The organism is Pedobacter jeongneungensis (assembly GCF_000633455.1).
Lineage (GTDB): Bacteria > Bacteroidota > Bacteroidia > Sphingobacteriales > Sphingobacteriaceae > Pedobacter > Pedobacter jeongneungensis_A.
Genome location: NZ_AYMG01000029.1, coordinates 1 through 115,343, shown reverse-complemented (window position 1 = coordinate 115,343; position 115,343 = coordinate 1). Strand labels below are relative to the sequence as shown.

The window sequence follows — 115,343 nt, the reverse complement described above, 5'->3', positions numbered from 1 at the left end:
ATAAATTGATCATTGGTTATTGATTTCCATCATCCATTTTACATTTTTCATCCTGAAAGATCCTTCGAATACGCTCAGGATGACAAAACGCGTTAGATTCTATGTGATTTCCGTGTCTTAAATACAACGTAAAAGATCCTTCATTGCATTCAGGATGACAAATTACTTGATAGGGATGCGCCGAGAAAAGAATAGTAATATTTTATCGGCGCCCGCTGATTGATCATTATAAATTGATCATTGGTTATTAATTTCCATCCTCCATCTTATATTTTCCATCCTCCATTCTATCTTATTCGTGTAATACCAAAATGGCCTTCACCGTTTTATTCATTACCTGGTTAACCGTACTGCTGGTAAATAAGCGGTAAATGATATTATGGTGGTGTTTAACCAGACAAAGGATGTCGGTATGGTTACTTTTGATGAAATCCATAATGCCGTTTGGTGCACTGCTATCCATAATGTAGTTAAATTCGATTTCCGTATCCGGTAAAAGATCCCTGATCCTTTTTTCTCCTGTCTGGATATGTACTTCATCTGATTTTTCGGCCACATAAAGCACCTGCATTTTCCTTGTTCCCGAGGCTTTTAACAGTTCGCTGAGGGCAGTAATATCTTTTGGCGATAATACGGTTTCGTAATCAGTAGCCAGCGTAATAATGGGGAAGTTGGTAAAACTGCTTTCCAAAGGAACAATCAACGTTGGGATTCTCATTTTGGTAACCGCCATGCTCGCATTGCTGCCCACAATGCCACTGATGCCTGTTGCACCCGTAATGCCCATTACCAACAGTTCTACTGGATTGTTTTCGGTATGTTTAGTAATTACTGTTTTTAAAAAGCCCACATCACAAATGGTTTCGAGTTTTACATCGGTGAGGTTATCTTTTTGACTGATGTTTTCGGCCCATTCTTTTAAAGCAGCTCTTTTATTTCCATAGTACGATTCGATAAAGATGGCATTGTAGGTACTGTTATTTATACCTTCTGTAGGATGGATGGCATGGATGGCCACAACTTCCATTTTCAGCGTTTTTGCCATGGCTAATGCATAAGAAAGGGCATTTCCAGCGCTTCTTGAAAAATCCGTTGCTACAAGTATCTGTTTCATTTTTTTGGAGATAATTTATTTTGAAACTGTTAAATAAACAGGTGAAAAAGCATAAATAACAAAATAGCCAATACAATCGACACCGGCAAGGTAAGTACCCAGGCCAGGCCAATATTTTTGAGCGTATTATTGTTCAGGTTTTTTCTTCCACCAGAGGCCACCATTGCGCCAGCTATCCCGCTCGATAATACATGTGTGGTACTTACAGGTAAACCAAAAGCAGTGCTTAATCCAATGGTAGAAGCCGCAACAATTTCGGAAGTGGCGCCCTGGGCATAATTTAAATGCTCGTTACCGATTTTTTCGCCAATGGTAACCGCTATGCGTTTCCAGCCAATCATGGTACCCAATCCAAGTGAAATTGAAATTAAAAGGATTACCCAAAGCGGTGCAAATTCTACCAGTTTCGATAATTCGGAAGCATTATCATGAAGGAGCTGATCGTCGGCGGGGTTAATTACTAATGTTTTATCTTCCCTTATTGTTTTTACCGAAGCCACTACCTCTTCAATCTGCTTACGGAAAAGATAAGTATTTTTTTTATCGGTTTCATTTTTAAGCGACAAGTGAAATTTAGCTTGATCTATTTTCTTTACAAGAGCAGTAATATCTAACGTTTTTCCCTGGTTAAGCGTTGCCGTTTTTTGAAGTACCTGTTCGGTTTGGTTCAGCTGAAACAATACTTTATCATTGGGGATATGATGGTTTACCGCAAATTTTGCAGGGAGAAAAGCAATTAAGATCAACATTAATAAGCCAACACCTTTCTGTCCGTCGTTACTGCCATGGAAAAAGCTTACCAGGGTACAGGTGGTAATGAGTAAGCCCCTGATCAATAATGGAGGACGGTCGTTCTCGCCCGTTGGGATATGGAAAAGTGCATGGTATTTAATTACATGCTTTAAAAAATACATCAGGAGTATGGCGATTCCAAAGCCTATAATGGGTGATAGAATCAGCGATAAACCGATTTCTTCGGCCTTGCCCCAGTTTACGCCTTTGCCGCCATAATACCAGGTGAAAGCCAAACCGGCGCCAATCATGGCACCAATCATAGTATGTGAGCTTGAGCAGGGGATACCCAGATACCAGGTGCCGAGGTTCCAGGCAATAGAAGCCAGTAACACCGCTAAAACCATAGCGGCGCCAACACCGACAGGAAGGTTCATTAAGGCATCTAATGGAACAAGTTTTAAAATGCCCATAGCTACGGCAATCCCACCGGTAAATACGCCCATAAAATTCCAAAATCCCGACCACGGAATGGCAATAACAGGTTTAAGTGCCTTGGTATAGATTACTGTAGCTACCGCGTTGGCCGTATCATGAAAACCATTTACAAATTCAAATCCGACTACGGCAAGCAGGCAGACAATAAAAACAATGGCGAGTGGGGTACTTAAATCGGTATTTCCTAAAAAGGGTATAATGGTGCAGAACGACGACATAAAATCAGTTTGGATATTCATGGAGCAGATCAATTATCTGCGCTTTCAAATAACTGAATAACTAACTGATTTAAATCGTTTTGAATGTTAAATGATTGTTATCAATACGTTAAAGTGGATGGCTGTTTTTTGACTTAATAGCGATAAAATCATACCCCTCATTTATCTTCGTTACAAACGATGACAATCGCCGGTTTAATGCTCAATTGTAAAATACTGCACTATCCAATAAACTTAATAGGGGGATAACCCGGCAAAATGCCCAGGTTTTCCCCTTTATTATAGTTTAGTTAATGATTTTATTTGAAATATTGAGAAAGATCGGTAATAGCGCCTGAGAAATAGGTAGATCTTGTTGTGGCACCTAAATTTTTTGTATCCTTTATAATAAATAACTTCGATGTATTTGCTTCAAAACTGATTGAACCATACCTTCCTTCATTTTGTTTAAAAGGAAATGCTGCATTTACAAAGGGCGAGGCCGTGGTATTGTAAGGAACATTGTTTGTTCCCGCTTCAAATATATCAAAGCTGTAGATGTAATTTGGTCCGGGCAGGGGCGGAAGTTCAATCGAATTAAACGAACCATCTTTTGGCAGGGTAAGCCTAAGTTCGGGTATAACTTTGGTACCTGCTGTTGTAATGGTGGCAGATGTAGGTTTTGTATAAAAAACAATATCTACGTCAACATTTTTGAATTGTGGGGCAAATATGGTTTCAAACTTTGCACTGATCGTCATATTTGCAGGATTTGCCGGAGGAGTGAGTTTAACGTTATTTGCGATTTTGGTTCCGTCGAAAAAGAAATCAATGTTCTGTCTTGCAATTTCAGATTCGATTGTTTTAGTAAAGAGAATTTCGGTTGTTCCTTTCTTACGGATGGTAATTTCTCTCGTGGTGCCTTTGTCAATAAGGATAAAAAAAGTATTATTGATGATGCTGGTACCCGACGACAGTAGCTTTCCATCTAACAAGAATTCGATTTCGCCGGATAAGGCAAAACCTTTAACAACCAATGAAATGGCATTATTATATACTTTGGTTCCATCATAAAAAAAACTGATGTTCTGATCAAATGGTACTGCTGTGATGGTTTTGGTGAGCAATATTTCTGAGGTTCCTTTTTTTCTTACCTTAAAAATAGCGTTCTGATCCTTTACAGAAAGCAGGGTTTTTACGTTAATGCCTCCAACAGGCGGAGTGGCTATAATGCTGTCTTTATACAGGTATTCCAATCCTACATCAGATGCGCCGGTAACGGTTAACTGAATTATTTTTGCAGGTTCTGGTTGAAGAAGTTCTGCTTTGCGACAGGATAAACCTAAGGCTATAATGGCCGAAAAAAAGAAAAGGGTAAAAATTTTTAGTTTCATAAAAAGGGTAATTATCATTTAAAACAGAACAGTCCTGTTTTTATAATCAAGAGACCATACCCAAAAGGGTACGGTCTCTTTTGATAAGAGAGAAAAATTAAAATACAAGTTTTGACCATGTAGCAGCCCAGCCTGGAAGCGTAACTGTAGATGGAGAACCTGGTGTATTGTACCATGGCTGGCTTACACCAAAAGAATTTGCATTGGTTGCATTAACTACCAAATTGTTACCACCGCCGTCAACGTAAGTACCAACTGCTGCTGTGATTGAGTTTGTGAAACCGTGAACAGATGTAGTAGAGATATCTGAAAGACTTGCATTTGCATCAGCATCGAAAGCGATACCAGTATTGTAACCAGAAACAATTACGTTAGATAAAGTAACTTCCGAACCTCTGCGCTCGCGGATACCATTACGGTAACCTAAACCGGCAATACCTGAAGTATTTTCTGTTCCGAAAATGCTTACATTGATCAATACGGGGTGTGTTTTAGGTGTTAAGCTAAAAGTAGCATCTTCTGCAGGTGCATTGTTATCAGATTCGATACCGTTTGAATCGCTGGCGCCACCGCTAGTGCTATGAGTAGAATTTTTATCTGCAATAGCGATACAGTCGCTCAGGATACCACTGAAACCATTGTCGAAATCAAATTGATCATCATCAGAAGCTAAAGCAATTAAATTGCTTGCGCTAACTGTACCACCGAAAAATTCGAATCCATCATCAAGACCATAAGAAACCTGAACGTGATCGATAGTAGTACCACTACCTACACCACCTAAAGTTAAACCATTAACCTCAATGTTTGGAGCCAACTGAAAACCAGCATACTCAATACGTACATATTGGAAGGTACCACGGTTATCGGCATCGTTAGAACCTCCGTAGTGGAATTTAGATTCGTTTGCTAAACCTTCAATCAGTTTATCACCAACGTTAATAGTTGCATTACCTAAAATAATTGTACCACCAAAATCACCAGGTTTGCCTGTTGTGCTGGCATCACCATCTAAAAGGTAACGGCTTGTAAATACAATCGGATCGTTAGCTGTACCAACAGCATTGATGGTACCATCTTTTGCAATAACCAATACACCGTTTTGTACACCTGGGGTATTTACTGATGCTTTGATATAAGTACCTGGCTGGATGGTTAATGTTGCACCGCTTCTAACAGTTACTACACCACTTAATTCGTAAACGTTTCCTGCTGTCCAGGTTACAGAGCTGGTAATGTCTCCGCTAACCGTTACAACCGGTAATGATGATTGTGAATAATCTGCTGCTGAAGCGCTGCGGTTGCCGAATGCAGATGAACCACCTTCATTTTTCTTACAAGCTGTAAAAGAAACAGCAACAATTGATAAAAGACCGATTAAGTTTTTGAAATTTTTCATTTTCGTTTTTTGTTTTTCATGGGATCTCATAGGTATGATCCATGTTTTTTAGGTTGATTTTTTTAAGGACATTTAGGTGTAGTGGCAGATGATTTCTTATTTTTTTGAAATAAAAGCCTGTTTTTGCCTAAATGAGATGATTTTTTATATCTTAGTATTTCTTATCGATTTAACTAAGCAAACCTGTTAGCTACCCTTGGTTTTTAACAGTAGGTTTTTAAAATAATTCGGGTTTATCCTGATGCACCGTTCCACTAGAAATGATCGGTTTAAACGAAGGGTTCTGGTACAACCTTTCGTTTTTTTTATGGCTATGCAGGAAACTTTGTTCCTCCTTTCTTTTTAAATGGTATAACCTTATTGATATTGTTTTTCATGGTAGCATTAAAAATTATAAGTAATGGATGTACTGTATGTACGGCCAAACTTTTGAGAGAACAGTATTTGGTCTCCGTCTTCTAATTTGTTTGTAAAGCCTGGTTTTAAACGGGAGAAGTTACTGTAATCGGCAGTTCCGGGAACGTAATCGGGATTACGCTCATAACTTCCTGTATTTCTGAAAATAACCGATGCTTTATTAAGCAGATTACCCGCATTTACCTTTACCTCGAACCTGTTTTTATAAAATTTATAACTCACCTGGGCGTCAATCTGGTCTCTCGGGTTTTCGTATTCGATGCGGTTAAGCTCAGCGCTCACAAGCGTTGTTTTACGCCCGGATTTATTATAGGCAATGTTAAATCCAAAATGCTCGTATAAATACTGCAAACCTGCATTAATGAGGTAAGGAGATTGCCCGTACATATTTCTTTTTACCTTGGCATTTACAATTATCGGACTACCATCGGGCGCAGTTGCTTTATAGGTTCCTACAACATCGGCTTTTTGCAGCGTTAAATTTCCATATAGGGTAAACCGCGATAATAGGGGAGCACTGGCAATAAAACCAAGGTTTTTTCTGAGCTCGAATTCTAAACCATAAACCTTGGCCTCGTCGGAGTTTAGGATGTAATAAAAACCACCGCCACCATTAGAAAGACTAAAGGTTACTTCAACAGGCTTATCAAAGCGCTTATAAAAGGCACTTGCAGAAATAATTTCGCCTAGTCCAGGGAACCATTCTACTTTAAAGTCGTAATTTTTGATTTGTGTACTCACTAAACCTTCGTTACCAAACTGTGCATCGAACATCGGATCGTACCTGAAAAACTGGCTGTTATCCATTAATTCGGGTCTAATGGTTGTGTTAGAAAAAGCAGCCCTGATATTAATCTGTTTGGTTGGACTGTAGGTAAGATTGGCCGATGGTAACCATCTCCATTTCTTTTCGTATGGCAACGCAAAAGAACTTCCTCCCCTTACATTAATGTCGTTACGCAGTTCGGTATATTTATAATACTCGGCCCTAACGCCCCAAACCAGACGTAGTTTTTCGGCAAGGCGGTTATCCAGCATCATATAGCCAGCTTGTGTAATGCTCTTTCCTTTATAACCGTTTAAAAAATAGTTATTGATATAGTAGTTATAGCCATTATTGCCAATTTTAGCTGGATCAATCATCTGGGCAATTGGGATATACCTTAAACTATCAGCTATTGTTGGGCTTTGAACCAGTGATGCAATTTGCCAGTTTAATGATCCTTCTTTATGTATGCCAAAATAACCTGTTTTGAAACTGTTATTTAATGGCCCGGTTTTAAATGGTATGCTGGCATCCCCATTCCACGAAAAATGATGTTCATTATTACTGTAGTTATGGCGTGAAGTGGGTTTGATATAACCTTCGGTTTGTGCACTCGATGCGTAAAAGTACTCGTAATCATTACCGGCTTTTCTTAAGTTTTGTGTGGCAATACCAAGGTCTTTCTCTTTCCGGTCTATAGATGTTCTGGATAAATTCCATTCTAACTTTACCTTTCCAACCCGGTGCTGACCGTTCAACTTGTTTTGTAACAGATCTGTATAAGTAGGATCATCTGCTTCGACAATCCTGTTGGGCTTTAAGCCTGCAGCAAAGAAAGTTCCACCTTCATCACTGTCATAGCCAATGGTTCGAACAAGATCGTTATTGTAGATATGCGTATAGGTATTGCGGAAACTGAACCTGTTTTTGTTCAGCTGTAAACCTATATTCAACATAGCCCCCAAAGTGGTATTAAACATATATTTATTGCCAGTATTGGTTGTATTGGGATTCCAGTCACTTCTGGTTTGCTGTTCGATGGTGTTGATGTTCTGCGTATTGCGGTAGTTTAGCGATGCGGTAAAACCCAGTTTTTTATTATTAGTGGTATCAATGCCGATCAATCTGCCGATAGTAAACTGATAATTTTGCGATGGGGCAGTTTTATATTGATACATCGTGAAATTATCGTTTGTAAATTTCTGGCTCTGTGCAATCAGTTTCTGCTTATACTGCTCGTCTGTAAGTACATTGTTGGGGGTAATGGTACGGTCGGTATGCTGAAGATCTTCGGGGAATTTTCTCCGGCCATCATCAAAACCGAGGTAATCGTTTTTACCACGTTGATGACTTAAAAAATCTTTGCCTGTACTTTGGTCGTTGTAAGAAGTACCAGCAGTAAAGCTCATAAAATTTTCAGTGGGGATATCCTTAGTGTTAATCTGGATCAAACCACCACCAAAACTGCTGTTCATATCGGGGGTAATCGTTTTACTTACCACTACGTTATCAACGAGGCTCGAGGGGATTAAATCGAAAGAGAAATTGCGGGTTTGCGCTTCAGTACTTGGCAGGGTAACTCCATCTAACTGGGCCGTGTTGTAGCGCTCGCCAATGCCACGCACCAATACCATTTTATTATCTATCGAGCTTACCCCGCTGATGCGTTTTAAACTTTCGCCGATATTTTTATCCGGTGTTCGGGCAATCTGCTCGGCACTAATTCCATTACTGATTTCGGAGGCATTTTTCTGACGGGCCAATAAGCCCTCAACCGAAGCTTTTTTATAGGTGGCAGTTATCACCACGTCCTGAAGCCCCTTTGCATCGGGTTTTAACGAAATATCCAGAAGTGTCGCTTTATCACTTTTTACTATTACATCACTGATGCGCTGTGTCGCAAATGAAATATAGCTGATTTCCACCGTATAGGTGCCAGGTTCCGTACTTATGCTATAACTTCCATCACTTGCAGTTTGAGTAGCTTTACCTGTTTCGATAATTTTGATGGAAGCACCAGGTAGGGTTTCCCCTTTTTCGTCGAATATTTTTCCCGATATCCGTCCAGGCTTTACCGGATCTGGTAATTTATAAAGCAATATGGTATTGGCATCAGCAAACCTATACGTTACCCTGGTGCCTGAAAGTATCTTTTTAAGGATAAGCTCAAGGGGCATATTTTTTACTTCAAGATTTATTGTTCCGGTTTGGCTAAAAATCGATTTATTGTAATTGATGGAAAATCCTGCTTTTTCTTCCAGCAATAAAAGTGCATCGGGGATACTTTTTGCCGTTATTTTAATGCTCAAACTGGTTTCTTTTGGCGTTTGCGCAAAGCTGCTTGCCATGCCCTGGTTAAATAAAAAGGTACATAGCACCATAAGGGCTACCAGAGGGCGGTAATCCAAATTGATAAAATATTCTTTTATATAGTCGTAAAACCCTATTTTCATAGGTTCAAGATGTTTTTTAATTCTCACGGGTTAAAAACTTTTGTTTTAGGAGCTGGATTGTTCGAGCAATCCGGCTCCTTGTTCATGTTAAGAGGTTTAATTTGTTTTTCATAGGTATAAATCCGGTTTTATGGCGCGTTTCTCAGCGCTATAGCATATCGCTAACTCATCATTGACATCCCTCCCCCCATACGGTAATTGTTTTGTTCGCAGTATCTATTTTATATTTCATTTTTTTGCCGCTCATCACGCGGATTTCTTCCATTATATTGCCAATGCTTTTGTTGGTAAATGTGGCGTTAAACCTGCATTGGTTTAATTTATTGCTCTTCAATTCAAAATGAACATTGTAATATCTTTCCAATGATTTGAACATATTGGGCAGGCTTACATCTTTAAAAGCAAAGCTGTTTTTAATCCATGCATTTACTTCGGTAATGCGTGCTGTATGCACAACATATTCGTGTTCTTTAATATGGTATAGCAATTTCATTCCTGGGGTAAGGAGTGATAATTGTGTTAATTTACCCTCACTGTTCTCCGAAACTTTTACCTTACCGGTACGTACCGCCACGCTAAAGGTTCCATCTTTCGGATAGGCATAAATATTAAAGGATGTACCCAAAACCCTGGTTTGCATTTGCCCGCTGTGTACAATAAACGGACTCGTGGTATCGTGTTTTACTTCAAAAAAAGCTTCACCTTCCAACCGGATATTTCTCAGCTTGCCTTTAATAAAATGTGATGGCCAGGTGAGTTTACTTCCTGCACCCAGGTATACAATAGAACTATCTGGGAGCATCAGTTTTACTTTTTCTCCTTTTAGCGTGGTTTTACTTAAAAGGGCAATGGCCATTTCTGCGGGCTGTTGCATTTTTTTGTAAGCATACCAACCAAATGCTGCAGAAATTACCACTACAACTGCTGCTGCATATTTTAATATTGGATACAGCAACCTGGTTTTTGGCTTCCTGTCTTCAATTTTGTTCCAGATCTGATTAAGGCCTTTATTGGCTTCTGAAGTGTAGTCGGGTTGGCCGTTTTGCTTTTTCCATGCTTTTTCCATCACCGCATGAAATTCGCTGTCGCCATTCGCCGGATCGGCGAGGTATTCCATCAGGGTTTTTTCCTGCTCCGGATCGGTTTTGCCCTCCAGATAACGTTCAAATAATATTTTAATGTAATCTTGTTTCACTTTTATGCTTGGTCTTAACGCTTTTATGCTGCGCGCTACTGTATATATGCACGAAAGTTTGGATACAGCTATAGGTGGAGAAGATTTTTTTTTAAAAAAGAAGAGTTAGGTAATTAAATAACCAATAATCAATTTTCAATGACCAGTTAGCGAGTGTTTTAGGAGTTAACTTCGAAAGCTTAATGTTCTTAACTCCTTAATGGTTAAATGATAGAAAATGGAATAAATTTACGCTAGTTTTAGCCACGGAGGCACGGAAATCACAGAGAATCTAACGCGTTTTGTCATCCTGAGCGTAGTCGAAGGATATTTTGAAATGAAAAATGTAAGATGGATGATGGAAATGAATAACCAATAGCGAATTATATATAAAACGTAACTGTTTTTGTCATCCTGAATGCAATGGAGGATCTTTTATACTGAAATGAATGATCAGATTTCTCTCTCGAAAGTTTGGGACTGCGCTACAGTCGAAATGACGATCGCGGTTGCCAAATACTCCACGCCCCACGCTAACCGCTCAGCAAAACATCAACAATACAAATGATATAATCGTTTCTGGAGAATAAGTTTTAAAATATTTCCGCATGATGCCCAGCGATTTTTTGAGGTGGTTGTTCACTGTGTTTTTAGAAATGCCCATCAACTGCGATATTTCCTCGTGCGTATGGTGGTCGTTCCGGCTCATCAGGTATATTCTTTTTACCTGTGGAGAAAGACTTTCAATTGCTTCCTGTGCCAGCTGTTTCGATTCTTTGGCATCAAGTTCATCTTCAATGGCATTGAAAGATCGCTCATGCGCTAAATTTTCATTGCTATAAGCTTTTTCTCTTGCCTTTTTACGGAGTGTACCTAAAAAAATATTGCGAATAAGGGTATAAAGAAAAGCTTCGAAATTTTTTTCGGGGTCTATTTTGGTTCTGTTTTCCCAAAGTCTAACAAAAGTATCCTGTGTAAGTTCTTCGGCTTCTTCTCTGCAACGGGTAAAATGATAGGCATAACCAAATATCTTTTGACGGTACTTGTGGTAAATTTCGTTAAAAGCAGCCGAATCGCCAGTTTTCACTGCATTCAGGAGTTTTATATTTTTAAAATCTTCCAACTTTTCCATGAGTAGCGGTTAATGAGGGCAAGTTAGGGCTTGCGTTTAAAGTTAATGTTAAGCTAATGAGAACCTTTTCTAACCATTTAACGGTGAGTAATCACCATGCTCTGTTGAGCAGATTGTGTTCTCGAATCCATCAAAATATTTCCGGACTGGAAACCTCCTGAAAGCATGATGTTAATACTAATGCCTGTTTTGGCTACTTTACCGGTTATTCTTGCAATTGCTGTTTTTACCAAAGGATCGGCCTGATCGCCAAACGGGAGCAGGGGTAAGGTATTGATTTCATTTATGGCAACATCAGGGTTAATACCTGCACTGTAATTCCCAAACCCTTGTGCGTTAAATAGTTTATATACTATAGGGTGCATTTCCCAGTTTACCTGTTTCGGACTCCGGGCATCATATATCCTGAATGAGGCTTCATCTTTTCCCCGTGTTTTTTCGCCAACCTGAATCACCTGGATAAAAGGTTTTAAATTGTTAATCATTACTTCCGAAGCTGATGCGGTGGCAGCTGTTGACAAAATATAAACCTTGCTTAAGCCGAGGTTTTGCTGGAGGAGGACATTAAAATTTACCGTTCGATCGAAAGTAGCTGCGGTACCGATAGATTCTGTTCTGGTACCGCCGTTTTTGTTACCCTTGTAAGTGATAAATGGTTTATCGAAAGAGATGTTTTGTGCAATCATGGCACATATTGCTGCCGCTTCCGCTACCTGCCCGCCAGAATTATAACGGAGATCAAGTATAAGATCGGAGATGCCTTCCGTCTTGAAATTACTGAAAACCGGAATTAATGAACTGGCCAATCCACCATTAAAATCAAGAAAATAGAGGTAGCCAATTTTTTTTCCATCGCTTTCTATCACCCTGCTGATTTCTTTTTGATCGAGTATTACACCTTTGGCCAGTTCTACAGTACGTGTATCGGTCCAGGTATTATTATTCTGTTCTGCCAGGCCCAGCGAAAAGTGGTCGCTGCTTAATATTTCGTCCTGTAAAGCCTGTGCATTGGCCAATGTTAATGTTTTTCCGTTTATTTTGCTGATGTAATCTCCTCGTTTTAAACCCGCCCTGGATGCTGGAGAATCTTTTAAAACCAGTTTAATAATCCCGATTACCTTTGTGCTGTTCTGATCGCTAACAGTTACATAATCGAAACCGAAGTTCCGGTTGTTTGGTATAATCGTGTTAGCGTCGTTTGGAATATTGATGTACGAAAAACGGTCGGCACCATTGCGCACCGAATTAAAAAAATCTTTTGGTGATAAACCGATATTAGGATCGGAGGGTAGCTGTTCGTTCCAGTAATAATAGCGTTTCAGGCTATCGAGTATCCAGGTATTGATGTTTTCGTTGCTTCCCGCAGGATAATCGGGACTTTTTTTATCTTTTTTGCAGGAAGGAAGTATAATGATCAGAAAGATAAAATAAGAACAGCAATAAAACATTCTTTTTAAGTGAGTTGAGCGTTTTTTCATAACCTTACTGAATTTCGATAGCAAACTTAAAGCTACTATTGTTAACCATGGGTTAATTTTTGGTTAGATTCATCGGTTTAAGAAGAGCTCACCCGCTCTGTTAATTAATTATTATCAATGTAATTAACGTTAACATAACAATAATTAAATGTTTGCTTTTTATTATGTTAACTTTGTGGAGTGAACTTCCCGCTCTATATCTACTACGAACTGCTGATCCGTTTATCTGACATTGAATCCGAAATCGGGCATTATGTATCTTCCACTGCCGATCACGAAATCTGTATCATCCGCACCACAAACGGAACGGTTAAAGTGCCGTTAAATCTTCTAAAAAGACAGTCTGAAGATCCTAACCTTATTGCTAAGGAAGAGCTTAAAGTGTTAAGCAAAACATTCAGGCCAAACTATCTGTAATACCCGGTATATTATATAGCTGGCGCAAAAAAAAAAATGTGCGGCAGCCTAAACAGGTTAATATGGAAATGGAACGGTATAAATCCAATCGGGATTTTATTGGCTTTGTAAGTGGCCTTTGTGCATTAGAAAAGGATGCAGCCGCTTTACTGTCGCAACAGTTAGAAACCGTTAGCTTTAAAAAAGGAGAGGCTATACTAGAACAGGGAAGCATCTGCAGATATGTATATTATATTAACAGCGGACTGGTTAAAACTGGTTTTGAAAATAAGGAAAGGACTTTTATTATGCGTTTCTTTGCAGAGGGTGCAACTTTTACCGTTCTTGATAGTTACCTTTCTCAAAATCCATCAGCCTACAAGATAGAAGCATTGGAAAATACGGTACTCACCCGTATATCACGAACAGAAATGGATAAACTTTGTTTCCGTTTTCACCCCATGGAAACTTTCTTTAGAAAACTGGTTTCTATGGCATCGGTTAACATGATGTCGAGGATTGGTGAAATGCTTGAAGAAAAGGCCGCTGCACGTTACGAAAATTTTTTAAGGGAAAACCCAGGCCTCATACAAAGAATCAGCCTTGGCGATCTGGCGGGTTACCTTGGCATTACCCAGGTTTCTTTAAGCAGGATCAGGTCGGGAATATAGTTTTTATCATTTGATAAATTTTCGACGCCAATGATGTACTAGGTTTGATTAATAAATTTAAAGGTTATGAAAGCAAAATTCTCTATACCGCAAAAGTTAAGCCTGGTGATAGCAATTGTGTTTACCGTTGTTGCACCCATAATGGGGTATCTTTCTATCGGATTGCCACCAGTTATTATTGTAGGTGGATCTGCATTGATCGGCCTGGTATGCTGGTATGTCACTTATCTTAAAAATCCGGTGGATCCAAAAATCATTTTACCACTTTTTCTGCTTACCGTTGCCGGGCTTCAGATCCATATTATTGAAGAATACCTCACAGGTTTTGCTCCTGCCATGAGCAGGCTCTTTGGTATTCCATGGAGTGAAAAAAGTTTCCTGATGGTTTTTGCACTGGTTGGCCCCACAATTTACACTCTTACAGCCCTTGGCTTGTATTACAAGGTTCCGATTGCTGGTTTTGTTGCCTGGTTTATTTTTATCGGTACTGGAGTAGCTGAGTTTACACATTTTATTTTTCCGCTGATCAGGCCTGAGCTGAACGCAGCCACATTAAATCCAATTACAGCGCCTATCCATGGAGAATTGATTGTTAATATGCGCAATTATTACCTCGGTACAACCGGAAGGTATTATTTTCCGGGTATGTGGACGGCTATATTGCCAATGATCCCCGGGATTTATGCCATTTACCGTTTGTTTAAGTTAAACAAATCCGCAAAGGCATAAAAATAAAGGTATATTATCAAAATGTTAAACTTTTGGTTTGTACTTTTAAATGTAATCAGGCTTACTACTTTTGCGGCGATCAAAAAGAAATGATCATGTAGAGCGCTGGCCGGTAGCATGCCGAAGGTTCGATTCCTTCCTCTACAACATAAGCCCTAAAATGATAACCCATCTATTAGCTTTTTAACCGTGACCAAACTTCATTTTTTGTTCATGTTCAGTTTCTAGGTTTGTAACATAGATATTGGTTATATCATTTGGTTAGTAAATAAGCCGCAACGGATGTTGTGGCTTATTCTGTTTTACGGGCCTCAAATTTCAGATGGTTCGGTTATGTTCAATAACTTAATATTGCCTTAATATACAACGTTGGTATAGGTTTTATTTTTGCTGCACAGAGATTCTCTTCGCAAGGCATGTTCAACAAAATAAAAGATTTACCGGATGCAGTACTGTTAGAAAAGCATAAAAACGGAAGTTCTGCTGCCTTCGATCTTCTTTTTAAACGGTACTATTCTGCCTTATACCGTTATGCCTTAAAAAATAGTAAAGATACTTTTGTTGCTGAAGAACTGGTAATGGATGTGATGCTTGGCCTTTGGAAAAAACAGGGCGACATTTCAATTGAAACCGATCTTGGCCCATACCTTTATCGTTCTGTTAAAAATGCGCTCTACAACCATTACCGTAAGAAAATAATGGCAACGGTTGAGCTTGATGAACAGCTTGATACTGATATTGTACAATCGAGGCCTGCTGATGATGCACTGGTATATTCACAGCTCGAAGAAATTTACCTCGAAAAACTTGCAGAGTTAAGTCCTGCGCGTAGAAAAGTATTTCAGATGAGCAGGGAAGAAAATAAAACCTACGCCGAAATTGCCAGCGATATGAACCTTTCTGTAAATACAGTCGAAAATTATATGGTTGCCGCGCTCAGCTTTTTCAGGAAGCATATAAAAGAACATGCAGATTTCACCCTTTTTTTGCTTCTGGCACCTTATATCTTCTTGTTTTTACCTTCTTAAAATAAAACGTATATTTTTTTTCTTTTGATAGGTGGTACCTGTAAAAAGTTGTGTTATGACTATTGAAGAACAACATCAATGGATCATAAAACAGAAAAAAAGGCCCTCATCAGAAAATATATTAACGGCGAATGTTCAGCAGAAGAAATTGCTGAAATAAAATCGCTGTTAGCTACCGATGATCTTTCTGTTCTTTTTGATGAGGTGATGGACGAGATTGCCGCATCAACTGTTGATCAATATAATGAACCGGATCTGGAATATGCCCTGGATAAATTCCACGAAAAGCAATCGGCAGAAAATATAGAAGGAAATATATTACCCTTATCATCAAAAAACATAAAACTTCGCAGGTATTTATCATACGCTGCTGCAGTGCTGGTCATTATTGGTTCTATTTCGCTTTTAATCCCAAGGCTAGGCAAAAAAACGCAGCAGTATGCACAGGTTTATCAACATTTCGAAAACCCAAATGGAAAACGTTCCAGGATCCTTTTGCCCGATAGTTCTGTAGTATATCTGGGTTCGGGTAGTACACTTTCTTTTCCTTCAAAATTTGCTGCAAATATGCGGGCGATATCGTTAAGGGGGGAAGCTTTTTTTGAAGTCACTAAAAATCCGAAAAGGCCATTTATCATCCACACCGGAAATATAGTAACCAGGGTATTGGGCACCTCTTTTAAAGTTGATGCTTTTTTAAATCAACCGGTTAGTGTTTTGGTGAGTACCGGAAAGGTAAGGGTAGATAGGGAAGTGAACAAGGTATTACATCCCATTGCTGTATTGTTGCCGGGCCAAAGTGTGGTGTGGAACGAGAAAACCGGGCAGCGCGAACTGGGCAGTACACCTGTTAGCGACATTCTCGGATGGAAAAACGGAAAACTGGTGTTCAGAAAAACTAAGCTGGCTGATATTGCCACCATTTTGGAAAGAACTTACAATGTTGCCATCGCAATAAACAATTCTGCTATAGCTGAAAGGCAGATCAGGGTGAATTTAACCACCGATATCCCGTTAAGCAAACTGATTAAGATCCTCAGCGTTGCGGGCAACTTTAACTATAAAATCAATCAAAATCATGTTAGCATTTTTTAGGAGAGAAAGGATGGGGATGTAACAAACAGACTAAAAATAAAAACGTCCCCCTTTGAGGGAGGACGCGTAAATCATCAACGGACTGGCTGTTTTCGAAGACCCGTCAGCCCACGATAAAGTATTCATAATATCCGCCCGAAGGCGAAAAATCATAATGATCAAAAATATGCAAAAAGTATTACATCTGCATGTTTCTTTTCAATATGCAAGGCAATGCTATAATGCCTTGTACCATGTTAAAAAGAAACTGAGGCAGGTGGCTGATAACAATCTGTCCGCAGATAAAATTTATTTCTTTATGAAATGCTCTTTTCTAGTGATCCTTGCAAATCTTACCGGCCTTGGGGTACTCTTCGCCAGTAATGTATCAGGGCAGGATCTTAATCGGAAAATCAAGCTCAAACTCGAAGCCGCAACAATAGAAAAAAGTTTGGCTATTATAGAAAAACAGGGCAATATCCAGATTAATGTAGCGGTAAACCTGCTGAACAAGGTAGGCAAAAAGGTTAACCTTAACACCGAAAATATTACCGTTGCCGAGGCTTTGAATACTATTTTAGCCAATACCAATCTAAAATATAGTGTGGTAGAAGGTTATGTGGTGATTACGCGGAAACCTGTGCCCATATTAATTACCGGAACGGTTTTCGACGAGAAGAATAAGGAAACACTGATTGGAGTGAGTGTTAAGGTTAAGGGTGGGGCTGCTGCTGCCTCGACCGATGTAAATGGAAATTTCAGGATTACCGTTCCCGAAGGAGGCGCTACCCTCGTTATTTCTTACATGGGTTACATTAGCCGCGAAATTAACGTAGATGCCAGTACCAAAGTGTTGAATATTGCTTTAAAAGCATCATCAACGCAGTTAAATGAGGTAATGGTACAGGCCAGGAGAAAAGCAAATACCGAAGTAGCCGTATTGGAAGAACGTAAAAAATCGTCGATTATCCAGGATGCAATATCTTCACAACAGATTGAACGTACCGGAAGTATTACCACCACCCAGGCATTACAACGTGTTTCGGGGGTTACCGTAACCGATGATAAATATGTGGCTATCCGCGGTTTAGGCGATAGGAGTGTAATCGGACAGTTGAACGGTGTGCGTTTAGCCTCGTCTGATCCCGACAGGAGCACTATACCCTTAGATCTGGTTCCGGCATCATTACTCGATAACATTACCATTTATAAAACCGTAACGCCCGATAAACCAGCCGATGCAGCTGCGGGTATTGTCGAATTAAAAACCAAATCCGTTCCCGAAAAGGAAACTTTCGAAATCATCGCCCAATCGGGGGTAAACTCGAATGTAGGTATTGGCGGACAGTATAATAGCTTCTGGAACAGCGATATGGGGGCTTTTGGCAATAAAATCAGTGATAAAAACTTAAGCAGTGATTTTAAAAATCTGGCCAGTCAGTATCCGAATGGTTTGGGTTCTATCCAAAGCATGATTGCCAACAGCAATTATAGCCCAACAGCCTACAAGGAAGTAAACCGCATCAACAACATCATGCAGTCTTTCGATCCGGTAATGACTACTCAGTACAAAAAAGCACCCTTAAACCAATTGTATTCGGCTAACTATGGCAATAGCTTTAACATTTTTAAAAAGCATAAACTGGGTTTAATCATGGGTGGAAATTATTATCGCCGCATTACCGATATCAGTGGTGGCGATTTAACCCAATACAGCATTTATCAGGGAGTAGTTACCGGGAACCCTGATGTTTACAGTCAACGTAACATTCCGAATTATATTACACCGAACAGTTTGTACATGGGTAAATACCAAACTTATAAAGAAAACACCGGTGTAGAAACACTTAACTATGGTACTCTGGTTGGTGTTACCTATCAGTTTAACCGCCGTAACGAAATCAGTATGCAATACCTGGGCAGCTGGGGTGGCGAAACCAAAGCCACTAATTTAGCCGGCCGTTACGAATATACAGGTTTGCCAGGGGAGGTGAAAACGACAACATATTCGTTAAAACAAACTTTCCGGAACCTGAACACTTTTAACCTACAGGGCGAGCATAAGTTTTTTGATAAAGAATTATCACCGCGTTTAAGTTACAATGTAGCCAGTTCGCGATCAAAGCAAAACGATCCCGATTTCCGCTTTGCCAGTTTGGCCGATTACATCCCAAGAGGTGGTGGTTATTATACAGTTGGAACAGGAAGCAGTGCACCCGCAACGGTTTACAGCAAACACCTTTATGCCTTAACCTCAGGTTATGTTAACGGTTTTGGTCCTTACGGTATTATACAGGCCGAGCCCAACGGAAGAAGGTGGCGAAACCTTGATGAAAAAAATTATAATTACAAGGCGGATTTAAGTCTTCCATTTAAATTGTTCGGACAAAAACAGGAGTTTAAAACAGGGATAAATTACCTGTTCAGAGACCGGACTTTCAGTGAAAACCAGCTTTTCCTGCCGGGATCTAACTTTACCAGCAACAAGGCTTTGCCACTTTATGGAGCCGAAGGTAACCTGAACCGCCTGGTAAGCAGCGAATTTATCGGCGTTAAATTGCCTACCGGCAATCAGGGTGAAGGCATGATGCCGGTTGGCGGGTTTTTATACAACAGCCAGAAGTCGCCCAATAATTATACAGGTTATTTCGAAACCAATGCTTTTTATGGCATGCTCGATTTAAAGCTGACCGAAAAACTGCGTATTGCAGGTGGTGTGCGCTTCGAAATGACCAATATTGGTTCTTCTGTTGATACCTCGGGTGTGTTTTTAGATCCTTCGCTTACCGCAGGCGGCGCAAACGGAAGCAAAATTCCATTAAACCCGATTAATCCGAACTCGGTATATAAAACGGGTTATAAACCATTTTACTCGGTTAACGCAACTTATACGCTAAACGATAACATGAATTTCCGGACTGCTTATAACACTACTTTGGCCCGCCCGGAGTTAAGGGAAATTACCAATGTTTTCGAATTTGATGCCTTCCAGATGGGTTTAGTGGTGGGTAATCCAAACCTTAAGAACCAGTTTACCCAAAACCTCGATTTCAGGTGGGAATGGTTCCCGGCAAAAGGAGAGGTACTTGCTGTTTCGGCATTTGGTAAACGCATAGAAAACCAACTGGTAAAGGTTTTTAGTCTTCAAACTGCTGGTCTGGCTGCTACCTATCCCGAATTTCCAACCATCCAGTTCCAGAACGATCCGAACGTTGGCCGGGTGTGGGGACTTGAACTCGAGGTAGTGAAAAGTTTGGGAAATATCTGGGATCCCTTAAAGAATTTCTATTTCGGATCTAACTTATTGCTGGCACAGAGCGACATTAAAAAAACACCTGAACGTTACGAAGCCATCCGATCGCTAGATCGTTATACACCAAAAAACAGTCCGCTTTTCGAGCAGGCACCGTATTCCATCAATGCATGGTTAAATTATGAAAACCCGAAATCGGGCTCTGATTTTACGCTGACCTTTAATGTGGTTGGCGAACGTTTGGTGCAAATTAACCTCACCGGTGAATCCGATTTATACACCCGTCCGGTACCTGTTTTAGATTTTGTATTCAGTCAGCGCCTTAGTAAAAGTGTAAAATTTAAAGGCTACGCCAAAAACATCCTTAACCCCGATATCAAAACTGTGTATGCCAATCCGCAAACCGGGGGCAAATGGTATGGTAACGAGTATATCAACCGAAGTTATACCCGCGGTGCCGAAATTATGTTGGGCTTTACCTATAATCTATTTAAATAATGAATAAGATAAATTATAAATGTTTTAGTCTGCTGTTTTTCAGTGTGATACTGTTATTTCAGGCTTGTAAAAAAGATAAGACTGATTTTGAAACAGACAACAGGATATTAACCCAGAACCGAGTTAACTCAACTGCCCGTATCATCAATGTAGCAGGTTTTAACCAGGTAATTGCCAATGGCGACAGTCTGACCAATTTTATCGTGCGGGAACCTAACAAACCGAACAGCCAGCAATATCCGGGAACCTCCTATTTCCCGTCGAACGGACAACTGGGGAAGACCTGGTTTGTTCCGCAAGACCTTTTTAATGCGCAGGAAACTGCAAAGCTGAATTTTACGGTGAGAAGTTATGGCCCTGTATTCGTCAACGAAGTAAAACTCGATGTAAAAAACGATTACAACAATCCAACAGATTATTTCTTAATGCCAGTTTTTGCAATGGATGGTCAGCAAGAAGTGGTGCCTGTAAAAAGAGGTGTTTCGGTTGCTTCAAAGCCGGATTATTTTAAAATCAGGATTGTAAATCTTTCCGGTACCATTAAAAACCCTGCAGTTAACAGCAGTGGCAGGCAGGAAGATTTAAGCGGAGCCGTATCGCTGGCTTATGCCGATGGTACTTTGGTTGATGCAAAGACCAATAATATCAGTTCGGCAATCAGAGCTTCCGAATATATAGAACTGCCCTATGGTACCTATCAGTTTAAAATACTCATGGCCGATGGAAGACAGATGCCAGCCTTAGGCGCAGGTTTAGACGCTATTACGCTGATCGATCCCCCTACATCAAGCATTCCTGTTAATTTGATGAATTCGACCAAGCAAACTTATGCGCCCATCCAAACCTTCCAGCCAGGAGGTATTTATACCATTTTAATCGCTCCACAAAGGTTTGATTATCTCGTTAACGAGCTTGACGAAACCTCTACAACCTATCAAAATTCCTTTCAAGTGATTGGTGATAATAGTCCATCGGCCAACAATACGTATTTCAGGGTACAGGGCGTAAATGCGCTGGCCGGGCAAAATGTAAGTTTTAAGGTAGACGGAAAAACAATAGCCAGCAATTTAGCTTTTGGCACTGCCGGAGCCTATGCAAACCTGATCCAGGGCAGCCATACGGTTGAGGCCTTAGACGCATCGGGCAAAACCATCGCCAGTGCCAGTCAGGTACTCCGCCCAGCGCAAAACTATACCGCATGGTTATATCCCGATCAATCCGGGACACCTAAGGTACTGCTGGTAGCCAACGATTTAAGTGGTACAACCTATCTCGGGGCAGAAGACGATGCCACTTACATGCGCAATCAATACTATTATTTCTTCTTTAAAAGGTTTTTAAATCTTTCAACAGGCAATCCTTATATCACTTTTACACAAAGCAACGGGCAATCTTCAGCCGGAGGAAATGATAATGCAAATGCAGGGGTTAATCTTCAGCCGGGGCTTCCCTTATTCGAACGTCCTTATATCAGCAATGTCTACACACAAAAAGCATTTGAAATTATGGCTTACCGCTCTAAACCCAATGTGGTGCCGGGTATATGGGCCAATGATATTGAAGTATTAAAAAGCGAGGCCTTTATTGCGGATAAAAACCTTTATCAGAAAGTAGGTCGGGGATTACCCGTACAGGAGCCTGGAATTTATACCGTGGGCCTTATTGGCCAGTCGGGCACAGGCAGTACACCCGCAAACAAAGCAAGAATGATCATTATCAAACACAACAAATAATGAAAAACGAGAGAATATTAAAAACCGAATTAACGCGGTTGTCATGGCTTTTTGCCACATGTTTGCTGCTGCTTAACTCTGGCTGTGTTAAAGTAGAGTACTCTAAGATCGACGATCCGGCATATTTGAGGGTATTCAATAACCTTAATTATGTACAAACGCTTGGTAGTAAAGATAACAAAGTGCCATTTTTTTGTATGCTGATCAATCCTGTACTGGATGGTAATGGCATGCCAACAAGTGCCGAAATTGTGGGCGACTTTTTAGATCAGCGCGATGCCTATGCACCTCCATATCCATCGCATATTGGTACCAGTACCTCAGTTAACAATCCCGAATATCCGGGAAAGGAAAATGTATTGGTTGGACCCATTTTAAACGGTTTCGATTTAAGCAGCTGGGCACAGGTTCCGTCAGGCAAAATGCGGATCATGTTTGCTTACCGCCCGAAAAATACAGTACCCTTTTTTCAATTGGAAAACCAGCAAAAAAAAGATATCCTCATCGATACCGTACTTAATCTCACCAGTAAAGAGGTATATACCCTGCACGTACTGCAAAAAGATTTTGTAACCAAAAGAACTGGTCTTTTGCTCCGTCAGGAGGTTTTTCAAAAGCTGCCTTTATCTGATTCGCTTACCTATGTAAACTTTTACAACATGAGCGCCAAAGGCTATTGGGAGGCCGATAAATCGCTTAAGGCCGAAGATTATCTGATGGCCAGTTTTCAGGGTGGAATGAAAGATGAAATGAATGTTTTCCTGTCGCTTTATGAAGATCAAAGTATTTTGAATGCCAAGGCAGCCACTATACCGGGTTTCAAGGGGAAATATCTGGCCAATGTTAAATTGAATACCGCAACAAGTGATGTAAGTCCTTATGTAAGTTTTCCGATCTGGGCAAGTAATACCGGCAATGGCATCACCACAAGTATGTGGCAAAGGTTCGATTTTTTTGTGCCGGGAATGGATATTTCCAATAATCCTTTTTACGAAGCCTCAACCGATAACGGGGGCAACTGGGTTTCGGTTAACTGTTTACAGAATGGCAAAGTAAGGATGACGGGCAACGATAATGCTGCCATATTGCCCAATTTGCTGGTCAACATCCATTCGGGTGTAAATAACCCTAAAACTTTTGCCACGGTAAATACCATCGAAGTGGTTAATGGCAGGGTTTATTTAACCACCGTTCAACGAAAATATGCACCGCCCATTTATTAAAAACATGATTTCAATGAAAAAACTAAATAATGTAAAGCATAACAAACCAGTTTTACAAATGGGGAAAATGCTTTTTGCAATGGCAATGGCCTTACAGCTGCTTTTTGTTGCAGGTTGTAAACACGATGACTTATCGGTAGCCTTACCCAACGAAAACATTCGTCCGGCGGCCGATTTTGTAAAGAATAATTATGAAATGCGCCTTTTTTATGCCGCACTCCAAAAAACAGGATACACCGAACAGTTAAACGGAGCCGGACCTTTTACCGTGTTTGCACCAACCGACGAGGCTTTTAACCGCCTGGGTATTTACAGCACGACAGATTTTGACAAAATGAATGTCGATAGCTTAAAGAAAATAATCGGTTATCACATCCTGCCGCGTAAACTGATGGTGAATGACATGCCCAGCAATGGTATAGATGTGCGCTATGCAACCTTAACCGGCCCGGAGTTATATCTTTCGCGTGCAGCTTTTAATCCAAATGGGGGAGTTGAAAACGAGCTTTATATTGATGGGGTTGAGGTGATCAGAAAAGATGTGGTTGTAGCCAATGGTATACTGCATTTAATGGATAATGTGTTGAAGCCAAACTTTAACAAAACGGTACAACAGTGGCTGGCAGAGCATGCCGATTACAGTGTGTTTGTAAAGGGCTTAAAGAAGTTTAACCTGTGGGATCAACTGGCCACCGGTACAACATTTACCATTTTTGCACCCAATAATAAGGCTCTTGAGGATGTAGGTATTACTGAAGCTTCCTTAAATGCCTTAGAGACTGGTAAATACATTGGTGACCGCCTTTTTGGGGCTTACATTTTATACGACAGGCACTTTTTCATCTCCGATTCGCAGGTGTTTTCACTGATCAATAATAACGGTGCCTATAACTATTTTCTCAAAAACGACACTCATTACATGAATTTCGGAGGCGGGAAGTTGTATCCAGAATTTAAGCTGGGTTATTCCCTTACACTGCGTAGCGGTACTACCATTTCTGATATCATCTTAAACTCCGTGACCAGCAATTTAACAGCAAAAAACGATAACCTGTGTAGCAACGGCATTGTCCATCACTTAATCAGTGGATTGGTTACGCCAGAACAAGCGCTCAAGAAATAATATATCATCATGAATATGAGAAATTTAAAAAACTTTTGGGTATTCGTTTTATGGGCATGTATCCTTTTTTTAGGTGCCTGTTCCAAAACAGAATTTATGCCCGATCCTGAAGGGGCCAGGGTGCCTTTTCAAAGCGATGCCACACAAACGGTAGAACAGTTGTTAACGGCTTCGCCTGCGAAACTGTTTTACAGTGCATGGCAAAAAAGCAATATCAAAAATATCCTTAAACAGCAGGGAAACAAAGTGGTATTTACGGTTTTCGCACCAAACGATGCGGCCATGCAGGCTGCGGGGTTGAATGCCGGTGCCATTAACCAGATGCCCGTAGAGGAGCTGGACAGTTTGATGATGTTTTATACCACCATTGGTCTGGTAACGAAAGATGAATTGAAAATGCGGAGCGATAATTTCATGGTGAAAAGCCTGTTGCTCCATCCCGGACTGTATGTGAAATATTATGAAAATATACAAAGCAATAATCAGTATGATTTATACTATTACAGGCATTATGTAGGCATAAAAGGTGAAGATTTACTGGTGAATGGTAAAAACGTAGGTAAAATTAATTACCTGCCTGCTACCAACGGAGGACTCTACATCATGGAAAAAACAGTTAACAGACCCGTAAAAACCATGTTAGAAGCTTTAAAGGCCGATGGCAGGTTTACCATGTTCATCGAATCACAGCGTCTGGCAGATGAGCTTTTTCTGAATAAAATTGGCGACGATATCGAGGCTGTTTTTGGAGTGAAAATAGAGCCGGAGGATATTATGCGGGATTATGCCTATAACCGCCTTTACTACAAAAAAGACTGGGGTATAGAAACTCCCCCATATCCAGGTTATATGGGCCCAAATATTACGGTCTCTACTTTGTTTGCACCAACAGATGAGGCTTTTCATCAGGCAGGGTTTCAAACCGTCGCCGATATCCTGAAATTTAACGAACGCAGTATGGATGGGGTCTTTTTTGACGAAAACAGCTATTCGGCCGTAGGCGCTTTCCCGATGGATACGGTGTACAATTTTCACCGTAATTGGGGCAGGATGTTCCAGCCTGCTACCTCTGGTAACGATAAAGCGGCAAATAATTCTACGGTATTTTACAGCAACGTGTTAAAGCCAATGCTAAATAATTATCCGGTTAATCTTGGTGGAAACCCTCCTATAGAATATACCTATACCATGCCACTAGAGTTTTCACTCAGCAATAATAATGTTCAGCTTAAAGTAAAAGGCTCCGAATATCCGGCAGCAACAGTTATCGACGCAGATATCAATACCCTTAACGGCCCAATACACGTGGTAGACCGCCTACTTTTTCCTAAAGGATTTAAACTTAAATAGAACATGGCACAGCAATTTAACCAATACCATAAGAATACCTTATTTTCTTTATTGCTGATGGCCATTTTGGGTACATCGTGTAGTAAAGATGAAAATAAACTGAGCGATTACGACAACAATAAAATTAACCTCGTTATTGCCGATAATTTTAATCTTTCGTCTTTCAGTGCAGCTTTAAAACGCAGTGGCCTTGATAAAACCTTGCAGGAAGGTGCAGGCCCCTATACAGCTTTAGTCCCATCTGATGCCGCATTTTCATTGGCGGGTTATGCAAATTCGGTAAGTGTGCTCACGGCAAATCCCACTATCATTTCGCGTATTGCCCAATACCATACGTTGGATGGAAAGTACGAACTGAATAAACTGCCTTATCTGTTTAATCAGGAGTTGCGGTCGCGTGGGGGTAAATTATATGCCACACACTGGATAAAGGGAAACGATACGGTACTTACGTTAAACGGCTCGCGTATTATATCGCAGAATATTCCGGCTTCAAATGGTTTGATCCAGGTGGTAAACCGGGTATTAAGTCCTTATCTGCACGATTTACTGGGCGATGCCGTTGCTGCTGAATCGAATATTACCCTTTTTACACAAGCTTTAAAAACTTCAGGTTTGCTGGAAACGATTAACAGTTCAGGACCCTACACCATTTTCGCGCCGAATAACCAGGCCATGCAGGCCATGGGTTATACCAGTGTAGAGCAGATCAACAATACTGATATAGAAGTATTGAAACGCCTGGTAAACTACCATATCGTAAAAGACAGAAGGTTTATTTACGATTATATCCTCAGTACAGGTTCATCCAATACCAGCCGTCAGGCGATGCTTGATGGCAATTCGGTTACCATGACTTTAACGCCAGATCCCAGTACTCCGGGAAGTTTTAATGGCATCACCTTAAGGGGAATCGGAAATACAACGGCAGTAAAACTGGTTAAACAGGATATTCTGGCCGGAAATGGGGTATTACATATTATAGATGGTGCTTTACGGATTACCCAATAAGAAACGTAGGCAATTAAAATTAAACTGATGAAGAAAAATATATATCCAACCCCCGTCTTTTTGCAGGAGATGTTTTTACTGCAGCAGGCTGGGCTGAAAATAATCATGCTCTGTGTTTTCCTGTTCATATCCTTTTATGGTATGGCACAAGAAACAAGCGGTTCCTTAACCGGGCAGGTAAAAGATATCAAAGGAATTGCCATACCCGGTGCAACCATTGTGGCCATTCACACCCCTTCGGGAACACGTTATGCCATTTCTGCCGATGCCGATGGGCGCTATTTTTTAAACAATTTACGCATTGGTTCGCCCTATACGCTAACCGTTTCTACCACCGGGATGAAAACTGAAGTGCTGAATGATGTTTCGGTACGTTTAGGCGGTAGCCAGCAGCTCAACTTTGTACTGCAGGAAAATGCACAGGAACTGAGCACCGTAATGGTGTCGGGCAGGGCGAAACCCAAACTAAAGGCTGATAATTATGGAACTGGTAAAAATATCAGTGCCGAACAGGTCAAAAATATGCCCACGATTAACCGGAGCATCACCGATATTACCCGCTTAACCCCGCAGGGTAGCCGCGACAACAGCTTCGGTGGAACCAATTTTCGGTATAACAACGTCACCATTGATGGAGCCGTAAATAACGATGCCATTGGTTTTAGCCCTTCGCTTGGTGGACAAACCGGAACATCGGGCATGAACGGAAGCAGTACCCGTACCAATCCCGTTTCCTTAGATGCCATTGAAGACATGCAGGTATACCTGGCGCCATTTGATGTTAAAATCGGAAATTTTACAGGCGGGTCGATCAATGCCGTAACCCGTAGTGGCACCAATAAAGTGAGCGGATCAGTTTATGGCTTTGGCCGGAATGCAGTCATTACGGGCAACGACCGTGTAGGCAGTCTGGGTAAAATGAACAGCGACTTTGAGGATTACCAGGCAGGTGTGCGTATAGGTTTCCCGATCATTAAAAATAAACTCTTCTTTTTTAGCAATGAGGAGATTACCCACCGTCAGGATCCTACGCAACTGTATGTAGGTACAGCAGAAACGAGTCATATCCTGAGCGTAGCCGATGCTGATTTAATCAGCAATGCCGTTAAAACCCGTTATGGCAATGTTTTCGATGCAGGTACCGCAGGTGTGTACACCAATTCGAACAAATCGCAAAAATTCTTTAACCGTTTAGACTGGAACATCAGCGATAAACACCAATTGGCCATCAGGAACAATACGATTTTTAGTAAGGCCACCCATATGGACCGCGATCAGCAGGATTTCCGTTTCAGCAGTATGGCTTTTGAACAGAAAAATAACCAAACCAGTACCGTCGCCGAGTTAAAAAGCCGGTTCAATAACGAACTCTCCGGAAATGTATTGGTGGGTTTTACGCATGTGAGCGATAGCCGCGATCCTTTAAGCGATCCTACATTGCCACAGGTACAAATTATGGGCCGCACGCCCGGAACCACCATTTATCTGGGTACCGACCGCGAAGCGAGTATCTTCAACATGAAACAAAAAACATGGGAATTTACCGCAAACTTAAACTGGACGAAGGGCCGCCATAAAATCTTGGTGGGTACGCATAACGAGTTGTACAACATCCAATATGGTTTTGTTAATGCCTGGAACGGTAGGGTAGACTACCAAAGCATCGAAGATTTTATCAGCAATAATCCTTACCGCGTGAGGGGCAGTTACAATTATACCAATAACAGCCGCGATTACCTGTTGGCGAATCCGGCTGCCGATTTTAATGTAAACATGTACAGCTTGTATGTGCAGGATGAAATCAGGATTAGCGATAAATTGAGTATTACACCAGGTTTACGTGCCGATATGGTGAATTTGCCAACCATGCCAGCATTGAGCGATAAGGTAAAAGATATTATGGCTGACCCAAATTTTGGCAATACCTATACCTACACACCGCTTAACCGCATCGAAAACAAATTTTTAAACAAGGTACAGTTATCACCCCGTTTAGGTTTCAGGTATGATGCGCTGGGTAATCAAAAACTGATTGTAAGGGGAGGTGCAGGTTTATTTACAGGCCGTATTCCTTTTGCCTGGCTAGCCTATGCCTATTACAATACAGGAAATAACTTTGGTGCTTTCGATCAGCGTGCCGATCAGCAGCCCTTTGCGCCAGGTAGCGATGCCATTAAACCAAGTCCGAATGGGATAGGGAATTTTATAAAGCAAAACGGTGCGGTAATTAATAACCCGAATAGTGGCCGTACACAGATCGATCTGGTGGATAACAATTTTGTAATGCCACAGGTATTCCGCGGAAGTTTGGGTATCGATTACGAAACCGATAACGACTGGCGTTTTACAGTTGAAGGCATGTACACCAAAAGTTTAAAAGATGTACTTTTTCAGCAATTGAATACCAAGGATAATCCACTGTATTATGGTTATGATAAACAAAAACAACAACCGGTTTACAGCGGAACGGTTGATCCACGTTTTTCTAATGTTTACTTATTGAGCAATACCAGTCAGGGCTACCGTTACAGCCTAACGGGATCAATCACCAAAACGTTTATCAAGGCTTTAAATATTACCGCCTCTTATACCTATGGCGAATCGAAAGATTTAAGCAATGGTGTACGTAACTCGATGGAGAGTAACTGGCAGTTAAACCAGGCGCTGGTACCCAATAACCCGGCATTGAGCTATAGCAATTTCGATACCAGGCACCGCATCGTTTCCAGTATAGGCTATAATCATGCCTGGGAAAAAGCAGGAAGAACCACAATAAGTTTATTCTTCAGTGCGCAATCGGGCAGTCCGTTTAGTTATGGTATTGTAAACAGCAGTATCCAGGGTTTATCGCAACAGGTAAGTTTGGCCTATATTCCATTACGTGAAGAAGCCATCCGCTATTTTAAAGATCTGCCTGCACAAACGGCAGCTCAACAGGCGGCAGCTTTTAATCAGTTTATTGATGGCAACAAATACCTGAGTAGCCGCAGGGGTGATTTTACCGAGCGTAACAAAGGGCGTACCCCATGGAATGTTCAGGCCGATCTGCATCTGGCACACGAGCTGTTTATAAATAGCAATAAATCGCAATCGCTGAGTTTAAATGTAGATATCATCAACCTTACTAACCTCATCAATAAAACCTGGGGCGTACAGTATTTCTCGCCAAATACTTTTAACTCCACCAGCAGCGTAGGTTTAACGCCAACTTTGTTCCCGCCACAGCAAAATGCAGGCAACTACCCGGTATTTACCTTCAACAACCCAGGTCAGCCTTATAGTATCGACTATTTTAGTTCGAGGGTACAGATGCAACTGGGATTAAGGTATAGTTTTTAACATCAAAAATAGATATTATGATCATTCAACATAAAAGGAGTTTAAGTATCGGATTGATGCTTTTCCTGATGCTCATCATCGGAGCCTGTAAAAAGGATAAAACCGAACCCGAGGCGGTAGCGTTTAAAATAGAAAGTTATTACCCAAACAGCGGGAATGCAGGTACTTTGGTAACCATTACCGGAAAGGGCTTTGGTACTGATGTCAGGCAATATTCCGCTACCATTGCGGGTAAAGCCGCAGAAGTAATCAGTGCAACAGCCGAAGCCCTGGTGATCCGCATGCCCGAAGGCGGAACTACAGGTGCATTGGCCTTAAAGTACGATACCCAAAGTTTTGATATCGGTCCGTATACCTATCAGGATTTGACCATTACAACCGTTTTGCCTGCAAATGGACCTGCAGGTTCACAGATCAGGATTACCGGAGCGGGTTTTAGCAGTACCACAACACCAGCAACCGTTTTTATCAACGGTAAAGCGGCATTGGTGGTAAGCGTATCAGATAACCTGATTGTTGCCGAGGTACCTGCCGATGCAGGTTTTGGTGCCATCATGGTAAAAGTAAACGGAAAAGAAGCTAAAGGCCAGAATTTTACTTATCAGGCTATTGAAAGTATTAAACCTTTAACTGGAGGTAAAAATACAAAGGTAACCATAAATGGAACCGGATTTGAAGAACTTGCCGTTGGGAATATTATTGATTTTAATGGAACGGCTGCAACTGTATTGGAAGCCGGCAAGGAAAAACTGGTTGTTGTAGCTCCGGATGGCGTAAAAACTGGCCCGTTATCGGTAAATATAAATGGCCAAAAAATTACAGGACCAATTTTTACCGTGGTTGCACCGCCATCTATTGGCATTGTTACCCCATTAAGCGGGCCAAAAGGCACCGAAATGACCATATCGGGTACATTGTTCAGTAGTCTGGCTGATGAAAATAAAGTATTCATCAACGATGTTGCTGTGCCAATTACATCGGTCTCTGCAAACCAGATTACATTGGTGTTGCCAGGTGGTACAGGTAGCGGGAGTGTAAGGGTAGTGGTGAATGATCAACCCACAGATGGACCACAATTTAAAGATCAGACCCTTGGTATCCTTTCCGTTAGTCCGGATAATGGTTTGGCAGGAACAACTGTGACCATCAAGGGCTCTGGCTTTAGTACAACTGCTGCCGATAACAAAGTATATTTCAATGGCGTATTGGCTGCGGTAAAAACGGCGAGCGAAAATATATTGGTATTGGATGCTCCGGCAGGTTTAAGTACAGGCGATTTAAAAGTGGTGGTAGCCGGACAGGAAGCTTTAGCCCCACAGGATTTTAGAAGAGCGGGCATGATTACTTTAGCGGGCGGACCAAATAGCAATACTTTTGGAACTTTCATGGCCGGTATTGCGGTTGATAACAACGGTAATGTGTTTGTAACAGACCGGATGAACAAAGTGGTGAAAAAAATTGCCCCGAACGGTACGGTAACGGTTTTGCAGGCAAATGGCTCGGATATTATTTTTGATACGCCTTTTGGTATCGTGATTGATAAGCAGAACAATATCTACGTATCTGATATTGGCCGTAACCAGATTAGAAAGATAACGCCTTCGGGCCAAAATACCGTTTACGTTTCCGGTTTCTCGCCAGGTTTAATGACATTTGATAACGCAGGGAACCTTTACGTAAATGTAAACGGCGCTTTTGCAGGGATGAACAAAGTAAATGCCATTGGTGGCTTTACCAAAGTTACCGGACCGCTTTGGCCTACTGCTCATCCTGTGGTTGATGCTTCAGGGAATTTGTATTATGTAGATTCAGGTTCTGCAAGCAATAATGCCATTTCGTATATCGAAGCTGGTGGATCAAACCTTGTTAACTGGATCGGTTTTAGCGATCCGGGTTTTCAGGATGGAATTGGCACCCAGGCCAGATTTAATAGCATTGCAGGCGGTTTAATGCCTTATGGTACCGGGAAATTGATTGCCGGCGACCGCTTTAATTATGCGCTCAGGGAGATTGATATTGCCGCCAGAAGTACTTCAACCCTTGCTAAGTTTACTTCAGGTTTTGCCGATGGAACATTAGCAACTGCGAAAATTGCTTCTATGGACGATATGGCTATAGATCAGGAAGGAAACATCTATATTTTAGATGCCACGAATAAAGCCGTTCGAAAAGTGTTTTTGAAATAAATTGATCTGATGATTAACCCGGGGAACATCATTGCTCCCCGGGTTTTAACAAAAATGAATGCAGGGGATTAATAGAAGCCAGCATGAGCATTTAAAATGCCTGCTGATCAAACTGGAAGAAAACCTCAGAATGGAACAAACTTGCCCAGGTGATGAAGATGATCTTCAGCTACTTGCCGAACTTGAAGCCACGAGATCTAAGCGTTTGCACTTGCAAGCTTTGTACATTGAATACCTGAAAAAACTCGCTGATATTGAAATGCATATCGCACATTATAAAACCATTTATAATGATGTGAGTATCAATTTTGTAAGCAGCAGAATCCGGAAACTCAATAAAAGTGAAAGGTTTAAATAAGATAAAATGCTTTAAACTTAATCTGATGCATTTTTTATTTTTAGTACTAAGCCATTGTAAAATAAACCTGATGGAAGCGGCACCGGTTTTTCATCGGTATAGCGAACAGCAGAAGTCATTTTTTTATATGAATTGGCTTTATTGAATCTTTATGGTGATGAAAATGAGTTTCGAGCCAGGCTGCCAGCACCACCATGATGATCATATAGAGGATTGCCAGCAACCATCGTTTATTGGAAGGGTTTAAAGCCATTGGTTAAATTTTTTAATGTACAGGGTTTTAATAAATTGAGTGAGCATACAATAGCTTATCAGGATGCCAATTAACCAGGTGAAATAGGCAATAGGCAGGGGTTGCATTTTTAGTGCGGAAGCAAAAGGTGAAAAGGGAATCAATATTCCAATCACCATAATTAATGAAGTAAGTGCCACAACAGGTGTGGTTGCCCAGCTTTGGATAAAAGGGATTTTTTTTGTCCTGATCATGTGCACAATAAGTGTTTGCGACAATAAACCTTCGATAAACCAGCCGCTTTGAAACAATTGCTGGTGTGCTGGACTATTGGCTTTAAAAACAAAGAACATTACGGCGAACATGGCGTAATCGAAAATGGAGCTAATCGGGCCGATGTACAGCATAAACTTCATAATGCCTGAAGCATCCCATTTTTTCGGTCCTTTAATAAAATCGTCATCCATTTTATCCCATGGTATGGAGATTTGAGATACATCATAGAGTAAATTCTGGATCAGGATCTGAACAGGTAGCATTGGCAAAAATGGGAGCAGTGCACTTGCGCCCAACATGCTGAACATATTGCCGAAATTGCTGCTGGCCGTCATTTTGATGTATTTGATGATGTTGCCAAAAGTCCTTCTGCCATAGATTACCCCTTTACGTAAAACCATCAGGTCTTTTTCCAAGAGGATGATGTCGGCACTTTCTTTCGCAATATCAACTGCAGTATCTACACTGATTCCTACATCAGCATCTCTTAAGGCTACGGCATCATTAATCCCATCACCCATAAACCCCACTGTATGGCCTTTAGCCTGAAGTAGCTTAACTACCCTCGATTTTTGCAGCGGACTAAGTTTTGCCAGAATGGAAACTCCGTCAAGCTGATGCTGCAGGTCCTGATCGCTCATTTTCTCTACTTCAGTTCCCAGCAATATCTTACTGAAAGGAATACCCACATCTTTACAGATTTTTTTAGTTACAATTTCATTATCACCAGTAAGTACCTTAATATTTATACCCAGGTTTTGCAGGGCCTCTATGGCGGTTTTTGCAGATGGCTTGGCAGGATCAAGAAATCCTATAAATCCGGTGAGGATCATCTGGTTTTCATCTTGTACACTATAGTTTAAAGCCCTGTCATCAAACTCGCGGATAGCCACCAGTAAAACCCTTAATCCCTCTGCATTTAGTTTTTTTGAGGTATCCAGGATCATTTCGCGCATGGTTTTGCTCATGGGCATCACTTTGTCTGATTCGATATGGAGCTGTTTGTCCGTGCCCGGATCGAAGGCAGAGCTACATAAATCAAGCATTTCTTCAACAGCACCTTTGCAGATGAGCAAATGCCTTCCATTGCGCTGTTTTAAAACCACCGACATCCTGCGCCGTTGAAAATCAAAAGGAATCTCGTCAACCTTTAAAAAACTTTCTTCCACTTTCAGGTAGTCGTGCAGTTCTACGTGTTCGAGCACTGCAACATCAAGCAGGTTTTTTAAGCCAGTTTGGTGAAAACTGTTCAGGTAGGCCCATTTTAAAACCTCTTCATCGTCATCGCCAAAAATATTCAAGTGCCGCTCCAGTATAATTTTATCCATGGTAAGGGTTCCGGTTTTATCTGTACAGAGTACATCCATCGCACCGATATTCTGGATGGCATTAAGGCGTTTAATAATTACTTTGTGTTTGCTCATGTTCATGGCACCTTTTGCCAGGTTGGCGGTAACAATCATCGGTAGCATTTCGGGGGTTAAGCCCACAGCCACTGCAATAGCGAAAAGTAAGGCATCCCACCAGTTTCCTTTAATTAACCCGTTAATTAAGAAAATGAGCGGCACCATTACCACCATAAAACGGATAAGGAGATAACTCACTTTGTTTACACCTTTATCGAAATTAGTTTCGGCACGTTTACCTGTAATTTCTTTGCTTAAGGAGCCAAAATAGGTTAGGTTGCCGGTATTTACCACCACGGCGGTAGCGTAGCCGCTTACTACATTGGTACCCATAAAACAGATGTTATCGAGCTCAAACAGTGGCTTTTTCTCTGCGTTTCGGATCACCAGACTTCTTTTTTCAACGGGTAAAGCTTCTCCTGTAAGCATAGATTGGCTAACAAAAAGATCTTTTGACTGTACAATGCGACAGTCAGCAGGGATCATATCACCTGCAGAAAGTATGATGATATCACCTGGAACCAGTTTTTTAATATCCACTTCCTTTTTGCCAACCAATCTTCTTAAAACTGTGGCCGTGGTTTTAACCATACTTTTAAGTTGCTCTGCCGCCCGGTTGCTCCGATATTCCTGAAAAAAACGGAGTAAGGAGCTGGCCAATACCATAATGGCCACCATGGTTACGGTTTTATAATCTGCAGTTCCAGGCCGGGCCAACCATACATCGAGGATAAAAGATACCAGGGCAATAATGAGCAGAATACCAATAAAGGGATTGATAAAAGCCTGGAAAAGCTGTTTAATCCATGCAGGTGCTTTTTCATGGTGCACTTCATTTGGTCCAAAGCGATTTAATCTTTCTTTCGATTGTATGGCCGAGAGACCTTCTTCACTGCTGTCGAGAATGGCAAAGTAAAAATTATGATCTGCCCTCGAAACATTTTGTAGTTTGGTACTTGCTGCTTCCTCGTTATTGTTCGACCATATTTTTCTGTGCTCTGGAAGGATTCTTTTGATTTCTTTTGCAACTGTCATTTGTGTATATATTAGGGGCGGGGTATTCGGTTGTTTTACAGGTCGTTATCATCTCCGGATTTATTCCAGCTGATTTCGGATACCTGTTGCTCGATGGTTAGCCGACCGGCAATTTTTTCCATCAGGGCATCTTCATTGCTATTGGCGAATATTTCGGCAGTAATAATGGCGATGGAAGGATCTCCATCATCAGTACTTTTTAACGATCGTAGCAAAAGTTTGCTGTCATTACTGGTAAATTGCAGTAGCAGCACACGTAGGTGGTTTTCTACGTCCTGCCTGCATTTGATAATGAGGACATAAGGCACGGGAATGTGCGCGTTTTTTAAAGGTAAACGGCTAAGTTTTACACCAACAGGGCGCATAAATATGTGGGTAAGGATAATAAGGGCGGTAAAAATGCCTGCTTCAGCAATAAAGCCCGTTCCGCATGATGCACCAACTGCTGCTGAGCACCATAGGGTTGCGGCGGTATTAAGGCCACGTACATTTAGACCATCTTTCATGATGACGCCTGCACCTAGAAAACCAATGCCGCTTACTACATAAGAAATTACCCTGCCGGCGGCATCGCCACCCTCTTTTACGCCTAGGATAACGAACATACAAGCGCCGATACAAACCAACATATTGGTTCGTAATCCTGCCATCCGTTGCCGCCATTGGCGTTCGGTACCAATTGCGGCACCTAAAATAAAAGCTATAATCAGCCTGAGTGTAAAATCGAAAAAAGTCATAAATTTCTTTTTATGCCCATATCAGGCATAAAGGAAATTTATACCTATGGGGCGGTTAAAACATGAATAGTTGTGTTTTTGAAATAGGGGCCTGCGTCCATATATAATTTTGTTTTTTATTGTGCTGCAAAGGTAAAAGATGTCTTTTAAAGGCGCCGTTAGAGGAGAAACAGAAATTCATTAGAAATTTATTAGAAAGTTTTTGCCATTCTGAGTGCAACAAAGAATCCGCAAGCGATGAGCTGGAACATTATATTGCAAAAGCAATTTCTTATTGTAAATTTTGTCATCCGCACAGTCTTGCCTCGGCTCGCCGCCGAAGGGCTCTTACTTTTGGCTTGATCCAAAAGTAACAAAAGATCAAGGCTTGCATCTTTTCTTGAACTAAGCTATCGAAATTCTTATTGCGGCAATATAGAGGCCCCGATGAAAAATCGGGACTGTATATTGCCTTGGTTGTGGTTTTGTGTGGGGTTATGCAAGAATTTCAATGCTTATTCCTGCGAAAATCTGCTATGCCGGATAGCTGGGTGCAGAGGAAGTTGTTCTGTTATTCTAAGTGTAACGAAATCCGTAAGCGAAAAAGATCCTTCACTACCTGCAGAATTCTTAAATATGTGGTATTTCTATACTAAACACACTGCCCTCATTTACCACTGAATGAATTTGTACAGTACCATGGTGCATGGTGATGATTTTTTTGGTAAGGGATAAACCTATCCCATTGCCGGAAGTGAAATCCTTATTTGCGCCCCTGTAAAAAGCAGTGAAAATACGCTGTATATCTTCAGGAGAAATGCCAATTCCTGTATCTTTAAAACTCAGCCTGATCTGAGTGCTGTTAAAATCAATTTCAACTGTACATTGATGGTTTGATGAAAACTTACAGGCATTTTCCATCAGGTTAATAAAAGCTACTTTGAGCAGATATTCGTTTCCGGTGATTGAAATGTCGTTGTCTTCCTCAATTTCCAGGGCAAACTGTACATCAACTTTATAATTCTTATCGATTTTAAGTACGGTTTCCCTGGCATCCATTAATAGTTCATCTACACGAATTTTTTTCATGCTCACGGTGCTTTGGTCGTAGCTTGCTTTTGCCAAATCTAACAGGCCGTTAGAAAGTCGAACTAATTTCTGTGCATCGGCCAGTGAAAGTCTGATGATTTCCTGATATTCAGCAGTGTTACGCTCTTTAATTAGTGCCAGCTGTAATTCACCAACAATGGTGGATAGGGGCGTGCGGAGTTCGTGCGAAATATTGCTTACAAAACTTTTCTGACTATCGAATGACTGCTCCAAACGATCGAGCATGTGGTTAAAAGTATATGCCAATTCACCTATTTCGTCTTTTTCGTTCTTTACCTGAACGCGGTTGTACAAATTGGTAGCGGTAATTTGTGCCACTTTATCTACGATTTCTTTAACGGGTTTTAGCGCCCTGCCCACAAAGTAATAACCGGCTGCAATGGTTAAGCTGATGATGATGATAAAGGAAATGACCAAAGCATATTTAAGTTCCTGCAAACGATTTAAACCATACTGATCATTTGCTGCTGCGGTAATTACATAGGTTTTGTGATGGTGCTGGTAAAGCAACCCTACCACTTGTAAATCGCCCTGATCGAAGTTAATGCCTTTTTGCTGCACAATCTGATCGATCATTTTTCGGTTCTCCTTAACCTTATCTATTTGTACGGCATCATGGTAAAGGAGGTTAAAGGAGGTGTCGTATATGGCCACTTCCTCTTCAAAAAGCGAATTTGGTGCACTTTTATAAATCAGCTGTAATACTGCTGCAGGTACTTTTGCATCAAAAAGCAGGTTGGCTTTTGTAATGGCTTCTTTTTTTAACTGTTTATAATATTGGTCTTTTCTGGTTTTAGCACTGTAGATGTAAATAAATACAGCAAAGGCCAGCAGCAATGAAGCAAAAAGCGTAAAAAATAACAACAGAAGCTTTACCCGTATTTTCATGCTGATTACCCTTCTTTAAATATAAAACCCATGCCCGGTTTGGTATGGATCAGTTTTACTGCATGATTTTTATCTATTTTCTTCCTGAGGTAATTGATGTAAACATCAATAAAATTGGTGCCCGAATCAAAGGTGTCCCACACTTTTTCGGCGATTTCTGTTCTGGATAATACCCTCTCTGAGTTGCTCATCATATATTCCAGTAAGCGGAATTCTTTTGGTGTAAGATTAACCGGCTCATTATTCCGCTGCACCATTTTAGTTTCGAGGTTGATTTCGAGATCGGCAAAACGAAGGATAAAACCCTGGCTAAAAGTGTTATTTAAGGCCTGGTTCCTTTTAATTAATGCCCGGATACGTGCATGGAGTTCCCTGAAATCAAAAGGTTTAACCAGATAATCGTTTGCACCGGCATCAAATCCCTCAATCTTATCATCGGTAGTACCCAGTGCAGTAAGCATAATGATAGGAATATTTGGGAAGCTAAGACGGATTTCTTTACAAAGGTCGATTCCGTTAATCTTTGGCAGGATTAAATCCATCAGGATCAGATCGAATGTTTTAGACAAAGCCAGTTTCTTTCCCATTTCTCCATCATAGGCAAGGGTAACCTGGAAACCCAGTTCGGTTAAACCTTTCTGGATCAGCTCGGCTACCCTTTGTTCGTCTTCTATAACCAGTATATGCATATTGGGAAATTTATAGCTGCAAAGCTCAATATAATTTGTTTTATTTCAATGAAAAGAAAACGGTGGAGATAATACTCCTAAGTTACCGTCATTGCTGCGAGGAGGCTTTTTCAGCTGACAAAGCAATGATGAGTCTTCTCATTAAGTCCGTCAATTGTAGCCTCATAATTATATTTTGTCAATAATTAAAAGTTAATCCACCACCAAGGCCCATGTCGCTATCATAATGGGTAGAAAGTGCGATATATTTCGTTAAGATGTACCTGAGCCCGGCGGCATATTCTTTATCGGTATTTACCATAAAATTTGCGCGTAAACGTTTGGAAACAGGTATGTCTTCGCGCCCAAGCTGGAATCTTAATTTTCCGTTACCATCAATCCTGGCATCGGCAACAATGAGCATGGGCAGGGTATAGGCAATACCCGCAACAATTGTTTTTCTGTTTTCCTTATTGCTGGCCTGCCCGAACATATTGCGTTCATCGCTTCCGAAAATGTTTTTTTCGTCGGGATTAAATTCTTTATAATGGTAATCGAAACCCACATAGGGAAACAGCCATTGATTGCGCCCAATGTACCTTCCTAACATGGTTTCGCTCTCGTAGCCCATCATGGCGTTAGTTCCCAAATGCCACATGGTATTGAGCGACCAACGGGTTTGTGCCAACATCAGTTGTCCGTCGCTACCACTGCTTTCTATGCCTACACGCCCCATTAGGTGTGGCATGCGGTCGTCCCGGAAGAGTTTGCGCTGGGCCAATTTTGGATCGGGTACATCAGGATTCGGTGGAGAATTTTCATAACTAAACACCCTGCCCATGCCACTCATCATGTGGTATAAAATATGGCAATGGAAAAACCAATCGCCACCATTTTCTGTAGCGGAAAATTCGATTGTATCCCTTTCCATGGGCATAATATCGAGTACGTTTTTCATCGGTGCATAATCTCCCTGTCCGTTAATTACCCTAAAATCATGTCCATGCAGGTGCATTGGATGGCGCATCATGCTGTTATTGTATAAAATGATCCTTAAGTTTTCGCCTTTTTTGATCAGGATTTTATCCGATTCAGAAACAGTTTTATTGTCCAGTGTCCATACGTAACGGTTCATATTGCCGGTAAGATCGAATTTTAACTCCCTTATCGGTCCTTTAGGTAAAACCGTTTTTTTAGGATCGCGCAACATGTTGTAATTCAGGGTAACGATACTGGGCATTTCATCATCCATATTCATGTCGCCCATATCCATATCGTCCATTTTGCCTGTTTTTTCAGTATTTTCCTGGCCTGTGATTTCGGGATACATTACGGTATTCATATCCATCATCTGGTTCTGCATTTTCATACCCTTCATCTCTACCATATTACCATTCATGTCCATCATATCGTTCATCATCTTCATCCCCGCAAAATATTTCAGCTTAGGCATTTTTTCTGCTGCCTCTTTTTCGCCATTTCCCAACCATAAGGATGCTGATTTGGTCCGGTCCTCAGGCGTGACTAAAAATTCATAACTTTTATTTTCAGGAATGGTAACCACCACATCGTAAGTTTCGGATACGGCGATAATCAAACGGTCTACTTCAACTGGTTCTACATCGTTGCCATCTGTTGCCACAACAGTGATTTTTCCACCGGCATATTTTAGCCAGAAATAGGATGATGCACCTGCATTGGCAATCCGTAACCTCACCTTATCGCCGGCCTTAAACTGCGGTTGGAGGTATTGGTTTTCTCCATTGATCAGGAAGTTATCGTAATACACATCGCTAACATCCATGGCGTTCATCCTTTTCCACTCGTTGGCCACTTTGGTTTTAAAATTTCCGGTTTTAACGGCTTCGGCATAACTCTGTGTAGTGCCTTTTTTAATCGAAAACCAATCGCTGGCTGCATGTAAACTTCTCTGCACTTCCTCAGGTTTCATATTGGTCCACTCGCTTAGTACCAACGGGATGGAAGGAATATCCCATTCTTTTCGTTTTTTGATGATAAATGCACCATACATGCCTATCTGTTCCTGCAGCATCGTGTGGCTATGGTACCAATGTGTACCACTTTGTATAACCGGGAATTTATAAAAGTGTGTGGTACCTGATTTTATCGGCATCTGCGTCATGTTAGGCACACCATCGTAACGGTTTGGTAAGAAAAGGCCATGCCAGTGCATCGAGGTTTCTTCTTTTAACCTGTTGTGTACGTAAATTTCAGCGGTATCGCCTTCTGTAAAAGTTAAAGTGGGCATGGGTATACTGCCGTTTACAGCAATGGCATGTTTGGGTTTACCACCATAGGTTACAGTGGTATCGGTAACATATAAATCGTAGCGTACAGTTTTTGGAAGCGCACTAGAAGGCAAAGTTTTTATTGGACCAAGATTAGCTTTCGCTTTTTTAATATTATCCAGTGTGGCGGAACCGCCTATCATATCCATGTCTTCCATATTATCCTGCTTCATGCCCGGCATATCCTGATGAGCCGCTTTGTTTTTAGAGTCATTTCCCTTTTTCGCAACCAGGTCCATTCCACATTTGGAGCATTTTCCAGGTTTATCGGATATTACTTCCGGATGCATCGGGCAGGTATAAACCGTTGCTGTGGTTTTTTCTTTCTCTGGCATTTTCATTCCTTTCATTTCCTGGGCAGAAACGCCCAGCGAAAAGAGGACTAAAATGCTGAATATTATATTTTTCATCTTTCGATATTTTTTCTTTAAAACTGAACTTTTTCAAGGCTATCTCTTGATACTTCTATCCAGGCAGCTATCAATTCTTTTTCGCTTTTACTCAATATTGCGTTTTTATGGATCAACAAGTACGATGTAATTGGCATGGTACCATCCTCCAAACTGTTTTCAATCGCACGGAGTTTATTTAACTGTCTGCGGGCCGTGTAATCCTTAAAGTTATCAAAATTGAGTTGCTATTTTGCAACCTTAATGTGCTGATTAATATACCAGTTTACAGGTTGTATCTGGGCATACCAGGGATAATTGGTGTTATTGCTGTGGCAATCGTAACAGGCTTTTTTGAGTATGCCATTTACCTGAGCAGAAACAGTAACAACCTTTGAAATATGATTTGGCATCACCGATAGATCGCTATTTTGAGCAGGTCTGTAAAACTGAACTGCTATGATGATCAATAGCAGTCCAGTTATAATTTTTTTTACGCTCAGCATCTGTTAATGCAGTGTTTCCCTGATCGCACCACAGGTAGACATTGCTTTTCCGAAATATGGGTTTTTGATGTCTTTTACCTCACTAATCCAGATGGCACCTTTGCCTTTGTTGTACATGGGGCACCTATCAACATAAAGCTCACGGCCAGGGCCTAATAACTTCACGATATCGTAAATATCCTTGCTCAGCATATCAAAATGTTCACGTTGGTGAGGGATATTGCCTGCGTTTAATCCTATATGTTCGGCATGTTCTTTTGCATCACTTTCGATATCGACATACGTTTTTCTTTGTGAGGGCGTAAGTTTAGATTGATCGAAACCTGCAAATGCTTTTACCAGTTCGTTTCCGGCAGCGGCGGCATTTTTCCCATTATCGGCGCTCAGGGCATTTTTTAATTTTAAGTAAGCATCTAAAATTGTTGCCGGACTGTTTTTAGGTGTCTGATCTGCTGTAAGATTATTTGCTTGTTTCGCTGCAGCATTTGCGCTGTAAGCGTTAAGAAAAAATAAAGAGATGGTAAGACTATATAAGAAAGTTTTCATGTTTTTAATTTTAAAATGATTTGCATGGTCTTAATCATAAAACCGTATTAAGATTTATAATTTTTTCCCGCAGATTTAAGGAGATAAAAAACGTAGATGATAACAGATTTTATAAAAGCATAATATTTATACTTCTAAATCTGCGTTTCCTTTTTGCGAAATCAGCGGGAAATAAAAGATGTGATCTTAAATGCTATATCTGAAAACTTTGTATGGATATCCTGATATCAGGATGTGGTGGACGGTAACAGTGCTGATCAATTTCCTGCTGATTTGCAGTAATGATTTTTTCTTCCGGAATGAAAGTGTAGTTGAAACCAATTGAGACCAGCGCGGCTGCTTTAAGGCTCAGTTTGGCATAATCGGGTAGGAGTTTACCCTGAACCAGAAAATCGTTAACCAATGTTTTACAGCAAGAATCTTCTTTTTCTGTTATTTTTGAATTAGCGTACCGGGAGGGAAGTTGCTTAACTGTTTCGTGCTGATGAACATGCTGATGTTTATGGCTATGTTCATGCCCTTCATTTTCCATTGATAGGGAACAACCAAAACCCACCAGGGTATTGAGCATAAATATAAAGAGGAAGAAAATTGCCTTAATTTTCATATAAACAAATCTACGGAGAGTTGAATGAGGAGGTTTATATAATTCGGGCGAAAGTTTACATGATTTTAGCGCAGCAGTCTCAATAAATTGGGTCGTCAATGACGATCTATCGCGAGTTATCACTACACGAAGAATTCTCTATCATTCATATTCATAGATGATGTATAGATGAAACAAAATAATCACTATTTTGCATTAAATCATGTAAAGAAACAGTGCGGTTGCAATAACAGGTAAAATTTTATAAATGACCATACTCATCGTTTTCTGCTGCATTGCATTATTGATTTTAATGATCTCGGTTTTTAAAATCAATGCGTTTCTGGCTTTTCTGATTGTTTCTGTATTGGCAGGGTTGGGTTTAGGATTGCCACTGCTCAAAATTGCCGGAGCCGTTGAAAAAGGAATGGGCGATGTTTTGGGGTCTTTGGTGATTGTCATTACCACCGGTGCCATGTTGGGTAAACTGGTTGCCGAAAGTGGTGCCGCCCAAAAAATAGCCCAGGTAATGATGGATGTTTTTGGTGCCAAACATATCCAATGGGCAATGGTAATTACGGGTTTTGTAATTGGTATACCGCTGTATTATGGAATCGGTTTTGTGCTGATGGTTCCTTTAATTTTCTCTGTGGTGTACCGTTATAAGCTACCGGCCATATATATAGGTTTGCCTATGCTGGCAGCGCTTTCAGTTACCCATGGTTTTTTACCGCCTCATCCATCGCCATCAGCTTTAGTGATACAATTTAAAGCCAATATGGGGCTTACCTTATTTTATGGATTGCTCGTTGCAATACCTGCAATTGTAATCGGCGGTCCGCTTTTTGCCAAAACATTAAAAAATATCCCTTCCACACCCATGGCATCCTTTAGGGCTAAAGAATTGCCAGAAAATGAACTGCCTGGTACATTTATTAGTCTTTTTACCGCTTTGTTGCCCGTTATTTTATTGGGACTGGCTTCTTTTCTTCCTTTATTTTTAGATCAAAATTCACCCATTATTCCAATTATTACCTTTTTGGGGCATCCATCTATTGTGATGCTGATTGTTTTAATACTGGCGGGCTATTTCCTCGGGATTTCGAGAGGAAAGAAAATGGATTACCTCTCCGGGATTTTTAGCGATGCATTAAAAGATATCGCATTGATTTTGTTGATTATTGCTGGTTCTGGCGCATTAAAAGAGATTTTAACCCAAAGTGGAGTGAGTAAAGAAATTGCCGGCTACTTGCAGGAATTATCTGTTGAACCCTTATTTTTGGCTTGGTTAATTGCAGCACTGATCCGTTTTTGTGTAGGTTCTGCAACGGTTGCTGGCTTAACCACGGCAGGTATTATTGTACCCTTGATGGTGGCTACTCACACTGACCCGAATTTAATGGTTTTGGCCGTTGGTGCAGGTAGTTTAATGTTTTCGCATGTAAACGATGCCGGGTTTTGGATGTTTAAAGAATACTTTAATTTAAGCCTTAAAGATACTTTCCGTTCTTGGGCTTTGATGGAATCAATAGTTGGTACAGCAGGCCTTGCCGGCGTACTTTTACTTAAAATAATAATAGCTTAATATGGAAAATTTAACTGCAGATACCCGTTTCGAAAAACTTGGATTAAACCTCCCGCCGGCTCCTGCACCGCTTGGGGTATACAAACCTTATCTTATTGATGGAAAATACCTGTATCTGAGCGGTCATGGCCCGGTGAGGGATGATAAAAGCCTGATTATCGGCCGTATCGGATCTGATATGGATCAGGACGAAGGTAAACTCGCAGCAAGGCAGGTAGGCTTAACCATGTTATCGACCATTAAAACCAATTTAGGAAGTTTAGATAAAGTAAAACGGGTAATCAAGGTTTTAGGAATGGTAAACTGCACCCCCGAATTTGAAAAACATCCTTTTATCATCAATGGATGCAGCGAGCTTTTTGCTGAAGTTTGGGGCCCAGATAACGGGATAGGGGTAAGGAGTGCGGTAGGTTTTGGCTCATTGCCCGATAATATCCCGGTAGAAATCGAAGCCTTATTTGAATTGTATTAATCGTGATGTTAGCAAAACAATGGTATCTCTTGAATGATCTAACTTCGGTTGAATCGCCTGGCCTGGTTTTTTATGTAGATCGGATCAAGGCCAATATTGAGTTGTTGATTTCGATGATCGATGATCAAAGCCGCTTGCGCCCGCATGTTAAAACACATAAATCGGCCGAAGTAAGTAAGCTGATGATCGATGCAGGCATTACAAAATTTAAATGTGCCACCATTGCCGAGGCAGAAATGCTTGGTGTTTGTGGCGCTGCAGATGTGCTGCTTGCTTATCAACCTGTTGGACCAAATGTAGCACGTTTTATAGCCCTTCAGAAAGCATATCTTCATACCCAATTCAGTTGCCTGGTTGATGATGAAAAAGCGGCAATTACACTAGGTTCAATTTCTGAAACCAACGGATTAAAAGCGGAGGTTTTTATTGATGTAAATGTAGGCATGGATCGTACAGGGATTCTACCGGGAAAAGTATTGGATCTCTATACAAAACTTAATCAAATAAAAGGTTTATCAATAAAAGGTTTGCATGCTTACGATGGTCACATTCATGAAAGTGATTTTGCCGTGCGTACGGAAAAAGCGAAGTCAATTATTAATATATTAAATGGTTTAAGTACAGAAATTTATACTCAATTTAATCATCAGCCTATTATTGTAGCCGGAGGAACACCAACTTTTACCATTTACAATACCCAAACAACTTTTGATTGCAGTCCGGGAACTTTCGCACTTTGGGACAAAGGTTATCAGGATGCTTTTGAAGAACAGCCATTTAATACTGCTGCTGTGGTGGTTTCGCGGATAGTTTCTTTACCCGAACCTAATCTCATTTGCTGCGATTTAGGGCATAAGGCATTAGCAGCAGAAAAACCGCTCGATAAAAGAGTTGTGTTTTTAAATGCTCCAGAGCTTATTGCGCTTAGCCAAAGTGAAGAACACCTGGTACTGGATGCCGGGGAAAATCACCAATATCAAATAGGTGATGTTTTATACGGATTGCCGTACCACATCTGCCCAACGGTTGCACTTTACGAAAATGCGCTTGCTGTTTCTGGTAATAACCCCAATCAAACCTGGAGTATCACTTCCAGAAAAAGAAAAATAACGATATAAAACCTGATATGTTTACCATAGATGCCCATTTGGATTTAAGCATGAACGCTTTGGAGTGGAACCGCGATTTAACCCGCCCGCTTTCTGAAATAAATGAGCGTGAGCAAGGTTTAACTGATAAACCCGACCGTGCAAAAGCCACCGTATCGCTGCCCGAGCTCCGTAAAGGTAATATTGGTTTAGTGGTGGCTACACAGATTGCCCGGTTTGTGGCACCCGATAATCCACTGCCGGGCTGGCATTCGCCAGAACAGGCCTGGGCACAAACACAAGGCCAATTGGCCTGGTATAAAGCCATGGAAGACTGTGGTGAAATGACGCAGGTTAATGATCTTGTGAGTTTAGAAAAACACCTTGCTTTATGGAAATCAGATTCTATAAATGAAAAAAAGCGGATCGGATATATTTTAAGTTTAGAAGGTGCCGATTCCATAGTTCATGTTGATTACCTGCAACAAGCTTATGAAAGCGGATTAAGGGCAGTAGGACCAGCACATTATGGTCCGGGCAGGTATGCACAGGGAACAGATGCGACGGGTAAATTACGTCCTGGTGCTTACGAACTGCTTGCCGAAATGGAAAAGCTCAATATTATTCTGGATGCGACCCATTTATGCGACGATAGTTTTTGGGATGCCCTCGATCATTTCAACGGACATGTATGGGCCTCGCACAACAATTGCCGGACTTTGGTAAATCATAACAGGCAGTTTAGCGATGATCAGATCAAAGCATTAATTGCCCGCGGTGCGGTAATAGGCGCTGCTTTAGATGCCTGGATGATGGTGCCCAATTGGCAGAGGGGAATTTCGATCCCGAAAGCAATGAACTGCAACCTGGAAGTAATGATCGATCATATTGACCATATTTGTCAGCTTGCAGGTAATGCCAACCATGTGGGGATTGGTTCTGACCTGGATGGTGCTTTCGGCAGGGAGCAGTGCCCTTATGATTTGGAAAGCATTGCCGATCTTGATAAAATTCCTAATCTTTTCGAAAAACGTGGTTATAATAAAACTGATGTAGAAAATTTAATGCACGGCAACTGGATCAGGTTTTTGCGCAAAGCCTGGGCATAATCGTTTGATAAATGCATTTTCCGTCTCAGCGGAACGCTTCCTTAGTCGCTATGTTTACTATTGGTGTTTAACGTTCTGTAGGGATGTTTGGTGGTATTTTGTACAAACCTTTCATAATAAACCCGATAGAGCGGGTAGCCCGCATCCCGATTTTATCATCGGGAGAGGACTATAAGCGATAGCGTGACTAACACTTAATTGAAATGCAGGTGTTGCTTTTCAAAAAAAAAAATAATACCCCTTCCTGCGGACATCTTCGTGAAAAATCGTAAGAAGTGCTGAGAGGGAATGGTAATAATGGCCGGGAATTGCTCAACTCATAAATTCCCGGCCATTATAGTTAAGATATTACTGCAATAACCTCCATTCGCTAAACTGCAGATCTACACTTCCATTGTTCGAAGTGATAAACAGTTTGTAATATTTGTAGGCAGTGGTATTGCTGATCAATATTTTTTTAGTTTGTCTTCTCAAGCCAAAAGTCTGATTACTTTGAATATCAAGCTGAGTAAAGTTTACATTATCATTTGATCCCATCAGTTTCCATCCTTTCGGATCACGGTCTGGTGCATCATTGCCGGCAGTGATGGTATAACCTTTAACCACCTGACCCAATGAGAAAGTTTGCTGCGCCCAAAAAGTAGCAGGATAGCCACCCAAAAAGAATTTAGTATTGTAATAACTGTCAGCTAATTTCGAAGAACCTTCAGCGGCTGAAGCGCCACCTGCATTTTCATTGCTTACGCTTAGTGTTGCTGAGCCAGTAATATCTTTCAGATAACTTACACTCGGGAAGGCTGTTCTAGCGGTATTTAATTGGGTAGTCCAGTTATTGCCCTGCTCATCCAGTGTGCCAAAAGCGCTTAAAGCAAGTGGTTTAAGATCTATCCCCGTTGCTCCGCTCCAGAAGTGGATAAATTCACCGTAATTCATTGATCTCGAAAAACGGGTAATATTGCCCTGGCCGTTATTTACCGTTTCTTTCGGGAAATACTGAGCCAGTAAACTAAAATACTTGTTTAAAGAAGTTGCATCGCCTTGCTGACTATAAATGGGGAAAAACCAATCCCTAAACCAATAAGTTTGTGCTTTTGGATAATTTTCTGCACCATTGGCCACCAGGTTGTACCAGCGTTGAACATCAGCTGTGCGGTTTAAGCCCACATATACATCGTAAATGTAAATTTCCATCCATTTACTGTCGTGCCAGATGCCGAAAGCAGGAGAGTTTAACACATTTCTCGATGCACCTTCCACAATATGCCCAACTTCGTGTGTGGTAATATCAAGATCGTTGCCGGTACCTGAAAGCCAGGCGCTGGTGCTCGATGAGCCTACATCAATTACATTCCGGTAATCGTGACTGGCATCCATATAGGTACTCGGGTGACCGCCACTGTACTTGCCAGTATGGAATATTGCCCATAAACGCGAGTCGGGACCAAATGAACCATATTTACTTTTGGTATAGTTCCATACCTGCGCCAGGTAGGTATTTGGCCAGGTAACCGTGCTGCTCACATCATTATCGTGATAAACAACAATACTGGTATCGTGATAAAAACGTTGCAGTACCTGAACGTGGTCGAACCAGTGTTCTTGCCAGGTTAGCGGAGGTTCGGCTAATAAGTTTGTGCTTGCCAGGGTGGCGGGCTTTTTCAAAAGCTGCTCTTGTTGTTCCAGTTCTTTTTTCTTGCAGGAGAGGCTAAGAAAGATCAGGATGCCCGGGATGAGGATTAATCTGTGTTTCATAATAGGTTTTTATATTTAGGTTTGAGTTGATTCCCAAATGATACTGGCCATCCCACTTTTTTGACATCTTTTGCGGCTCTAATCGTTATAAAACGCATTTATAACGTAAATAAAACGTTTTAGTAAATTGATTAAAAATTAATCCACCGTTTCGGATGGATTAATAATTTAAGTTAAGGTTTTAAAATACAAAGACGAATTTGTAATTTAAATATTACAAACGCGTAATTGCGTTAACCTGTGGGATAAGCAAAATGAGGATTAATAAATAGGGTATAAATACAGGGGTAAATAACGGTTTTTGGCGGAACAAATGCTTCCAATGAAAGGTTGTTTAAATAAGGATAATATAATCCTTCATCAACCTATGATAACATGGAAAATTTAAATTTTGAGAACAATGAAAACGAATTGGATCAAAACCAGGTAAACGCTGATCAAACCAACCCGAATGATGGATCTTATGCCTCAGATGGTCCGGTAAGTGAAAGCGGTGCCGAAGGAGAGGATGAATTATCTGACCTTGATGAACAAACTGATGGAAGTGATGCCGATCAGGATGAGACAGTTGAAGATGATGATGCAGATGATCAGATCGCTGGAAGTGATGCTGATTACGATGATACTTCGGTAACAACGGCTGATCTTGGTGCATTGGCAGATGAGGATTCGGCAACAGCTGGCGATGATGAGGAAATTGGTTTCGAAAGCGAAAACGATGACGAATCGGAAGAAAAAGACGATAATTATTAATCAACATGTAAAAACCGAATTATGAAAGCAGCTGTTTTTCACAAACCCGGGGATATAAGGGAGGATAATGTGCCGGATCCGGAAATTCTGGATCCACGTGATGTTATTTTAAAAGTAACATCAACCGCCATCTGTGGATCCGATCTGCATATTTTAAGTGGTGCTGTACCTCAAAAAGAGAACATGATTTTAGGTCATGAGTTTATGGGTATTGTAGAAGAAGTGGGTTCAGCCATCACCAACCTGAAAAAAGGCGACAGGGTAGTGGTACCTTTCCCGATTTCTTGCGGCACCTGCTTTTTCTGTACCCACGAAGCCTCACCCGCTTGCGAAAATTCCAATTATGAGCATTATGGCCCAAATGGCGATATGATGGACCAGAAAGGTGGGGCACTTTTTGGTTATACCGATCTTTACGGAGGTTATTCTGGTGGACAGGCAGAATATGTGCGTGTCCCTTATGCTGATGTAAGTCCGAGGATTGTGCCCGAACATTTAACAGACGAACAGGCCCTTTTCTTAACAGATATTTTTCCAACAGGTTGGTCGGCCATTGATTGGGCGCAACTAAAAGGTGACGAAGTGGTGGCTATTTTTGGCTCAGGGCCTGTGGGTTTAATGGCGCAAAAAGCTGCCTGGATAAACGGCGCAAGCCGTGTAATTGCCATCGATCCGCTCGATTACCGCTTAGAAAAAGCCAAAGCCGTTAACAATGTCGATACGTTGAATCCGCATAAAGTAGATGTGGTAGAAGCCATCCGTGCTATGACGGGTGGACGCGGGGCAGATGTTTGCGTAGATGCTGTAGGTTTCGAACCCGAGCGTAGTTTTATGGATAAGGTAAAGGCAACGGTTAATTTCGAAAAAGGATCGATGAAAGTACTCGATATGTGTTTTGAAGCCGTACGTCGCATGGGAACCGTTTCCATTATGGGGGTTTATGGCTCAACTTATGATAATTTCCCACTGCACCGCATGTTCGATAAGGGCATTACCATTAAACAGGGTCAGGCACCGGTTTTAAACTATATCGATAAACTGATTGGTTTGGTTAACGATGGTAAAGTGGTACTTGATGATATCATTACACACAGTTTGCCACTTGAAGAGGCAGCACATGGATACAAAATCTTTGACGAAAAAGAAGAGGATTGTGTAAAAGTGGTATTAAAACCTTAAATTTTTAATAAAGGGCGGGCACTATACCTGCCCTTTGTTTTTACCCATCCCGGATTGATAAGTTTATGTGCTTAAAACGATACCTAATTTAATTTTTGCGGATTACTACGCGTATTTATAGCAATCTGCCTTCCTTGGTAATTTTCTTACTATTTTAGAAAGATTTCGTATCTGTACGAATTTTCATCATCGATCCCTGATATAAAAAACATAAAAATGCACGATCAAAAACTGCAGGTTAACGCGCTAACCGACCTGAATGAGGAACTGGAGAATTATTTCCGTAATACCATTATCCCACAGCTTTTTGTTGATGCATCTTTAACGCTTAGGAAATTTACGCCTCCTGCAATGAAACAGTTTAGCCTGAAGGACAGTGACATCGGCAAGCCAATAGCTGATGTTAAAGAAAATTTCCGTTTTCCTTCTATTATGGAAAATATCCAGCAGGTAATTGATACAGGCGAAATCCTTGAAAAAGAAATCCAAACCATCGATTTCCGTTGGTACCAGATGAATATCCTTCCCTACATTGTAAGGAAAGATAATAAAACCAATGGAGTGATCATTACGTTTGTGGAGATCACCATGCGCATCAGAGACCTGAAAGAGCAGGAGCGTTTGATTGCTGAACATGAATTATTACTGGATACCATATCGCACGACATTAAAACACCTCTTACCAGCCTTGGCCTGACCATTGAAATGTTAAAGGCATTGCCTGATAAAGGCATGGAACGGTTTCCCCTTTTATTGGAGAAAGTGGAAAACAGCCTGCGGAAAATGAAAGATGTAATTTTCGATCTAACAGATTCAAGAAATCACCAGCAAAAATACAAGGCTTTTCCAGAGCTGATCAGTTTTGAGCATATTGTAGAGGATGCCCGCCTTACGCTTGCCCCTCAGATTTTGGAATCCGGAGCGGTAATAAACACTGAAATAGAAGTTTCAGAAATGATGTTTGTAAGGCGAAAACTGCGCAGTATTGTATATAATCTGGTTAATAACGCCATTAAATACCAGGCTGCAGGCCGTGCTCCTGTAGTTATAATTAAAACGGCGTTAGAAAAAGGTTATGTTACCATTACCGTTTCTGATAATGGCATGGGTATAGCAGAAGAAAACCTGAACACCATTTTTACTAAATTTCAGCGCTTAAATAATGATGTTGAGGGTACTGGTGTTGGCCTTTACCTGGTAAGGGAAATTGTTGATTATGCGGGTGGAAAAATTACGGTAGAGAGTGAAGTTGGAAAAGGATCTTCATTTAAAGTATATTTAAAATTAGAGCATATAACAGGTTAATTTAAGTATTGTTGATGGTTTTTGATAAAATTTAGCAGAAAGTTATCGTATATTCAACCGGTTTTTTGATTAATGTACGATGTCAATGAAAATAAACCGCCGCACTCAGCAAAAACTTCAACAGCTATTGATTATTGTCCTTTTCTGGATATTAATTGGTGCTGTAATTGCTGTTTTTGAGGATTTAATACTGCATACGCATAATTCATTAGGACCTGTGCCTAATTATTCCTTAAAATCTTCAATACTTTTAAATATATCTATCGGCTTATTTGGAGCCTTAATAGGAGGGAGTTTTCTGGTGTTTTACATCAATGTTAAATATAATGATAAACCTTATGGTTATACACTGTTAATTATAGCAGGCATTTTTACAGGCATTATTTTATCGATAAACGAAATACTCAGCCTTTTATCCTTAGGTGATTCACACCGATTTTTGAAAAACGGACTGGTTTGGGCCATCGTGGTCTCCATAACGCAGTTGCTGTTGCAGGTGAACAGTAAATTCGGACAGGGGATTTTCTGGGACATCATCAGAGGGAAATACAATACCCCCAAAGAAGAATCACGGATTTTTATGTTCCTCGATTTAAATTCATCTACAACAATTGCTGAAAATCTTGGTGATAAAAAATATCACGAATTGCTTAAAGATCTCTTTATCGATATTACCAATCCAATCCTCGAAAACCGTGGCGAAATTTACCAATATGTAGGCGATGAGGTGGTAATTGCGTGGCGTTACGAAGAAGGGTTGAAAAGCAATAAATGCATCAATTGTTTTTTTGATATTAAAGCACATTTGTTTTCGTTAAAAGATAAGTATGAACTAAAATATAGTTTGTTGCCATCTTTTAAGGCAGGCATTCATTGTGGAAGGGTAATTGCAGGCGAAGTAGGGATTATCAAACGTGATATTACTTACTCCGGCGATGTACTCAATACCACTTCGAGGATACAAAATTTATGCAAAACCTATAACCAGGAAATGATCGTGTCAAAAGCGCTCATCGAAGAACTCCAGCTGGTTGGTAATTATAGCACAGAAATGTTGGGCGCCATTAAGCTACGCGGTAAAGAGAAAGAGATGCAGCTTGTAGGTATAAAACCTGTTTAAATTCAATTGTGATTAACCTCACATTAAAATCGTGCGGTTTGTCAATAGCGGCTTCCAATTGCTATCTGCAATTTTGTGGTGTTAAATTTAAAATACCAACAAGATGGAAAAAAGAATCATTAATCCCTGGAAATGGCAAGATCAGCGCAGTTATGTCCAAGCTGTTGAAGTAAAAAATGTAGAAAGCACCTTGTATATTTCAGGTCAAACGGCCATTAGCGATGATGGAATATCAAGCGATGCAGATATGAAAACACAATTGATTGCTGCCCTGAAAAACCTCGAAACGGTAATTGCGCAGGCAGGTTACAAATGTAATGGTATTGTAAGGCTGAATATTTATACCACTGCTACCCACGAGCTCTGGCCGCATTTTAATATCTTTCAGGATTGGATTGCTAAACACAACATTCAGCAGTCGCTAACCTTGCTCGAAGTAAAAAGCCTTTTTGAAACGCTGAAAGTAGAATTGGAAGCTACTGTAGTAAAGTAATTAAAATCTTCGGTCTGTGTCTTCACAGACTGAAACTCATTTGCTATTTGGTCAGTTTAATTTCCTTTGCCCCCTCAACAGCCAACACATGTGTGGTACAATCTTTTGCTTTAAACAGGTCGTATCCTTCCTGCCACCAGGTGGTCATTTCCTGTTTGTTAAATACAAATGAATGTGTGGTAAGTTCGCGGTTAATGAAATAGAAATTAATTTTTACATTCTTATTTGCCGTTTGCAGTTTCGAGATAATCAGGTCGTCATTCGCGATCTGATTGAGCATAAAATCACTCGTCCGGGCAAATACTTCAATCGCATTTTGAAGGGGGGGATTGTTATAAACGGCTTTTTCTTGTCTTAGCACAATGGTGTCAATTTCGGTTGCACCTTTTATAATCGCTTCCTGTACCGGGATGAGGTTCCCGAAACCTCCATCAGCATAATCGTTGCCATTTTTCTGGTAAAGACTCATTAATGGGGCCAGGTTGCACGAAGCCCACATCCAATCGCAAAAATCTTCGTAACCATAATCATTGGTCGATTTGTATTCAATTAGTTGGGTGGTTAAATTGGCCACGGTAACCACCACTTCTTTACCAAGTGCTTTTATGGTTTCAAAATCTTTAAGCTTAAAATTGTTCCTGATTAAATTTCTTAAACCTGTACTGTCGCCAAGGGTTTTTTGTCGCTTAAAAAACTGCTTAATAATCCCGAAATGGTTCATGCGCAGTTTTACTTTTCCATTTTTGTATTTAACTATAAACGGGCAGACCGTAAAAATATCTGATTGTGAAATGGTGGTGTATAATTTTTTGATCCGTTCTACATCGCCAATGGCCAAAAAAGGAATAAGCAAACTACCAGTAGAAGAACCTACAAAGAGATCGTAATTTGTTTGATGGTATTTAATGAGGTATTCTGCTACACCACCGGCAAAAGCACCCTTGCTACCGCCACCTGAAATAACCAATGTCTTCATGATATGCTCCTAAGAAAATTATAATCAAATATAATGGTTTAGTCTGAAGTCTCTGGTTTAAAGTCCTTAGTCTAGAGTCGATTTTACGATTATGATAATAATCAATGATCAATTTTCAATGAGCATTAGCGAGCTACTTATTAGTTGTTTGTCAAAAGTTTATTTTACTCAACGTGTCCTTTCAGCGAATTTGTCATCCTGAGGGATAATTATTTCATAAAATCGATATAAAAGACAGAGCTTTTTGGCAAAAATGATAGGCTGCACGAGATCGTCATTCCCAACCCGATAGCTATCCGATAACGGCCGCACTAATGGATTCTGTGTATGGTAGCGTAGTCGAAGGATCTTTTCATAATGAATGACAGCCATTAGTAACTTAGGCCAGGACAAACCTTAATATTCTTAACTGCTTAATGCCGTTTTCAGTTAGCAGTTTCCAATGAACTAATGACGAATGAAACATTGAACAAATTAAAGTGGCAATCAAATAGGGAAAAATGATGTCTATTCTATAAATACCTCACATGTTTTTTCTCTTTTCCTTGATTAAGTCCTTTTATCACTAAATAAATGCCAGTGAATAAAAGTATTGCGGCAGAAATCAATCCCACAGCCGTAGGTAAAAATATAGCTGCTGCATCAAAAAAAGCTAGCCATTTGAAGTTGGAATACAATAAATAAACAAGTGTAAAAAATGCCGCTAAGGTAAGGCTGGCATAAAAATAAAGGCTTTGCGATTTCATAACTGTTTTTGTTTGGTTAGCGGATTTAGTTTAGATAAGGGTTTTTAGGAATGTAGACCAAGCGATAACCGCTTTTTTTCAGGAGTGCGATCATATCGTCATCCGGCAATTGTTTGAAAATAATAGTGGTTAATACCTGTGCGGGCATTGCCCTTAATTTAACCATGATGTCGAAAAATATTTTCTTCATTTTAATCATCATAAACTGACGGTTGTGCTGCCCGGTTGAGATCGATTCGGCCCCTTTAAACCAATAATTTGGATTGATCTTTTTGAACCCAACCATCGGCAGGCCAAGTCCAGCCGCGAGTTTTTCAAATTCTCTTTCCGAAACCTTGTACACAAAATTCCCAACCGGTTCGAATGAAAAACGGTTTTTCCATAGTTTATTTAGAAATTCTCCATTGTGGATAAAAAGGTTATTTAACATTAATAATAAAGGCATTTTTGTAATAGGATCCTGGGGTTCCATTACCACTACGGCGGTTTTGGCCACTCTGATCATTTCGTACATTGCTGCATAGGGTCTTGGAAAATGATGATAAGATTCTTTACACAGCACAAAATCAAAACTACTATCTTCTCTTGATAGGTTTTCGGCATTTTCTGCTGCGCAGGCATTAATAATTCCCTCTTTTAAAGCCACATTTAAAAAATCGGTGTTCAGGTCGGTCGCCAATGCCTCATTGCCCGAATTTAGGATATATTGGGCGTCAAAGCCATAAGCATCGCCAACGGTAAGCCAACTGCGGTTTTTTCCAGCCAATAGAGGATCAAGACAACTGAAAAATAACTGTTGCAGCCATTGTGCAACATTGTTTTTGTCGGTAGCCTTTACTTTTTTATATAATTCGGTTTTGGCACTTTTTGAAGGAAAGTGTTGATTGTACCAGTTGTTGTGCCGGTTATAGCTTTCATTAGGATGCATTAGATCGGGATTTAAATAAAATACGCAGCCGGTATTGAAAACGCTTGGTCGGAAAATAAACATAACGATAAAAAATAAATTAATTTTAGCCCAGCGTTTTTCCTTTTCATTGCGTAACCATAATACAACACGATGAAAAACCGCTTACCGAACCAAATGGATGAACCTTTTTTTTAAGCAGGATACTAAACTAATCAAAGGCTGCAAGGCCAATGAGCGGCAAGCACAAGAAGGTCTATACAAGCTTTACTATGCAGATATGCTGCGGATATGTTTTCGTTATTTAAAATCAGATGACCTGGCGCACGACGCTCTGAGCATTGGTTTTTTAAAGGTTTTTCAGCATATCCGTAGCTTCGATGCTAAAAAAGGTGAATTTGGTGCCTGGATAAGAACAGTAATGGTACGATCGTGCATCGATCTGGGCCGTAGAGAGGCGAAGTTTAACGATGCGGTGAGCCCGGAAGAAATTGAAGAGGTTTTTATTCAGCCGGCCGTGTTAGACAAGCTTTTTGTGGAAGATCTCCTGAAACTCATTCGCCGGTTACCAACCGCTACCCAATTGGTTTTTAACCTTTCGGTTGTAGATGGTTACTCTCACAAAGAAATAGGAGAACACCTCAATATTACCGAAAGTACCTCGAGATGGCACCTTACGGAAGCAAAGAAACAGTTGAGGAAAATGTTAGCTTCTTCAGCAATTGATAAACCAACTGAAAACACAAAAAGAAGATGAAAAATTCAGCATGGTATCATAAACTCTGGAGCAAGAAATTCGATAACCTTCCAATTAAAGATGTTGCAGATGCCTCGTGGGCGGGTATGCACAAGTTGTTAAACGAACAGATGCCTGGCGGTCCGATAGGTGGTAATCCTCCTGGCGTATCTGCGGGAGCCAAGTTATTCAAAATACTAGGGTATGTATTTTCTGCAGCTGTTACAGTAGCTACAGTGGTATATGTAACAGTTCCTCACACCAAAAACACAAAGAAAGAAATTGTAAAAGAAAACAAAGGGCGATTATCTGATTCTTCGCTTATCGATAGTGATAATGTTGTCAATTATAATAACATTATTGATAGTAACCTGATCAATAATAAAGATACGTTAAATAGCCTGGCCGAAAAAAATGAAGTGGGTGATAGTAGAATAGCCAAACATGAAAATCAAGCTGTTGCAACGGTAACAAAGAAAAACGATGTTTCTATTGTTGCTGCATTACATTCTGTTTCTGCACCAGGGCATCAAATTAAAGGGATGGAAAAATCTGATCCGGCCAATGTTGCAGTAAATTTGGCAAACAGACAATCAAAGCATCATCCTGCTGTTTTTTCAAGCATAGATTCTTTGGACAAAAGGCGTAATGAAGAATTGGTGGTATCAAGCAAATTTTGGCAGGATAATATACTTCAAGGTGATGCCGTCAACCAGGTTAAAAACTTAACATCTTTACAGCCTATCCTGCAGTTGCGTGCAGATTATAGTAGTTTGCAAATTGCCAGTTCTCCTAAGGGCAGAGATAAAAATAAGTCAATTGGGAATAACTCCGGAAAAAACAAAAAAACGAAAGAAATTAAGCTATCGAAAAGCAAAACAATAAAAACTAAACCGGAAAGCATTGGAGATGGTGAACAGAAATACAGTTACGGGATAACAGGCGGAATGAATGTGCAAAAAAGTGGAAGTAGCTTTTCAGCTGGATTGTTTGGTAGTTATGCTTTTGATAAAAAATGGCAGCTTGTTGCAGGCGTTAACATCAATAGTGCTCAAAAGCTAGCGAGAGAATTTACACATCCAAGTTATTATCGCCCTGATTCATTACCTCCGTTTACGATCGCAGATGAAAGAAAAGTGATAACGGTAGATTTCCCATTAGCGGCAGCTTACAGGTTATCCAAAAAAATAAGCGTTAAGGCTGGGCCGATAATTGCTTTCTCCATCAAACAATCTGATGTGTTTACCAAATTAAAACCAATAGCTGATCCACGTGATACATTATATCATGGCAAAGCGGTTGATTCTGCTTTAGTTAATACAGTAGCAAATAAGGTAAGTATTGGCTTTATGGGCGGCATAAGTGTACATATTAAACAATTCGATATCAACGGCAGCTACCAATGGTTAAAGCCAAACAAAGTCAGTAATAGTTTAGGGTCTTCTAATCAAGCCAATCAATTTTTTAGAATCGGAATTGCCTATCGGTTGTAGTAGTTTTGTTAGTTCGAAATCTATTTTCGGGATTTTAACAGAGATGATAGGGTTCGTAATATTGTCATTGTGAGAAGGCTTTTTCAACAGAAGAAGCAACCTTAATGCGGTCGCTTATAGCGAAATTTGTGAGATCGCTTCCCCGAAAAGTCGGGGCAGGCTGTCGTACCTCCTCACAATGACGAGTCTTTCTAAGAATTTTAATCTCAGGTTTATAACCTTTTCAGCGCATCTTCATTACCCAGTTTCGTATCCGATTTCTGGATTTTCGATTTACCAAATTTATAGGTAAAACCTACAAAAATACGCTTACTATCAGTACTAACCCTTTCGGCAGAATTAAAAGTGCCATAATTACGTTCGATAAGGTAATCGTTGCGTTTAAAAACCAGTTCGTTTCCGCCTAAGCGCAACTGTCCTTTACCTTCCCAAAGGTTGAGTAAAAACGAAGCATCAATATTTTTATAACCAGTGTTCTTCGAAAGATCCTGCACATAGTTGGTCCAGTAATAGGCGTCTATCTGCAGTTTCAGGTTCTTCGAAATTTTAAAAACCTGCGAACTTTTAAAATCAGAGTGAAAAGCAGCCAATTTATAATTTACACCTAAAACCGGTCCTTCTGCAGTATTATAACCTATAGGCGTACCGCTGTTGAGGGTTTCCCACCAATCGTTGATTTTGATCGGATAAAACAGATAAAGCGAAACATCCGATGCCCGGTCGAGGTTCCGGCGCATATAATAAATAACCTTCGTTGCAAGATCCTGCTTGTAGGGGAACAGTCCGATCGTCCCTTTGGTACGGGTGTAACTTAATGAAAGGTTAAGCTTATAAATATTCGCACTTAACGTATAAGTATCATCAAACTGGGGTGTAAGTGAAGGGTTACCTTGTTCAATGGTATATTGATTAAGCAAAACGGTATAGGGCACTAACTCATAATAGGGTGCACGGTTAATGGTGGGTTTAAACGAAATGGAAATATTGTTGTCCTGGTTAAAATTATGCTGATAAAGAAAAGTGGGAAAGAAATTGCTGTAATCTTGTTTAAAATTCCCCACAAAATCAGCTCTGGTATTTTCAACCCTTAAACCAAGCTGTACTTTATCTTTTTTCCAGTCTTTGCTCAGTATTCCGTAAACCGAAGCAATTGATTCTTTCAGGTTACTCTCATTAGAAAATATGGGGTTGGATGTTAATTCTCCGTTGCGGTTATCTTGATAATTTACGCTGGTGTTAGAGTTGGTGTATTGAAATTTAAGACCAGTTTCCAGCTTCCATTGCTTTTTAAACTCATGCGTATAATCGGCCTGAGCGATGTAAACATCGATAGCGGCCTTGTTCCTGTTCTGGTAATGGGTAGGGATTCTGATGATATTACCCGATCCATCATAAAGCACCGAAGGGAAATCCTGAAAAAGGTTACGTTTCCATGGGGTAAAAGTGGCCAGTACCACGAGGTCGTTTTTGCCCGAATCGGCCAGAAGATGATAATTAAAGTTATAGGTGTAAGAACTGGCGCGTTGGTTAAACGTGGCATCAGTATACGATACTGAATCGATACGGATGTTTTTCCGGCCAAATTCATTCGTTGTTGCCCATGGTCCTTTAAAATAGAAGATGCCTCCATTTGCAAAAAGCCCTATGCTCTGGTTTTTATCCAGTTGCAGCTCGGCACTGGCCTGAAAATTATAGAGGTTGTTATGCGATATCCGCGACCAGTTATTGGTTAAATAATATAAAGGATCAGTAGGATCCTGGAACCTTTCCGAACTTATACTGAAAATGTTGGTTCCTTTGGTAACACCGCCACCCGCATAAAGGGTTAGGTTTTTATGTTTGTAAGTAGCCGAAGTATTGAGGTTGCCAGTAGCATATTTCCCGGTTGATCCATCAGCGCGGACATCGCCTGTAAAACCTTCAATCTGGCTTTTTTTAGTGATAATGTTGATCACGGCGCCAAAAGCAGCGTCGTATTTGGCTGAGGGTTGGGTAATCAGTTCTATTTTAAGGATATTGCCTGCCGGCAGGGTTTGCAGGATATTTTCCAATGCCGCATCAGGTACGGGTTTGCCATCGATTAAAATCATGGTCCGTTTTCCCTGTAAGCTCACCGTATTATCTGCCGAGATCCGAACAAAAGGTGCCGATTTTAATACCTGGAGCGAATTGCCCACCGCCATAGCACTGTTATCTACATTAAAAATCAATCTGTCGCTTTTGGCTTCAACAAGTGGTTTACTAGCCGTAATTTTAACTTCCTTTAAATTCTCGCCCGATGACTGCATCGCAATAGGGGCAATGCTTACCGGGGCGTTACCGCCAACTGTAAAAGGCTTGGTGGTATAAGGACTGTACCCAATAGGCGAAACCCTGATTTTATAAATGCCAGGTTTAACCGATGGAAAGGTGAATTTCCCATCAAGATCGGTTAGCGAATTGATCACAAAAGATGAATCGGCTGCTACCAATAGGGTTACTGTAGTATATTCCAAAGGTTTGGCATGTTCATCCAACAACCTTCCACTTACCTGATCCTTTGCAACAGAATCTACAACTACAGGGCTGATATTTTGCTTTACAGGTGCTGCGGTTTTAGAAACCGTAGGAAAAATAGAGTAGTTTTTATCATCTACCTTGTACCAGGATAAATTAAGCGGTAAAACAACAGCATCTAAAATTTGCTTTAAAGGTTTACCCACAAAATTATTGGCCTGATAAAGCACCTGTTTTTGCTTAAGCTGACTTTCTTCGTATAAAAAATTGACTTTAAACTGTATGCTCAATTTAGCGAGGACTTGTGTTAAAGCCTGTGTTTCTTCTTGTTTTGCCTGTTGGCCAAATGTAAATTGCTTGAAAAACAGGGTGCACATCAAGATAATAAGGCTAACTTTTAAGTTCTTTTTCATGATCCCTACCTTATTTAGATGTAACAATAAGTTCGTTCGTAGCCTCTTTCGGGCTGATACTGATGTTCAGCGTAACGCCAATGGCCTTAAACAGTACACCCCGATCCTTTGCACTTAAAGTACCTGATAATCTTTTCTCCAGAATTTTCGGATCATCAACCACCACCTTATAGCCATAAATATCTTCGAAATAATCAAATATTTTAGCCACAGGAACATTGCGGAAATAAAGTTTCCCATCTTTCCACGAAGCATATTCGGCAACATTGATCGGTTTTTTAACCAGTTTGCCATTTGCATACTCCGCAATATCACCAGGCGCTAAAATAAGTGGTTTCGTTTCGCCAGTCTTTAAATCCAGACTGATTTTACCTTCCAAAAGGGCAACCTCAGTATGCCCCCTTCTGTCGTTTACGTTAAAGGAGGTTCCTAAAACTTCTACATTAACTGCTCCGGTATGTACAATAAAACGTTCGTGGTTTTGTACTGCACCCCTTTGATGCAGGTGATTTACTTTTAAAAAGGCTTCGCCAGAGATCCAAACCTCACGGATTTCGTCTTTATCCCAGTTTTTATCATATTTAATCTGGGAGTTCGCATTTAGCGTTACGATTGATCCATCAGGTAAAGTGATGTTTTTCAATTGGCCATAAGGCGTCTCGATATTTACTTTTTGATTAACCGAATATAAAACGCCGATACAGAAGAGGATACCTGCCACAACGGCTGCAGCGGCATAACGGTACCACATTGGGAGGGTTCTGCCTGTTTTTTTGACCAAAATGGTTTTAGCTTCGATATTTTGCCAAAGTTGTTGTTGTTCAATTGTGCTAAGTTCATCTGTTTCGAACCGCATGGATAATACAATATTTCTTGCACTTACAATCAGAGGAATTAAGTTCGGAAAAGTATTCTGGACATTCTGCCAAAACGTATCTGCTGTTTCGTCAGGCTGAATTACCCAAAGGATAAAGGTTTCATCATTGATCAGGTCTGCTAAAGTATAAGCTTTGTAATCGCTTAGCTGTTTCTTCATTGTTCTTCTTTTGATCCTATTAGCAGTAGCAGTAGTTTTTTACCCCATCCAAATGAATAAAAATTTTAAATTTATTGTATTTATCTGATTATCAGTTTATTAATTTTAAGTGAAGAATAAGATAAAGCAGCAATAAATCATCTTTTGAAAGATTATTACGCAGATAATCTAACGAACGGGCCATGATTTTATACCCTGCCTTTACTGTAATGCCCATTACTTCGGCAATTTCTTCGTAACTCAATTGCTCGTAAAACTTAAGGAAAATGGCTTCCCGTTGCCTTGCGGTAAGTTTGGCTAATGCATTTTGAAGCTGTTCGCTCACTTGCAACTGCCTTTCGTTATTAATCAAGGTTTCTTCTACATTTAAAACCACCTGAAACGAATAGTTTTCCGTTTCCTCATACGTTTCATTTTTACTTAAATGAAAGGTTTTTTTAAAAATGGCATGTCTGAAAGATTTGTATAGGTAGTTTTTTACATGATCAGGGTTTCCAACCGAATTTCTATTCGTCCACAGCCCTACAAAAAGATCCTGTATACATTCTTTAATCAGGTCTTTGTCTTTGGTGAACTTCGACCCATAATTATACAAACCAGCCGAATGCGTTTTATAAAGATATTCGAAAGAAGCGGGATCGCCATCTTTAAAGCCGTTCCAATGCTGGGTTTCGTTGTTCGGGTTATGGTTTTGGTGGAGCTGCAAAATATCAGTCTGAATAGGCTTAAGCTATAGTATTCAACAATTAAATTTTTATTACAACAACTGTTGATGGCCAAACATAAGTAAATTCTTTTAAACGTATATAGTAGTTTGATAGTTCAAATGCCACAATTCCACTCTGCTGCCACTGCCATAAAAAAAGTCGTCATTGCGAGGAGGAACGACGAAGCAATCACATCGTAAATAAAATAATACACTTTAACCAGCCTCATTCTTTTTCCCTATCTTTTCCAACACTAACCAATATATCCCTTTTATAGATAAAACGATTTACCATTTCCGGAACATGAAAACTATTTACAAAGCAATTTTTGCCATTGGTGCTTTACTATTTCTTTCCAGCTTTGGCTTTGCAGCTGATATCGAAATTAAGATTAACAAGCGTTACCTCAACCTGCCCGTTTCGCAAAAGCAGGCCAGAGCAAATATGAAATTTGAAATTGCAGGCAAGCAGGAAAGGGTTTTTAAGATCAGACTGGCAAAAGATGAACCCGAATATTGGGTTTTCTGTGATGTTACCGCACTGAAAGGTAAAATAATAAAAATCAGTTATGAAGGTGATGCAACTGGTTTACAGAAAATATATCAAAATAATGAAATTGAAGGCCAAAAGTTAATTTATAAGGAGAAAAACCGACCGCAGTTTCATTTCACTACAAAAAGAGGTTGGATAAACGACCCTAACGGCCTTATTTTTTATGAAGGCGAATATCACCTGTTTTATCAGCATAATCCTTATGAACGGGAATGGGAAAACATGTCCTGGGGCCATGCGGTAAGTAAAGATATGATTCACTGGGAAGAGTTGCCAACCGCATTAAGTCCTGATCAAACAGGTACGATGTTTTCTGGTTCAACTGTAATTGATTATAATAATACGGCTGGTTTTAACAATGGTAATACACCTGCCATGGTGGCCACTTACACCGCTTTTACGGATGAGAAGCAGGTGCAATGTATGGCTTATAGTTTGGATAAAGGACGTACCTGGACAAAATACAGCAAAAACCCGGTCATTGATTCCAAAGCAAAATGGAACAGTGTAGATACAAGGGACCCAAGGGTTTTCTGGTATAAAGCCGGTAAACATTGGGTGATGGTGCTGAATGAACTCGATGGGCATTCGATTTATAATTCGACCAATTTAAAAGACTGGACATTCCAAAGTCATACCACCGGCTTTTGGGAATGCCCCGATTTATTTGAACTCCCTATTGACGGAAATAAAAATAAAACGAAGTGGGTAATGTATGGCGCGTCTAATACCTACATGACGGGTACTTTTGATGGAAAGAAATTTATACCCGAATCTGGTAAACATTATTATGTAACCGGAAGTATTTATGCCGCCCAAACTTTCACCAATATCCCGGAAAGTGATGGCAGAAGGATCCAGATAGGATGGGGGAGGATCGGTCACCCCGATATGCCATTTAATGGCATGATGCTTTTGCCCACCGAACTGAAACTTAAAACCACAAAAGATGGCTTACGCTTGGTAAGCGAGCCGATAAAAGAAGCTGAACAACTTTTCGAAGGCGTTGGCGAATGGAACAATTTGAGTGCAAAAGATGCGAACGAAAAACTCAAAACTTTTAACAATACAGATAGGATTCGCATTAAAACAAAACTGAAACTTTCGCATGCTACCAGTGCCGGGCTCAGCCTTTCAGGACAGAAAATATTGGATTACGATATGAATTTTAATCTCGTAAACGGTGTTTTTTATTCGCCAGAGGATATGACCAGCATGGAAATCTCCGCTGATATTTACATCGATAGGACCTCAATTGAAGTCTTTATTGATGGTGGTGCCTATTCTTATTCGATGGAGCGGAAACCGGATACTAAAAATACCGAAGGCTTTCAGTTTTGGGGAAATAATATCGAAATTAAAGATTTAAAGGTTTATTCTGTTAAATCGATCTGGGAATAGATTGATCGTCACCCTGAATTTATTTCAGGGTCTTATGGCAAGAAAGACACTGATCCTAATGTAAATCTGGACAATATAAAGATTGAGTTAGGCGCTGAAAGCAACAAATTTGGTTGAAATATTAACTGCTACATCAGTTATTTAAAACATTGAATTAAATGTAACATTATGAAAAAGAAATTCTTATCAATTATTACCAGCTTCCTTATTTTCCTGACTTCAGGTCCACTTTCAGCGCAACAAAAATATCCGGAATTAGGGATTGTAAGCGGTTTAGCACAAGATAGCATTGCTTATGCTGCCGGCTTCAGGTTGATTGGTGAATCAGTACCGAAAATACTTTCGCCCACTTTGAGCGACGATGAATTTCAAGCCAATTTGAAAAGGATCAATGCCGCGAAATGTAAAGTGTTAAGTTGTAACCTCTTCTTTCCGGGTAATTTAAAAATAGCAGGCCCTGATGTAAATGAGGCAAAAGTTTTAAGTTATACAGAAACGGTTCTTTCGAGGGCAAAACAAGCAGGTGTAAAATACATCGTTCTGGGCAGTTCAGGGGCGAGGAGCATTCCGGCAGGTTACGATATAGACAAAGCAAAAGCAGATTTCATAATCCTTTGCAAAAAATTGGGGCAGATTGCAAAGAAAAACGATGTGGTAATCCTATTGGAAAACCTCGAAACCACTGAAACCAATTTTATTACTTCATTAAAAGCAGCAGCCGAAATTGTAAAGAAAGTAAACGAACCCAATTTCCGGCTGAATGTAGATGTTTTCCACATGCTGCGTGAAGGCGAATCGCCCGATGAAATTATTGCAGCAGCCAAACAGGTCGGCTTTTGCGAAATTGCTGAAAAAGAGAAACGTACCCTGCCCGGGGTAGCCGGCGATGATTTTAGACCATATCTAAGGGCATTAAAGAAAATCAACTATAAAGGATACATCTTTATGGAAGCCAGTATCAGTAATGCCGCTGTAGAAATGCCACAGGCCTTTAAATATTTATCCGCTCAGGTTGCCGAAGTTTACACTACAAAATAACCCTAACGATTAAGTTTTTAAAACACCAATATATTGATAAGTATTGAGAAGCACACCTGTTGGAGTGGCTTTTGTGCTCACTAAAGCAAGTTCCTGGCCCTTAACCTGGTCAGAAAAGAAGCGTTTGCCTCTGCCGAGCAAAACCGGGTACACAATCAATACAACTTCATCAACCAATCCTTGTTCCAGTAACAAAGAGGTTAAAGTCGAACTGCCATATAAAACCAGGTCAGGGCCATCTGTTGATTTGATGCTACGGATCCCCGCTATAATATCTGTACCTAAATCAGCTGCTGGTCCCCATTCCAAACTGTCAGCCCTGTGAGTGGCCACATATTTTATGGCAGCATTGAGGCTGTTTGCCATCGGGTTATCGCCTGCTTTTGGCCAAAATGCAGACCACTGATCGTAAGTAGTACGGCCAAGCAGCAAATCGAAATTACTGCCCTGTGCCTCCAGTAAGAGTGCCAGTCCGGCTGGAGTCCGATATGGATTCGTCCATCCCGCATAAGTGAAGTTGTCATCATTTTCGTGTTGAATCACCCCGTCAAGCGAGATATGTTCAAAAAACTTTATTTTTCTCATTTTATTTCCTGTTAGTTGCTATTCAAAGATAAAAAGCAAAAATTACGTGCATACGGGGCAATCATGACAATATGCAGTCGCTTTTATGACTATTTGTGCAAGAAAATAAATTAACCATGTTCAGAGCAGAAGACACCAGTATGCCTTCATTTTTATTGGTTGATTGTTAATATTAAAATTAATTATATAAAATCTATAGAATTAGTAGATTATTTTTTTAGTTTTGCATCATTATATAATACTTATCCAGAAAGACCGAGGGAAAGGCCCTAAGACGTCTAAGCAACCTATACACTTGTAAAAGGTGCTAATTCCTTTCTGCCATATGGTAGAGAAGATAAGTTGGTTATGCATCCGCATGCTAATTGATTTTGAGGTCGCTCAAAGTTTTTCTGGTAAAAAAACTCCTAAAAATCAGAAAGAATGAAGAAAACTTTTACCCTTATTACCGCTATTCAACTGCTCTCACTTACATTATTGGCACAGGAAAGGCCAATAAGTGGTTTTAAAACTCAAAATATTTCCATACAGCGCGATATTGAACAGAAATTTGATGCAGGGCTTAATAAGGAAAATATCGGGGTAACCATAAAAGAACTTTCTGCCAATCCACACCATTTAGGCTCAAAAGGCAGTAAAGCAGTAGCAGAATCCGTTTTAAACAAGTTTAAAAGTTACGGCTGGAATGCAAAAATAGAGACCTATTATGTTTTATTTCCAACACCTAAAACCCGGTCTGTAGAATTATTAGGGAACAATAAATACCATGCTACGCTCGAAGAACAGGCTGTTAAAGAAGATCTGGCTACCGCACAACAGGGGCAATTGCCTCCTTACAATGCCTGGGGGGCTGATGGTGATGTAAGTGCTGGACTTATTTTTGTAAATTATGGGTTGCCAGCCGATTATGATAAACTGGAACGCCTGGGGGTTAGTGTAAAAGGAAAGATTGTAATTGCGAAATATGGCAGATCATGGCGTGGCATTAAACCTAAAATTGCTTACGAACATGGGGCTGTGGGCTGTATTATTTACTCCGACCCCAAAGATGATGGCTTTGTAAAGGGGGATGTGTACCCACAGGGCGCTTTTAAGCCTGAATTCGCTGTTCAACGTGGATCGGTAATGGACATGGTGATTTATCCAGGCGATCCGTTAACGCCAGGCATCGGTGCTACGAAAGATGCAAAACGTATTGAACGGGCAGAAGCCAAAACCATTCTTAAAATCCCGGTACAGCCCATTAGTTACCATGATGCGCTTCCATTATTAACTGCACTTAAAGGTCAGGTGGTCCCTTCCGATTGGAGCGGTGGTTTACCTGTTACTTACCATATTGGAGATGGAAGCACTTTGGTGCGTTTAAACCTCGCCTTTAACTGGGATATTGTTCCGGCCTATAACGTAGTAGCCAAATTAGAAGGAAGCAAATTCAAAAACCAGTGGATCATCCGTGGCAACCATCACGATGCCTGGGTAAACGGCGCTGCAGATCCGGTAAGTGGATTGGCCTCATTATTAGAAGAAGCTAAATCTATCGGCTTATTGGCTAAAGCAGGTATAAAACCCAAGCGTACACTTGTTTATATTGCCTGGGATGGAGAAGAGCAATCACTTTTAGGCTCAACAGAATGGGTAGAAGACCATGCAGCTGAGTTAAATAATAAGGCTGTTGCCTACATCAACTCGGATGGCAATGGTAGAGGTTTTTTAGAAGCAGGCGGCTCGCATGCCCTTGAAAATTTTGTGTCTGAAATTTCAAAAGAGGTAAAAGATCCACAGGTTAACAGTACTATTTTCGAACGCTGGAAGGCCAATAAAGTTATTTCCACTGCTTCGCTTAGCGAACGAAAAAAAATACAGGATAATCAAAATATTGATCTTGGTGCGCTGGGTACCGGATCAGATTATTCTGCATTTTTGCAGCACCTGGGTATCCCTACTTTAAGCCTTGGTTTTGGCGGTGAAGATGAAGGGGGAGAATACCATACTAATTTCGATACCTACGATAATTTTATAAAATTCAAAGATCCCGGTTTTGAGTATGGCTTAGCCTTATCTCAAACAGCCGGAAGAGCGGTATTACGCCTGGCCAATGCAGATGTACTTCCCTTTAATTTCACAAATCTTCAGGTTAAAATAGCCACTTATGTTACCGAAGTAACTGCTTTGGCCAAACAGCTTAAAGAAACCGCTCAAAGCCAGAATACACTCATTTCAAATGGTGCCTATCAGCTGGCAAATGATCCAAAAGAAAATCTAAAAAATCCTCCAACGCAGGTAGAATTGCCTGAATTCGATTTTAAAGCGCTGAATGCTGCTGTTGATAGTTTAAAAACAGCTGCATCTCACCTCAATCAGTCTGTAACCACATCGCTGGCTTCAGGTGCCAATACCGATAAACTCAATACACTGCTTTTTCAGGCCGAAAAACAATTGCTACAAGAGAACGGTTTACCAGGCCGGCCCTGGTACAAACACAGTATTTATGCACCAGGGCTATATACCGGTTATGGTGTTAAAACCCTTCCTGGCGTGCGGGAAGCCATCGAACAGTACCATGTAAAAGAGGTGCAGGAACAGATTTCTGTATTAACGGCCTCCATCTTAAAACTCTCGCAATTTATCAACTCAACCAAACATTTTTAAATATTATCCCAAACCATGAAACTATTTTTTACCTCTTTAATAGTCTGCTTTATTTTACTCAGCAGTTTGCAGGCTTTTGCGCAAAATACCCTTCGCGGTAAAATTACCGACAGTAAAGATAAACAGCCCCTGGCAGGTGCCGCCATCAAATTAAAAGGCACTAAAATTGGCACCAGTACGAATAATAAAGGCGAATTTAACCTCACTTTTTCTCAAAAAGCAGATAGTATCATTATTCATTTTCAGGGTTATACCGAACAGGTGCTAGCCATTAATAACCAATCGGAGATTAATGTGGAGCTAAAAGAGGACATTCATTTGCTATCTGATGTGGTGGTTACTGGTGTAGCTGAAGGAACCAGTCGTAAAAAACTAACTTTTGCCTTAACTAAGGTAAATAATGACCAGATCAATACCGTTCCGGCAACTGATGCTTCTCAAACCCTGAGGGGTAAAGTTGCGGGGATCCAGATCAGTCAATCTTCAGGTAATTCCGGCGCTACGGTTTACCTGCGCGGGGCTAAATCAGTATCCGGCAATATTGCTCCGCTTCTGGTAATAGATGGTTTTGTGACGGCGTTAAGCTTATCTGATTTAAATCCGCAGGACATTGAGTCTATCGAAGTGGTTAAAGGAGCTGCAGCTTCTGCACTTTATGGTACCAGGGGAGAAGGCGGAATTATTCAGGTACTCACCAAAAAAGGAAAAGGCAACGGAAAGGTGAATATTATCGTGGATAATGAGTTTGGATTCAGTAACGTACAAAATACACCGCCTACCTCGCAATTCCATCATTTTAAAGTGAATGCCGATGGATCTTTTATACTTAACGGCAATGCCAGAACCATCGATGTACAACAGAACGGTTATTCGCTCAACCTGCATCCATACCAAAATGTGTACGATAACGTGGCGAATATGCTTAACAACAACCCTTATTTTACAAATTTTGTCTCTGCATCAACTGCAGGTGATAAATATACCTTGTATGCTTCCTTTCAAAATCAATACAAAGGTGGGGTAGCGGAACCTGTTGGAGCCGATAAAAGGCAGACGGCCTTATTCAATTTCGGTTATAAACCGGTTAAAAACTTAGAAGTTAACCTTAGCCTGCAATATTTTAATAATCAAACCCCATCTTCTTCCATTTCATCAAGCGGTAGTGGCTCGTTATTATATGCCACCTCACTTTACGAGCCTTTTATCAACCTGCAGGAACGTGATGCTTCCGGCAAATATGCCTTTAAACCCTATGGTTTTGACATCCAGAATTTCAATGTGAACAACCCTTTTTATCAATTGAGTTACCGTGAATATGATAATAACAGCGACAACTTACTTGCTGGTTTAAAGGTGAAATATCAGTTCACTGATAAATTGAATGCCGAGGTCTACACTTCGCTACAGAACGAAAATTATAGTGAAACCGATTATTACCCGATCGGGTTTCAGACCATCTCTGCAGATATTACCCGGAACAACGGCTATTATGGCGAAAGCACTTCAAAAACAACTTCTAAAAACGGACAGGCCCAGTTAAATTACAACAATAAGTTTAACGATTTCGATTTCGGTGCCACCTTAAAAGCGGTGTACGAAGAAAACAGGGTTACTTCGTTATCTGCTTCGGGTTATAACCTGAGTGCTCCGGTTAAAAGTCTTGCTGCGGCATCGGCCGATAGCAGAAGTATCGGTTCCAGCTGGGAACAAACGGTTAACTATGGCTACTTTTTAAACTTAAAGGCGGCCTGGAAAGAAAAGATTTTTGTAGATGTACTGGGCAGGCTGGATAACAGTTCGAGGTTTGGTGCTGATGTAGGTACGGCCTTTTTCCCAAGGGTATCAACGGCGTACCGTTTAACCGAAGATGTAAAACTGGGCATCATCAACGAATTGAAATTAAGGGTAGCCTATGGTAAAGCCGGAAGTTTGCCTCCTTTTGGCGCTAAGGATAGTCAGGTTTCTCTATCCAGCTCTGGCGGTGTAAGTTATAACCAGCGAGAAAATACGGACCTGAAAAGGGCCATTACCTCCGAACTTGAATTTGGTTTTGACGCACAGCTGTTTAAACGCATTAATGTGCAGGCCAATTATGCTTTTTCTAAAAGTATAAACGATTTTATCCTTGTTCCCGCTTTTCCTCCAACTACAGGGTCGGCAAGGATTTACGGCAATTTAGGCGCTGTTAAATCGAATTCACTCGAACTCGAAATCAACGGCAACGTAATCAGTAAAAATGCCTTTACCTGGAATACAGGTATTACTTTTAGCAGAATCAGAAGCAAAATCACTTCATTGGGTGATGTACCCGAATTTACAGACGGCGATTTCAGAAAAGCACCCGGGGTAAGTCCTTTTGCTTTTTATGGTTATAGCGTGCTTACTGGTCTCGATCAATTGGAAACCAATGCACAGGGCATAGTAACCAATGCGGCAGGAGGAATTTATAAACCAAGCGATTTTACCCTGAATCAATTGGGTTTTGTGGTGTTAAAAAGCCAATTGGGTACAGCAGCTGAAGCACCATTATTATATCAAAATGCAGCAACGGGCAATTCGAAAATTATTGGCGATGCACAACCTGATTTTATTGTGGGGTTTTCAAATACCTTTAACATCGGTCCATTGTCTGTTTATGCCGTTTTAGACTGGAAACAGGGTGGACAGAAGTATAACGAAACCCAGCAGTACCTTACTTATCAGTACCGTTCGCCGTTTTCTGATCAGGTTGCACAGGCCGGTTTACCGCTTGCTTTTACCACAGCAGTATTTAACGCGCAGCAAACTACCGATTACTGGTTGCAGAACAGCAGTTATGTCTCGCTGAGAGAAGTTTCTTTAAGTTACAAATTACCGCTAAAGTCCCTCGGGATCAACCGTGTTTTAAGCAACGCCAGGCTGGCACTTGTTGGTCGTAATTTATACACCTGGACCTCCTTTACCGGAGTAACCCCGGAAGGAAACCAGGATTTTTATGATTACCCAACTTACCGCATTTACAGCGCAAAACTTACGCTAAACTTTTAACGAACAGAAAAATGAAAAATCTATTATACTTATCATTAATTGCACTAAGCCTTAGTGCCTGCAAAAAAACTGATTTTGATAATCCTACCACTTTAACCAATCAGGAGGCCATCGATCAGATCAAAGACCTGGGGCTGAAATTAACCACAAGCAGCGTACAAACCGTTTTCAGCACGAGCACAAGTGCATCAGGAACACATTTTAGCCTTTTGGCTGACCAAACCACCAATACCAATGGAAACTCTTCCTGGTGGGATTTCGCCAACGAACCACGCTTAAGGCTCAACAACAATACATCGTACCGCGGTGCAGTTACCTGGAATACTTTTTACAACAACTTTTATCAGGCCAATTTAGATGCTACCCTGGCACTGGATATTATTGAAAAGCAGGGAAAAAAGATTTACGATACACAGGGTAACGACCGCACACAAGACTGCCTGGTGGCTGCCTATTATGCTAAAGGAATAGCACAGGGCTATTTAGGCGTTATTTTCGACCGTGGCATTATTGTAGATGACGTGAATTTAAGTACCAAAGATTTTCCGGATTCTTACAAGGCCTTAATTGCTAACGGAATTAAGCTGATTGATAAATCTATCGCATTGGCCGAAGCAAACAGCCAGTTTAAGTTCGATTTTTTGAGTGGGAAATCATTTAGTAAATCAGATTTTATTAAGCTAGCCAACTCGATGGCTGCCAGAATTTTGTCTTCAGAAGCACGTGATAAAGCTGAAGCTGAAAAAATCGGCGATGCGCAGTGGAATAAAGTACTGGCTTATGCCGAAAAAGGTTTTACCAGCGATTTTGTAATTACCACGGTAACGGGAGGCTATTACAATCAATTATTGACTAATCTGGTACAGCGCAATTCAGATGGTTCTGGCTGGTTGCCGCCCGATGTGAAAATTGCCTGTTTAGCAGATAAAACCGGAAATACGCCTAAATTTTATCCCTTAACCGGAATATTACCAAACATCAGTAGCAATGATAAACGTTTCGACAGTTACTTCGGCTACACCACTAGTTTCGGGATATTTATCGAATCGCGTGGACGTGGCCTTTTTACCAACTGGTACAGGAAAAGGTGGTACAATACGGCCAATACCCTCAACTCGCCCGGAGCGGTTAATCCTTATTTCTTAGCCGAAGAAATTAGGTTATTAAAAGCAGAATCTAAATTCTGGTTAAAAGATTATGCCGGGGCTGCTGCTTTGCTCAATGATCCGGCTGCGGCCCGAAAAGCAATTGGCACCCTTCCTGATGTTGCAGCCAACCAGGCCGATTTAAGAAAACAGCTTCACTACGAATATGCCATCGAGATTGATGGTGCAGGTGGCGCATTTTTACCATTCACTTTTATGCGCAGGAACAATTTGCTGGTGGGTGGTACCCCAACCGAATATCCTTTACCTCAGCTGCAGCTCGACCTGGTGAAACAGCCTGTTTATACTTTTGGCGGTAATGCTTATTTCGGAGAAAAAGGAAAATACGGCGAGGTAGCTACCGCCGCTGATGAAGGTTGGAAAGCAGCAGAAAAATAAAAAACTTACCGTTAACCGATTTAAATAATTAACCAGTTGAACAATTTATAATTACCCTTTAAAAAACAAGATGATGAAAATGAAACTATTAACCTTAGTCGCAGTTTTGCTTAGCCTTGGCGCGTTTGCACAACAGCAGAAATTCGAAAACCCTAATGCCGATAGCAGGGGCTATCTGGTAAAAGTTGGCGATAAAGCGCCTGATGATTTTGAACTCGTACTCAATGATGGAAAGAAAACCACTTTAAAAGAGCTAAAAGGTAAAATCGTGATTTTGCAATTTACTGCAGCCTGGTGTAAGGTTTGCCGCGAAGAAATGCCTTATTTAGAAAAGGATATCTGGCAGGCTTACAAAGACAAAGATGTGGTGCTGATTGGTGTTGACCGGGATGAACCGCTTGATGTGGTGCAAAAATTTCATAAAGACATGAACATCAGTTATCCGCTTGCGCTTGATCCCGGAGCTAAAATCTTTCAGAAATTTGCGGATAAAAAGGCTGGCGTTACCCGTAATGTAGTGATAGACAGGGATGGCTACATCAGGTTTTTAACCCGCCTGTACGATAAAGAAGAATTTAGTCTCCTGGTTAAAAATGTAAAAGAATTAAGTCAGAAAACAAGCAGATAATGTGCTGATTATAATGTTTTCGATATATGAACAGGCTCAGTAATTAAAATTGGGCCTGTTTCTATTAATATGCAGCCCATTCACGTTTTATGCAAACGTTTGTGCAGTGAAAAATTAAACATGAAATCATGCTTATCAATATATTGTATCCTATAAATATTCTACAGGTTTAATATATGATGAATAGAATTTCGATAGTGGTGCTGATTAGTATATTAACGATCAGTGCTTATGCTCAAAGATCAAAATCCAAACCCAATATTGTGTACATCCTGGCCGATGATTTAGGCTACGGTGAACTGGGCAGTTATGGGCAGCAGAAAATAGAAACCCCTAATTTAGATGAACTTGCCAAACGTGGCATGCGTTTTACGCAGCATTATGCCTATCCGGTTTGTGCACCTTCAAGATATGGATTGATGACAGGTATCAACTCTGGAAAAGCATTTATCCGCGGTAACCACGAGTGGGGCGAACGTGGGGAAGTATGGAACTTTAAGGCAATGGAGGCAAATCCTTTTCTCGAAGGACAGTACCCCATACCTGACTCTACCATCACCATTGCCAAAGTATTAAAAACGGTAGGCTATAACACTGGATTGGTGGGCAAATGGGGATTGGGAAGCCCGATGACCGCTGGGGTACCCAACCGCCAGGGTTTTGACTATTTTTATGGTTTTATCTGTCAGCGGCAGGATCATACCTATTACAGCGGGCATTTATGGGAGAACGAAAACCGGGTTCCCCTTGATAATAAGATTGTTGATCCGGATGTTAAATTTCCTGCTGATCTTGACCCTTTAAACGAAAAAAACTACGAAAAATACCAGCAGAATGATTATGCGCCTGATTTTCTGATCAAAGCTGCATTAAATTTTATTGGGAAAAATAAAGAAAACCCTTTCTTTTTATATTATGCCAGTCCTTTGCCACATGTATCTTTACAGGCACCAAAAGAACTGGTTGATTACTACCATAAAAAGTTTGGCGATGAAAAACCATTTCCTGGTGGCTCGTATTTCCCTTGCCGTTATCCACGTGCTACTTATGCTGCCATGATTACACTGCTCGACCGGCAGGTAGGGCAATTAATCAAAAAACTCAAAGATGAAGGCGTTTACGATAATACCATTATCATGTTCTGTGCAGATAACGGTACTGCGTTTAATGCAGGAACTGATCCCGTATTTTTTAACAGCAACGGCCCTTTTAAAGGCGAATATGGCTGGGGTAAAGGTTTTGTGAGAGAAGGGGGAATCAGGGAGCCTTTCATCGTATCCTGGCCCGGTAAAGTAAAAGAGGGATCAACAAGTGATCTGATCTCTTCAACTTTGGATATAATGCCTACCTTTTGCGACCTTTTAAAGATAAAAACACCATCCGGGATTGATGGATTAAGTATTTTACCGACCATTTTGAGCAAAGGAAAACAGATGCAGCATGATTACCTTTACTTTGAATATCCCGAATACGGCGGACAGCAGGCCATCCGCATCGGGAATTGGAAAGGAGTAAGGTTAGATATGATCAAAGGCAATGATAAATGGACATTATACAACCTCAATACCGACCTAAAAGAACAAAATGATGTTGCTTCTGCTCATCCCGACATCATTATGCGAATGGTTGCCATTTCCAAAAAAGAACACCATACACCATTAATTAAGCGTTTCGAAATCCCTGTTCTGGAAAAAGAAAAACAATAATATTAAGTAAACTTTTAGCTGTTTTAGATAGCTAATACCCCCGTAATATTTAAATTTGGCCAATATCAATCCTTTGTCAATATGACCTATGTAGAAAAATTACAGGCCCTGCGTAAGCTAATGGCCAGGCAGCATATAGATGCCTATATCATTACCGCTGCAGATCCTCATATCAGCGAATATCTGCCGGCGCATTATAAGGCCATTCCATTTGCCTGCGGTTTTACAGGCTCGGCCGGAACGCTGGTTATCACACAGGAATTTGCAGGTCTCTGGACAGATTCTAGATATTTTACGCAAGCAGAGGCACAATTGACCGGTTCGGGTTACGAATTGGTAAAATTAAAAATACCACATACTCCTGAGTACATCGATTGGTTGCCCGGAGCTTTGCCTAAAGGTGCCACGGTGGGCTTCAATTACCAGTTAATTACTGTCACATTGGCTACAGCACTAAAAAATAGCCTGCAGCAACACGAAATATCCGTAACTAATGTAGATTTCGTTAGTGAAATATGGTCAGATAGGGCAGCCCTGCCAATGGAACAAGCTTTTTTAATTGATGCCGAAGCTGCTGGCCTGAGCGTTTCATCTAAAATAACTCAGGTAAGAACCGCCTTGGCTGCATACGGTGCCAATGATCACTTTATTTCCTCTCTTGATGATATTGCCTGGCTTTTTAACCTCCGCGGCAAAGATGTAGACTATAATCCTGTTGCTTTAAGCTTTGCTTTAATTACGTCCAACGAAACAAAGCTTTTTATCGATAAAGAAAAACTCTCAATAGCAGATGTTGAGGCTTTAAATCAGCAAGGGGTGGTTTTACATCCTTATCATGAAGCAGGCAATGCTCTGGCATCGCTGCCAGAAGATGCTGTGGTCTTTATTGATCCTAAACGGACATGCTTTGGCTTATATCAGCTTTTACCTAAAGCAGCTAAAGTAATTTCAGGAATTAATCCGAGTACACATTTAAAAAGCCTGAAAAACGAAACGGAAATCAAACATATCCGAAAAGCCATGTTACATGATGGTGTAGCCTTAACCCGATTCTTTAAATGGTTGGAAGAACACTTAGGGAAGGAAAAAATTACAGAATGGTCTGCAGCGCAAAAACTGGATGCATTTAGAGCTGAAAATGCTTCTTTTGTAGGTTTAAGCTTTAATACCATTTCAGGATATAATGCCAATGGCGCACTGCCACACTATACTGTAACGCCAGAGAGCGATCAGGAAATCACTGGCGATGGTTTGTTTCTGGTCGATTCTGGAGGACAATACCTTTATGGCACAACAGATATTACCAGGGTAATACCCATTGGCAATTGCACAGTACGCCAGTCAGACGATTATACCTTGGTGTTAAAAGGTTTGATAGAAGGTTCTAAATTAATCTTTCCAACGGGTACAAATGGCTATCAGATCGATTCTATCTGTAGAAAGCCCCTTTGGGATTACGCGATAAATTTCGGCCATGGTACTGGCCACGGCATTGGTTTTTTTCTAAACGTACATGAAGGACCTCAGACCATTAGTCCGGCTAATGTAGATATTTCCTTTAAGCCAGGTATGGTAACGTCAATCGAACCTGGTATTTATCGCCCAGAAAAACATGGTGTGCGAATAGAAAACCTGGTTTTATGTATTCCTAATGGCCATACTGAATTTGGCGACTTCCTCGCTTTTGAAACATTAACCCTATGTTTTATTGATACCACCATTATAAACAAATCACTTTTAGAAACCCATCAGCTTGCCTGGTTAAATCAGTATAATCAGACAGTTTTTGATCAGCTTCAACCTTTGCTCTCTGCAGAAGAAGCTGAATGGCTGAAAGAGAAATGTAAGGCTGTTTAATCCATCGTCATTTCGAGAGGCCAGTTTTATAAAAAGGACAAAGGAATTGGAATGATGGTTTTTTTTGTCTGATCGTCATTTCGACCGAAGTGGAGAAATCTTTGAACTTTACATTCAAAGATTCTCTTCCGAAATTTCGGGACTTCGTTTCATATGATAGCTATCGGGTTGATTGGGAACCACGGAGTGCTCATGAATGCCTTTGAAAAAAAGGAAAACTTATGAATAATCGTAATGCAATAGGCTTTAAGATTCCCGCTTATGCCTATCGCCTGGATACAAAATTATAAAGATTCTTCTCCCGCTCTATGCCGCGGCGGCATGGTAGTTTTTCGCAGATCATTTTTAGTTGTGCTCAAGAATGCTGTGCATTTTGGAGCGCCAAAGTAACCAAAGCGCTTCGTCATCCGATAGCTATCGGATCCACCCAGGGGGCTTTTACAGAAGCCCCATACACATCAAAAAAACAGCGGCACTTTGTTTTGTTAGTATTTGCTAAATTAAAGTCCTTGCAAACTTTAAACACAAAACCACTACGTTTGAGGTTTGGAAGTACCATTTGTACTGTGTTGCAACTGTTTTTTTGATTTTTCCTGGCTCTTGGGATTGACGGCACTCTTCGGTAAAACCTGTTGGTTTTTGAAAGGAAGCTAGCATAACGACACAAAAATTTTTAAAAAAAGATGTGTCCACGCGACAGATTTGTGCGGGAATTACGAACTATCCAAATCCAGCATTTCGATTCCCTGCATAACACCCGCTGCAACTGTAGTAGTAGGGGAGATCCTGTCCAAAAATAAAATCTCCCTGCAGGGTATTAATTTAATCTGCGCATCCATCTGTTTGATCTGCAGGAAAACGAATAAATTGTCTGTCTAATCTATTTTTTATTTAATAATTTGAGCTTTACAACAAAACATTCGGTTTTTGTATAATTATTAATGATTGATAATGAATAGTATATAAGTTTTATTAATGATATGAATTGATATATAGGTATTCAATTTATTTTATTTCAGACTTTTAATAATATATTAAATCACAATTTAGTAAATAAAAACTTTAATTAAAATATGTTTATAATCAATGAATCAAATTATTATAATTCAAAATTATCAGATCATCATTTTATACAAATCAAACCAATAAAATACCTTTAAATTTAGAATTACTGTCAGATTTTGCACTAATTTTTCGGTAAGCAGAAATTTATTGTGACTTTTATAAATAGCTTATAATTTGCAAATACAACCCATATTTTAGCCATTCGGTTTAATGGCTATTTTATAAAGATCACTTTTGGGATATTTGCCTAATTCATGAAAAATATGTTTGAAAAGAAAGTTTACCTCCAACGGCGTTCCGCATTAAAATCAAAAATAAATGCTGGGATATTACTCTTTTTGGGTAATGAAGATAGTCCCATGAACTATAAAGATAACACCTACCACTTTAGGCAGGATAGTACCTTTTTATATTATTTTGGGATCAGCGAACCCTCATTGGCTGCAATTATCGATTTAGATGAAGATGAAACCATTTTGTTTGGAAACGAAATGGGTATTGATGATATCGTATGGATGGGCAGACAAAAAACTTTAGCCGAAAAAAGTGCAGACTCAGGCTTAACCAAAGTGCTGCCTCTAGATCAGCTGGATACCTTTCTTAATCAATATCAGGCAAAAAAACGTGCCGTTCATTTTTTACCACCTTACCGTCCGGAGAATAAAATTAAACTGGCCAATTGGTTTAACATTCCAATCGATCAGCTTAAAGAACAGGCATCACTTGCTTTCATAAAAGCTGTTGTTGCACAACGTTCAGTTAAATCAGCTGAAGAAATAGTAGAACTGGATCGTGCCGCTTCACTATCGGCCGATATTCATCTAATGGTGATGCAAGAGGCAAAACCTGGGATGTACGAGCGTGAGCTTGCTGCTAAGATTCAGGGTGCTGCTTTGGCTTCAGGAGGAAATTTGGCTTACCCGGTTATTTTAACCGTTCGTGGTGAAATCCTCCATAACCATTATCATGGCAACCAGCTTCAGGATGGCCAGCTTGTGCTTAACGATTCGGGTATGGAAACAGCTTTAGGTTATGCCGGCGATCTTACCCGTACTTTTCCCGTAGGCAAGAAATTCAGCCCTGAGCAAAAAGATGTTTATGATATTGTACTCAATGCCTATACCCATGCTAAAAATCTTTTGGCACCTGGAGTAAGGTATTTAGATGTGCATCTGGCTTCCTGCAAAATGCTGGCACAAGGCTTAAAAGATATTGGATTGATGAAAGGCAATGCAGAAGATGCTGTACAGGCTGGTGCACATGCGATGTTTTTTCAATGCGGTACCGGACATATGATGGGCCTTGATGTGCACGACATGGAAGATTTAGGCGAGCAATACGTGGGTTATACCGATGACCTGGTTAAAAACACCACACAGTTTGGTTTAAAGTCTTTAAGATTAGGCAAGGCACTCGAAGCGGGTTATGTATTAACTGTTGAGCCCGGCGTTTACATCATCCCCGAACTGATCGACCGTTGGAAAGCCGCCAGTCAATTTACCGAATTTATCAATTACGATAAATTAGATCAGTTTAGAAACTTTAGTGGCATTAGGGTAGAAGACGATTTTCTGGTAACCGAAAGCGGAAGCAGAATGTTAGGTAAACATTTGGCCTTAACTACCGAAGAAGTTGAATCGGTAAGGAGCAGCGCTTATTAAAATTTTAGTGCCGTCAGATGTTTCCATCTGACGGGTTTACATAAATGGTATTCTTTTTTAAGGATATCGTCATTGCGAGAAGGCTTTTTCAGCCGACGAAGCAATCTTACTACTATGGGTTATAGCGATCGTTGTAAGATTGCTTCCCTAAAAAGTCGGGGCAGGCTGTGCCTCGAAAAGGACGACTCTTTTGATGAGAATCGATCTATACATATCCATTCCACTACCGATGAAGGATCGGTACAGGTTACGCTTTAGTCGAGATAATAACACTTCATCCCAAGTGGTCTATTTCCGGTCGGTATTGGTTAAAATCCAACAATATTACCGAGTACTTATCCCCTAAATTTGACAATCAGTTAAAGAGTTCATTCATGATGAACTTAAATAAGCAATACTTTAATTAACTAAACTTAAAGTTTAGTTAAAATTCGTATCAATCTTAATATTAAAAATATAAAAGTAAATGAGTATTAAATGGACGGGAGTTTTTCCTGCTGTAACCACTAAGTTTACAGCGAATGATGAATTGGATTTTCCGGCTTTCGATTTAAATATCGAAGCACAGCTGGAAGCAGGCGCAGAAGGCATTATTTTAGGCGGATCACTTGGCGAAGCCAGTGTGCTTACCGATGAAGAAAAATTTGGCCTGCTATCGCACACTTTAAGTCTCGTAAACGGCCGTGTACCGGTTTTGTTGAACATTGCAGAGTCTACCACAAAAAAAGCGATTGAAGCCGCTAAAAAAGCAGAATCACTTGGCGCAAACGGATTGATGTTATTGCCACCGATGCGTTATAATGCAGCGGCAGATGAAACCCTTGCGTTTTTTGGAGCCATTGCAGAAAGTACAAGTCTGCCGATTATGATTTACAACAACCCTGTCGACTATAAAATCGAAGTAACATTGGATATGTTCGAGGTTTTGACCAAATATGATAACATCCAGGCGATAAAAGAATCAACAAGAGATGTATCAAATGTAACCCGTTTGATTAACCGTTTTGGCGATCGGTTTAAAATCTTTACCGGTGTAGATCCCCTGGCGATGGAAAGTATCGTAATGGGTGCCCATGGGTGGGTTGCAGGTTTGGTTGATGCTTTTCCCAGAGAAACCGTTGCCATTTTCAGGTTGATCAAGCAAAACCGCATTGCCGAAGCCCTCACCATTTACCGTTGGTTTTTGCCTGTTTTGGAACTGGATATCCATGCCAAGCTGGTGCAATACATTAAACTGGCAGAAGTAGCCACCGGATTGGGAACTGAGGCTGTGCGTGCACCACGTTTGCCCATAAGTGGAGCAGAAAGAGAAAAAGTATTGAAAATTATTAACGATGCATTAGCTGTTCGTCCTGAATTACCAGCTGGAAGTTGGGGCAAATAGTTTAAAAATCAAATATGAACGGGAAAAACATTGTAGCCAATACCTATACAGAAATTAATGAAAAAAGCCTTAAAGCTGTTAATCCTTCAACAGGATTAACGCTTGATGGCGAATTTTTTAAAGGAAACGAAAGTTTGGTTGATGAGGCCTTAATCGCTGCAACTAAAGCTTTTTACAGCTATAAAAATCTAAATAAAGATCTTAAAGCAGCTTTTTTAAATGCCATTGCTGACGAAATTGCTAACCTGGGCGAAGAATTGGTAAACAGGGCTTCGGCAGAAAGTGGCTTGCCATTAGCACGCTTGCAGGGCGAATTGGGTAGAACCACCGGGCAGTTAAGATTATTTGCCAATCTGGTGGCTGAAAGCTCGTGGGTGGATGCGATCATAGATACAGCACTTCCTGAAAGGCAACCTTTACCCAGACCAGATATCAGGAGAATGTTGGTGCCGATTGGCCCGGTAGTGGTTTTTGGTGCAAGTAATTTTCCGCTTGCTTTTTCGGTAGCTGGTGGCGATACGGCCTCGGCATTGGCTGCAGGTTGTCCTGTGGTGGTAAAGGTACACCCCGCACATTATGGTACAAGTGCCTTAGTAGGTGGTGCAATTATAAAAGCTGCTGAGAAAACCGGTATGCCTAAAGGTGTTTTTTCGATGTTATATGATGATGGTTATGACATAGGTGCTAATCTTGTGCAACATCCATTAACCAAAGCTGTAACTTTTACAGGTTCATACAAGGGTGGCATGGCTTTGATTAATTTAGCGCAACAGCGCGAACAACCTATTCCGGTTTTTGCCGAAATGGGCAGTATCAATCCGGTAATCCTCCTTCCGCAGGCATTAGAAAAACAGGCAGAAGAATTAGCCAAAAGATATGCGGCTTCTATTACTTTGGGGGCCGGTCAGTTTTGTACCAACCCTGGTTTGTTGCTGGCTGTTCAGTCTCCGGGACTCGATAAATTTAAAACGGTTCTAAAAGAAGCCATTGCTGCTATTCCATCTGCAACCATGCTTACTGATGCCATTGCTGGTAATTATCGTAAACTTTCTACAGAAATTATAAATGAAGGAGGAGTTGAGGTTGTAGCGGTATCTGATTTGAATAATAGTGAATTAAAAAATCAATCTCAGGCAAAAATTGCACAGGTAAGTGCAGCTGATTTTATCAAAAATCCAAAACTCCGCGAGGAAATTTTCGGACCATATTCATTGTTGGTTGTAGCTGATGATATTGATGAACTCGAAAAAGCGATCGATGTATTGGAAGGACAATTGACTGCAACGCTGATGGCCGAAAAGCAGGAGCTTCAACATTATGAGGCTTTGGTAAGCAAACTCACCGATAAAACAGGAAGGATCATTTTAAATGGCGTGCCTACCGGAGTAGAAGTTTGTGCAGCCATGCAACATGGCGGACCGTTTCCGGCAACTAACGATAGCCGTTTCACATCGGTAGGTTCTACCGCAATTAACCGTTTTGTTAGGCCATTGGCTTATCAGGATTGGGAACAGGAACTTTTACCAGACGAACTGAAGGACGGGAATCCTTTAAATATTTTCAGAACTGTTAACCAAAAATTAACCAAATCTCATGAGTAAAACATTTTTTTGTGTAGATGCGCACACCTGTGGAAATCCGGTGAGGCTGGTGGCAGGTGGTGGTCCCCAGTTATCGGGTGCAAATATGAGCGAAAAGAGACAGCATTTTCTGAAAGAATTTGATTGGATCAGAACAGGTTTAATGTTCGAGCCACGCGGGCATGATATGATGTCGGGCAGTATTCTTTATCCGCCACACGATCCTGATAACGATGTTGCGGTACTCTTTATTGAAACCAGCGGTTGTTTACCCATGTGCGGCCATGGAACAATCGGTACCATTACCATTGCTATTGAAGAAGGACTGATTAAACCAAAAATACCCGGTGTAATTAGAATGGAAGCCCCGGCAGGGCTGGTATTAATCGAATACAAGCAGGGGGGGAAAAAGGTTAAATCGGTTAAGCTTAAAAATGTGGCTTCTTATCTGGCTGCTGAAAACCTCGAGATCGAATGCCCTGATTTAGGAACACTTACTTTTGATGTAGCATATGGAGGAAATTTTTATGCGATTGTTGATCCGCAGCATAATTTTCCGGGATTAGAAAATTATACCGCTTCACAATTAATTACCTGGAGCCAAACCATCAGAAAACGCATTAACGAAAAATATACTTTTGTTCATCCGCTTGATCCAACAATAAACGGCTGTAGCCATGTATTGTGGACAGGTAAAACAATCGACCCTACATCAACCGCCCGAAATGCCGTTTTTTATGGAGATAAAGCCATCGATCGGTCACCTTGTGGCACTGGTACCTCTGCGCGTATGGCCCAGTGGCACGCCAAAGGAAAATTGAAATTGGGAGAAAATTTTATCCACGAAAGTTTTATCGGCAGTAAATTTACCGGAAGGGTAGAAGAAGAAGTAGAACTGAACGGAATTAAAGCAATTATCCCGAGTGTAGAGGGCTGGGCCAAAGTATTCGGTTACAATACGATTAAAATTGATGCCGAAGACGATCCATATGCACATGGATTCCAGGTGATATAGTAAGTGTTTAAATTGATCAGTAAATAAAATAAAAAAATGTCGAAGGTATTAATTATTGGTGGTGGGATTGTGGGTTTAACTTCTGCATATTACCTGCAAAAAAAAGGATATGAGGTAACTGTTATAGATAAAGGCAACATTACTGATAACTGCTCTTTTGGTAATGCAGGAATGATTGTGCCGAGCCATTTTGTGCCTTTGGCTGCACCCGGAATGATTAAACAGGGCATCAGATGGATGTTTAACAGTAAAAGTCCGTTTTACGTCCGACCTTCATTAAATGCAAATCTCGTTAATTGGGGATTGAAATTTATGAAACATGCCACCGCAAAACACGTTAGCCAGTCGGCAGAACCCCTTCGCGATCTTTCTCTGCTGAGTAAAAAATTATACGAAGACCTGGCAAAAGAACCAGGTTTTAATTTCGAGATCACCAATAATGGTATTCTTGCTTTTTACAAAACAGAAAAGGCAGGTGAGGAAGAGGCTCATTTGGCAGCAAGGGCAATAGAACTGGGTTTGGATATGGCCGTATTAAGTGCCGATGAGTGTAGGGCACTACAGCCCGATCTGAAGTTGGATGTTTTAGGTGCGGTACATTACCGTTGCGATGCACACCTCTATCCAACAAAATTGATGAACGCCTTGCTCAAATATTTAACCGCCAATGGCGTAAGAATTGAACGTGGTAAAGAGGTTGATCAAATAAAAGTTGTTGGCAAGCGCATAATGAAAGTTTTTACAGGTATGCAGGCCTGGGAAGCAGATCAATATGTGATAGCTACAGGCTCATGGTCGCCTGCAGTGGCTAAAATGGCCGATATCAACATATCATTAATGCCAGGTAAGGGCTATTCTTTTATGGAAGCCGAGCCTCAAAACCGTTTAACTATTCCGGCATTGTTATGCGAAGCGAGGGTAGCCATTACCCCAATGAATGGCCAGATCAGATACGGCGGTACCATGGAACTGGATAAAATTAATAACAGGATAAACATGCAGCGGGTTAAAGGTATTGTGGAGTCGGTGCCAGCTTATTTCCCAGATCTGAAACCTGCACTTCCGGCAGAAAAAGACATTTGGTATGGTTTCCGTCCATCTTCCCCGGATGGTTTACCTTACATTGGCAGAAGTGAAAAAATAGATAATTTAATCATCGCAACTGGTCATGGTATGATGGGTTTGAGTTTAGGTCCTGCCACAGGATTACTTGTTAGCCAGGTTGTTGCTGGAACGGCTACCGATTTGAAATTGGAACCATTTAAAGTGGTTCGATAGCTCAATGATTCATTTAATTAATTCGTTTTTTTCGTAATTCATTGTTTAGCTTAAAGTTATATAATCGAAGTTGAGGTATCATTGTTTTGCTGATTTCTATAGCATTATCCATATAATATTAGCTGATTATAGCAGGATTTTAACCTGATTTGGTATTTGTTTGATTTTTATGGTTAATATCCTTACATTCAATTCATAATCTGCAAACCGAACCAAATCAACCAGACTATGAAAGTATTACCATTTACCATGCTTGTGCCCGACGATAAGAGCGTAATATCGGAGCATATAGAACTACCATATTTTTATCAGTATCTGCACCGACATGATGAATGGCAGATTACTTATATAGAAAAAGGAGAGGGTACATTAATTGCCGGTAACGATATGCATGCCTTCCGTTCGGGTGATGTTTTTGTGATTGGTGCAAAGCTTCCGCATTTATTTAAAAGCAATCCCGAATATTTTTCTCCGAATAATCATAAAACCATCAAGGCCTGTTCGGTTTACTTCAATCCTAATGGTATTCTGGCTTCGTTGTTTAACCTTCCTGAAATGAAAATGGCCAGTGCTTTTTTAGCCAGGAATAAACACGGGTTTAAAATTCCTGTCGGTTTTACCAAAGATATTGTTGCCAGGTTGTTCGATGTTCATCATGCATCTGGAGTAGACGTACTGTTTAATTTCCTGAAACTGGTTAATGGTCTTCAGGATTTAAACGAGAATGTAGAATCGCTTTGCTCTGATATGTATTCTTCAAACGTTAGTGAAAATGAAGGCATGCGGCTGAGTAAGATCATCAATTTTATTACCCAAAATTACAATAACCAGATCTCGTTAGAAGATGTAGCCAATACCGCTTTTATGACTCCGCAAGCCTTTTGCAGGTACTTTAAAAAGCATACCGGACATACCTTTGTTTCGTTTTTAAATGAAGTTAGAATAAACGATGCATGTAAAAGCCTAATATCGGGCGAAAAAGCAGATTGTATTTCTGGTGTAGCCTATAAAGCTGGTTTTAATAGTATTACCAATTTTAACAGGGTATTTAAAAGCATTATTGGCCAATCGCCAAGGTCTTATATCGATACTTACAACAATGTGAGTAAAGTAAATTACGTAGGCGCTTAAACAATTAGATGTATTCTTTAAACATAGTGTGATAGCCATTTTTTCAAATGGAGTGGGATGCTTTTTGCATAATTTTTAAAATAGCGCTTATCATAAAGTGATGCCAAGATCCATAATCCCGTATTTACAATCAAAAAATATAATAATGATTTTTTCAAAGGCCAAAATGGCGATAGTCCTTGTTTTATTAAGTTTAGCTTTTTTTCAAACAAAAGCACAGCAGCCAACACTAAGCCCTTATGCTCCTGGTGTTCTAGAAATGGCTAATGCCTATCAATTATCCAATAAACTCGATACTGCATTGCGCAATATTCCAACCAACAACGATATTGTTCCTTACTGGAAAAAAGATGGAAGTGCATTCTGGTATAAAAAAAACCTACCCAACCGAACATGGGCGTATTATTATGTAGATGCCGCAACAGGAAAACGAAAAATAGCTTTTGATCATGATAAACTGGCGCAAAGTCTCGAAAAAATCTCGGCTAAAAAACAAAATCCGCTAAAACTTCAGTTTGATGAGCTGAACTTTGCTAATCAGGGTAATAGTGCTATACTTAAAATATATCATAAATGGTACCAGTTAAACCTGAGTGATTACAGTTTGACCGATGCAAAAGACACAAGCGTTTATCGTTACAATGCTAAAAAGCCTTTGCAACAGCGCAGATCGCGTTGGCAGAGAAATCGTGAATCGCGAAAATCACCAGATGGCAAAAACGAAATCCTGATCCGCGGAGGAAACCTGTTCGTGGTCGATCTTGCAACCAAAGCAGAAACACAGTTGAGTACCGATGGCAATGCAGACAAACCTTATGGCGATTTTGAATGGTCGCCGGATAGCAAAAACATTGTGGCTTACAAAACCGATCCTAAAGAAATTAAAAAAGTGCATTATGTATTGAGTTCCGTTCCCGGTACTACACGTGGCGAGTTAAAATCAAGAGAATACGCACAGCCTGGCGACGATTTTACAGCTTATCAACCTTATATTTTTAATATATCAACTAAAACAGCCATTAAGGTAGATGCCGATCCGATTGACTTTTTCGGTCCGCCAGACTTACATTGGCGTTCGGGCAGTAGCAGGTATTACAGCTACGAAAAAGTAGATAGGGGCCATCAGCGTTTCAGGGTAATTGAAGTAGATGTTTTAACAGGCAAAACCAAAAATATTATCGACGAAAAGACAAAAACTTTCATTTATGAAAGCCGGATTTATACGCGCTACTTAGCCAAAACAAATGAAATGTTGTACACCAGCGAGCAGGATGGATGGCAGCATCTTTATCTTGTAAATACGCCTAGCGGAAAACAATCGCTGATTACCAAAGGAGATTATGTCGTTCGTGATATTGATAGTGTGGACATAGTAAAGCGCCAGGTTTGGTTCAGGGCCTGCGGAATGAATGTTGGAGAAGATCCTTATTTTATCCACTACTACCGGATCGGTTTTGATGGTAAAGGCTTGATAGACCTCACCCCCGAAAAAGGTAACCACAGTCTTAGTTTTTCTCCCGATCGCAAATATTACATCGATACCTATTCGCAGGTAAATATACCGCCGGTTACCGAGTTAAAGTTAACGGCGAGCACTAAAAGGATTGCGGAAATAGAGCATGGTCAAAAAGAGGCATATTTAGCTACCGGTGTTAAATTACCTGAGGTATTTGTAGCCAAAGGACGTGATGGCATAACCGACATCTGGGGTATTATTTGCTTTCCATCAAAAATGGATGCCAACAAAACCTATCCCGTTATCGAAAATATTTATGCAGGTCCCCATGATAGTTTTGTGCCTAAAAGCTTTTTACCAGCCAGCGAAATGCAGAGCATAGCTGAACTGGGCTTTATCGTGGTGCAGATTGATGGAATGGGCACCGCTAACCGATCTAAAGCCTTTCATGATGTATGCTGGAAAAATATTGCAGATGCCGGTTTCCCTGACCGGATATTGTGGATGAAAGCCATGGCGGCGAAATATCCAAATGCAGATATTACACGCGTTGGAATTTATGGTACTTCTGCAGGTGGACAGAGCTCAACGGGGGCGCTGTTATTTCATCCGGAGTTTTATAAAGCGGCAGTTTCTGCCTGTGGCTGCCATGATAACCGGATCGATAAACAATGGTGGAATGAGCAATGGATGGGCTATCCCGTAGGGCCGCATTATGGGGAACAATCTAACATTACCAATGCAGCCAAATTGCAGGGCGATTTATTTCTGATTGTTGGTGAAGCTGATGAAAATGTACCACCGGAATCGACCTACCGGTTAGCAGATGCCTTAATTAAGGCGAATAAGAATTTTGATATCTTAAGCATCCCAGGTATGGGCCATAGTGATGGCGGCACTTACGGACGGAGGCGTAAACGTGATTTTTTTGTAAAGCACCTGCTTAATGCTGAACCACCAAACCCGAATATTTCAAAGTAAATTGTTCATTGGTTCATTGGTGATTGGTTATTAGTTTATTCGTAACTGCAAACTGTCAATTGCAAACTGGTTGTTTTTAACCGATAATTGGTACATTAGTCTCAAATAATTTTAATTATCAGTAAATATGTTGCCAAAGATCAAAATATCGTGCTTGTTTTTATTTTTTTTAATATTTAATGCATTTGTTGCTCATGCATCGAAGTTAGATTTCTATCAAATTAAAATTTACCATTTAAAAACTGATGCGCAGGAAAAGATAGTAGATGAATATTTACAGAAAGCTTATTTGCCTGCACTACACCGTTCTGGAATTGCAAAAGTGGGTGTGTTTAAACCAATTATAAGCGATCCGGCTACGGTTACTGAAAAGCTCATTTATGTATTTATCCCTTTAAAATCATTCAATGGTATTTTAGAACTTGATAAAAAACTGGCAAAAGACCAGCAATATGGCATTGATGGTAAAACATATTTAGATGCCGTGTATAGCGATGCACCCTATGAACGCCTTGAATCCATTGTTTTAAAGGCCTTTGAAGATGCACCCGCTTTTGTGCTGCCTAACTTAAAATCACCAATGAAAGAACGGGTATATGAACTAAGAAGTTACGAATCGCCCACCGAAAAATATTACCAGAACAAGGTGCAGATGTTTAATAAAGGCGACGAAATAGGCTTATTTAAGCGGCTTAATTTTAACGCAGTATTTTATGGAGAAGTAATTTCAGGGAGCCGAATGCCTAACCTGATGTACCTGACTACCTTCGAGAATAAAGCAGATAGAGATGCACATTGGAAGGCTTTTTCTGCTGATGATTACTGGAAAAAACTTTCTGCAATGCCAGAGTACCAGCACAACGTTTCTAAAAACGATACAAAATTCGTATATCCTACCGATTATTCGGATATTTAGTTCATTAGTTGATGAGTTCTTTGGTTATTGATCATTGGTTCACGGGTCATTCGTTTATTGGTCATTGGTGATTATTTAATTGTTTTTTCTCCTTTAACTAATTTGCTCTATACGAATAATCGACTCCTGACTGCGGACTTTCGACTCCAGACTAAACAGAAATCAACTGCTCAATTGCATTTAAAAATTTTGTAAAATCAAGTGGTTTTGGTAAAAATTTGCACTTATTGGTAAAATTATCAATCGCTTGTGTACCTTGTGTACCTAAAATTACGACATACTTCACGCTGTTTTTTAGCATCCTGGCTACATCGATGCCCGACATATCCATTTGTACATCTAAAAATAGGAAATCTATTTTTCCGAACGTCCAAAAGGCGGCCATAGCGTCTACTTTATCTGTAAAGCTGCCTTTAAGTTCAAGTTTATCTATTTGGGAAACGAAATTTTCGAAAAGTGGTTTGCTCATGCGGCTATCATCAATGATCACGCAACTATAAGGTTGGGGTACTAAAAGGTTCATTAATCTGATTTTGTCATCTGTATGCAAAATGCCTGCCATAAATGATTGTTAATTGTAAAAGATTTAGGTAGGTTAATCGGTTAATTGTTTAAATCGGTTAATTGGCTCCAAAGCTAAAGGCCCAGATGATTAATCGGTTAATTGTTTAAATCGGTTAATCGACGCCAAACGCCAGACTCTGAACGCCAAACTAGTTAATCAGCTCCCAACGCCAAACTCCGCGCGCTCAACTCCATGCCACCAACCTAAAAGTAAAAAACATGATAGACAAACGATTGCGCGGTATTTGTCCTTAAAAACACACCGTTTCCTTATACACGATTGCTAACTTTAGCCAACAGCAGCTAACACCAGAGGCTTGCCTAATCATATAACATAACCAAATCAAATTTTAATGGCCCTGCAACCCTTTTACAAACGCTTTAAAAACATAATCCTATTAACGTTTACTTCTCTTTTTTATGCATTTCCCGCCTTTGTTTCTGCCCAGGAAACGGCGCAAAAAAACAACGAGACTGTTCAAAAAATTATCAAGGTAACTGATGTAAAAAAAATCAATTCGACTACAGTTGAATTATTGCTTACCGATAATCAGCGATTAACACTCGATTTTTATGGCGATAATATTTTTCGCCTTTTTCAGGATCCCACTGGTGGATTTATCCGTGACCCTGAAGCAAAACCAGAAGCTAAAATTCTGGTAGAAAATCCACGTAGACCGGTTTCAAAACTGGAAATTAAAGATGAGCATAATCAGTTATTCATTTCTACGGCTAAGATTACCGTTCTTATCGATAAAAATACTTCTTTAATCAAAATTATTAACCTCACCACTCAGGCCGTGGCTTTAGAAGAAATTGCCCCCATTCAGTTCGAAAAAGGAAAAGTAACACTCAGCTTTAAAGAAAATCCACAGGAGTATTTTTATGGTGGAGGTGTACAGAACGGTCGTTTTTCGCATAAAGGAAAAGCCATTTCCATCGAAAACCAAAACAGCTGGACAGATGGGGGAGTAGCCTCGCCAACACCTTATTATTGGTCTACAAATGGTTATGCCGTAATGTGGTACACCTTTAGCAAAGGCAATTACAATTTCGGTGCTAAAGAAAAAGGATTGGTTAAATTAACACACGAAACCGGTTACCTGGATGCCTTTTTTATGGTAAACAATGGTGCAGTACCTTTATTGAATGATTTTTATCAGCTCACCGGAAACCCTATATTATTGCCGAAATTCGGTTTTTACGAAGGACATTTAAATGCCTATAACCGCGATTTTTGGAAGGAAGATGAAAAAGGAACTTTATTTGAAGATGGCAAACGTTATAAAGAAAGCCAGAAAGATAATGGCGGAGTAAAAGAATCGCTAAACGGCGAGAAAAACAATTATCAATTTTCGGCACGCGCTGTAATCGACAGGTATAAGAAAAATGATATGCCTTTGGGCTGGGTACTTCCTAACGATGGCTATGGTGCAGGGTATGGCCAAACCGAAACATTGGATGGTAACATTCAAAACCTAAAGAGTTTTGGCGATTATGCCCGTAAAAATGGTGTGGAAATAGGCCTGTGGACACAATCTGACCTTCATCCCAAAACCGGCGTAAGTGCATTATTACAGCGTGATGTCATCAAAGAAGCAAGAGACGCCGGTGTTCGGGTGTTAAAAACCGATGTGGCGTGGGTTGGTGCAGGTTATTCTTTCGGATTGAATGGCGTAGCCGATGTAGTGCAGATTATGCCTTATTATGGCAACAGCAGCAGGCCTTTTATCATCTCGTTGGATGGCTGGGCAGGTACGCAGCGTTATGCAGGTATCTGGTCGGGCGATCAAACCGGCGGGGTATGGGAATATATCCGTTTTCATATTCCTACTTATTTAGGTTCAGGTTTGTCCGGTCAGCCAAATATTACATCCGATATGGATGGTATTTTCGGTGGTAAAAATCAAACCATCAATACCCGCGATTTTCAATGGAAAACCTTTACGCCCATGCAACTGAATATGGACGGCTGGGGTGCTAACGAAAAATATCCACATGCATTAGGAGAACCAGTGGCCTCGATTAACCGCAATTATTTAAAGCTGAAATCCGAATTAATACCTTATACCTACAGCATCGCGAAAGAAGCCCTTACAGGCTTACCGATCATCAGGGCAATGTTTCTGGAATATCCAAATGCTTATACCAAGGGAATTTCAACACAGTATCAATATTTGTACGGACCATCTTTTTTGGTGGCACCGATTTATCAGGCTACTAAATCTGATGATAAAGGAAATGATATCCGCAACGGTATTTACCTCCCAGAAGGAACCTGGATCGATTATTTTACTGGTGAAAAATATGCAGGAAACTGCATCATTAACAGTTTTGCCGCACCACTTTGGAAATTACCTGTTTTTGTGAAAAACGGAGCAATTATTCCGATGGCAAATCCAAATAACAATGTCTCAGAAATTAATAAAGCCAACCGGATTTATGAGCTTTATCCATCCGGAAATACCTCATTTACCGAATATGATGATGATGGAGCAACTGAAGCCTATAAATTAGGCAAAGGTGCGTCAACTTTAATCGAATCAACATCAGATCAAAAAAATAATGCTTCGGTAACCATTAATATCACAAAAGGCGATTTTGATGGCTTTGTTAAAGAAAAAACAACTGAATTAATCGTTAATGTTACTGAAAAACCTAAAAAACTGCTTGCAAAAGTTGGGAACGATAAAATAAAACTTGCAGAAGTAAATTCGAAAGAAGAATTTTTAAAACAAAGCAATGTGTATTTCTACGACGTTGCACCGAATTTAAACCGTTTTGCGACAAAAGGTAGCGATTTTGAAAAAGTTGTGATCACCAAAAACCCGCAGGTTTTAATTAAAATCCAGGCTACTGACATTACACTAAACCCTGTAACTGTTAACATACAAGGATTTAAATTCGAACCTGCAGATAAACAGCGCGTATCAAGCGGTAAGTTGGCTGCTCCGACCCATGCAAGTATCACCGATAAAAACAGGGAAGCTTACACACTTACCCCAACATGGAGCAAAGTAAATAATGCCGATTTTTATGAAATCGATTTTAACGAGATGCATTATACCACCATCCGCGATACTGCCTTGTTATTTGATGGTTTAGCCGCAGAAACACCTTATTCGTTTAAATTGCGTGCGGTAAACAAAGATGGTTATTCTGACTGGACCGAAATTAAAGCCACCACTAAATCTAATCCCTTACAATTTGCCATTCAGGGTATTGTAGCTCAAACTACAGCCGAAAATCAGGAAGGTGAAGACGTTAACAACCTGTTCGATTTTGATGAGGGTAATATATGGCACACCAAATGGGGCGTAAAATCGGTTCCTTTTGATATGGTGATCGATCTTAAATCAATCAATCAACTCGATAAATTTCATTACCTGCCTCGTAGCGGAAGAGGCAATGGGATATTGTTAAAAGGTAAAGTGTTTTATAGTAATAATAAAGAAATCTGGACAGATGCGGGAACTTTTGAGTGGGTAAATAATGGGGATGTTAAAATATTTAATTTTGCCAGTCATCCAACTGCGCGTTATATTAAAATTGCAGTTACCGAAGGTGTAGGCGGTTTCGGATCAGGTCGCGAATTATATGTATTTAAAGTTCCGGGAACCGAAAGTTACCTGCCTGGCGATATCAACAACGACCGCCTGATTGACCGGAATGATTTAACCTCTTACATCAATTATACTGGTTTAAGAAAAGGAGATGCTGATTTTGAAGGTTACATCAGTAATGGCGATATCAATAAAAATAACCTGATTGATGCTTATGATATTTCGGTAGTAGCTACCCAGCTTGATGGTGGTGTAGACGATAATAAAATTGATAAGGTTGCTGGTAAGCTAGAAATCAATACAGCAAAGCAGACCTATAATAAAGATGAGATTATTGAAATTAAAGTAAAAGGAGTGAACCTTAAATCTGTAAATGCCTTAAGTTTTGCCTTGCCGTATCATGCAGAAGATTATGATTTTGTAAGTGTACAGAACTTAAATGTGAAACAAATGGATAATTTTACCAACGACCGTCTGCATACCAGCGGAGATAAGGTTTTATACCCAACATTTATTAATGTTGGCGCTAAAGAAACCTTAAACGGGACCAATGATTTATTTATCCTGAAATTAAAAGCAAAACGTAAGCTTCAATTTAACCTTAAAATTAATAATGGAGTTTTAGTGGATAAAAACTTGAATACTGTTAAATTTTAATAGAAACATTTAATTGAAAAAGCGGGACTGGTATTTAACCGGTTCCGCTTTTTTATTTGGTTACAACTAGGTGATAAAGCGAAAAACTATTTAATATCTTCAATTAAAGCCTGTTTCCTGATTCTACTAAGCGTTTCGAGCCGCATGCCTATAAATGAAGCCACATACTTTAATGGCACACGGTTGATCAGGTGCGGATAAGACACCAGAAACCTTTGATAGCGTTTTAATGCAGTAGGAAGCCTGCAGATGTATGCCCTTTCAGTTGCCCCCTGAAAATAGATTTCGGTCATTTTACGCCCTACATAGTTGGCTATGGGGAAATTTTCATAAAGCAGTTTCGACATTTCATGCGGAATGGCAATTGCAAATACCGGATCAATCGTTTCAATATATTCATCGGATATTTCATTCTCCCACAAATTCCTGATTGTTCCTGCCAGTTCGTTTTCTGCAGCAATCCATGTGGTAATTTTTTTATTTCCCATTTTAAGATAACCATGTACTGCCCCTTCTAAAATGAGGAAAATATAGCGGTTGTGCTTTAATGGCGACGCAATATGCTTGTTTTTGGCAAAGCGTATAGGGAATGTATAACGGTTAATAATGTTTTCAATTTCAGGGTTGAGCGGATGGTAAGACTTAAAGACTGTAATAAGTGGCGAAAAACCACCAAATGCAGCCCATTTATCTTCACCATAAATATTTTCAATATTCATTAGGGAAAAGCGAATGTATATGTAAAAGTGAAAATAATAATGAAAATAAAAAAGTCACTAACTACCTATACAACTAACAGGAATGTTAAATAACTTGGTATGTGTAGGATTTAGAAAAGTTTTGGTAATATAAGTATTGATTTCGTTTTTTATTGCTTCTATACAAAATAGCTATAAATATGATTGTACAAAAAAAAATTGGGATCTTTAAAAACAGGCTTCTTTAATATTTGATTTTTTGATACCAAGGTGGCCAGGAAAGCATAAAAAATGATTTTTTTTTAATCGTATTTAACATCATGATTCATAAATATTTAACTTCTTTTTGTTTAGCTAAGGTTAATTTTATATTAAATATTTTGGATTTATCCTTTGCACGAATGAATTTAATTTCTATCTTTGCAGCCCCGCAAGGGGGGTAAATGATTCCGTAGCTCAGCTGGTAGAGCATTACACTTTTAATGTAGTGGTCCTGGGTTCGAATCCCAGCGGGATCACAAAAAGCCTCACAGAAATGTGAGGCTTTTTTGTTTCAAATGCCCACGTCCTAAAATAATACTTCTTTTTTGGTGACTATCTATTTGAAAAATGGATTTATAGCAGGAGAGCTATAATCCTTCGCGAATTATTAGCATAAAGTATCCAAAGGGAGTAAATTGATTATGTTAATAGGTATACTAATGTTAAGACCCGGCTAATCATGGAGAAGGATTGATATTTCTTCATTTAAGCCTCCTTTATAAATTCGCTTGGTGTTTGTCCGTATTGCTTTTTAAATTCTTTACTAAAATACTTACGATCGCTAAAACCTACCATGTAGGCTATCTCATTAATGGTATATCGTTTACTTTGCAAAAGTATAGTAGCCTTATTCATCCTGACGGATTTAATAAAGTCATTAACAGACATGCCGGTAAGTGCGTTAAGTTTTTTGTATAATATCGGCTTACTCATGGCTAATGCCTTTGTTAATTCAGGCACACCAAATTCTAAATTATCAATATCCCTGTCTATTATGCTGATCACTTTATTCAGGAATTCATTATCAATAGAATCAACCAGTTTTTTTATTTTTTGATCGTTATTTTCATATTGAACAGAAATAATGTCTTCACTTTTCGGAACAGATTTAAGCAGGCGGTTGAAGCTTTGCCGTATCCTTTCACTGGAAGTTAAAAGATTATTTACCTGTAATAATAATATCTCAATGCTAAATGGCTTTGATAAATAAACATCTGCTCCCATTTTTAGTCCCTCTACACGGCTCGAATCGGAGGCTTTTGCAGTTAAAAGAATAACAGGGATGTGATTTGTGCTTTCATCGGTCTTTAGTTTATTACACAATGTAAAACCATCCATTTCGTGCATCATTACATCACTGATAAGAATATCTGGGATATGTTCTTTTGCTAATTCCCAGCCGTTTAATCCGTTATCAGCTATAATCACTTCATAATGATTCTTCAAAAAATCGCTTATAAATAAGCGCATATCAGGGTTGTCCTCCACTAGCAAAACCAGATATTTTTTATTTCCGATTGATTTGTTCTCTACCTGAGCATAGGTTATAGTACTATCAGTATTTATAGCAAAATTTACCGCTTCAGATTGATCATCCTCCTTTGATCTGATCAAATCAGCAGGGTTAAAATGATCAGCCCCTTTACGTAAGCTAATGGTAAAGGCAGTATTATTGCCCCCGGGAGATAACTTACTTTCCACTACAATGGATCCCTGATGCAGTTCTACTATACTTTTAGCCAACGCTAACCCTATACCATAACCTGTATTTTGCTTTCCGTGATCATTCTCCTGAAAGTAATTCTCGAACAAATTCTTCAGATTTTCAGGCGCTATTCCTTTTCCATTGTCGGCTATTGTAATGGTAACTTCGTTCTTATTTTCTTTAATAAATATACCAATATGGCCTCCGTAATTGGTAAACTTAAAAGCATTATAAATTAAATTGTAAAAAACTTTTTCTAGCTGCTCTTTGTCAAAATAAACCTTGGTATCATCTGAAGAAGAAATCAGATCTATAGTTATGTTTCCGGATATGGAATTTTCGTAAAACGAAGCAAGTATTTCCTGCAGGATATTTACAATATTATATTCGGACACATGAAGTTTGAGGTTCCCGCTTTCAGCTTTGCGAAAATCCATCTGTTCGTTTACCAGTTGAAGCAGGCTATCTGAACTTTTCTTTACGATCTGCAATTGTCTGGTATTTTCAGCATCGTCCTTACCAAACAAGACCAATTTTTCCAAAGGCCCTAATATTAAAGAAAGATGCGTACGGATCTCGTGCGATATATTGGTGAAAAAGTTTAGCTTCAGTTGTGTAAGTTCCTTATCTCTCTGCAACAACGACCGGAGTATAAAAAAGCGGGCTATCAAAAACACCAGACCACCTATTAACAGCACGTATAAACAATAGGCCCATATGGTTTCCCAAATTGGAGGTAACACCTGAATATGCAGAATAGCGGCCTGCCCCCAAATACCATCATTGTTAGCACCTTTTGCTAAAAATATATAATTTCCAGCCGAAAGCTTGGTATAGGGAGCCGACGGAATATCGGTATATACCCAATCGTTATTAAAACCCTCTAATTTATAGGCATATTTGTTTTTCTCAGACTTAATGTAGTTTAGCACAGCAAAATCAATGGTAAACACATTTTGCGAATGCGTAAAAATTATTTTAGGTGTTAGGCTAATATCTTTTTTTAGTAATCCATAAGGCTGGTTGATCCTTACGGGCTGATTAAATAGTTTAAGCTCCGTGATAACAACCGGTGGAGCGATATTATTATCTTCTATTTTTGATGGATAAAAACTACTAAGTCCATTATATCCTCCAAAGAGCATTTCGCCTTCAAAGGTTTTATAGCAGGAATTGATATTGAACGTATTCCCTAGTAAGCCATCACTTTTGTAATAATTTTTAAAGGCTTGGGAAGCGATGTTAAATTTTGACAAACCATTGCCTGTACCCATCCAAAGGTTATGATTTGCATCCTCTAATATACTTTGTACGTTATTGTTAGCTAAGCCTTGTTTCTCCGAATAACTAACAAACCTCTGCTGGTTATTATTGTACGCGGCCAAGCCACCATAATACAAGCCAACCCAAATACGACCACGTGTATCCTGAAATATGCAATTGATATCATTGGATTTTAAGCCACTGTGCGTAGTAAACTGCTTTAAATCATTATGGGTATGATCTAACAGAAACAACCCATTGGATGTTCCCATCCATATATTCTTTTCTTTATCTTCCAGTAAAATTTTGACGGATTGTTTGCCAATTTTATTTATGACAGGGTTATCAGCCATCTCTAAAGCACTATTATTTCGCCGGAAAACAAGCAGCCCATTTTGAGTTCCAACCCAGAAATTATTTCGGGAATCTTCTAAAATGTCCAACACTTCAGAGCCTAGTGTTACCGGATCATTTTCGTTATACAGGTATCGCTTAAAATTATGGGTTTTGGGATTAAACACGTTTAAACCACCTCCGTGTGTTCCTGCCCAAATGTTTCCGCTTTTATCAATGTATACCACCTTAATTAAGTCAGATCCAAGCGAGGTAGGATCGCCAGCTTTATTTTGATAAGTAGTTACCACATCAGCTTCACGGTCAAAATAATTTAAGCCCACCCCTTCTGTGCCGATCCATAAATTGTGCTTATTATCCTCACGTACTCCACTCACCACATTGTTATTGATGTTGGAGTGGTACCGTGTTGTTTGGAAGTTCAAAAATGAGGTATTGTACCCAGACACCATATTGATGCCTCCAAAGTAAGTACCTATCCATACGGTATTTGCATTATCTATAAATACGCTGTAAATAGAATTCTGGCTCAAGCTGCTCTTATCCTCAGGATCATGTTTATATGACGAAAACTGCATTGTTTTAGGGTCAAGGATACTTAGCCCCCCCTGTGTACCAATCCATATCTTACCCGAGCTTGCAGTTTTCAATATCCGGATATTATTATTCACCGGGCCTTTTGCGCCGTTGTTACTTAAAAACCGGGTGCAGGTGTTTGTGCTTTTATCATAAAGATTAATACCACCATGCAGGGTACCTATCCACAGGTTATGTTGAAGGTCTTCGGTAATGGTAGTTACATAATTGTCGCTCAAACTGTTGAGCTTCGCTGCCTGGTGCCTGTATATTTGATACCGATACCCGCTGCCCTCCTTTTTCATTTTGGTAAGCCCCGCCGACGAACCTATCCAATAAATACCTTCATGATCCTGGTATATGACATGTACATTGGTTCCGTAAAGCCCGGCAACAGAATCAGGAACGGCCATTGAACTGAACTCACCCGATTTGCCACCTGGCAATAGATACAAACCCGTTGACGACCATACCCAAATGTTTTTTTGCCGGTCTTCATATACCGAACTTATGATCTGATTACCCTTGTTGGAAGATGACGAATCTAAAAGAACCCGTTCAAAGCTGTCCGTTTCCGGATTATATTTATTTAGTCCGTTTCGGGTACCTACCCAAAGTACCTTGTGCGAATCAAGCAGCAGGCAGGTAATATAATTTGATGATAGACTTGTTCTGTCTGAAGGATCATTTTTGTAAATCTTAAAACTCCGGGCATTATACTTATTGAGCCCGTGCTGTGTGCCGTACCACATAAATCCCCTGCCATCCTGAACTATAGCCAGTACCGAATTTTGCGACAAGCCGTTATCTACTGTCAAATTCTCAAACGCGATACGCTGACTATAAGCTGCCGAAAAACAGCCTATGTAGAACAGGAATATGGCAATAGTTAATTTCATTTAGTCGACCACTTAAGTAAAACTAATAAAATTCCCATCACATTAATAGTTTTTCTTTTTAGGATTCTTCGTGCTATCTGTTGATGTTAACGGGCCGGCAATAGAATAAGTTCAACTGGATTGCTAGTCTATCCTGTTCTTAAATAAACAGGCCATAAATACCCATTTATATTTTTACCCCCATTTCTTTACAATCTTACCCCTTGTTTTTTTTAAAAGCAGATAACTTCGATGTGCTCGGTGACCAATATCGACTTTAACCAATTATTTAACCAAATCATTAAAAATGAGAAAACCATTAACATTAATGCTGGTACTGGCGGTTGCAGTATTTGCATCTTGTAAAAAAGCTACAGTCCCGGTGTCGGACACAATAAAAAACTCGAATTTAAAAGCCGCTCTAAATGGTATGTCATTAACAGGCATAGCATATTATGTTGATCCTGCTGGTGATGATAACAACGATGGCAAAAGCACGGGTACAGCCTGGAAAAGCATTAGTAAAGTAAACGCCATGGCATTTGAGCCCGGAGATCTAATTTTGTTTAAAAGTGGCGGTGTATGGAACGACACCCTGCGTTTTAAAAGTTCAGGTACGGCAGGTGCTATTATCACCGTTGATAAATATGGCGGTACGGCGCTGCCGGTTATTAATGGTGGTGGAAAAGTAAATGGTTCTGCTGCGCTGCTTTTGAATAAAGTGTCGTATTTTGAAGTGAATAACCTGGAAATAACCAATACCGTACCTGGCGGTGTTAGCTATGCTGCCACAGGTATCAAAGTAGTAGGCGGAGCGCCTACGGGAGATGCTACTACCAATGTTTCTGTTAAAAATTGTTATGTGCATGATGTAAACTCTCCAATTGATGGACAGGCAAACTACAACAAAGCCAGTGGCGGTATTATTCTTGACGGGAAAATATATGGTGCGCTGGTACAAGGTTGCCGTGTATCTGATTGTACTGTTGAAGGCATACGGACCAACGGCTCAAGGGATATGCCAGCCAGGTGCAAAGACATAATAATTGACAACAATTTGGTTGAAAACGTTTATGGCGACGGCATTGTAATGTCGGGCGTTACCGGAGGTAGTAAAATTACACACAACACTGTTCATAATGTATGTATGAGTAAGGGACCTCAAAATTATGCAGCCGTTTGGACCATAGGCAGCATTAATACGCTTGTGGCCTATAATGAGGTATATGGAGTAAAAGGAGGGGGTAACAACGATGGAAATGTATTTGATGCCGATGGGTATGATACACCTTCAATAACTGATGGTGATATCTTTGAATATAATTATTCGCATGATAACAATGGTGGGTTTATGTTGTTTATGCATAATTCCAAAAACATTACGGTGCGCTACAATGTAAGTGTGAATGATGTGGGTTCGCCTATTAATTCTGACAAGAAAAAGCTATTCTTCTTTGAACCGAGTTCATATTCCTCACGTTATATATACAATAATGTTTTTTACTCAAATAATCCAATAAAAACAGTTTTATATGGTACTCCATCCGGTACTTTTTCAAATAATATCTTCTACAGTAGCTCAACAATAGCATCTTTAAGCAACACCGTGGTAAGCAAAAGTGTTTTATTCAATAACAATTGTTTTTATCCTTCTGCTACTTTCTCTGCGCTAAATTGGGGTACATCTGTGCTTAATAATAATTTTTATACCGATCCATCATTTGTAAATCCTGTATCTGGTACTGGGTTTGATGTTGCCAAGGGATACAATGTTAAGGCGAGCTCAGTCTGTTTAAATGCAGGGATATATATTGGGGACAATGGGGGAAAAGATTTTTCGGGTAATCCCTTACCGACAAATAATCCGGATGTAGGAGCATTTCAGCATAGCGGTGGAAACACTGACAACAGACCTAGTTCTTTTGGAGCTATAGCAGATTCGTATGTTAGAAACGGTAATTATGGCGCCGAAAATTATGGCAGTTTATCCTATATGGTGATTAAAGCAGACGCAGCGGGTTATGCCAGGAAAGCATATGCAAAATTTGATTTTACCGCTGCATCGGTATCAAAAGTGCAATCTGCTAATCTTAGTTTATATGTTAGTGGTGTAAATACAGCCGCTACCCGCACCATTTCGGTATATACCACAGCAAGTAACAGCTGGGGCGAAACATCTATCAACTGGAATAATGCGCCCATAGATGCAACCTATATAGGGCAAATAGTGGTAACCGGCGTTGGTACTTATACTTTGGATGTTAGTAATGCCATTAATGCGCAGCTTCCAAAATCAGATCGATCTGTATCCTTTCTGTTACAAAACAACGGTGCCAATTCTGGTACCAATGATATAAACATCAACAGCCGCGAAGCAAGCAGCAATAAGCCTGCAGTAATACTTACTTATTAGAGATAATAACACTTAACAATTTCGGAATACACTTAGTCTTTCTAATTTAAAGACATGTATCACCCTAAAAAATGTCGCTATGTTTTTGATGTTCAAATTCTATCTAAAATCATAGCGACATTATTTAACCGCTTTTAACTGTAATAATCCCAACCATTTATTAATTCATTTTTTATGCCAAAGACTTTTATTTTATGACCAAATTTCTTTTAAATCACTTGATTATTGCAGTGTTAATTATGTTGCCCGGATTTGGTTTGGCACAATCGTTATCTGTTTCCGGCAAAGTAACAGATAACAAAGGTGCAGCCGTGCCGGGGGTAACCATAACAGAGAAAGGCACAAAAAATGCTACAGCAACAGATGTTAACGGAGCTTTTAAAATAGTTGTTAAAAACAACAATACAGCGCTCGTTTGTTCGCTGGTAGGTTTTTTGTCAAAAGAGGTATCAGCTAACAGCCAGCAGCCACTTAAAATCACGATAGAGGATGATACTCAAAAACTAAACGAAGTAGTGGTAATTGGCTACGGTACGCAGAAGAAGGCAGACCTTACAGGAGCCCTTTCGTCAGTTAACGCAGGGGATTTTAAAAGCCAGCCAGTAACCTCGGTTGCCCAGGTTTTACAGGGACGGGCTGCTGGTGTAACGGTGATGTCTAATTCTGGCGCTCCCGGTGGTGATGCTTCTATACGTATCCGTGGTAACAATTCGATACAGGGCGATAACAATCCGCTTTATGTGATTGATGGCTTTGTTGGTGCAGATTATAGCGCCATTAACCCGCAAGACATTGAATCTATCCAGATATTGAAAGATGCATCGTCTGTAGCCATCTATGGTAGCCGCGGCGCAAATGGTGTAGTGCTGATTGCAACTAAAAAAGGAAAATCAGGCGACACTCAGGTTTTATTTACAGTAAAAGCCTCATCGGCACAAGTATTGAAAAAGCTAAGCTTGCTTAATGCGGCTCAATACGCCGAAACTGTAAATGCCAAGGCACTGGCCACCGGAACAACGCCAATTTATACACAGGCCCAAATTGACCAGTTTGCCGCGAATGGCGGTACCAACTGGCAAAATGAAGTTTTTAGAACGGCCCCGACCCAAGAGTATCAATTAAACTTGGCGGGCGGTAAAGAAAAAACCACTTACTATATTGGCGCTAATTATTTAAACCAACAGGGCATACTAAACAACTCTTATCTGAAACGCTATGCGTTACGATCCAACCTGGAGAGTAAGGTGACTGATAAGTTTTCTATTTCTTTTAATTTTTATGTCAACCGTCAGCAGGGTACTAACCTAAGGGGTAACCTGGGGCGTCAGTCGCCGGTTACACAGGCACTTGCCTGGGCACCTACGGTTGCAGTATTTGATGCCGCCGGAAATTATACGCTGAATGATCCGGTAGGATCAATTACGAGCAACCCGGTGGCTTTGGAGCAGGATCAGGAACTTACCAATATTACAACAACGGCAAACGGCATCCTCGATCTTAGATATAAATTTTCGCAGGATCTCTCGCTGACGGTAACAGGTGGCGCAAATTATGCGAATACGCAAGGTTATACCTATGTGGGGCCATCTGTGAGCCAAAATTTACCAAGTGCCACCCGCTCGTCTTTAGAAGGTGTTAGCTTGCAGCAAACAGATAATCTCACTTACAGCCACCTGTTTGGTGGGGTACACAGGCTTACTGCAACAGCCGTTTTTGAATTTCAAAATTATCAGGCCAACGGGTTCAGCGCTACCGGGAATAACCTAACTTTTCCAAATTTAACATATTATAACCTGGCCTTGGCAAGTACCTACGGTGTGGGAACAAATTACAGTAACAACGCGCTGTCTTCATTATTGGGACGTGTTAATTATGCCTATAAAGACAAATACCTGGTTACCTTTTCGATAAGGCGGGATGGCTCTTCAAAATTTACCACAGGTAACCAATACAGCACCTTCCCATCGGTAGGCCTTGGCTGGAGATTGTCTGAAGAACCCTTTATTAAACAACTTAATTTCTTTGACAACCTGAAATTGCGGGGCAGCTATGGCTCAACCGGCAACCAGGCCATTAACCCGTATCAAACCCTTACTACTTATGGTAACGTAAGCACCAGTTTTATTTCAGGAACCATTACGCCGGGAATATTGATGGGCAACCCGGGCAATCCTTTGCTTAAATGGGAAACCACCAAACAGGTAGATGGTGGTATAGATATGGAGATCCTTAAAAACCGCTTATCCTTTAGTGCAGATTATTACCATAAATCTACCAGTAACCTGCTGTTGCCGGTAACGCTGCCACTTTATTTGGGTGGCGGTTCTATACTTTCTAACGTGGGTAAGGTAAATAACTGGGGATATGAGTTTTCGTTATCCGGCGACCCGATAGTTTCAAAGGATCTCAAGTGGTCGTCTTCATTTAATTTTTCTCTGCTCAATAACAAAGTAGTGAGCTTAGCTAACGGACAGAATATCATGTATACGGGATCAAGCGTGGGTTCGGGGCTGTCAACGCAATCAGAGTTTGTACTAATACCTGGTCAGCGTTTAGGTACCTACTGGGGCTTAACTTACGAAGGCACCTGGAAACCATCAGAAGCCGCAGCTGCGGCGCAATATGGTGCAGTTCCGGGCGATGCCAAATACCTTGATCTGAACAACGACCAGCAGATTAATGGCAGCGACTATCATCCCATCGGTAATGGTTTACCTAAATATAGTTATGGCTGGAATAATAATGTTACCTATAAAGATTTTACGCTAAATGTGTTTATACAGGCACTTACCGGTTTCAGCAAGCTTAATTACACTTATGGTTCAGCTATTACAGCCAATTCTGATAATCGGCAGGCTACCATAGCCGATATTTTGAACCGCTATATTCCAGGGGTAAACGAAACTTCAAATATTCCGGGTTTTAGCAAAACCAACAAAAACTATATCCAGTCTACACGTTTCATGGAAAGTGGCAACTTTGCGCGGCTCAAAAATATTTCACTGGCGTATAACTTCTCGAAGGACAAACTTAAAAAAGTGGATTTGAGTGTTTTTGTAAGCGCCACTAATCTATGGACTATAACTGGTTATAAAGGCTTTGACCCGGAGTCAAGCAGCGTAACTTCAGCTCCCGGTGCCGATGTTAACCAGGGCATCGATTATGGTGCTTACCCGAATGCTAAAACTTATACCGTTGGTTTAACCGCTAAATTTTAAAGAAAAATGAAGAAATCTATCATAGCAATATCAGCCTTATCATTACTATTATTAACACAATGTAAAAAGGCTTTGGAACAGGATCCAAAAGGGCAACTGGTTGGCACCGATGCTGTAAGCACATTGCCGGGCTTACAGGCAGCGGTGCTGGGCGCTTATCAACCGCTCAAAAACGGTTATACCTCCGGTTTTGCATCTTCGGCCATAGTTGGCCTGGTTATGGGTTCTGATGATTTAACCACCCATCCGGCCAGTAACAAGCAGGATTTTCGTGAAATCGATCAGTTCGCGGCCAGTAACACCAATGGCCGTACACCAATAATTTGGTTGGGCTGCTATAAAACCATCATCAACATTAATAATATATTGACCGCGTATAAGAATACATCGGGTAATTCGGCTGCAGTAAATCAATTGCTTGGCGAAGCTTATTTCCTGCGTGCTTTCAGTTATTTCTGGTTAGTGCGCTTTTGGAACAATATACCTTTAATTACCGCATCTTCTTATGATGCCGGCTTATTAAGCATCACCAAAAGCCCTGCAACTGATGTTTATAAATTAATTGAAGCTGATTTGCAACAGGCAGAACAACTGCTGCCTAATGCCAAGCCTGCCGCAGGCAGGGCAGGTGCGGGCGCTGCAAAAGCCTTATTAGCCGAAGTGTACCTGATGGAGGGGGGGTATCCTATAAATGACCAGAGCAAGTACGCCCTGGCAGCGGCAAAAGCCAAAGAGGTGATTAGCAATAAAGCCCTTTATGGTTTTGATCTGGCGCCTGATCTGAATGTGCTGTGGTCTGGTACGCAAACCGCTATTAACACGCCCGAAGCTGTATTTGAACTGGAGTTTTCCTCAGCCAGTGGTAATGGCAACAGTATTTATGGCAAATCTGCCATGCCCGGCGATGAAAATGGCTGGGATGATTATTTTTGTGAAATTAATTTTTTTAATAATTTTCCGGCCGGGAAACGTAAAGACGCGACTTTCCATACCACCTTTATTATGCCTGCCGGTAACATTAATTGGCAAAATGGACAAACGAAACACCCTTACTATCAAAAATTCAGGGTAAATACGCCTACACCTAATTATTTAACCTCAAGCACCAACCAGCCGCTCCCTTTAATCAGATACGCACATGTATTGCTTACTTTTGCCGAAGCGGATGCCCGTGCTAACAATGCAGTAAGTGCAGATGATTACGCTGCGGTTAATGCCATTCGTTCGCGTGCAGGTTTGGCACCACTTAATGGCTTATCGGCTAATGATTTTGAAAGTGCTGTAGTGCAGGAGAGAGCCTGGGAGTTTGCCGGCGAATATACCAGATGGTTTGATCTTGTGCGGCTTCAAATGGTAGAATCAGCTAATGCCAATAAAAATACCAATGACCTGAAACCAATTGGCGCGATTACAAAAGCTAATTACTTTTTGCCGATACCAAATGCTGATTTGCAACTTAATCCTAATCTTAGCTTCAAATAATCAACACATATAACTACGATGATCGCGATTTTAGAAATTTTTTTTACCTTTCGCCACAACGATGGTTAACTAAAAATAGGTTGGAACTGGCGCATTATAAACTGGTGGAAAAGCATTAAAAGCCAAATGAGCTGTGTATGGAATCGGGCTTTGAAGACCTTTCGCATTTTTCTTTTGCCATTAAAAAGAATTTGGATATGCGCCATCTGCCTTAATAGAATATTTAAATGAGGCTGTATCATAAAAGTCGAATTGTCATCCTATCCAAAGGACTCCTACGGAGAGCTTGTCGAAGGACCTGCTTAAATATATGATAAAGTATTTCGACTTCTTATTCCGATTTAACAGGAAGCCCAACGCTACAGATTTGAATCAAATTTATCTGTATGATACAGTCTCATTTTATTTCTTCCCATCAAATAGCCTTCTTTTTAAGCCAGACAACCTGTTGATTACTATCATGCGGCTTACCAAGTATATGCTTGTATAGATCAGGTTTTCTGGCCTGGATATACCGGTATCCTCCAGCATCTGTTAATCTATCTGAGCTTAATTCTGCCATTACAAATTCATTACCTAAAGACCTGCATTCAGTCATTATATCTCCAAAAGGATCAATAATCATCGAACATCCGTTTTTGAGCTGATCATCATCCATACCAATTGGATTGGAGAAAACCGCATATATGGCATTATCATAAGCCCGGGCAGGAAGCCATTTCATTAACCACTGGCGGCCTTTAAGGCCATCAAACTCTGCCCTTAAAATGGCACTGTTGGCATCTTTGTGCTCCCAAAGTTTAGCATCTACAAAGCCTGCTCCGGGCCGGGTAGATGGCGTACACATGGTTACATGGGGCATAAAGATAATTTGCGCACCCAGAAGCGTTGTTGCCCGTACATTTTCTATTATATTATTATCATAACAGATCAGAATGCCGCATTTCCATCCATATAAATCGAATACCGTAAAAGCATTGCCCGGTAATAGATGTGGGTTTATAAACGGATGTAGCTTTCGGTGTTTGGCAATCAGGCCGTTCCCATCAACACAAACATAAGCTTTAAAGAGGTTGTCGTTTTCGTCTTTTTCAAACAGTCCGGCAAGAATAGCGATATTAAATTTTTTGGCAATTTCGATTAAGCGGATAATACTTGGCCCCTGAGGGATGGCTTCTGCCAGTTCGAGCATCTGCGGTTTAGAAAGGTTCCTGGCAAAAGTATAACCCGTTATTGAGCATTCATGGAAGGCAATTGCCTGTGCACCCTGAATGGAGGCTTCTTTGGCAAGCTGTTCAATTACCAAAAGGTTGTATGCCTTATCGCCACTCCGGTTTTCGAACTGAGCTGTAGCTATTTTAAAATTTTTCATTTTTAGTATTTTAACTGATCAAAACTAATCAGCACGATCAAGAAAAATTTGTATAAAACCGACAATCGATTGCCCTATACCCGCATAAGGTTTATGGCCAGCATTTGCTGTGTCTGTTTATAATGGATTGGCGTAAATCCGGTCATTTTTTTAAAATTACGGTTAAGGTGTGCATGGTCATAATAACCCGAAATATAAATCAAATCGGCTATTTTCTCCTTATCGGGCTGTTTTTGAAGTAATTTAAGAAAGTGCTGCAATTTAATGGTATCTGCAAATTTTTTAGGCGAGGTGCCCACATGCTCACTGAATTTACGTTCCAACTGTTTTTCGGTTATGGGGAGTGTTTGGAGTAAATTCCCGATACTGATTAAGCCATGGTGCTGGTAAATACAACGCATGGCCATACTAAAATCAGTAGTTAAATACCTTAGTGCAGTTACCCGCTTAATCAAAAACCGCTCAATCGTTGCAATTGCTTCAACGGTTGATAAAGCGTTAATAATTTGTTCTTCAACATCACGGGCTTCCTGTCCAAAAAAAATAGCCAGGGGTATCGTTTCGTCGTTTAACTCATATGCCGCAGTATGGAAATGGGTAAATAAAGCATAAGGTTCTAAAACCACAGCAATCATCTTCAAATCACCGGGAGTAACCATTGTATTGTAATGGCTCAGTTGTCCATAAACAAAACTCTGAGGTTGTGGAATGGCTGCCGAATTTTCATCATTCCACTGCAAAAACGGATCTTTTAAATGAAAAACAATGCCCGGGTTACCATCCGAAAACATGCGGTAGGAGTGCGCAGCACTGATTTTTTGATCTATAATCAGATAATGTTTAACAAAACCCTGAAGTAAATGATGCGGAGGTAACTGCATACGTAAACAAATGTAAGAGAATCAAAGTATAGGCAAATCGTTTAATTGCAATAAAATTGTACCTGTAGAAATAACGCATATCTTTGCGGCCTGGCGCATTGATACAGTTAAAGATTAAGAAAAGTTTTCTTAATGATCTTAATTGCTTAATGGTCAGTTATTTCTTAAATGATATAATAAATGGATTCTACCCGGTTTTACGAGCGCTTAAGCAAGCAATTAACGGTTTTACCTAAAGAGAGGTTAATTGGTTTTGGATTAGATATCTGCGAAAGGCTTTTACCTGATTATATCGGTTTTTACCAGGAATTTAACTGGGGGAATCCTGAAATCTTAAAAGAATCCATTCAATATATTAAGGATTCGGTGTTGAATGGGGTTAATGAAGAACAGGTAAATCAACTTTTAACCAGGTTGGAAGAAGTTTTACCCGATACCGAAGAATTTACCGATCCATTGGGCACTTATGCCTTAAATGCCGGGTGTGCAGTGTTCGAACTTTTAGAATACCTTACCGATCCGGAAATAGACCATTTATTAAACATCAGCAGCGTAATAACTGATACCATCGATTTTAAATTAAGCGAACTGGAAACCGGTTTAAGTGAAGAAGAATTGTTAAAACACCCCGAATTATTGAAAGAGTGGAACAATCAGCTGGAACTAAGTAAATAGAAGTCTATTTTTTACAATTTCCGCAGGTTTTCAAGCGATGCAATAATCTTTTTCTGGCTTTTAATGGTTTCATCACAAAGTTCGAGTAGCCTGTTTTTTTCTTTAATCAGCGCTTTAAGCTGGTTAAGCTCCTGGTGGTTTTGTATAGCAGTATCAACTTCAAATCGGGCCAGGTCTTCATCTTTGCGGTAATATTCGAAAAAATTAAGGCAAAGTTTTATCGAAATCCGTTTTAAAATTTCAGTATCTACCGATGCAGATTTAAGTAAAGTGCCTACCCGGTGTTTAGTGATGTTTACTGCCGCAGCAAGCTCCTCTCTGCTAATGGATTTTGCCTTCATTTCTTTCCAAATCAGCAATCCAATATGTATACTCATCCCGATTATTTCTTTTTAGATTCGAAACCATATAAACCTTTTTGGTATAAATACGAGGCCATTTGATAATTCGATATCGCTTCGTTAATCAATTGCTGATCTGCCGGCAGGGTTACGGCACTTCCGGTAGTAAAATTGGGTTTATAAGTAACTGCTTTTTTATTCGGATCCAGAATTACCAGTTTATCGTTTTTAATGTAACCCAGGCTTTGGTAGGTACTGATAAAAGCCCTTTCATTTCCTGCTTTCATTTTAAATACATCCTGACCAAAGAATTTACTATCGTAACTGAAATTAAGGTAACCCAAAATAGTAGGGCCAATATCAATCTGTGCGGTAAGTTTCTCAAATTTGCCTGGCGCAATGTGCCCCGGACTATAAAAGATCATTGGAATATGGTATTTATCCACCGGTAGTTCTACTTTACCTGCACTAGATGCACAATGATCGGCTACGATAACAAACAAGGTATTCGAAAACCATGGTTTTTGTTTCGCTTCTCTAATAAATTTACCAATCGCATAATCGGTATATTTAACAGCACCTTCTCTGCCCGTGTGCGATGGGATATCAATCCTTCCTTCAGGGTAAGTGTAAGGGCGGTGGTTCGAAACCGTCATAATCTGTGCAAAAAACGGCTTGTTGTTTTTGTAATCTTTATCCAGTTCGCGTAACGATAGGGTAAACAGGTCTTCATCGGCCACTCCCCAGATATTGGAATAATGAATTTCCGAATCCTGCAGCGAACTTCTGTCGGTTACCTCATAACCATTGTTAGAGAAAAATTCGTTCATGTTATCGAAATAACCATAACCGCCATAAATAAACCTGCTGTTATAACCTTTAGATCGGAATATACTGCCCAACGTAAACAGGTTTTTATTATCAGGGCGCTTAACAATCGATTGGCCGGGCGTAGGAGGGATGCAAAGCGAAAGTGCTTCTAAACCACGTACCGTACGCGTGCCCGAGGCGTATAAATTATTAAAGAGCAAACCTTCTTTGGCCAGCGAATCGAGCTGTGGTGTAATGTGCTGTGTATTGCCAAAAGTACCCAAAAACTCGGCACTTAAACTTTCTACGCTGATGAGTACCACATTCATTTTATTTTCTGCACCTGTATTACTGATGCTTCTCGAAGTATTTTTAAATTCCCCGTTTTTAGCCATAGTATCTTGCTGAAGTAAATGGCCGAGGATAGATCCGGCAGTTTTAATGGGAAGCGTTTTGTAAAAAGTATTGTAATCGAGCTGGTTATTCCAAAAAGCAAAACCAAAATCATACATCCCATTGCCCGAAAGCTCGTTTACATATTGGTTTTTGCTCAGGTATTTTAATTTATGACTTACGCAGAAATAAGTAAAAACAGGCAGGCATAAAAGAATCAATGCAATTTTTGTCCGGTTACCAAAACTGCTTTTTGTAATGGTTGATGCTGTGATGTAGCGCCTTAAAAGATAAATAACCAGGGCGGTAAGCACCACCAAACCCACCATAATGCTGTTAATGGGGTACGATTGGCGGATATTTCCAATCACTTCTGTGGTGTACACTAAATAATCTACTGCTATAAAGTTGTAACGCACCGAAAATTCTTCCCAAAAAAACCACTCAGAAATGGCATTGAAAATCAGGCTGAAAACAACAAAAAAGAAATAAATAAACAACAATACCTTGTTAAATTTACGGCCATACCATTTAGCAGGCAACAGCCATAAATAAATTACAATGGGTATTACCGCAAAAGATGCAGCAGCAAGATCGTAAAAGAGGCCGATAACGAAAATTTTGAGGAGGTTAAGTATCGACCAATCGACAGATGATGCACTATAAACCATTAAGGCAAGCCTGGTGATTAAAGATATGCCGCATAACAGTGCGGTAACTAGAAAAACCGGTCCAAATCTGTTATTCAGTAATTTATTGGTTTGTTGTTTAATGCTCATTTTAAGGTTGAATCCAAAAGTTTTAACTTACCTGCCACACTTTGTACTAACGGGCGAAGGTAAGTTCCAATTCTGAAGGAATTCTGAAGGTTTGGTTAGCCCCTAAAGATATTAATAAATTATTAACTTAATATTTAATTAATATAAGCCTTATTGCTTTAACCTTAAGCTTACTGTTTCGAAAAATTAACACTCAACGTAGCGCTAAATCTGCTTACAAGTTTATCGTAAAGTGTTTTGTTTATCGTGCTCGAAATGATAATTGTATTATTGGTGCCTGTACGGGTAGTTTGGCCAAAATCGCTTGCTGTTAATCCCGCTACCAGGGCATTTAACTGAATACTTACCTTTGCCACATAAGTGCCCGAGGTAACTTCAACCCTTGCTGCTTCTAACTTAATCACCTGGGCCTGGTTCATTTCAAACCTTACAGGGATTTTAGTCCCCGAAGCTTCGATATAGGTTCCTGTTAATAATAATGGTGGGTTGGTAAGCGAACTGCTCATGGTAAGGTTAAATTCGTTGTGCTCGTAAACACCAGAGGCTAATGAAACCGTGCCAGATAATGAATCGGGTTTTAGGGCATTAACCAGGTAGATATTTTTAGATTCCAACAATACCGGAGAGCCTGCTTTAGTTGCACTAAATTCTACTTTGGCAATATTAATACTGGCAGTAGCCCAGTTAATGCTGCCATTGGTGCCAGGTGCTACCACCACGCCACTTGCACTGGCATTACTGCTGAGCGATGCATTTAAATTGCCTGCGCTAAAACTGTAACTCAATTTGGTATCGGTTACCGCCTCTTTTTTGGTACAGCTGCTTATTAGCAGTACAACAAGTGCTGCTAAAGTAATGGTGTAGAGTTTTTTCATTTTATTTGGTTTAGGGATAAGAAGTTAGTTATGCTTCTATATTAAATATACAACTCAATTCTGTAGCAATTCTGAAGTTGAACCATAATGCCCCTTTATCCCTAAATCTAATATTTTAATTTCCAGCCCTGCTTTTTTTGAAAATGAACATTACAGCCTCCGTGGCTACTGTAGCCCCGTTATTGGGGGTTTCAGGGATAGTAGACACCGGATTTTAATCCAAAGTGTGCACCCGGCGCTCTGTAAGGTTTCCAGAATAGATTTTGGATCCCTGAATCTCTAAGAGGCCCAATAGGTATCATTTAAAAGGTAGCCAGACACGAAAAACAGCCCATCTAAACTAGATCACCTAGAACAATCTATGCTTTTTTTTTAAGCAGATTTAAAGCATCTGCAGCGCGTTTTGTTATCCAGACGATAGAAGCCGGAAGCCTAAAAACGAAGTTTAAAAACGCTAAAAATCAGCCGACTGCACACTTAAAGCGGTAATCAATGCACATTTTGGAGCGAAATGAGTGGCCATTTTGGTTAGGAATGAGTGGCCACTTTTCGGATAATCACCAATCAAGCTGTCCCATCCTGAATTTACTT

General features: G+C 40.2%; 77 protein-coding genes, 1 tRNA gene, 1 pseudogene and 1 riboswitch. Of the genes and pseudogenes, 47 read left to right on the top strand and 32 right to left on the bottom strand.

All coding sequences use genetic code 11. The features are described from left to right. Nucleotides 1–292: 292 nt before the first annotated feature. From U859_RS0124655 to U859_RS0124610, 8 genes are all read right to left on the bottom strand, one after another. Complete coding sequence (locus U859_RS0124655; RefSeq protein WP_025145927.1) at nucleotides 293–1,114, bottom strand: universal stress protein; 822 nt, start codon at nucleotides 1,112–1,114, stop codon at nucleotides 293–295. Nucleotides 1,115–1,143: 29 nt separating this feature from the next. Further along, the gene (locus U859_RS0124650) at nucleotides 1,144–2,583 is read right to left on the bottom strand and encodes an inorganic phosphate transporter (RefSeq protein WP_025145926.1); all 1,440 of its coding nucleotides are present in this window, start codon (nucleotides 2,581–2,583) and stop codon (nucleotides 1,144–1,146) included. Between the two features lie 278 nt (nucleotides 2,584–2,861). After that, a complete protein-coding gene (locus U859_RS0124645; protein ID WP_025145925.1) occupies nucleotides 2,862–3,935 on the bottom strand; it encodes a hypothetical protein in 1,074 nt (357 codons plus the stop codon). 97 nt (nucleotides 3,936–4,032) lie between these two features. Further along, nucleotides 4,033–5,334 (bottom strand): hypothetical protein, encoded by a 1,302-nt coding sequence (locus U859_RS0124640; RefSeq protein WP_025145924.1) that lies wholly within the window; start codon nucleotides 5,332–5,334, stop codon nucleotides 4,033–4,035. A 384-nt stretch (nucleotides 5,335–5,718) separates the two neighbouring features. After that, on the bottom strand, nucleotides 5,719–8,970 hold the full coding sequence (locus U859_RS0124630) for a TonB-dependent receptor (protein WP_025145923.1): 3,252 nt from the start codon (nucleotides 8,968–8,970) through the stop codon (nucleotides 5,719–5,721). 169 nt (nucleotides 8,971–9,139) lie between these two features. After that, entirely contained in the window at nucleotides 9,140–10,165 is a 1,026-nt protein-coding gene (locus U859_RS31315) for a FecR family protein (protein WP_025145922.1), read from the bottom strand. Nucleotides 10,166–10,685: 520 nt separating this feature from the next. After that, a complete protein-coding gene (locus U859_RS0124615) occupies nucleotides 10,686–11,276 on the bottom strand; it encodes an RNA polymerase sigma factor (RefSeq protein WP_025145921.1) in 591 nt (196 codons plus the stop codon). 77 nt (nucleotides 11,277–11,353) lie between these two features. After that, on the bottom strand, nucleotides 11,354–12,754 hold the full coding sequence (locus U859_RS0124610) for a S41 family peptidase (RefSeq protein WP_025145920.1): 1,401 nt from the start codon (nucleotides 12,752–12,754) through the stop codon (nucleotides 11,354–11,356). Nucleotides 12,755–12,934: 180 nt separating this feature from the next. Here U859_RS0124610 and U859_RS0124605 point away from each other — a divergent pair, with 180 nt between their 5' ends. The 14 genes from U859_RS0124605 (at nucleotide 12,935) to U859_RS0124535 (ending at nucleotide 32,726) form a co-directional block, all read left to right on the top strand. Continuing rightward, nucleotides 12,935–13,171, top strand: a complete 237-nt coding sequence (locus tag U859_RS0124605) for a hypothetical protein (RefSeq protein WP_025145919.1) — start codon at nucleotides 12,935–12,937, stop codon at nucleotides 13,169–13,171. A 68-nt stretch (nucleotides 13,172–13,239) separates the two neighbouring features. Then, on the top strand, nucleotides 13,240–13,821 hold the full coding sequence (locus tag U859_RS0124600) for a Crp/Fnr family transcriptional regulator (protein WP_162800030.1): 582 nt from the start codon (nucleotides 13,240–13,242) through the stop codon (nucleotides 13,819–13,821). A gap of 66 nt (nucleotides 13,822–13,887) precedes the next feature. Further along, nucleotides 13,888–14,550: a hypothetical protein gene (locus U859_RS0124595; protein ID WP_025145917.1), complete on the top strand. Its 663-nt coding sequence runs from the start codon at nucleotides 13,888–13,890 to the stop codon at nucleotides 14,548–14,550. Between the two features lie 416 nt (nucleotides 14,551–14,966). Next, on the top strand, nucleotides 14,967–15,578 hold the full coding sequence (locus U859_RS0124585) for an RNA polymerase sigma-70 factor (protein WP_025145916.1): 612 nt from the start codon (nucleotides 14,967–14,969) through the stop codon (nucleotides 15,576–15,578). A 78-nt stretch (nucleotides 15,579–15,656) separates the two neighbouring features. Beyond that, nucleotides 15,657–16,673, top strand: a complete 1,017-nt coding sequence (locus U859_RS0124580) for a FecR family protein (RefSeq protein WP_025145915.1) — start codon at nucleotides 15,657–15,659, stop codon at nucleotides 16,671–16,673. 166 nt (nucleotides 16,674–16,839) lie between these two features. Further along, on the top strand, nucleotides 16,840–20,403 hold the full coding sequence (locus U859_RS0124575) for a TonB-dependent receptor (protein WP_240183094.1): 3,564 nt from the start codon (nucleotides 16,840–16,842) through the stop codon (nucleotides 20,401–20,403). After that, a complete protein-coding gene (locus tag U859_RS0124570) occupies nucleotides 20,403–22,136 on the top strand; it encodes a DUF4397 domain-containing protein (protein ID WP_025145913.1) in 1,734 nt (577 codons plus the stop codon). The genes U859_RS0124575 and U859_RS0124570 overlap by 1 nt, the downstream gene beginning before the upstream one ends. After that, entirely contained in the window at nucleotides 22,136–23,359 is a 1,224-nt protein-coding gene (locus U859_RS0124565) for a hypothetical protein (RefSeq protein WP_051584766.1), read from the top strand. The genes U859_RS0124570 and U859_RS0124565 overlap by 1 nt, the downstream gene beginning before the upstream one ends. Nucleotides 23,360–23,372: 13 nt before the next feature. Continuing rightward, complete coding sequence (locus tag U859_RS31310; protein WP_162800029.1) at nucleotides 23,373–24,482, top strand: fasciclin domain-containing protein; 1,110 nt, start codon at nucleotides 23,373–23,375, stop codon at nucleotides 24,480–24,482. Between the two features lie 15 nt (nucleotides 24,483–24,497). Continuing rightward, nucleotides 24,498–25,832, top strand: coding sequence for a fasciclin domain-containing protein (locus U859_RS0124555; protein ID WP_162800028.1), 1,335 nt, complete (start codon nucleotides 24,498–24,500; stop codon nucleotides 25,830–25,832). 3 nt (nucleotides 25,833–25,835) lie between these two features. Beyond that, nucleotides 25,836–26,843, top strand: coding sequence for a fasciclin domain-containing protein (locus U859_RS0124550; protein WP_025145909.1), 1,008 nt, complete (start codon nucleotides 25,836–25,838; stop codon nucleotides 26,841–26,843). A 27-nt stretch (nucleotides 26,844–26,870) separates the two neighbouring features. Further along, nucleotides 26,871–30,182 (top strand): TonB-dependent receptor, encoded by a 3,312-nt coding sequence (locus U859_RS0124545; RefSeq protein WP_240183093.1) that lies wholly within the window; start codon nucleotides 26,871–26,873, stop codon nucleotides 30,180–30,182. A gap of 17 nt (nucleotides 30,183–30,199) precedes the next feature. After that, nucleotides 30,200–32,368, top strand: a complete 2,169-nt coding sequence (locus U859_RS0124540; RefSeq protein ID WP_025145907.1) for an IPT/TIG domain-containing protein — start codon at nucleotides 30,200–30,202, stop codon at nucleotides 32,366–32,368. A gap of 58 nt (nucleotides 32,369–32,426) precedes the next feature. Continuing rightward, the gene (locus U859_RS0124535) at nucleotides 32,427–32,726 is read left to right on the top strand and encodes a hypothetical protein (protein WP_025145906.1); all 300 of its coding nucleotides are present in this window, start codon (nucleotides 32,427–32,429) and stop codon (nucleotides 32,724–32,726) included. 243 nt (nucleotides 32,727–32,969) lie between these two features. On the opposite strand, the gene mgtA is transcribed toward U859_RS0124535, so the two are convergent. The 8 genes and pseudogenes from mgtA to U859_RS0124485 form a co-directional block, all read right to left on the bottom strand. Further along, nucleotides 32,970–35,675, bottom strand: a complete 2,706-nt coding sequence (gene mgtA, locus U859_RS0124520) for a magnesium-translocating P-type ATPase (protein WP_025145905.1) — start codon at nucleotides 35,673–35,675, stop codon at nucleotides 32,970–32,972. Nucleotides 35,676–35,710: 35 nt separating this feature from the next. Next, nucleotides 35,711–36,412: an MgtC/SapB family protein gene (locus U859_RS0124515; protein WP_025145904.1), complete on the bottom strand. Its 702-nt coding sequence runs from the start codon at nucleotides 36,410–36,412 to the stop codon at nucleotides 35,711–35,713. Between the two features lie 609 nt (nucleotides 36,413–37,021). After that, nucleotides 37,022–38,389, bottom strand: coding sequence for an ATP-binding protein (locus tag U859_RS0124510; protein WP_025145903.1), 1,368 nt, complete (start codon nucleotides 38,387–38,389; stop codon nucleotides 37,022–37,024). A 5-nt stretch (nucleotides 38,390–38,394) separates the two neighbouring features. Next, nucleotides 38,395–39,078 (bottom strand): response regulator transcription factor, encoded by a 684-nt coding sequence (locus tag U859_RS0124505; RefSeq protein ID WP_025145902.1) that lies wholly within the window; start codon nucleotides 39,076–39,078, stop codon nucleotides 38,395–38,397. A gap of 178 nt (nucleotides 39,079–39,256) precedes the next feature. Beyond that, the gene (locus tag U859_RS0124500) at nucleotides 39,257–41,776 is read right to left on the bottom strand and encodes a multicopper oxidase domain-containing protein (RefSeq protein WP_025145901.1); all 2,520 of its coding nucleotides are present in this window, start codon (nucleotides 41,774–41,776) and stop codon (nucleotides 39,257–39,259) included. A gap of 17 nt (nucleotides 41,777–41,793) precedes the next feature. Next, nucleotides 41,794–42,261: pseudogene (locus tag U859_RS31850) on the bottom strand (heme-binding domain-containing protein). 3 nt (nucleotides 42,262–42,264) lie between these two features. Then, nucleotides 42,265–42,807 carry a DUF3347 domain-containing protein gene (locus U859_RS0124490; RefSeq protein WP_025145900.1) on the bottom strand — a complete coding sequence of 181 codons (543 nt, stop codon included), beginning with the start codon at nucleotides 42,805–42,807 and terminating at the stop codon, nucleotides 42,265–42,267. A gap of 193 nt (nucleotides 42,808–43,000) precedes the next feature. Next, on the bottom strand, nucleotides 43,001–43,414 hold the full coding sequence (locus U859_RS0124485) for a hypothetical protein (protein WP_025145899.1): 414 nt from the start codon (nucleotides 43,412–43,414) through the stop codon (nucleotides 43,001–43,003). A gap of 247 nt (nucleotides 43,415–43,661) precedes the next feature. Between U859_RS0124485 and U859_RS0124480 the strand changes: the two genes are divergently transcribed. The 4 genes from U859_RS0124480 to U859_RS0124465 are packed head-to-tail and all read left to right on the top strand — an operon-like array spanning nucleotide 43,662 to nucleotide 47,647. Further along, nucleotides 43,662–44,978, top strand: coding sequence for a gluconate:H+ symporter (locus U859_RS0124480; RefSeq protein WP_025145898.1), 1,317 nt, complete (start codon nucleotides 43,662–43,664; stop codon nucleotides 44,976–44,978). A 1-nt stretch (nucleotide 44,979) separates the two neighbouring features. Further along, entirely contained in the window at nucleotides 44,980–45,450 is a 471-nt protein-coding gene (locus U859_RS0124475) for a RidA family protein (protein ID WP_025145897.1), read from the top strand. Nucleotides 45,451–45,455: 5 nt separating this feature from the next. Continuing rightward, nucleotides 45,456–46,568 carry a D-TA family PLP-dependent enzyme gene (locus U859_RS0124470; protein WP_025145896.1) on the top strand — a complete coding sequence of 371 codons (1,113 nt, stop codon included), beginning with the start codon at nucleotides 45,456–45,458 and terminating at the stop codon, nucleotides 46,566–46,568. 8 nt (nucleotides 46,569–46,576) lie between these two features. Next, a complete protein-coding gene (locus U859_RS0124465) occupies nucleotides 46,577–47,647 on the top strand; it encodes a dipeptidase (protein ID WP_025145895.1) in 1,071 nt (356 codons plus the stop codon). Nucleotides 47,648–47,995: 348 nt separating this feature from the next. Here U859_RS0124465 and U859_RS0124460 read toward each other — a convergent pair whose 3' ends face one another. Beyond that, complete coding sequence (locus U859_RS0124460) at nucleotides 47,996–49,399, bottom strand: hypothetical protein (protein ID WP_025145894.1); 1,404 nt, start codon at nucleotides 49,397–49,399, stop codon at nucleotides 47,996–47,998. Nucleotides 49,400–49,774: 375 nt separating this feature from the next. Between U859_RS0124460 and U859_RS0124450 the strand changes: the two genes are divergently transcribed. From U859_RS0124450 to U859_RS0124430, 5 genes are all read left to right on the top strand, one after another. Then, complete coding sequence (locus U859_RS0124450; RefSeq protein ID WP_025145893.1) at nucleotides 49,775–50,152, top strand: hypothetical protein; 378 nt, start codon at nucleotides 49,775–49,777, stop codon at nucleotides 50,150–50,152. A gap of 21 nt (nucleotides 50,153–50,173) precedes the next feature. Continuing rightward, the gene (locus U859_RS0124445; RefSeq protein ID WP_025145892.1) at nucleotides 50,174–51,331 is read left to right on the top strand and encodes a zinc-dependent alcohol dehydrogenase; all 1,158 of its coding nucleotides are present in this window, start codon (nucleotides 50,174–50,176) and stop codon (nucleotides 51,329–51,331) included. Nucleotides 51,332–51,547: 216 nt separating this feature from the next. Further along, entirely contained in the window at nucleotides 51,548–52,636 is a 1,089-nt protein-coding gene (locus tag U859_RS0124440; protein ID WP_025145891.1) for an ATP-binding protein, read from the top strand. An 85-nt stretch (nucleotides 52,637–52,721) separates the two neighbouring features. Beyond that, nucleotides 52,722–53,756, top strand: a complete 1,035-nt coding sequence (locus U859_RS0124435; RefSeq protein ID WP_025145890.1) for an adenylate/guanylate cyclase domain-containing protein — start codon at nucleotides 52,722–52,724, stop codon at nucleotides 53,754–53,756. 103 nt (nucleotides 53,757–53,859) lie between these two features. Further along, nucleotides 53,860–54,249, top strand: a complete 390-nt coding sequence (locus U859_RS0124430; protein WP_025145889.1) for a RidA family protein — start codon at nucleotides 53,860–53,862, stop codon at nucleotides 54,247–54,249. A 43-nt stretch (nucleotides 54,250–54,292) separates the two neighbouring features. Here the strand turns inward: U859_RS0124430 and U859_RS0124425 are convergent, their stop codons facing one another. The 3 genes from U859_RS0124425 to U859_RS0124415 form a co-directional block, all read right to left on the bottom strand. After that, nucleotides 54,293–55,225: a patatin-like phospholipase family protein gene (locus U859_RS0124425; RefSeq protein ID WP_025145888.1), complete on the bottom strand. Its 933-nt coding sequence runs from the start codon at nucleotides 55,223–55,225 to the stop codon at nucleotides 54,293–54,295. Nucleotides 55,226–55,737: 512 nt separating this feature from the next. Beyond that, the gene (locus U859_RS0124420; protein WP_025145887.1) at nucleotides 55,738–55,971 is read right to left on the bottom strand and encodes a hypothetical protein; all 234 of its coding nucleotides are present in this window, start codon (nucleotides 55,969–55,971) and stop codon (nucleotides 55,738–55,740) included. 25 nt (nucleotides 55,972–55,996) lie between these two features. Next, entirely contained in the window at nucleotides 55,997–56,899 is a 903-nt protein-coding gene (locus U859_RS0124415) for a class I SAM-dependent methyltransferase (RefSeq protein WP_025145886.1), read from the bottom strand. 160 nt (nucleotides 56,900–57,059) lie between these two features. On the opposite strand from U859_RS0124415, the gene U859_RS0124410 reads away from it, so the two are divergent. Together U859_RS0124410 and U859_RS0124405 are read left to right on the top strand one after the other, a co-directional pair. After that, nucleotides 57,060–57,635: an RNA polymerase sigma factor gene (locus U859_RS0124410; RefSeq protein ID WP_025145885.1), complete on the top strand. Its 576-nt coding sequence runs from the start codon at nucleotides 57,060–57,062 to the stop codon at nucleotides 57,633–57,635. Further along, on the top strand, nucleotides 57,632–59,107 hold the full coding sequence (locus U859_RS0124405; protein WP_025145884.1) for an outer membrane beta-barrel protein: 1,476 nt from the start codon (nucleotides 57,632–57,634) through the stop codon (nucleotides 59,105–59,107). The genes U859_RS0124410 and U859_RS0124405 overlap by 4 nt, the downstream gene beginning before the upstream one ends. Nucleotides 59,108–59,319: 212 nt before the next feature. On the opposite strand, the gene U859_RS0124400 is transcribed toward U859_RS0124405, so the two are convergent. The 3 genes from U859_RS0124400 to U859_RS0124390 form a co-directional block, all read right to left on the bottom strand. Beyond that, nucleotides 59,320–62,016, bottom strand: coding sequence for an outer membrane beta-barrel family protein (locus U859_RS0124400; RefSeq protein ID WP_025145883.1), 2,697 nt, complete (start codon nucleotides 62,014–62,016; stop codon nucleotides 59,320–59,322). A 10-nt stretch (nucleotides 62,017–62,026) separates the two neighbouring features. Then, a complete protein-coding gene (locus tag U859_RS31300; protein WP_025145882.1) occupies nucleotides 62,027–63,052 on the bottom strand; it encodes a FecR family protein in 1,026 nt (341 codons plus the stop codon). A gap of 91 nt (nucleotides 63,053–63,143) precedes the next feature. After that, on the bottom strand, nucleotides 63,144–63,758 hold the full coding sequence (locus U859_RS0124390) for an RNA polymerase sigma factor (RefSeq protein ID WP_025145881.1): 615 nt from the start codon (nucleotides 63,756–63,758) through the stop codon (nucleotides 63,144–63,146). A 304-nt stretch (nucleotides 63,759–64,062) separates the two neighbouring features. Between U859_RS0124390 and U859_RS0124385 the strand changes: the two genes are divergently transcribed. Then, on the top strand, nucleotides 64,063–65,712 hold the full coding sequence (locus tag U859_RS0124385) for a 2,6-beta-D-fructofuranosidase (protein WP_025145880.1): 1,650 nt from the start codon (nucleotides 64,063–64,065) through the stop codon (nucleotides 65,710–65,712). 168 nt (nucleotides 65,713–65,880) lie between these two features. Then, on the top strand, nucleotides 65,881–66,750 hold the full coding sequence (locus U859_RS0124380; RefSeq protein ID WP_025145879.1) for a sugar phosphate isomerase/epimerase family protein: 870 nt from the start codon (nucleotides 65,881–65,883) through the stop codon (nucleotides 66,748–66,750). A 9-nt stretch (nucleotides 66,751–66,759) separates the two neighbouring features. Here the strand turns inward: U859_RS0124380 and U859_RS0124375 are convergent, their stop codons facing one another. After that, entirely contained in the window at nucleotides 66,760–67,335 is a 576-nt protein-coding gene (locus tag U859_RS0124375; RefSeq protein ID WP_025145878.1) for a dihydrofolate reductase family protein, read from the bottom strand. A gap of 239 nt (nucleotides 67,336–67,574) precedes the next feature. Then, a riboswitch (SAM riboswitch) is annotated at nucleotides 67,575–67,679 on the top strand. A 79-nt stretch (nucleotides 67,680–67,758) separates the two neighbouring features. On the opposite strand from U859_RS0124375, the gene U859_RS0124365 reads away from it, so the two are divergent. From U859_RS0124365 to U859_RS0124290, 14 genes are all read left to right on the top strand, one after another. Next, entirely contained in the window at nucleotides 67,759–69,984 is a 2,226-nt protein-coding gene (locus U859_RS0124365; RefSeq protein WP_025145877.1) for a transferrin receptor-like dimerization domain-containing protein, read from the top strand. Between the two features lie 15 nt (nucleotides 69,985–69,999). Further along, on the top strand, nucleotides 70,000–73,011 hold the full coding sequence (locus tag U859_RS0124360; protein WP_025145876.1) for a SusC/RagA family TonB-linked outer membrane protein: 3,012 nt from the start codon (nucleotides 70,000–70,002) through the stop codon (nucleotides 73,009–73,011). A gap of 11 nt (nucleotides 73,012–73,022) precedes the next feature. Continuing rightward, nucleotides 73,023–74,555 (top strand): hypothetical protein, encoded by a 1,533-nt coding sequence (locus U859_RS0124355; RefSeq protein WP_025145875.1) that lies wholly within the window; start codon nucleotides 73,023–73,025, stop codon nucleotides 74,553–74,555. Between the two features lie 79 nt (nucleotides 74,556–74,634). Beyond that, nucleotides 74,635–75,183 carry a TlpA disulfide reductase family protein gene (locus U859_RS0124350; protein ID WP_025145874.1) on the top strand — a complete coding sequence of 183 codons (549 nt, stop codon included), beginning with the start codon at nucleotides 74,635–74,637 and terminating at the stop codon, nucleotides 75,181–75,183. A 176-nt stretch (nucleotides 75,184–75,359) separates the two neighbouring features. After that, nucleotides 75,360–76,889, top strand: coding sequence for an arylsulfatase (locus tag U859_RS0124345; RefSeq protein WP_025145873.1), 1,530 nt, complete (start codon nucleotides 75,360–75,362; stop codon nucleotides 76,887–76,889). An 81-nt stretch (nucleotides 76,890–76,970) separates the two neighbouring features. Then, nucleotides 76,971–78,746 carry an aminopeptidase P family protein gene (locus U859_RS0124340; protein WP_025145872.1) on the top strand — a complete coding sequence of 592 codons (1,776 nt, stop codon included), beginning with the start codon at nucleotides 76,971–76,973 and terminating at the stop codon, nucleotides 78,744–78,746. A 1,319-nt stretch (nucleotides 78,747–80,065) separates the two neighbouring features. Then, entirely contained in the window at nucleotides 80,066–81,472 is a 1,407-nt protein-coding gene (locus U859_RS0124330; protein ID WP_240183092.1) for an aminopeptidase P family protein, read from the top strand. Between the two features lie 466 nt (nucleotides 81,473–81,938). Beyond that, nucleotides 81,939–82,856, top strand: coding sequence for a dihydrodipicolinate synthase family protein (locus tag U859_RS0124325; RefSeq protein ID WP_025145870.1), 918 nt, complete (start codon nucleotides 81,939–81,941; stop codon nucleotides 82,854–82,856). Between the two features lie 14 nt (nucleotides 82,857–82,870). Then, nucleotides 82,871–84,457 carry an aldehyde dehydrogenase (NADP(+)) gene (locus U859_RS0124320; RefSeq protein ID WP_025145869.1) on the top strand — a complete coding sequence of 529 codons (1,587 nt, stop codon included), beginning with the start codon at nucleotides 82,871–82,873 and terminating at the stop codon, nucleotides 84,455–84,457. After that, complete coding sequence (locus tag U859_RS0124315) at nucleotides 84,450–85,451, top strand: 4-hydroxyproline epimerase (protein WP_025145868.1); 1,002 nt, start codon at nucleotides 84,450–84,452, stop codon at nucleotides 85,449–85,451. Before U859_RS0124320 ends, U859_RS0124315 begins: the two co-directional genes overlap by 8 nt. 36 nt (nucleotides 85,452–85,487) lie before the next feature. Continuing rightward, entirely contained in the window at nucleotides 85,488–86,729 is a 1,242-nt protein-coding gene (locus U859_RS0124310; protein ID WP_025145867.1) for an NAD(P)/FAD-dependent oxidoreductase, read from the top strand. A 228-nt stretch (nucleotides 86,730–86,957) separates the two neighbouring features. Continuing rightward, nucleotides 86,958–87,860: an AraC family transcriptional regulator gene (locus U859_RS0124305; protein WP_025145866.1), complete on the top strand. Its 903-nt coding sequence runs from the start codon at nucleotides 86,958–86,960 to the stop codon at nucleotides 87,858–87,860. 145 nt (nucleotides 87,861–88,005) lie between these two features. Further along, nucleotides 88,006–90,297, top strand: coding sequence for a S9 family peptidase (locus U859_RS0124295; protein ID WP_025145865.1), 2,292 nt, complete (start codon nucleotides 88,006–88,008; stop codon nucleotides 90,295–90,297). A gap of 154 nt (nucleotides 90,298–90,451) precedes the next feature. Then, nucleotides 90,452–91,213: an NIPSNAP family protein gene (locus U859_RS0124290; protein WP_240183091.1), complete on the top strand. Its 762-nt coding sequence runs from the start codon at nucleotides 90,452–90,454 to the stop codon at nucleotides 91,211–91,213. Between the two features lie 151 nt (nucleotides 91,214–91,364). On the opposite strand, the gene U859_RS0124285 is transcribed toward U859_RS0124290, so the two are convergent. Continuing rightward, complete coding sequence (locus U859_RS0124285) at nucleotides 91,365–91,736, bottom strand: hypothetical protein (RefSeq protein WP_162800027.1); 372 nt, start codon at nucleotides 91,734–91,736, stop codon at nucleotides 91,365–91,367. Between the two features lie 394 nt (nucleotides 91,737–92,130). Between U859_RS0124285 and U859_RS0124280 the strand changes: the two genes are divergently transcribed. Further along, nucleotides 92,131–95,997 (top strand): TIM-barrel domain-containing protein, encoded by a 3,867-nt coding sequence (locus tag U859_RS0124280; RefSeq protein WP_025145862.1) that lies wholly within the window; start codon nucleotides 92,131–92,133, stop codon nucleotides 95,995–95,997. 86 nt (nucleotides 95,998–96,083) lie between these two features. Here U859_RS0124280 and U859_RS0124275 read toward each other — a convergent pair whose 3' ends face one another. Next, nucleotides 96,084–96,716, bottom strand: coding sequence for a Crp/Fnr family transcriptional regulator (locus tag U859_RS0124275; protein WP_025145861.1), 633 nt, complete (start codon nucleotides 96,714–96,716; stop codon nucleotides 96,084–96,086). Nucleotides 96,717–97,140: 424 nt separating this feature from the next. On the opposite strand from U859_RS0124275, the gene U859_RS0124265 reads away from it, so the two are divergent. Beyond that, nucleotides 97,141–97,213, top strand: a tRNA-Lys gene (locus U859_RS0124265). A 229-nt stretch (nucleotides 97,214–97,442) separates the two neighbouring features. Here U859_RS0124265 and U859_RS0124260 read toward each other — a convergent pair. Beyond that, entirely contained in the window at nucleotides 97,443–101,534 is a 4,092-nt protein-coding gene (locus tag U859_RS0124260) for a hybrid sensor histidine kinase/response regulator transcription factor (protein WP_025145860.1), read from the bottom strand. 286 nt (nucleotides 101,535–101,820) lie between these two features. Here U859_RS0124260 and U859_RS0124255 point away from each other — a divergent pair, with 286 nt between their 5' ends. The 3 genes from U859_RS0124255 (at nucleotide 101,821) to U859_RS0124245 (ending at nucleotide 108,626) form a co-directional block, all read left to right on the top strand. After that, the gene (locus tag U859_RS0124255; RefSeq protein WP_025145859.1) at nucleotides 101,821–103,926 is read left to right on the top strand and encodes a DNRLRE domain-containing protein; all 2,106 of its coding nucleotides are present in this window, start codon (nucleotides 101,821–101,823) and stop codon (nucleotides 103,924–103,926) included. A gap of 194 nt (nucleotides 103,927–104,120) precedes the next feature. After that, a complete protein-coding gene (locus U859_RS0124250; protein ID WP_025145858.1) occupies nucleotides 104,121–107,144 on the top strand; it encodes a SusC/RagA family TonB-linked outer membrane protein in 3,024 nt (1,007 codons plus the stop codon). A 6-nt stretch (nucleotides 107,145–107,150) separates the two neighbouring features. Next, entirely contained in the window at nucleotides 107,151–108,626 is a 1,476-nt protein-coding gene (locus U859_RS0124245; protein ID WP_025145857.1) for a RagB/SusD family nutrient uptake outer membrane protein, read from the top strand. Between the two features lie 415 nt (nucleotides 108,627–109,041). Here the strand turns inward: U859_RS0124245 and U859_RS0124235 are convergent, their stop codons facing one another. Together U859_RS0124235 and U859_RS0124230 are read right to left on the bottom strand one after the other, a co-directional pair. Beyond that, on the bottom strand, nucleotides 109,042–109,998 hold the full coding sequence (locus U859_RS0124235) for a nitrilase family protein (protein WP_025145856.1): 957 nt from the start codon (nucleotides 109,996–109,998) through the stop codon (nucleotides 109,042–109,044). A 74-nt stretch (nucleotides 109,999–110,072) separates the two neighbouring features. Beyond that, nucleotides 110,073–110,879, bottom strand: a complete 807-nt coding sequence (locus U859_RS0124230; protein WP_025145855.1) for a helix-turn-helix domain-containing protein — start codon at nucleotides 110,877–110,879, stop codon at nucleotides 110,073–110,075. A 180-nt stretch (nucleotides 110,880–111,059) separates the two neighbouring features. Here U859_RS0124230 and U859_RS0124225 point away from each other — a divergent pair, with 180 nt between their 5' ends. Next, the gene (locus U859_RS0124225; RefSeq protein WP_025145854.1) at nucleotides 111,060–111,554 is read left to right on the top strand and encodes a DUF416 family protein; all 495 of its coding nucleotides are present in this window, start codon (nucleotides 111,060–111,062) and stop codon (nucleotides 111,552–111,554) included. A gap of 11 nt (nucleotides 111,555–111,565) precedes the next feature. Here the strand turns inward: U859_RS0124225 and U859_RS0124220 are convergent, their stop codons facing one another. The 3 genes from U859_RS0124220 to U859_RS0124210 all read right to left on the bottom strand — a co-directional run bounded on the left by U859_RS0124220 (nucleotide 111,566) and on the right by U859_RS0124210 (nucleotide 114,752). Then, nucleotides 111,566–111,931: a helix-turn-helix domain-containing protein gene (locus U859_RS0124220; protein WP_025145853.1), complete on the bottom strand. Its 366-nt coding sequence runs from the start codon at nucleotides 111,929–111,931 to the stop codon at nucleotides 111,566–111,568. 5 nt (nucleotides 111,932–111,936) lie between these two features. Then, on the bottom strand, nucleotides 111,937–113,877 hold the full coding sequence (locus tag U859_RS0124215; protein ID WP_025145852.1) for an LTA synthase family protein: 1,941 nt from the start codon (nucleotides 113,875–113,877) through the stop codon (nucleotides 111,937–111,939). Between the two features lie 170 nt (nucleotides 113,878–114,047). Beyond that, nucleotides 114,048–114,752, bottom strand: coding sequence for a hypothetical protein (locus U859_RS0124210; RefSeq protein ID WP_025145851.1), 705 nt, complete (start codon nucleotides 114,750–114,752; stop codon nucleotides 114,048–114,050). Nucleotides 114,753–115,343 lie beyond the last annotated feature (591 nt).

What these genes read in the sequence shown, in the direction of transcription:
- U859_RS0124655 (WP_025145927.1), bottom strand. Translation starts at nt 1,114, where the DNA reads ATGAAACAGATACTTGTAGCAACGGATTTTTCAAGAAGCGCTGGAAAT.
- U859_RS0124650 (WP_025145926.1), bottom strand. Translation starts at nt 2,583, where the DNA reads ATGAATATCCAAACTGATTTTATGTCGTCGTTCTGCACCATTATACCC.
- U859_RS0124645 (WP_025145925.1), bottom strand. Translation starts at nt 3,935, where the DNA reads ATGAAACTAAAAATTTTTACCCTTTTCTTTTTTTCGGCCATTATAGCC.
- U859_RS0124640 (WP_025145924.1), bottom strand. Translation starts at nt 5,334, where the DNA reads ATGAAAAATTTCAAAAACTTAATCGGTCTTTTATCAATTGTTGCTGTT.
- U859_RS0124630 (WP_025145923.1), bottom strand. Translation starts at nt 8,970, where the DNA reads ATGAAAATAGGGTTTTACGACTATATAAAAGAATATTTTATCAATTTG.
- U859_RS0124615 (WP_025145921.1), bottom strand. Translation starts at nt 11,276, where the DNA reads ATGGAAAAGTTGGAAGATTTTAAAAATATAAAACTCCTGAATGCAGTG.
- U859_RS0124610 (WP_025145920.1), bottom strand. Translation starts at nt 12,754, where the DNA reads ATGAAAAAACGCTCAACTCACTTAAAAAGAATGTTTTATTGCTGTTCT.
- U859_RS0124600 (WP_162800030.1), top strand. Translation starts at nt 13,240, where the DNA reads ATGGAACGGTATAAATCCAATCGGGATTTTATTGGCTTTGTAAGTGGC.
- U859_RS0124595 (WP_025145917.1), top strand. Translation starts at nt 13,888, where the DNA reads ATGAAAGCAAAATTCTCTATACCGCAAAAGTTAAGCCTGGTGATAGCA.
- U859_RS0124585 (WP_025145916.1), top strand. Translation starts at nt 14,967, where the DNA reads ATGTTCAACAAAATAAAAGATTTACCGGATGCAGTACTGTTAGAAAAG.
- U859_RS0124580 (WP_025145915.1), top strand. Translation starts at nt 15,657, where the DNA reads ATGGATCATAAAACAGAAAAAAAGGCCCTCATCAGAAAATATATTAAC.
- U859_RS0124575 (WP_240183094.1), top strand. Translation starts at nt 16,840, where the DNA reads ATGCAAAAAGTATTACATCTGCATGTTTCTTTTCAATATGCAAGGCAA.
- U859_RS0124570 (WP_025145913.1), top strand. Translation starts at nt 20,403, where the DNA reads ATGAATAAGATAAATTATAAATGTTTTAGTCTGCTGTTTTTCAGTGTG.
- U859_RS0124565 (WP_051584766.1), top strand. Translation starts at nt 22,136, where the DNA reads ATGAAAAACGAGAGAATATTAAAAACCGAATTAACGCGGTTGTCATGG.
- U859_RS31310 (WP_162800029.1), top strand. Translation starts at nt 23,373, where the DNA reads ATGAAAAAACTAAATAATGTAAAGCATAACAAACCAGTTTTACAAATG.
- U859_RS0124555 (WP_162800028.1), top strand. Translation starts at nt 24,498, where the DNA reads ATGAGAAATTTAAAAAACTTTTGGGTATTCGTTTTATGGGCATGTATC.
- U859_RS0124550 (WP_025145909.1), top strand. Translation starts at nt 25,836, where the DNA reads ATGGCACAGCAATTTAACCAATACCATAAGAATACCTTATTTTCTTTA.
- U859_RS0124545 (WP_240183093.1), top strand. Translation starts at nt 26,871, where the DNA reads ATGAAGAAAAATATATATCCAACCCCCGTCTTTTTGCAGGAGATGTTT.
- U859_RS0124540 (WP_025145907.1), top strand. Translation starts at nt 30,200, where the DNA reads ATGATCATTCAACATAAAAGGAGTTTAAGTATCGGATTGATGCTTTTC.
- U859_RS0124535 (WP_025145906.1), top strand. Translation starts at nt 32,427, where the DNA reads ATGCAGGGGATTAATAGAAGCCAGCATGAGCATTTAAAATGCCTGCTG.
- mgtA (WP_025145905.1), bottom strand. Translation starts at nt 35,675, where the DNA reads ATGACAGTTGCAAAAGAAATCAAAAGAATCCTTCCAGAGCACAGAAAA.
- U859_RS0124515 (WP_025145904.1), bottom strand. Translation starts at nt 36,412, where the DNA reads ATGACTTTTTTCGATTTTACACTCAGGCTGATTATAGCTTTTATTTTA.
- U859_RS0124510 (WP_025145903.1), bottom strand. Translation starts at nt 38,389, where the DNA reads ATGAAAATACGGGTAAAGCTTCTGTTGTTATTTTTTACGCTTTTTGCT.
- U859_RS0124505 (WP_025145902.1), bottom strand. Translation starts at nt 39,078, where the DNA reads ATGCATATACTGGTTATAGAAGACGAACAAAGGGTAGCCGAGCTGATC.
- U859_RS0124500 (WP_025145901.1), bottom strand. Translation starts at nt 41,776, where the DNA reads ATGAAAAATATAATATTCAGCATTTTAGTCCTCTTTTCGCTGGGCGTT.
- U859_RS0124490 (WP_025145900.1), bottom strand. Translation starts at nt 42,807, where the DNA reads ATGAAAACTTTCTTATATAGTCTTACCATCTCTTTATTTTTTCTTAAC.
- U859_RS0124485 (WP_025145899.1), bottom strand. Translation starts at nt 43,414, where the DNA reads ATGAAAATTAAGGCAATTTTCTTCCTCTTTATATTTATGCTCAATACC.
- U859_RS0124480 (WP_025145898.1), top strand. Translation starts at nt 43,662, where the DNA reads ATGACCATACTCATCGTTTTCTGCTGCATTGCATTATTGATTTTAATG.
- U859_RS0124475 (WP_025145897.1), top strand. Translation starts at nt 44,980, where the DNA reads ATGGAAAATTTAACTGCAGATACCCGTTTCGAAAAACTTGGATTAAAC.
- U859_RS0124470 (WP_025145896.1), top strand. Translation starts at nt 45,456, where the DNA reads ATGTTAGCAAAACAATGGTATCTCTTGAATGATCTAACTTCGGTTGAA.
- U859_RS0124465 (WP_025145895.1), top strand. Translation starts at nt 46,577, where the DNA reads ATGTTTACCATAGATGCCCATTTGGATTTAAGCATGAACGCTTTGGAG.
- U859_RS0124460 (WP_025145894.1), bottom strand. Translation starts at nt 49,399, where the DNA reads ATGAAACACAGATTAATCCTCATCCCGGGCATCCTGATCTTTCTTAGC.
- U859_RS0124450 (WP_025145893.1), top strand. Translation starts at nt 49,775, where the DNA reads ATGGAAAATTTAAATTTTGAGAACAATGAAAACGAATTGGATCAAAAC.
- U859_RS0124445 (WP_025145892.1), top strand. Translation starts at nt 50,174, where the DNA reads ATGAAAGCAGCTGTTTTTCACAAACCCGGGGATATAAGGGAGGATAAT.
- U859_RS0124440 (WP_025145891.1), top strand. Translation starts at nt 51,548, where the DNA reads ATGCACGATCAAAAACTGCAGGTTAACGCGCTAACCGACCTGAATGAG.
- U859_RS0124435 (WP_025145890.1), top strand. Translation starts at nt 52,722, where the DNA reads ATGAAAATAAACCGCCGCACTCAGCAAAAACTTCAACAGCTATTGATT.
- U859_RS0124430 (WP_025145889.1), top strand. Translation starts at nt 53,860, where the DNA reads ATGGAAAAAAGAATCATTAATCCCTGGAAATGGCAAGATCAGCGCAGT.
- U859_RS0124425 (WP_025145888.1), bottom strand. Translation starts at nt 55,225, where the DNA reads ATGAAGACATTGGTTATTTCAGGTGGCGGTAGCAAGGGTGCTTTTGCC.
- U859_RS0124420 (WP_025145887.1), bottom strand. Translation starts at nt 55,971, where the DNA reads ATGAAATCGCAAAGCCTTTATTTTTATGCCAGCCTTACCTTAGCGGCA.
- U859_RS0124415 (WP_025145886.1), bottom strand. Translation starts at nt 56,899, where the DNA reads ATGCATCCTAATGAAAGCTATAACCGGCACAACAACTGGTACAATCAA.
- U859_RS0124410 (WP_025145885.1), top strand. Translation starts at nt 57,060, where the DNA reads ATGAACCTTTTTTTTAAGCAGGATACTAAACTAATCAAAGGCTGCAAG.
- U859_RS0124405 (WP_025145884.1), top strand. Translation starts at nt 57,632, where the DNA reads ATGAAAAATTCAGCATGGTATCATAAACTCTGGAGCAAGAAATTCGAT.
- U859_RS0124400 (WP_025145883.1), bottom strand. Translation starts at nt 62,016, where the DNA reads ATGAAAAAGAACTTAAAAGTTAGCCTTATTATCTTGATGTGCACCCTG.
- U859_RS31300 (WP_025145882.1), bottom strand. Translation starts at nt 63,052, where the DNA reads ATGAAGAAACAGCTAAGCGATTACAAAGCTTATACTTTAGCAGACCTG.
- U859_RS0124385 (WP_025145880.1), top strand. Translation starts at nt 64,063, where the DNA reads ATGAAAACTATTTACAAAGCAATTTTTGCCATTGGTGCTTTACTATTT.
- U859_RS0124380 (WP_025145879.1), top strand. Translation starts at nt 65,881, where the DNA reads ATGAAAAAGAAATTCTTATCAATTATTACCAGCTTCCTTATTTTCCTG.
- U859_RS0124375 (WP_025145878.1), bottom strand. Translation starts at nt 67,335, where the DNA reads ATGAGAAAAATAAAGTTTTTTGAACATATCTCGCTTGACGGGGTGATT.
- U859_RS0124365 (WP_025145877.1), top strand. Translation starts at nt 67,759, where the DNA reads ATGAAGAAAACTTTTACCCTTATTACCGCTATTCAACTGCTCTCACTT.
- U859_RS0124360 (WP_025145876.1), top strand. Translation starts at nt 70,000, where the DNA reads ATGAAACTATTTTTTACCTCTTTAATAGTCTGCTTTATTTTACTCAGC.
- U859_RS0124355 (WP_025145875.1), top strand. Translation starts at nt 73,023, where the DNA reads ATGAAAAATCTATTATACTTATCATTAATTGCACTAAGCCTTAGTGCC.
- U859_RS0124350 (WP_025145874.1), top strand. Translation starts at nt 74,635, where the DNA reads ATGAAACTATTAACCTTAGTCGCAGTTTTGCTTAGCCTTGGCGCGTTT.
- U859_RS0124345 (WP_025145873.1), top strand. Translation starts at nt 75,360, where the DNA reads ATGATGAATAGAATTTCGATAGTGGTGCTGATTAGTATATTAACGATC.
- U859_RS0124340 (WP_025145872.1), top strand. Translation starts at nt 76,971, where the DNA reads ATGACCTATGTAGAAAAATTACAGGCCCTGCGTAAGCTAATGGCCAGG.
- U859_RS0124330 (WP_240183092.1), top strand. Translation starts at nt 80,066, where the DNA reads ATGAAAAATATGTTTGAAAAGAAAGTTTACCTCCAACGGCGTTCCGCA.
- U859_RS0124325 (WP_025145870.1), top strand. Translation starts at nt 81,939, where the DNA reads ATGAGTATTAAATGGACGGGAGTTTTTCCTGCTGTAACCACTAAGTTT.
- U859_RS0124320 (WP_025145869.1), top strand. Translation starts at nt 82,871, where the DNA reads ATGAACGGGAAAAACATTGTAGCCAATACCTATACAGAAATTAATGAA.
- U859_RS0124315 (WP_025145868.1), top strand. Translation starts at nt 84,450, where the DNA reads ATGAGTAAAACATTTTTTTGTGTAGATGCGCACACCTGTGGAAATCCG.
- U859_RS0124310 (WP_025145867.1), top strand. Translation starts at nt 85,488, where the DNA reads ATGTCGAAGGTATTAATTATTGGTGGTGGGATTGTGGGTTTAACTTCT.
- U859_RS0124305 (WP_025145866.1), top strand. Translation starts at nt 86,958, where the DNA reads ATGAAAGTATTACCATTTACCATGCTTGTGCCCGACGATAAGAGCGTA.
- U859_RS0124295 (WP_025145865.1), top strand. Translation starts at nt 88,006, where the DNA reads ATGATTTTTTCAAAGGCCAAAATGGCGATAGTCCTTGTTTTATTAAGT.
- U859_RS0124285 (WP_162800027.1), bottom strand. Translation starts at nt 91,736, where the DNA reads ATGAACCTTTTAGTACCCCAACCTTATAGTTGCGTGATCATTGATGAT.
- U859_RS0124280 (WP_025145862.1), top strand. Translation starts at nt 92,131, where the DNA reads ATGGCCCTGCAACCCTTTTACAAACGCTTTAAAAACATAATCCTATTA.
- U859_RS0124275 (WP_025145861.1), bottom strand. Translation starts at nt 96,716, where the DNA reads ATGAATATTGAAAATATTTATGGTGAAGATAAATGGGCTGCATTTGGT.
- U859_RS0124260 (WP_025145860.1), bottom strand. Translation starts at nt 101,534, where the DNA reads ATGAAATTAACTATTGCCATATTCCTGTTCTACATAGGCTGTTTTTCG.
- U859_RS0124255 (WP_025145859.1), top strand. Translation starts at nt 101,821, where the DNA reads ATGAGAAAACCATTAACATTAATGCTGGTACTGGCGGTTGCAGTATTT.
- U859_RS0124250 (WP_025145858.1), top strand. Translation starts at nt 104,121, where the DNA reads ATGACCAAATTTCTTTTAAATCACTTGATTATTGCAGTGTTAATTATG.
- U859_RS0124245 (WP_025145857.1), top strand. Translation starts at nt 107,151, where the DNA reads ATGAAGAAATCTATCATAGCAATATCAGCCTTATCATTACTATTATTA.
- U859_RS0124235 (WP_025145856.1), bottom strand. Translation starts at nt 109,998, where the DNA reads ATGAAAAATTTTAAAATAGCTACAGCTCAGTTCGAAAACCGGAGTGGC.
- U859_RS0124230 (WP_025145855.1), bottom strand. Translation starts at nt 110,879, where the DNA reads ATGCAGTTACCTCCGCATCATTTACTTCAGGGTTTTGTTAAACATTAT.
- U859_RS0124225 (WP_025145854.1), top strand. Translation starts at nt 111,060, where the DNA reads ATGGATTCTACCCGGTTTTACGAGCGCTTAAGCAAGCAATTAACGGTT.
- U859_RS0124220 (WP_025145853.1), bottom strand. Translation starts at nt 111,931, where the DNA reads ATGAGTATACATATTGGATTGCTGATTTGGAAAGAAATGAAGGCAAAA.
- U859_RS0124215 (WP_025145852.1), bottom strand. Translation starts at nt 113,877, where the DNA reads ATGAGCATTAAACAACAAACCAATAAATTACTGAATAACAGATTTGGA.
- U859_RS0124210 (WP_025145851.1), bottom strand. Translation starts at nt 114,752, where the DNA reads ATGAAAAAACTCTACACCATTACTTTAGCAGCACTTGTTGTACTGCTA.